This is a genomic window from Streptomyces sp. CA-250714 (assembly GCF_050936705.1).
GTDB lineage: Bacteria > Actinomycetota > Actinomycetes > Streptomycetales > Streptomycetaceae > Streptomyces.
Genome location: NZ_JBNJMI010000001.1, coordinates 680530 through 795872, shown reverse-complemented (window position 1 = coordinate 795872; position 115343 = coordinate 680530). Strand labels below are relative to the sequence as shown.

Below are 115343 nucleotides of genomic sequence, written 5' to 3'. Positions count from 1 at the left end.
TCCCGTGCAGAAGGACGATGGTGGGCTGGGACTCCGGGGTCATCTCATGTGTCGGCACCCGGACCTCCTTCGTTCGCGAATTCATTGAGTGGGGCCCGCGGCAGGCTGGAGAGGGGACCGGACACCGGCGTCACCTGTCGGTTCGGGGTGCCGGTCGCGCAGGCAATAGGTCAGGCCGATGCTGACGACGTAGATCCCGGAGATGGCCCAGAGCGTTCCGGCGACGCCGATCGGCGCCACGAGCCCGGCTATCACCGGCCCCATCAGCTGGCTCACTCCCGCTCCCAGGTTCAGGATGGCGAGGGCGCTGCCCACGCGGTGCGGGGCCAGCGAGGGCAGGATGGCGGACAGTGGAACAAAACCGGCGAGCGCGGCTCCGTAGACGACACCGACGCCGAGGATCGCCCAGAAGTTCGGGCCGAGCAGTTCCGGGACGTAGTAGAAGGCGGGGGTGCTCACGGCACAGAGGGCCCCACCGAACCACGCCACGGTCGGGACACGGCCGATGCGGTCGCCGACGTACCCGAACAGAATGTTGCCCAGGATGTTCGCCAGCAGCATCGTGCCCCAGACCGTCTGCCATTCGGAGGTGGACAGCCCGACGTGACGGACCATGAAGGTGGTCAGGAACACCACGAAGGCGTAGAAGCCCAACGTGTTGATCACCCGCACGACCCCGCCGATGCCCACCTGCGGACGCTCGACGACGATCTTCAAGGCGCCGATCAGCCCGCGCAGACTCGTGGCGAGTCCGGCTGGTTGCTGCCTGTCCGCCTTGACCATGAGGAACATCATGATTCCGCCCAGCGCGATGAAGGCGAGTGACGAGGCGAGGGTCGCGAACTCCCCGATGAGCGGAATGACCAAGCCCGCGTAGTAGGAGCTGAGCACGCCGAGGCCGAGCACGAAGAAGAACCAGTACCAGCCGACGGCCTTGCCCATCACGCTTTCGGGGGTGTCCCTCGCAACCCAGACGAGGAAGCTGTAGGCGAACAGCGGATACCCCAGGCCACGGATGCCGAAGGTGATCAGCATGAGGGGGAAATTATCCTGTGCCAGTGCGGCAAGGAACACTATTTCAGGGATGACCCAGAGGAAGAACCCCGCGAACATCACCCGCCGAATGGGGAAGGCGTCGGCCAGCGCACCCGAGAGCCAGGAGCCCAGGGCGACGACGAATCCGTAGACACTCCACAACAGTGAGACCTGGCCGGAGCCGAAGCCGTGCTCGTCGAGAAACGGGGACAAAAACCCGGCTTCGATCCCGTCGCCGACCATGAACAGGGTGAGCGCCACAAATCCCCAGCGGAGTTTTGGGACAATACCCTGACGTACCCAGAAGCTCGTGTTTTCGGAGGGGGCGGAGGCCGACGGTGATGAGATCATGAAGTTCTCCCGATCCGGCCGATTTGTTTCCACGCGGTTACGGCACGACACCAGTCGGTAATCTCCTGGTGCGGCGTCCGATTCCCGGCCCGCTCCCGCAGAACCGGTCCGTCTTCCCGACACGTCAACGCCATCGGAACCTCCTCACTGTTACGTTGGCCGCTCCGCTAGGCTCCGCCTCGGCGACCGGACAAGGGGGCAAGCTCCCTGCAACGCAGGGATAATGCAGCGGTAACTCAGCCGGGCGAAAGATTTCATTGCCATCCAGTGGCAGGGCTCGCTAAGTTGGAAGACAGACCGGTCCGGAAGCAGGCAAAACACAGCCGGACGAAGGTGAGTACGTGGCCGGACGAACGAATTCCCCAGGTCAATCCGTATCCCGGCGATTGCTCGCCGTCCTGGATTGCTTCGATGTAGCCCACCCCGCGCTGTCGCTCACCGAGGTGGCCAAGCAAAGCGGGCTGCCCCTCTCGACCGCACGCAGGCTCATCACCGAACTGTGCGACTGGGGTGGGCTGGAACGTCTCGACGACGGCCGCTATCGCATCGGCATACGGCTGTGGACGATCGGTTCTCTTGCTCCGCAGCAGCGCGACCTGAGGGCTGCGGCACTGCCCCACATGCACGATCTGTTCCAGGCCACACAGGAGAACATCCAGCTGACGGTCCTGGAGGGCCATAAGGCTCTTTGCATCGAGAAGATCTCCAGTGACCGGGCGGTGCCCACCCAGACCCACATCGGGGGTCGGCTCCCCCTGCACTGCACCGGGGTCGGAAAGGCCCTCCTGGCCTTCTCGGGAAGGGAGTTGTTCGCTTCGGTCACCGAGGCGGGCCTGACCCGGATGACTCCGCACACCATCATCCAGCCCGGCCGGCTCGCGGCCGCTCTGGCAGAGGTGCGCAGGGCTGGTGTGGCGTACGCCTTCGAAGAGATGAGCTTGGGAGCCGTGTCGGTCGCTGCCCCGGTCCTCGGCCTGGACGGCAGAGCCCGTGCCGCTCTCGGCATCGTGGCGCACTCCCACGCGGCCGCCGATCGGACGGCCGTGGACCGGCTCGCCCCCGCCGTGCGGACCGCGGCGCTCGGTATCGCCCGTTCGAGCAACTGAACCGGACGGCTCGGCCCTCGCCGACGGCCGATACCCGTCCCGGAGGGGGTTGCCCGACACGATCGGCTTCCTCGTCACCTGACGTTGAGGGCGGTGCCGCCGCTCTGACGCTGCGGGCTCGTTCCCGGCGCCCCCGGGTGTCCGGCCCGCCCTCGGAGGCGACCGGCTCAGGACGGCAAGTGATGACGGCGCTCCGGCAGACGGTATCCGCGCTCCGGCCGTCGGAACCCGGCTCCGCCCGCTACGAGCACCCGGAGCCGCTGGTTCTGCTTCCGGTCAAGTTCCCGTCTTCCCTGGCATCGGGGCGGCTGGTTTGCGCAGCCCTTCGGCTGCGTCGGACACTCTCTGCAGCAATTCGAGGAAGATGACCTGCTCCTCGGGGGCCAGTGGCGCCAGGAAGATCTGATTCATACGGAGGGTCCGGTCGGCGAGCTTGCGGTGCAGGCGCTCTCCCTCCTCGGTGATGCGTAGCACCGACCGGCGGCCGTCCTTGGTATCGCGGACCTTGTCGACAAGATTGCGCGAGACCAGGCGGCGAATCACCTCAGCGATGGTGGACCGGTCGAGACCGACGCATTCGCCCACCGTGCGCTGGTCGATTCCGTCCTCCCCGGCCAGGGCGTTGAGTACGGCGAACTGCGGGGAGGTGACCTCCTCGGAGACCGCGGTGGTCCACAGCAGTGTGTGGGCCTGCTGCAGCCGCCGGGCGAGATGGCCGGGGTGCGTGCTGAGGTCGAGCGCGGGCATGCTGCGTTCCTCTCGTAAATACTCCCTGTACTGATGGTCTTGACCCATCCACCTCATCATGTCACCCTTCCAAATCTCACCGAATTAATCAGTGCACTGAGTATTAGAGGAGAGCAGGATGGACAAGGTGCTGGCCACGGCTGACGAGGCCGTGGCCGATGTCCACGACGGCGCATCGCTGGCAGTCGGCGGCTTCGGCCTCAGCGGTGTGCCGAACGCGCTGATTTCGGCGGTGCTCAAGACGGAAGCCGGCGGCCTCGGGGTCGTGTCGAACAACTGCGGAGCGATGGACCGCGGTCTGGCCGTCCTGCTGGCCGCCGGCCGGATCGCCCGCGTCACCGGCTCGTACATCGGCGCCAACAAGGAGTTCGCCCGCCAGTATCTGGCGGGGGAGCTGGAGGTCGAGCTGATCCCGCAGGGCACGCTCGCCGAACGGCTGCGCGCCGGGGGCGCGGGAATCCCCGCGTTCTACACTCCGGCAGGCGTCGGCACACAGGTGGCCGAGGGAGGGCTCCCCTGGCGGTACGACGGTAGAGGCGGGGTCGCTGTGGCCTCGCCGCCCAAGGAAGTGCGGGAGTTCGGGGGACGCGCATACGTACTTGAGCACGCGATACGCACCGACTTCGCGCTCGTACGTGCCGCGAAGGGCGACCGGCACGGCAATCTCGTCTTCGCCAAGTCGTCCAGGAACTTCAACCCGCTCGCGGCGATGGCCGGCAGGGTCACCATCGCCGAGGTGGAGGAGCTGGTCGAGCCCGGAGAGATCGACCCGGACCACGTACACCTGCCCGGTGTCTTCGTCCAGCGAGTGGTGCCACTCACGCCCGAACAGGCGGCCGACAAGCAGATCGAGCGGCGCACCGTCTCCCCGTCCAGCGCACGAGAGGCGGTGCGGCACTGATGCCCTGGACCCGTGAACAGATGGCGGCCCGCGCTGCCAGGGAGCTGAAGGACGGCCAGTACGTCAACCTCGGCATCGGACTGCCAACTCTGATCCCCAATCACCTGCCCGCAGAGGTGGAGGTGATCCTGGAGTCCGAGAACGGGATTCTGGGCACCGGCCCCTTCCCCACCGAGGACGAGGTCGATCCGGACCTGATCAACGCGGGTAAGGAGACCATCACCGTCCTGCCCGGCGCGTCCTTCTTCAGCTCGGCTCTGTCCTTCGGCATGATCCGCGGCGGGCACATCGATGTGGCAGTTCTCGGTGCCATGCAGGTCTCCCACCGCGGCGACCTCGCCAACTGGGCCGTCCCAGGCAAGATGATCACCGGGATCGGCGGTGCCATGGATCTCGTCCACGGCGCCCGCACCATCATCGTCCTCATGACGCACACCACCAAAGACGGTTCGCCCAAGCTGGTCGCGGACTGCGCTCTGCCGCTGACCGGAAAGGGCTGTGTGGACCGGATCATCACCGACCTCGGTGTCCTCGACATCACCGACGACGGCTTCAGTCTCGTGGAGCGGGCTGCCGACGTCACGGTCGAGGAGATCACCGAGAGAACCGCGGCAAAGATCCATATCCCGGGGGAGCGCAGATGAAGGACGTCTACATCGTCGACGCAGTCCGCACCCCGATCGGCAAATACAACGGCTCACTCGCATCCGTCCGCCCGGACGACCTCGCCGCCCTCACCATCCGCGAGCTCCTGGCCCGTTCACCGGCTCTGGACCCGGCCTTGATCGGCGACGTGTTCTTCGGCAACGCCAACGGCGCGGGCGAGGAGAACCGGAACGTCGGCCGGATGGCCGCCCTCCTCGCGGGGCTCCCCACCTCGGTGCCGGGCGTGACCGTCAACCGGCTGTGCGGCTCCGGCCTCGAGGCCGTCATCCAAGCCGCGCGGGCCATCGCGCTCGGCGACGTCTCCATCGCCCTGGCCGGCGGCGTCGAGTCGATGACCCGCGCACCCTACGTCCTGCCCAAGAGCGACAGGCCGTTCCCGGCCGGGCACACCGAGCTCCACTCCACCACCCTGGGCTGGCGCATGGTCAATCCGGCGATGGAGCCGCAGTGGACGGTCCCCCTCGGCGAAAGCGCCGAACTCATCGCGGAAAAGCACACGATCACGCGTGAGCAGCAGGACTCGTTCGCGCTCGCCTCGCACGAGAAGGCAGCCGCCGCTCAGCGGAACGGACTGTTCAACGCGGAGATCTTCCCGGTGACCATTCCCCGGCGCAAGGGCGAGTCCCTCGTCGTCGAACGCGACGAGTGTGTCCGGGCGAACTCGTCGCTGGGCGCAATGGCCGGACTCAAGCCGTCATTCCGCGCCGAGAACGGTACCGTCACCGCGGGCAACGCGTCACCGCTCAATGACGGCGCCGCCGCCCTCTTGCTGGTGGACCGGGAAGGGGTGAAGGCCACTGGACGCGAGCCTCTCGCCCGGGTGTCCGCCTCCGCAGTCGCGGCGATCGAGCCCCATTACTTCGGCCTGGCCCCGGTGGAAGCGGTGCGCCGCGCGCTGGCCAGGGCCGGCCGAGCCTTCACCGACCTGGCCACCCTGGAACTCAACGAGGCGTTCGCCGCCCAGGTGCTGGGCTGCCTGGCCGAGTGGCCGGAGCTCGACCCGGCGATCCTCAATCCGCGCGGCGGCGCCATCGCCCTTGGCCACCCGCTCGGCGCCTCCGGAGCCCGCCTCGCCGGGACCGTCGCCCACCAGCTCGCCGCCGCCGGCGGCGGGACCGGCGTGGCCACCCTCTGCGTCGGGGTCGGACAGGGCCTCGCCCTCGTACTTGAGCGCTAAGGAGTCTGAAGGACCCATGGCAACCACTCAGGCCGATATCGACCGCGAGATCGCGCGGGAGCGGGAGGTGTACGAGAAGTCCGTCGCCAAGGGAGCCCCACGCACCCACCACCCGGACCGGGACTATGCCGCGTACCGGTCGAGCAGGCTGCGTCACCCAAAGCAGCCGCTGGTCTCCGTCGCCATTCGCCAGGACCCGGAGGCCGTCGAGCTGGCCTCGCCCGCGTTCGGCGAGACGGACGTCACCGCGCTCGACAACGACCTCACCCGCCAGCACCAAGGCGAGCCGCTCGGTGAGCGCATCACCGTGAGCGGCCGGGTTCTCGACCGCAGCGGCCGACCCGTGCGGGGCCAGCTGATCGAGGTCTGGCAGGCCAACGCCTCCGGGCGGTACGCCCACCAGCGCGATCAGCATCCGGCACCGCTCGACCCCAACTTCACCGGGGTGGGGCGCACGTTGACCCGCGACGACGGCGGCTACAGCTTCACCTCGATCAAGCCCGGCGCGTATCCGTGGCGGAACCACACCAACGCCTGGCGCCCGGCCCATATCCACTTCTCACTCTTCGGGTCCGCCTTCACCCAGCGGTTGGTCACACAGATGTATTTCCCCAACGACCCGCTCTTCGCGTACGACCCCATCCTGCAGTCCGTCACAGATGAGGCCGCTCGGCAGCGGCTGGTCGCCCGTTATCACCACGAGCTGTCCCAGCCGGAGTGGTCGCTCGGCTACCACTGGGACATTGTGCTCGACGGCCCCGCCGCCACCTGGATCGAGGAAGGCCGCTGAGATGACGACGCCGCTCGCTCTTCCCACCCCCTCCCACACGGTCGGCCCGTTCTACGGCTACGCCCTGCCGTTCCCCGGCGGCGGGCGTGTGGCACCAGACGGGCACCCCGACACGATCACCGTCCACGGCCATGTCCGGGACGGCGACGGCGCTCCCGTGCCGGACGCGCTGGTGGAGCTGTGGGGTCCCGGCCCTGACGGTGAACTGCCCCGTGCCACGGGCTCCTTGCGCCGCGACCCGGTGACGGGCGGCTTCCTCGGCCGCGACGGCGTTCGCTTCACCGGTTTCGGCCGGGTCCCGACCGACGCGGACGGCCACTGGGCGGTCCGTACGCTCCGGCCGGGCGCCCGCGGTCAAAGCGCACCGTACCTCGCTGCCTGCGTCTTCGCCCGCGGCCTCACCCACCACCTGTTCACCAGGGTGTACCTGCCGGAGCCGGCCGAACGGCTGGCCGCCGATCCGCTTCTCGCCTCGCTCCCGCCCGAGCGACGCGCGACGCTGGTGGCCGCTCCCGAACCACGGGGGGTCTATCAGTTCGACATCCGGCTGCAGGGCGAGGCGGAGACCGTGTTCCTGGAGTTCACATGAGGCGCGAGGGGCAGGAGGGGGACGACGGGGGCCGGATCACCCGAGAAGGCGACACCACCCCGGAGTTGCTCGCCCCGGGGCGGGCGGGCTCACCGGCCGAGGCCGCCACCAGCGACACCGCATTCCTGCAGGCGATGCTGGATGCCGAGGCGGCGCTCACGCGCGCCCAGGCGTCCCTGGGGCTGGCCCCTGCCGAGGCCGCCCAGGCCGTGACGCGGGCCGCCCGCGCGGAGTGCTTCGATGCTCGCGAACTGGCGCTGCGCGCCCGCGTCGGCGGGAACCCGGTCATTCCGCTGGTCGACGAGCTGACCGCGGCGGTGCCCGAGGCACAGGCGCCGTACGTACACCGGGGGGCCACCAGCCAGGACATCCTCGACACGGCGGCGATGCTGGTCGCCTCCCGGGCGCTGCGTCCGGTCCTGGCCGACCTGGACCAGACGGTGAACTTCCTCGCCCGGCTCGCCGCCGACCACCGGGACACCCCCATGCCCGGCCGCACCCTCACCCAGCACGCCGTGCCGACGACCTTCGGGCTGAAGGCCGCGGGCTGGCGGAGCCTGGTACTGGACGCCCGCGATCGCCTCATCGCCGTGCGCCGGTCGCTTCCGGCCCAACTGGGCGGCGCGGCAGGCACCCTGGCGGCGTTCCAGGCGTACGCGGAAGCCGACGCCGCGGCCCTGCCCGAACCCGGTGTGCGCCTCGTCGGTGCCTACGCCCGCGAACTCGGGCTCGCCGAGCCGGCGCTGCCCTGGCACGCCCTCCGCACGCCCCTGGCCGACCTGGCCGGGGCGCTCACCTTCACCACGGGGGCGGTCGGGAAGATCGCCGCCGATTCGCTGGTGCTCTCCCGTACCGAGATCGGCGAGCTGAGCGAGGGAAACGGCGGCGGCTCGTCCGCCATGCCCCACAAGTCCAATCCGGTGCGGTCCACGCTCATCGCCGCGGCGGCGCGGCGCGCCCCCGCGCTGGCCGCCGTGGTGTACGGGTGCGTCGCGGCCGAGGACGAGCGGCCCGCCGGGGCCTGGCACGCGGAGTGGGAGCCGCTGCGCGATCTGCTCCGGGTGACCGGAGGTGCCACCCGGGACGCGGCGGAACTCGTGACGAACCTGCGGGTGCACCCCGCGCGGATGCGCCAGCACCTGGACCTGACCGGGGGACTGATCGTCTCGGAGCGGCTGACCGCCGTCACCACCGCCCGGCTGGGCCCCACCCGCGCCAGGGAGTTGCTGACGGAGGCGGCACGGGCCGCCCGCAGCGAGGGCCGGGGCATGGCCGAGATCCTGGCCATGGAACCCGCACTGGAAGACCTCGACCTGGACTCCCTCACCGACCCCACTCGCTACACCGGCGCCGCGCGGACACTCACCGACCGGGCCCTCACCCGGCTCTGAGTCACGCCGGGCCTCCCACAACGGAAGCACACCATGGCCAAGACACTGCACCATCATTCCGATGGTCCGACCACCGGGCCCGCGCTGCTCCTCGCCCCGTCGCTGGGCACCTCGGCAGCCCTGTGGGGGGCGGTCGCACCCGAGTTGAGCTCCGCCTTCCGCACCGTCAGCTGGGACCTGCCAGGGCACGGCGGCTCACCCGCCGATCTCATCGGCCCCGGCGCGACCGTCGCCGACCTGGGCAGGCTGGTCCTCGCACTGGCCGACTCACTTGACCTGAACCGCTTCCACTACGCCGGGGTGTCGCTCGGCGGCGCGGTCGGGCTGTGGCTGGCGGCGCACCACCCCGACCGCATCGGCCGGCTCGCCGTCATCTGCTCGTCGGCGCACTTCGGCCCGTCCGGCCCCTGGCAGCAGCGAGCGGCGCTGGTACGCGGCTCGGGCACGGGCCCGGTCGCCGAGACGGCACCCGCACGCTGGTTCACCCCCGGCTTCGCCGCGCCCGGACTCGTCGACGATCTGCGCAGGACCAGCCCGGAGGCGTACGCCGCCTGCTGTGATGCCCTGGCCGTGCTCGACCTGCGCGGGGAGCTCCCGCTGATCAGCGCTCCGACCCTGGTCGTCGCCGGCCGGGAGGACCCCGCCACGCCGCCCACGCATGCCCGGGAGATCGCGGACTGCGTGGGCGGCGCGGCACTCGTCGAACTGGCCGAAGCCTCACACCTCGCGGTCGCCGAGTGTCCAAGGGCCGTGCTCAGCGCGCTGCGCGAGCACTTCTCGGCACCCGGTCCCGGCACTGGTGCAGCGGTACGAAGGCAGGTGCTGGGAGACGCCCACGTCGACCGCGCCCAGGCACGTACCACGGAACTCACCGCACGCTTCCAGGATTTCATCACTCGCTACGCATGGGGAGAGATCTGGACCGACCCCACGCTCAGCCGACGTGAGCGCAGCCTCGTCACGCTCACGGCACTGGTGGCCAATGGGCACCTGGAAGAGCTCGCCCTGCACGTACGGGCGGCGCGACGCAACGGGCTCAGCCTCGAGGAGATCGGCGCGGTGCTCCTTCAGACGGGGGTCTACTGCGGTGTTCCCGCCGCGAACGCGGCGTTCGCGGCGGCGCAGCGGGCCCTGGCCGATTGTCCCGATGGGGATCAAGCTCGGTGCTGATATCGAGCACCGCGCTGACCGGACTTCGCCGTACCGGGCCCGGGTTCGGTGGACCGACCCGGTCACCAAGAAACGCTCTTCGGCCTCCGAGGCGTTCGAGAAGGAGGACGCCGCGCAGGAGTGGATCGACCGGCTGCGGCAGATCGCTGCGCGGGGCGTCACGCCGACCGTCGCAACCATGGCGTTGGCCGAGTACGGCGAGGAGGAATGGGACCTCGCCATGCGCGGCCTGGAGGTCAAGACCATGGACCCGGTACAGCGCAGGCTGGCGGTTGCGTGTGTTGCCGACCATCGGGCACGTCCCCGACCGGGACATCACCACGGGCATCGCGGACCGCGCGGTGTATGGGCGAAGTCGTCCAGTTCGCAGCCTGCACCGCTGCCCGTATCGGTGAGGTGTCGGGGGTCCGCGTCAAGGACATCGACCGCCGAACGTGGACGTGGGACCTGTGTCGGCAGACCACACCGGGCCCGGCGGTCTGGTTGACAAGGGGGCCAGGGGCACGAACTGCGGTACACAGGTCTGGCGTGGATGGCCGATGCCGGGATGCCCCCTCACGTGCTCGGCAAAATCGCTGGACACGGATCGCTCACGACGACGCAGCGGTATTCGCACCCGGACCAACAAGCCGTCGAGTTGGCCGGCTCCGCTCTGTCGGCTCACCTGGCCACGAGCCAGAAGGTACCTGGTCCCCAAATGGTCCCCAGCGACGAAACGTCGCGCCATCTGCGAATCGTGCGCTGAAGCCGCAAAGAAGCCCGCTGACCTGGAGAATCTTCTCAAAGTCAGCGGGCCTTCTTCGCAGTCGGGACGGCGGGATTTGAACCCACGACCCCTTGACCCCCAGTCAAGTGCGCTACCAAACTGCGCCACGTCCCGGTGCTCGTTCGGCTCGGGGCTTCCCCTCGCCGCTCGCGCACAAAGAACAATACAGCACTTCAGGGGGTGCTCGCTCACCCCTCCCCCTCGGAAACGGCCGGGGCGGCGAAGATCGTCCGCGGGCAGATGACCAGGCGGCGGGCGGTCCGCCGGGTTTGGTGGGCGGGTGGGTGGGAACTCCGGCGGTCCTGCACCAGACGGCCGGGCCGCGGGCGGTTCCGGCCTCGCTCGTGGGAGGAGGTCCCGGTGGTGAGCCGGTCCCGCATAGTGATCGTCGGAGCTGGATTCGCCGGATACCAGGCGGCGCGTACTCTCTCGCGCACGCTCCGTGGTGCGGCGGAGATCGTGCTGGTCAACCCCAACGACTACTTTCTCTACCTGCCCCTGCTGCCCGAGGTCGCCTCCGGCATCCTGGAGCCGCGGCGGGTGTCCGTCTCGCTGGCCGGCACGCTGCCCCGCGTACGGCTCGTTCTCGGCGAGGTCGACCACATCGACTTCGACCAGCGCCGGCTCCAGTACGTGGATCCCGAGGGGCGCTCCGGCGAGCTGGACTACGACCGGCTGCTACTGACCGTCGGCAGCGTCAACAAACTGCTGCCCATCCCCGGAGTCGCCGAGCACGCACACGGTTTCCGGGGCATGCCGGAAGCGCTCTATCTGCGTGATCACATCAACCGGCAGATCGCCCTCGCCGCGGCGTCGGAGGACCCGGAGGAGGCTGCGGCCCGCCGGACCTTCGTGGTCGTCGGGGCGGGCTACACGGGCACGGAGGTCGCGGCGCACGGCCAGATGTTCGCCGAATCCCTCGCCCGGCAGCACAGCCGCCGACCCGACCGGCAGGACGAGCAGGGCAAGCGGACTGCGAGCGCTCGGCACGGGGAAGGGCAGCGGACCCGTTGGATGCTTCTCGACATCGCCCCCCGCGTACTGCCTGAGCTGGACGAACGCTTGGCCGACACCGCGCACAAGGTCCTGACCCAGCGGGGCGTCGACGTGCGGACCGGCACCTCGGTCAAGGAGGCGACCAGCGAGGGTGTGCTGCTGGACAGCGGGGAGTGCATTCCGACCCGCTCGTTGATCTGGTGCGTGGGCGTCCGACCCGACCCCCTCGTCAAGGACCTCGGACTTGAGACACAGCAGGGCCGCATCGTTGTCGACGAGTACCTGCGCGTGCCCGGCAGGCCGGAGGTCATGGCCTGCGGTGACGCCGCCGCGGTGCCCGACCTGACCCGTCCCGGGGAGATCACGCCGATGACGGCGCAGCACGCCGTACGGCAGGGAAAGGTCGCCGGCCGTAATCTCGCGGCCTCGTTCGGCTACGGAGCCTCGCGCCCCTACAAGCACCGCGACCTCGGCTTCATGGTCGACCTCGGCGGGGTCAAGGCCGCGGCGAATCCGCTGCGCGTACCGCTCTCCGGGCCGCTCGCCAATCTGGTGACGCGCGGCTACCACCTCGCTGCCATGCCGGGAAACCGCGTCCGTGTCCTGGCGGACTGGGCGCTGGACGCTGTGCTGCCGCGGCAGGCGGCGCAGCTGGGGCTGGTCAGGTCCTGGTCCGTGCCGCTGGAGTCGTCGTCGCCCGAGGTGGCACGGGTGCCGGCGCCCTGATCCCCGGCTCCTTACGTTGCGCTCGCCGGCCCGCATGCCCGCTCTGCTGCTTCCCGTCACCCGCCCGGGTGACGGGGTTATGCACAACCGGCCGGTTATCCACGGAAAGTAAGCCGCCCACCACGGAGCGAGCAGCCGGAGCTAGCTTTCTCGTAACGGGCCCGAACGGCCGAACTGGCGCCGACCGGGTCGCACTGTGCAGCGCGGGACCACGCCCGCGCGGCACACCGTGCCGCGTCGTGCCACGTCGCACGCCGCGCACACACACCGCACGAGAGAGGAAGCAACGCATGCACGGGGGACTGCCACTCATCGGTCTGAGCATGCTCGTCTACGGAGCCGTCGGCGCCGCCGCCCTGACCAAGGGAGCGCTCGACCGGTTCCGCGGCCGGACGAGGCGGACCAGCAGGAACGCGGAACAGGGGAGGGGCACCGCATGCGCGTCCCTGTGACGGTGATCGTCCCCGCCCACAACGAAGAGGCGGGACTCCCCGCGACACTCGAGTCCGTACTGGCCCAGACCATGCCGCCCGAGCAGGTGATCGTCGTGGACGACGCCTCCGACGACCGCACCGGCGACGTAGCCCGCGCCTACGGAGTGGAGGTGCTGCGCCCAGCAGCCAACCTCGGCAGCAAGGCGAAGGCGCAGAACCACGCCCTGCCGCACTGCCGCGGCGACCTGGTCCTGGCCGTGGACGCCGACACCGTCCTGGCACCGGACTACATCGAACGCATCCTGCCGGCGTTCGACGACCCCTCCGTCATGATCGCGGCGGGCAACGTACAGACCCGGTTCGCCCGGACCGTGTGGGAGCGGGGCCGCTCGGTGGAGTACCTGCACGGCTTCCACTGGCACCGCCCCATCCAGCAACGGGCCAACAGCCCGATGGTCTGCTCCGGTTGCTGCTCCGTATTCCGCCGCCGAGAGCTGATGGCGGCAGGTGGCTTCCCGGAACGCACCATCGTCGAGGACATGGACTACACATGGAGCCAGCAGATCGCCGGTCACCGGGCCCGCTACGTCAGCTCCGCAGTCGCCTGGGCCGCCGACCCCGAATCCCTGCTCTACCTGCGCAAACAGGTCTGGCGCTGGATGGCGGGCTTCTGCCAGAACGTGCGCGTACACGCCGGAGAGCTGATCTGGCGCAAACCGATACTGGCCGTATGGGTACTGCTGGCGCTGGTCGAGATCCTCATGGCGCCCCTGTGGTGGTGCGCGCCAGTGGTGCTGACCGTCGCCTTCGACAACCCGGTGCCGGAGACACTCGCCTGGTGGGTCGGCACAGAACTCCTGTGCACCCTCCCACCATTGGTCTACGCGGCACGCAAGCGCGGACTGAGGCTGCGGAAGGTGATCGCCGATCTGCCCTGTGTGTACCCGACCAAGGCCGTCAACCTCTGGTACGCGTGGAAGGCGGTACTGGTCGAACTGGTTCTGGTCCCTCTGCGCCTCTCCCGCGGACTGACCGTCTACGAGAAAGGCCGCGGCCCCACCCCACTGTCAGGAGGTGTACCGGCCACCGCGCTGCCCTGAGAGCCGGACAGGCGGCAGGAACTCGCGCACCAAGGTCCGATGCCACCACGCGCCCGTCTCCCGCCGCTCCTCCCGCGTCGTGAAGCGGTAGCGATACAGCAGCGCCCGCACATGCGCAGGAGGCTGCTCGGGGAACGGGTTGCTGTGCAGCAGCCGCAGAGTGGCCCGGTCGTTCTCGAGGAGACGGGAGACGAACGGTTCGAACCAGCCGCGGGTGTAGGCGGGCGAGAGCGCGGCAAACCACATCTGCCAATCGAGACGCAGGTGATACGGCGCGAACTGGCGCGGCAGCCGGCGCACATTCCCCGGCTTGCCCTCGAACTCATACTCGCGCCACACCGTCTCCGGCGTGATCTGCTCCTCGTCCGTGCCCTCGAGAACGATCTCCTGCCGGACGCGGGTCACACTGCCGAACGCGCCATAGGTGTTCACCAGATGGAGGGGATTGAAGGACCGGTTCATCTGCTGGGTCCGACTGAGCAGATTCCGTGCGGGCCAGTAGCTGAGCACGACGACCAGCGCCGTCGCCACGCACACCACAACCGCGAACCACAGCGGAGAGGCATCGAAGGAAGGAGTGCCCGTCAGCGGAGAGGTGTCGACGGCGGAGAAGGCCAGAACGATCGTCAGCCAGTTGAGCCAGGAGAAGTTGCCCGACAGAACGAGCCACAGCTGAGTGACGATGATCAGCCCCGCCGCGACCGTGGCAACAGGCTGCGGAAAGAACAGCCCGAAGGGCACGATCAGCTGGGCCACATGGTTGGCGGCCACCTCCACCCGGTGCAGCCGCTTGGGGAGGTGGTGGAAGAACCAGCTCAGCGGGCCGGGCATCGGCTGGGTCTCGTGGTGGTAGTACAGGCAGGTCAGCTTGCGCCAGCACTCGTCACCCCGCCACTTGATCAGCCCGGCGCCGAACTCCAGTCGGAAGACCAGCCAGCGCATCAGCCACAGAGTCAGCACAGGCGGCGCCGTCTCCGCGTTGCCCAGAAAAATCGCGAGGAAGCCCGCCTCCAGCAGCAGCGACTCCCAGCCGAAGCTGTAGAAGATCTGCCCGACGTTCACGAACGAGAGATAGAGGACCCACAGCAGTGCCCACATCACCATCGACGCCCACAGGGGCACAGCATCCCCGGCCCCCGCCACCATGGCGGCGGCCAGCACGACCCCCAGCCACGCGCAGGTTCCGGTGACGCGGTCGTCGCACCGCCAGTGGAACAGGCTCGGAGAGGCACGGAACGGCACCCGCCGCACGAACGCGGCCGCGGGCAGCAGCCCGCGCTCGCCGAGCAGCGCCCGGAACTGCATCGCCGCCGAGAAGAAGGCGACGAGGTAGACAGCGGCCAAGGCGCGCTGCAGGACCAGCCGGCTCAGCTCGTACCCGGGCGCCGAGAACCACGGTGTGAACCACTCCATGGCGGCCATGAGTACCACTCGCACACGTCCCTCACGCCCTGGCGGGGCCGCTGACACGACGCACCGGACGGGTAGCCGATCATGGACGGATGAGCGACGACGGTTACGTACGAGTGCGGGGCGCCCGCGAGCACAACCTGCGGAGCGTGGACGTGGACATTCCGCGGGACGCGCTGGTCGTCTTCACCGGCGTCTCCGGTTCGGGAAAGTCCTCGCTCGCCTTCGGCACTCTCTACGCGGAGGCACAGCGGCGCTACTTCGAGTCGGTCGCTCCCTACGCGAGGCGACTGATCCACCAGGTCGGAGCGCCACGGGTCGAGGAGATCACCGGTCTGCCGCCGGCGGTGGCGCTGGAGCAGCGGCGTTCGACCCCGACGGGGCGCTCGTCCGTCGGCACGGTGACCACGCTGTCGAACTCGCTGCGGATGCTCTTCTCGCGGGCGGGACGCTACCCGGTGGGTGCGGAGCGGCTGGACTCGGACGCCTTCTCGCCCAACACGGCGGCGGGTGCCTGCCCGGAGTGCCATGGGCTGGGCATCGTGCACCGGGTCACCGAGGATTCGCTGGTGCCTGACCCGTCGCTGAGCATTCGTGAGGGCGCCATCGCCGCCTGGCCGGGGGCGTGGCTGGGCAAGAATCTGCGGGACGTCACCGCGGCGCTCGGTTACGACATCGACCGCCCATGGCGGGAGCTGCCTCCCGAGCAGCGGGAGTGGCTGCTGTTCACGGACGAACAACCGGTCGTCACTGTTCACCCGGTGCGCGAGGCGGGCCGTATCCAGCGGCCCTACCAGGGCACCTACCAGAGCGCGAAGCGGTATGTGCTGCACACCTTCGCGGAGACGAAGAGTGCCACTCTGCGGCAGCGGGTCCGGCGCTTCCTGGTCAGTGCGGACTGTCCCGTGTGCGGAGGGCGGCGGCTGCGACCGGAGGCGCTCGCCGTGACGTTCGCCGGCCGGGACATCGCCGAGCTGGCGGCGCTGCCGCTGGAACGGCTCGCGGGGGTGCTGCGTGGGGGTGTGGGGGAGGGGGAAGGGGGTGGGGCCCCCGAGGAAGGCATCCAGGAGAGTGTCGCCGCAGCCCTCTGCCAGGACCTCGTCTCGCGCATCGACGTACTCGTCGAGCTGGGTCTCGGCTACCTGAGCACCGACAGACCCACCCCCACGCTTTCGGCGGGGGAGTTGCAGCGGCTGCGCCTGGCCACGCAGTTGCGGTCGGGCTTGTTCGGAGTGGTCTATGTGCTGGACGAGCCGTCGGCCGGGCTGCACCCCGCGGACACGGAGGCGCTGTTGACGGTCCTGGACCGGCTCAAGGAAGCGGGGAATTCGCTGTTCGTGGTCGAGCACGAGATGGCGGTGGTCAGGCGGGCGGACTGGATCGTGGACGTTGGCCCCAGAGCGGGCGAGCACGGAGGCGAGGTGCTCTACAGCGGCCCTGTCCCCGGGCTGGCGGGGACGGAGCGCTCGGCCACACGCGTGTACCTCTTCCCGGAGGCAACCAGCGTGCCCGAGGCGTCCAACGTGCGCGAAGCAAGCAGCGCGCCCGAGGCGCTCACCCCACCCGCCACACCCCAAGCCCCTCCCACGCCCGAAGCACCCACCGCAACCAGCGCCCCCGCCGCATCCGGCGCATCCCACGTGCCCATCGCGCCCGAGACCCCCGCGGGCCCCCTCGACCGCTCCGTATCGAGCGCGGTCGTGCCGTCCGGCCGTGATGCCGGGCGGCAGCAAGGGCCGGCCGAGCGGCGGCGTCCGGAGCGTTGGTTGTCGCTGTCCGGGGTGACGCGGCACAACCTACGGGGGCTGGATGCGGAGTTTCCGCTCGGCGTCTTCACGGCTGTCACGGGTGTGTCGGGTTCGGGGAAGTCCACGCTGGTCAGCCAGGTCCTCGCCGACATCGTCGCCGACCACACCGGCACTGGGGGAGCCGCCGTGGGAACCGGGGCCGGTGCGGGCCAAGGGGCGGAGAACGAAGAGCAGGAGTCCGAGCAGGCGATCGCACAGGATCGCAGGGCCGGTGTCGCGGCGGCCGAAGGACTGGCGGCGGTGGACCGGCTGGTGCGGGTCGACCAGAAGCCCATCGGACGCACCCCGCGCTCCAACCTGGCGACGTACACAGGGCTCTTCGACGCCGTACGGAAGGTCTTCGCAGCCACGGAGGAGGCCAAGGCACGGGGTTACGGTGCGGGGCGGTTCTCCTTCAACGTCGCCGAAGGCCGCTGTCCGACCTGCCAGGGCGAGGGGTATATCGCCGTGGAGCTCCTGTTCCTGCCGGGCACGTATGCGCCGTGTACGGACTGCCATGGGGCGCGCTACAACCCCGAGACCCTGGAGATCACCTATCGGGGTGCGACCATCGCCGATGTCCTCGGCATGACGGTCGACGGCGCCGCCGCCTTTCTTTCGGACGTCCCGGCGGCCCGGCGCGGGCTGGACGCCCTGCAGCGAGTGGGCCTCGGGTATCTGCGGCTGGGGCAGCCGGCGACGGAGCTCTCCGGCGGCGAGGCGCAGCGGATCAAGCTTGCCAGCGAGCTACAGCGCACCCGCCGCGGTCACACCCTCTACCTCCTGGACGAGCCCACCACCGGGCTGCACCCTGCTGACACGGAGGTACTGCTGCGGCAGTTGCACGGGCTGGTACAGGCCGGTCACACCGTCATCGTCGTCGAACACGATCTGGCCGTGGTCCGCAGTGCCGACTGGGTCATCGACCTCGGTCCCGGCGGCGGCGACCGGGGCGGGCGGATCGTCGCTGCCGGAACGCCGGAGGAGGTGGCAGGCTCGCGCACCAGCGTCACCGCTGCCTACCTTGCGGCCGCACTGAACGGGTGACCGCAGTGCCACCGTTGCCCGGTCCTGGGCCTGACCCTTGCATCGCCCTGCACCGTCGGCCCGCGCCACCCGCCGCCACACCCCCACCGGCGGTGGCCGCACATCCGGGGGCTCTCCTGGGCAACCACCTGCCCCCACAGGCGGTCCGTACGGAGAGCAACACTGAACGGATCGCGTACCAACCAGGAGGCACCATGAGGCACGCGCTCGTCATCGGAGGCGGTATCGCGGGGGCCATGACGGCGATTTCGCTGCGGAAGGCCGGGATCAGTTCCACCGTCTACGAGGCCTACCCGGCCGGTGCCGACGACGCGGGTGCTTTCCTTGTGCTCTTCCGCAACGGCCTCGAGGCGCTGCGTACGGTCGACGCTCACCAGGTCGTCCTCGACGTGTCGTTCCCGGCCGAACGTGTCGAGATGCTCGCGCACACCGGCGACAGCTTGGGCGTGCGGCCGGTCGCCGGTGGTGGCAACGACCGTTCTGGCGACGGCCGCGGCTTTCTGGGCCCACGAACGCTCCGGCGTGCGACTCTCTACCGTGCGCTGCACGAGGAGGCGGCGCGCCGGGGCATCACCATCGAGCACGGCAAGCGCCTCGTGACTGCCGACACCGCGCCCGACGGCGGGGTGACCGCCCACTTCGCCGACGGCACCCATGCGGAAGGGGATCTGCTCATCGGCGCGGACGGCCTGCACTCCGTCACTCGTACGCTCATCGACCCCGACGCGCCCACGCCTCGCCATACCGGCCAGATCACCGTCTGCGGTTACGCCCCCAGCGTTCCGCCGGAAGCCGCACCGGCGCCCGGCACCTACCGGATGATCCAGGGGAGGCGGGCCCTCCTCGGCTGCACCATGGCACCCGACGGGGAGGTGTGGTGGTTCGCCAACACGCCTGGCCGGCAACTCAGTCGGGAACAACTGGCCACCGGGACGCCGGAGGGGATGGCCCGGTGGCGGGAGCACGTCTTCTCCGTGTTCTCCGACGATGCCTCACCCGCCGCCGACATCGTCCGGGCGAGCGGTGGAATCGTCGCCACCAACGCCTACGACATCTCCCGCACGCCGGTCTGGTACCGCGGGTCCATGGTGCTGCTCGGCGACGCGGCGCACGCGGCTGCGCCCAATGCCGCGCAGGGCGCTTCCATGGCGATCGAGGACAGCGTCGTACTCGCCAAGTGCTTGCGCGATTTCCCTGACCTCGGGGAGGCGTTCGCCCGCTTCGAGGCGCTGCGCCGGGACCGGGTGGAGGCTGTTGTCGAACGCAGCGCCCAGCTGAACGACCGGGTCGTCCCCCGCCCCACCGAGGCCCGCAGCCTCCCGCGGCAGGACGACGAATCCGGCAGCGACGGGCTCCTGGGATACCGCATCGACTGGGACGTCCCCGTAGGGGACGACGCGAGCTCCAACGCCTGAGCCGCCCCACCCGTCGTCCCGCCTCGGGGCGGGAGGAATGCGGGTGGAGGGCGGGGCGAGGTGCCCGCAGTCGGCTGGCTACCGTATGCGCATGACCATCCGCGTGCTCCTTGTCGACGACGACGCCCTCGTGCGGGCCGGGCTCCGGCTGATGCTGGAAGGCAGCCCGGACATCGAGATCGTGGGTGAGGCTGCGGACGGCAGCCAGGTGTTGCCGCTCGTCGGGGAGCACCGTCCGCACGTCGTTCTGATGGACATCCGGATGCCGACCGTGGACGGGCTCACCGCGACCGAGACGCTGCGGGCCCATGACGAGCCGCCCGAGGTCGTCGTCCTCACCACCTTCCATGCGGACGCCCATGTACTGCGGGCGTTGCGTGCCGGCGCCGCCGGGTTCCTGCTCAAGGACACCCCTCCCGCCGAGATTCTGGCCGCCATCCGCAAGGTGGCCTCCGGGGAGCCGGTGCTGTCCCCGGCTGTCACCCGCCAGCTCATCCAGCACGTCACCCCCGCAGGGCACGACAGCCGCCGGGCACGCGCCAGGGAAGCCCTCGCGGAACTCGGCGAACGGGAGAGCGAGGTCGCGCTCGGAGTGGGCCGCGGACTGGCGAATGCGGAAATTGCGCGTTCGCTCTATATGAGCGTTCCAACGGTCAAAACGCACGTCTCCCGCATTCTGACCAAGCTCGATCTCAACAACCGCGTCCAGATCGCCCTCCTGGTGCACGACGCCGGACTGCTGGAAGAAGCCGCAGCCGACGAGGAGTAACAGCAGCGACGTGGAGCGCCTGTGCGCCGGGGAGGGGAATCCATGGCGCTCCCAGGTGTTGCAACAGATGTGACTTCATCGCGACGGTTTCCGGTACCTCTCTCCATACTCGACCGCTCCCTCACCCGGGAGGGCGAGCACCCTGGGCAGGCGCTGCGTGAGACGGTGCGGTTCGCGCAGCAGGCGGAGGAGTTGGGCTTCCGGCGTTTCTGGGTCTCCGAGCACCATGCCGTCCCCGGGATCGCCGGTTCCGCGCCGACCGTGCTCGCCGCAGCGGTGGCCTCCGCCACTTCCCGGATCCGTGTGGGTACCGGTGGAGTGATGCTGCCGAACCACCAGCCGCTGGTGGTCGCCGAACAGTTCGGGGTGCTGGAGTCGCTCTTTCCCGGCCGTATCGACATGGGGCTGGGTCGCTCTGTCGGCTTCACCGACGGCATCCGCAAGGCGCTACGGGTGGGCAAGGACGCCGCGGACGGCTTCAGCGCGCAGATATCCGAGCTGCTCGGCTACTTCGACGGCACAGGCCCGGTCCGTGCCCGGCCCGCCGAGGGACTGCGTGTGCCGCCGTTCGTACTGGCGGTGGGCTCGGGCGCGGCAGTGGCTGCCGAGCACGGGCTGCCCCTGGTGATCGGTGCTTCCCATGACGAGCGCCGGACCCGGGAGGCAGTGGAGACCTACCGGGCGGCCTTCAGGCCCCGCGCGGACGGCACCGCCCCGTACGACACTGCTGCGTACGGCGCTGCCTCACATAGCGCCGGATATTCCGCGCCCTATGTGATCGTCGCGGTGAACGCAGCCGCTGGCGACAGCCGCGAGGAGGCGGAGCTCCTTCAGCTTCCGGAGGCGTGGTCCACGGCGCTCTCCCGCACCCACGGCACTTTCGGCCCGCTCGTCGCGCCCGAGGAGGTGCAGGGCCGCACCATGAGCGCGAAGGAGCGCACCGCCTTTGACGAGGCACGCCGGTCGCAGCTGCGTGGGACCGCGACGGAGGTGGCCGACGCGCTGGCCGGACTGGTGGAGCGTACGGGCGCCGACGAGGTCCTGTTGACGCTCAATACGTACGACCCCGACGACCGCCTCCGCTCATACCGCCGCCTGGCGGACGCCGCCGGACTGGTGGGCTTGCCGAAGCCCTCGGCCGTGGGCTGAGCTGACCGCCCACGTCGGGCTGGCGGCGTCACCCTTGCTGACCGGGCAGCTCCCGCTTCAGCACCTTGCCCATGTCGTTGCGCGGCAGCGCGTCCAGGAAGCGCACCTCGCGGGGGCGCTTGTGCGGCGCGAGCTGGTCGGCGACCAGATCGGCCAGCTCGTCCGGGAGGGGCTGCTGCTGCGGCGAGGCCGGGACGATCCAGGCGACGATGCGCTCGCCCAGGTCGTCGTCGGGCTCACCGGTGACCGCTGCCTCGGCGACGGCCGGGTGGCTGAGGAGCACATTCTCGATCTCGCCCGCGCCGACCTTGTATCCGCCGGTCTTGATCAGGTCGGTGGCCTTGCGGCCGACGAGACGTACGGATCCGTCCGCGTCGCGGGTCGCCATGTCGCCGGTGCGGAACCAGCCGCCGTCGAAGGCTTCGGCTGTCGCGTCGGGACGGTTGAGGTATTCGGTGAACAGGTTCGGCCCGCGCACCTGGAGTTCGCCCACCGTCTCGGTGTCCCCGTCGGGGAGTCGCTTGCCAGCGTCGTCGACCAGCCGGATGTCCACATCGCGCAGCGGCACACCGACAGTGCCCGGACGGGAGGTCCCGCCGGGGCGCACGCTGGTGTTCATCAGCGTCTCGGTCATCCCGTAGCGTTCGATCACCCGCTGTCCGGTCGCTGCCGTGAGCCGGTCGTGGTCGTGCAGCGGCAGCGCGGCCGAGCCGGACACCAGCAGCCGCGCCCCGGCCAGCGCCCGCACCAGGTCCGGATCGCTGGAACAGGCGTCGGCGAGGCGGTGGTACATCGTCGGTACGCCGAACAGCATCGTCCCGCCGCCGGCCATCTCCTGTGCCACTCCCTGGGTGCTGAAGCGGCCCAGATGGCGCAGGGCGGCTCCGCGGCGTAGCGGGCCGAGAACGCCGATGATCAGCCCGTGCACATGGAACAGCGGCAGACCGTGCGCCAGTACGTCGTCCGCCGTCCACTGCCACGCCTCCCCCAGCGCGTCCAGGTTGCTGGCCACGGCGCGCCGGGAGAGCACCACACCCTTGGGCGGTCCGGTCGTCCCCGAGGTGTAGACGATGAATGCCGCAGCCTCCGCGTTCGGCTCGGGAGGCAGCACCCAGTTCTGCTCCTCCGCCGCCTCCGCGGAGATCTCGATGTCCGTGCGGGGCACCGAGCCGAGCGGCTCCGGGAGCTGGGCGCCGGGCTCGGCCAGCACTGATCCGGGTGCGCTGTCGGTGACGATATGTGCCAGTTCGCTCTCGCCGCTCTTCGGGTTCACCGGCACCACAGGAACCCCGGCCAACAGCCCGGCGACGACGCCCACCGCCGTCTCCAGGCTGGGTGTCGCCCAGACCGCGACGGGCGCCGACGCCTGGAGCCGGGCGGCCAGACCGCTCGCCACGGCAGCCAGCTGACGGTAGCTGAGGGCTCGGTCTCCGAAGCGCAGCGCCGTATGCGGGGACGCCGTGTGCAGCGCGGGGAAGAGCAGGGACACCCGGACTCCTTTGTGATCTCTCGCCTCTGGGTACCGCCAGCATCTCACCCGCCTCCGCACCGGAGGAGACGGCGGGGGAGACGACGAGGCCCGGGTGTCCAGCGCCGTTCATCGGGCGCATCCGGCCCATCCGCGCTCAGCCCGCTCAGCCCGAGGAGCCGGTGGCCTGCGGGAACAGCGTCGCGAACGTTTCCGTCGGCTCATCGAGACCACGGGCGAACGGTGCGTCGAAGTGCCAGACGAGGAACAGCAGGAACGCGATCAAGGCGCTGAAGATGCCTGCGAGAATCAGCTCCCTGCCCGAGCGCTGGATCTGGAGCGCGAAGAGCATGCCCACGGCGACTACGGCACCCGCGTACAGCCCGATCCACACCACTCCCGGCATCGTCGGCCCGGCGCTCGATCCGCGTTCGGTACGCGCGGTGTCGGCCTCGGCGACCTGGTCGACCACTGCCTGATACGACTGCGCCTCCTGGTTGTTCGTCGGCTCGTAGGAGGCCACGTCCTCGCGAAGCCGGTCGAGCATTCGGGCACCCCGGTCGGTGAGTTCGCCGTGTTCGACCATGTGCGACCACTCGGTCGTGACGGCGTACCGCACATAGGAGTTGATGTCCTTCCGCACGCGGTCGCGTTCGTCGGCGGGATAGACGCCCACCCGTTCGCTCACCTCGTGCAGCGCCTGCGCCTCCTGCGTCACGGCCTCCTCCGCTGCGTTGCGTGCCTCCCAGACCCCGGCGATCGCCAGGCCCAGGACGATGGCGTAGACCACGCCGATCATCATCGTCATGTACTCGATGACGTCCGGGGTCTCGGACGGATCCTCCGTGGCGGCGCGTCGGCGTCTGAGGACGACGACCGCGACAACCACCAGGCAGGCGGCGACCAGGCTGAGGGTCAGCATGAGCCATTCGGACAACAGGGCCTCCACAGAGCGCGAACCGGCTGGACGGTAGGGCGGGTTGGTGAGGGTGCAGCAGTGGCACCGGGGATTGCCGCACGGAGCGGGGAGGGCGGGGAAAGTCTTCAGCCGCTGCTCGCTCCGGAGGCGTTACCGGCCGCCGCTTGCCTCGTGCTGTTGGTGCGTGGGCGCAGTGCGGCGGCCGCAAGCACGGCCGGAGCGACGATCAGCAGCGTGCGGGTGACCATGGACATGCTGCCGTCGGGCCGCTGGCGGTCAGGTACCGGCTGTCGCGGGGCCGCGAGCACGCTGCGCGAGGGGGCTGGTTCCGGGGTGGACGGGGAGGGCGACTTCCGTGCGGGCTTGGGCGAGGGCTTCGGTCGAGCGGCGTCGGTTTGGTGCCGGACGGGCGCCGCTTCCGCGGGCTCGGGCGGCTTCGGAGCCGGGGTCTTCGACGGTGTGTGGGAGGGGGAAGGCGAGGCCGGAGTGGGCGGGGGAGGGCTCGGCTTCGGCGGCGGCGTCGGTGAGGGTACGGGTGGTGGCGTGGGGCGCGGCGGGCGCGGGGCGCACGGCCGGTGCCCTGCCCAGAGGTGCAGGTTGACGCCGTCCGCGGTCTGCACCGTCATGGAAGCCCCCGGGCAGCCGTCTGGCCGTCCGGCTGTCGCGTTCACGTGAGTGCCGTCCGCGTCGACGGAGAGGCGGGCGCCTTCATCGGGATCAGGAACGGGGCCCTGTACGGCACTCGTCGGCAGTGGCGCCGCCGCCGTCGGCAGGGGTCCTGTCGCCGTCGGCAGGGAAGCCGCTGTCGGCAGGGGAGGTGGAGCCGCTGTTGTCGGCAGGGGAGCCGCCGCTGTCGGCAGTGATGGTGCCGCCGCAGGTGCGACTGGCGCGTGCCGGTCCGCCGGCTGTGCGGCAGACGAGTCGGTGGCTACGACCACCGTTCCCGCCGCCGTACCGAGCGCCGCGCACGCGAGTGCGGCCGCAGTCAGCGTCTGCCGTCTGCTGCGGCTCTCGTCCCGCCTGGTGTTCTGCCTGCTGTCCCGTCGTCGCACATGCTGAGGATGGAGGGGAGTGCGTAGCGCGCAGAAGACTTACGGGCAGCAGTCACACGATGGGTTGAAGTGCTTGCGTGCCCGGGCGGCCACGCGGCCGAACTGGCGTATGAGGACAGCCTGTTGGCTCGCCGCGTCGTTCGCACGCCGAGGCGTGCGCTGCTACCACCGGGTGGGCAGCGCGAACGGTCCAGAACCGCCTTGGGAGTCGCGCGGGCCCGGTCGGCCGGGCTTCCGGGCCCGCGAGCGGTCACCTGTTGGCCTTGTGCCATGAGTGTCATCTGTCGGATGCCACGAGCGTGAACCGTCGGACCGTGCCGCGTTCGTCGTAACTCGCGCTCCTCTACTGTGCCTTGATGAGCTCCATGTAGTGCGCCCAGTCCCAGTGCGGGCCGGGGTCGGTGTGGGTGGCGCCGGGGACCTCGTTGTGGCCGATGATGTGCTGGCGGTCGACCGGGATGTTGTGGCGCCGGCAGACATCCGCTGCCAGCGCGGCCGACGCCTTGTACATCGTCTCCGTGAACCACTTGTCCGGCTCGTCGATCCAGCCCTCGTGCTCGATGCCGACGCTGCGGGTGTTGTAGTTCCAGTTGCCCGCGTGCCAGGCCACGTTCTTCTCGCGCACCATCTGGGCGACATGGCCGTCGGCGGAACGCACCACGTAGTGCGAGGAGACGGCCTTGTCGGGGTTCTGGAAGATGGCCAGCGTGTCGTCGTAGTACTCCTGAGTGACGTGGATGACCAAGAACTCGATCGGGTACTGCGTCGGCCGGTTCGCGTTTGTGTAGTTGGACGTGGACGCCGGGATCCACTCGGCCTTGGGGTAGTCGACGGCTCGCGGGCCTCTGGAGCGGGCCACCGCGGCTCCGCCCGAGACGAGTGAGGCGCCGGCCAGCCCGGCGGCGAGGGTGAAGCCTGCCCCGCCGCGCAGTAGTGCGCGGCGTGAGGGGAGGTGCGGGCGTGCCTGTGCGGATGCGTGGTACTGGCGTGCTGAGTCCATCGTGTCTCCCAGTGGGGGGAATGGAGGAGTAATGGGGGCACGTGCAGCGCGAGTTGACGCGCGTTGATGATGGCAGCCGTGTGGGAGGCTGCCAAGGGCCGTCGGAGTGTGCCATTGGACCGACCTGTGGTCGCTCCACGGACAGTCACTCCACTGCCCAGATAGTTATCCCCCGTTTGCGGCCCGGTACGACAACGGGTCGTTCAGTACCTCACGCACGGCCGTATGGGCAGCCCCCAGCAGCGGTCCGTCCGCGCCCAGTCCCGAGACGAGCAACTCAGGTGGCGCTCCGGGTGCCGCCGTACGCTCCACCAGTTCCCTCTCCAGTGACGGTCGCAGCCACGGTGCGAACCGTGCCAGGACGCCACCCAGCACCAGGGCACGGGGGTCCAGCAGGTTGACTGTCCCGGCCAGCACGAGCCCCAGCGCTGCCCCGGCCTCCTCGAGCGCGCGCAGCGCCCGTTCGTCCCCTGAGGCCGCGCGGTCCCGGAGGGTATCGAGCGCGTCGTCCCTGGGGCCGTCGGTGGCGATCCCCGCAGCGTGCAGCAGTGCCAACTCGCCCGCGTACTGCTCCAGGCAGCCCGTGCCCCCGCAGGCGCAGCGTGGCCCGTCCGGCCGAACGGGCATATGGCCGATCTCGCCCGCGAACCCCCGATTACCGCACAGCAGTTCGCCGTCGAGCACCACTGCGGCACCGATGCCGACCTCCGCCGATACGTGCACGAAGTCGCGGGGGACTCTGCCGCTGTCCAGCCACAGTTCGGCCAGTGCCCCGAGATTGGCCTCGTTGTCGACGATGAGCGGCAGCGATCCACCCGCCGCTGGCGCCGCTCCTGGCCCCGTCTCTTCCCCCACCGTCCCCACCTGAGCGAGCGCGGGAGCGATGTCCGTGTCGTGCCAGCCCAGGTTCGGGGCGTGGACGACTGTCGACGTTCCCCGGGCGACCAGGCCGGGCACCGCGACCGCGAGAGCGGCCGGGCTCAGTTCGAGCTCGCGGGCCTGTACGGCCACCTCGTCCACCAGCTCCCGCAGCCGGGCCAGCACCGCCGCCGGGCGGCTGTTCCTGCCCTCCGATCCGGTCTCCCTGCGGGCGCGCACCTGGCCGCGTACATCTACCGCGCAGACGGCGAGATGATCGACCCCGATCTCCGCACCCAGCCCGCACGGTCCGCTGTCGGTGAGCGCGAGCGCGGTGCCGGGGCGGCCGGGTCCGCCGTCGGGCGGCGTCGGCCCCTGCTCGGTGAGCAGACCGCTGCGCAGCAGTTCGTCGACGAGTGTGGAGACTGCCGTACGGGTCAGCCCCAGCCGTGCGGCAACAGCCGCACGGGAGGAGGGCCCCTGCTCGGCCACCGCGTACAGCACGCGCGACAGATTGCGCCTGCGTATCTCCCGCTGGGAGCTGGGCGGCTGAGCTGCCATGAAGGGATCCTTCCGAGGTGAACCGACGGCTCGCCGCTGGCTGCGGTCGGGCGACCGCAATAGGGGCGACTGTTGCAGGGAGGCTGCTGACCACTGGTGCGCCGGCCGCACCGGTTACACGTTCACGGCCGTCTCCCGAGCAGCGCTCCGGCGTCCTCCAAGGTCTCCGCGAGCCGGGACAGCGTGTCCTCGTCACGTTCGACCGGTTCGTACGAGGCGCCCTCGGTGGTGCGCCAGCGGCGGGCGACGGCGGCCGGGTCCTCGCCCAGCAGCAGCCCCGCGGCCTGCGCCGCGGCTCCCAGCGCGACCAACTCCTGCGCACTCGGCACCTGAACGGCCCGCCCCGACAGCCGCCGTACCGTCTCCCGCCAGGCCGTGCCTTTGGCGCCCCCGCCGATCAGCAACAGTGGCGCCTCCTGCGCCGTACCGGTGTCGCCACCCTCGGCCAGGACGAGGTCGAGTGCGCGCAGCAGTGCGAAGACAGCGCCGTCGTAGGCGGCCTGGAGCACCTGGCCGCCCGTGGTGGCGTGCTGGAGGCCGGTCAGCAGTCCGCTGGCGTACGGGAGGTCAGGGGTGCGCTCACCGTCGAGGAAGGGCAGGGCGGTGACCTGCCCGCCTGTCTCCACGTCCTCGCGGTCCCGGGAGAGAAGCGCGGCCATCCGGTCCACTGCCAGGGTGCAGTTGAGGGTGCAGGCCAGCGGGAGCCAGCCGGTGTGGGCGTCCGCGAAGCCCGCTACGGTCCCCGTGGGGTCGGCGGGTCGGCGGCTGGAGACGGCGTACACCGTGCCGGAGGTGCCCAGGCTGAGAACCGGTTGCCCGGGCACCAGACCCAGGCCGAGTGCCGCGGCCATGTTGTCCCCGGTGCCGGTGGCCACCAGGGTGCCCGGCGTGAGGAACCCGTCCTCCGTCTCCCGAACCGTGCCCGCCGCCTCACCGCTGCCGCGCACGGGGGGCAGGAGCGCGGGGTCCAGTTCGGCGAGCCGCAGAATTTCCTCGTCGTAGGACTCGGTCGCCGAGGCCCACCACCCGGTGCCCGAGGCGTCACCTCTGTCGGTGCTCGCCTCCCCGGTCAGTCGCTCGGTCAGGAAGTCGTGCGGCAGCCGCACGGCTGCGGTCGAGCGGGCCGCTGCTGGTTCGTTCTCCTTCAGCCAGGCCCACTTGGTGACCGTGAAGGCCGGCGGGGGCACGCTGCCGACGCGCTCGGCCCACGCCTTCGGGCCACCGAGACCGGCCACCAGGCGGTCCCGCTGGGGAGCCGACCGAACGTCGTTCCACAGCAGCGCGGGGCGTACCGGGCGGCCTGCGGCGTCCAGTGTCACCAGACCGTGCTGCTGGCCCGCGACAGAGACGGCCGCCGCCTCACTCGCGGCTCGTCCGCACTGTCCCACCGCGGTACGGAACGCCTGCCACCACTCCTCGGGGTCCGTCTCGCGCCGGTCGCCCGGGGAGACGGTGTGCGGGGCCTGGCCCCGGGCGACCACCTGGCCGGTCGCGGCGTCCACCACGAGGGCCTTGGTGGACTGGGTCGAGCTGTCGACCCCGATGACGAACGGGCCTTCCGGTGCGCTCATGGCCTGCCGCTCCCTTCCCTGGCTGCCGATGCTGTGCGCATACTAATTTGTAAACGGCCATGACGAATAGCCTCGCGTCGCAGTGCCTGGGTGTTCTCACAGGGGTGACGGCGCGGGAGGTGCAGGGGAGAGGAACGGCAGGATGAGCTACGAGCCCGTACCGGCGGATAAGTTCAGCTTCGGCCTGTGGACGGTGGGCTGGCAGGGCCGGGACCCGTTCGGAGACGCCACCAGGGCGCCGCTCGACCCGGTCGAGTCGGTGCACCGCCTCGCCGAACTGGGCGCCTGCGGAGTGACGTTCCACGACGACGACCTCATCCCGTTCGGCGCCCCCGAGGGCGAACGGGACGCGCACGTCAAACGGTTCCGCCAGGCACTCGACGCGACAGGCATGACGGTGCCCATGGCGACGACGAACCTGTTCACCCACCCCGTCTTCAAGGACGGCGCGTTCACGGCCAACGACCGCGACGTACGGCGCTTCGCCCTGCGTAAGACGATGCGCAACATCGATCTGGCAGCCGAACTGGGCGCTCACACCTACGTCGCCTGGGGCGGCAGGGAAGGCTCCGAATCCGGTGCCGCCAAGGACATCCGGGCAGCACTCGACCGAATGAAGGAAGCCTTCGACCTACTGGCCGAGTACGTCACCGAGCAGGGCTACGGCCTCCGCTTCGCGCTTGAGCCGAAGCCCAACGAGCCGCGCGGCGACATCCTGCTGCCGACCGTCGGCCACGCGCTCGCCTTCATCGAACGCCTCGAGCGGCCCGAGCTCTTCGGCGTCAACCCGGAAGTCGGGCACGAGCAGATGGCCGGGCTCAACTACCCGCACGCCATCGCCCAGGCCATGTGGGCGGGCAAGCTCTTCCACCTGGACCTCAACGGCCAGTCCGGCATCAAGTACGACCAGGACCTGCGGTTCGGCGCGGGGGACCTGCGGGCCGCGTTCTGGCTGGTCGACCTGTTGGAGAGCGGAGGCTACGACGGGCCGCGCCACTTCGACTTCAAGCCGCCGCGTACCGAGGACACCGCAGGAGTGTGGGCCTCGGCGGCGGGCTGTATGCGCAACTACCTCATCCTGCGCGAGCGCGCCGCCGCCTTCCGCGCCGACCCCGCCGTCCAGGAGGCACTGCGGGCCTCCCGGCTGGACGAACTCACCCGGCCGACGCTCGACCGGGACGAGACGCCCAGCGCCCTGCTGGCCGACCGCACAGCCTACGAGGACTTCGACATCGAGGCGGCTGCCCAGCGGGGCATGGCCTTCGAACACCTCGACCAGCTGGCCATGGACCACCTGCTGGGTGTCTGATCCCCGCTCTTCCCAGGTCGTGCGGTCGCCCGGTGCCGAGCGCGGTGGCTCGGCACCAGGCGTCGGCTCAGCGCCGTGCTGCGGCCTCCGCCGCGCTGAGCTGGGCCGGCAGGCCGAACGTCGCGAACAGGTCGTCCCCGAAGAAGGCACCCACGTGGGCGACCTGTCCGTCCCTCAGCGTGAGCACCTGGAGGTGGAACGGCCGGTATATGCCGTCCTCCCGCAGGTTGTAGAGCCCGAAGGCGGGCTGGCCGTTGGCCGAGGTCGGCAGCATGAGGCCCTCGTCGCGACCGATGGGGCACTGGGCCCCGATGAGCCGCACGATGTTCTCCCGGCCGCGGAACCACTGCGGGAAGGGAGGCATCTCCCAGACGGCGTCCTCCTTGAACAGATCCACGATGGCCGTCACGTCGGAGCGCTCGAACGCTGCCGCATACCGGTCCAGCAGCTCGCGCGCCGCCGGGTCGGTGGGCTCGGCCAGCTCCTCCTCCACCGGTGCCACCTGTTCGAGCTGCGCACGGGCCCGTTGCAGGGCGCTGTTCACGCTCGCCGTCGACGTACCGAGCAGTTCGGCGACCTCGGCCGCCCGCCACTTGAGCACATCCCGCAGCAGCAAGACGACACGCTGCCGGGTCGGCAGGTGCTGGAGGGCGGCCACCAGCGCCAGCCTCATCGAGGAGCGGTTCACCACCACGGAGGCGGGGTCCGTGGGCCCGGACCCCGAGAACATCGCGTCCGGGATCGGCTCCAGCCAGGGCACCTCCGGCGACTCGGTCACCGGGCGCTCGGGGTCGTCGCTGGGCGCGCCGAGGCCGGAGGGCATCGGGCGCCGGCCACGCTGCTCGATCGCGGTCAGACACGCGTTGGTGGCGATTCTGTACAGCCAGGTGCGCAACGAGGATCTGCCCTCGAAGCGATCGCCGGCCCGCCACGCCCGCAGATAGGTGTCCTGCACCAGATCCTCGGCGTCGTGCACCGACCCCAGCATCCGATAGCAGTGCGCCAGCAGTTCGTTGCGGTACGGCTTCGCCTGCTCCAGCAGCTCCTCGGCACTGCCGAGGGGCTGGTCCACGGGAGCGTCCGCCGTACGGGGGCTGTCTGCCATCGTCCCTGCCTTTCGTCTGCTCCGGTCACCCAACGGCACCGGCGAAACACTCGTCGTCGATGAGAGTGAATGTAGAGCACGGGTCTGACAGCCTGCTCCCTCCAGCATGGCGGACGGAGCCATTCCCCCGCGGGCGGCCGCTACCGGGGCTGCTGTTTCCGCACCTCCTCGCGGTCCTCGTCCGGCTCCGGCGGTCCCGGCGAGCCGCCCTCCAGCACGTCCGCGGCCGCCGGATCGAGCACCCGGGCGAGGAACGCGCGGGTGCGCGCGTGCTGCGGATCGCCCACGACCCGGTCCGGGGGGCCCTCCTCGACGACGAGCCCGTCGTCCATGAAGATCACCCGGTCGGCGACCTCCCGGGCAAAGCTCATCTCATGGGTGACGACCAGCATGGTCATCCCGTCGTCGGCCAGTCCGCGCATCACTGCCAGCACATCGCCGACCAGCTCCGGGTCCAGCGCCGAGGTCGGCTCGTCGAACAGCATCAGATCGGGACCCATGGACAGCGCGCGGGCGATCGCCACCCGCTGCTGCTGGCCGCCGGAGAGCTGGGCGGGGTAGCTGGTCTCCTTCTCGGTCAGCCCCACGCGGCGCAGGTTGCGCCGGGCCACCTCCTCCGCCTCCGCCTTGCCGCGCCCCAGCACACGCTGCTGCGCGATGGTCAGATTGCCCAGCGCTGTCAGATGGGGGAAGAGATTGAACGCCTGGAAGACCATGCCGATCCGGCGCCGGACCCGGTCGATGTCCACTTCCGGATCGGTGACCTCGGTGCCGGCGACACGCACCGTGCCGGACGTCGGCTCCTCCAGCAGGTTCACACAGCGCAGCAGCGTCGACTTTCCAGACCCCGACGGGCCGATGACACAGACCACCTCACCGCGCCGCACGGTGATGTCGATACCGCGGAGGACTTCCAGCTCACCGAAGAACTTGCGCAGTCCCTCGACCTCGATGGCCGCCGCGCCGTCCCCGTTCGTTCCTTTCGTTCCCTTCGTTCCGCCCGTTGCGTTCGTTCCGGTCACCTCGCTCACCCCGGTCACCTCGCCTTCGCCGTACGGGCCTCCAGGCGGCGCACCAGATGTCCCAGTGGCAGCGTGATGGCCAGATAGAACAGCCCCGCGATCAGGATCGGAGTGAGGCTGCGGTGCTGGTTGAGCGCGTCCCGGCCGAACTTGGCCAGCTCGTACTGGTCCATCGACAGTCCGAGAAGGTAGACGAGCGAGGAGTCCTTGGTGAGCAGAATGAGCTCGTTGGCCAGCGGCGGCAGCACGATGCGGAACGCCTGCGGAATGACGATGGAGACCATCGCCCTGGCTGAGGACATGCCCAGAGAACGTGCCGCCTCCGTCTGCCCCTTGGGGACAGCCTGGATACCCGCACGGATCGTCTCCGCCATATAAGCCGCACCCACCAGGCCCAGGGCCAGCATCACCGTCACGTACTGGTTGATGGACACCTGGAAGGCCAGCGGTACGCCGAAACCGAGCGCGATGAACACCAGCAGCGCCGGTACGCCCCGGAAGAACTCGATGTAGGCGACGGCCAGCCAGCGGTACGGCAGCACCTGCGACAGCCGCATCAGCGCCAGCAGCAGCCCCAGTCCGAGCCCGAAGGTGAAACCGAGCACCGTATAGACAACCGTGTTGACCAGTGCGGTCGTCACGACTTCCGGGAACTGCTCCTTGGCCACCTCGACGTCGAAGAACGCCCGGCGCAGCTCGCCCCAGTCAGCGGCGAACACGAAGACCAGAACGACGATCAGCAGGACGCCGTACTGCGCGGCGCGGATGGCGCGGGTGCGGTTACGGCGGCTCATTTCTTGGGCTCCGTGCCGAACCACTTCTTGTAGATCTTGTCGTAGCGCTTGTCCGCCTTGGCCTTCTTGAGCGTTTTGTTGATCTGCTTGCGCAGCGCGTCGTTCCCGGTCCGTACACCGATGCCGTACTGCTCGCCGGTGTCGAACTCCGTGGTGACCTTGGTGTCCGGGTTCTTCCTGGCGTAGTCGTAGAGCACACCGTTGTCATTGATACCGGCGTCGACCTGGCCGGTTTTGACGGCGGTCAGCAGCAGTCCGAGGTCCTCGTACTGGCGCGTAGTGACGCCCTTGGCGTGCTTCTTGGCGTACTCCTCGCCCGTGGTGGACTGCTGGACGCCCAGCTCTTTGCCCTTGAGGTCATCGAGGGAGTCGTACTTCTTGTCCTTCTTGACGAGGAGGGCCTGGGTCGCCTCGAAGTAGGGGGCGGAGAAGTCGAGGTTCTTCTCGCGGACAGGGGTGATGGTCATGCCCGCCGCGGCCAGATCGCACTTGCTCGCGTTCAGGTCCTCGCCGGTCTGGATGCCCTCGAAGGGGGTGTCCACGATCTTCTGCTCGACCTTGAGGTCCTTGGCGACCAGATCGACCAGGTCGACGTCGAACCCGACGATCTTCTTGCCCTGCTTGAACTGGAAGGGTTCGTACGGAAGGTGGGTGCAGGTGGTGAGCTTGCCCGCGGCCACCAGCTGCACCTCGTCACCGCCCTTGCCGGAGGTCTTGGTGCTGGAGCAGGCGGTGACGGCCGTCAGGAGTGCGGCCGTCAGTACTGCCGTCAGGGATATCCGGTGCTGTCGCTTACGCGCGGATCGTGCGGACACAGCGCCTCCACAAGGGGGACAGGTCGGCAATGGAGCCCGATCATGGCTGGTAAATGCCGTGCATCCTGCCATCGGCGCGAGGCGATGTCAGCTGTGTGTTCGGTGTCAGCTCTGCGTCTGTTGTCAGTCGTGTGTCCTGTGGCATTCCAGCTCGGCCCACACGGCGTGCCCCGTCACTCCCTCGGAGCCGCCCATGCGGGCCTTGCGTATGCCCCAGTCGTCGGCGAGTACGCTCACCAGCAGCAGGCCCCTCCCGTTCTCCCGCTCGTCGTCGCCGGTCCGGCCGCGGTCCGCGTCCTCGACCCGCATGAGCGAGGTGCCGCCGCCCTCGTCCGCCACTTCCAGGCGCAGTCGCACCCCGATGACCCACAGCTCGCAGCTGACCTTCTCGCTGTCGGTGTGCCGCACAGCGTTGGTGAACAGCTCCGACATCAGCAGCTGGGCGTCGGCATTGGACTCGTCGTCGACGTACCACTCGCGCAGTCTCTCCAGCACACGCGCGCGTGCCAGGGCCACAGAGGTGTCGCGGGCCGGCAGGTGGAAGGCGTCGCGCAGCGGACGGGTCGTCGGTGCGCCGTCAAGCCGGTGTTCTAAAGGCAGGGCGTCATGGGGGGCAGCCACAGGTCCACTATGCGGTTCGTCACTCGCGTATGGCAAGGATCAATCTGTAAATTGCAGAAGTGCGTTTGACAGGGTGTGCTTGAGAGCTGGCACATGCCAAACTTCCTCTTACCGAAGTCAGTTGAGGGGAGCGGCTGTGGCGGACTCACGGACGGGCGGTGCGGCGCCCACCGTGCTGCGTGTGGTGCTGGGGAAGAGACTCCAGCACCTGCGTGAGAGCGCGGGAGTGACCTTCGAGCAGGCGGCCAGGGCTCTCGATGTCACTCACGCCACCATCCGCCGGATGGAGAAGGCCGAGGTCGGGCTCAAGGTCCCCTATGTCGAGAAACTGCTGCGCACCTACGGTGTGACCGATCCGGGCGAGATCGACGGTTTTGTCTCGCTCGCCCGTGAGGCGAATCAGCCCGGCTGGTGGCACCGGTACCGCGATGTGCTGCCCGAGTGGTTCAGCGTCTTCGTGAGCCTGGAGAGCGAGTCCGAGGTCATCCGCGCGTACGAGCCGCACTATGTGCCGGGTCTGCTCCAGACCGAGAGCTACGCAAGGGCGGTGCTGCGCGCGGGCATGCCGCACGCCCCCGAGGCGGAGATCAAACGGGGAGTGGCACTGCGTATGGAGCGCCAGACAGTGCTCACCCGGGAGAACAACCCTCCGCTGCTGTGGGCCGTCATCGACGAGACGGTGCTACGGCGCCCACTGGGCTCTCCGGAAGTGATGCGCGAGCAGATCGACCACCTCATCCAGGTCACCCAGCGGCCGAACGTGGCGTTGCAGATAATGCCGTTCAGCGCGGGTCCGCATCCGGCCATGTACGGCCCCTTCCACCTTTTCCGGTTCCCTCTCGACGAACTGCCGGACATGGTCTGCGCCGAGAGCCTTGTAGGTGCGGTCTATTTCGACCAGCGCGACGACGTCAGCGTGTTCCTCGAGGCACTGGACCGGATGAGCGCCCAGGCCGTGCCGCTGGTGCGGACCAGGGCGGTCCTGAGTGCACTGCGCAAGGAGTTCTGAACCATGGGTCGTATCTACAACGGGATGCCTGCCGCACACCTGGGCAGCGAGGGCTGGCGCAAGCCGTGGAGCGGGGGCAACGGCGGCAGCTGCGTGGAGGCGCTCAAGCTCGCCGACGGCCGCGTCGCGCTGCGCCAGTCCACCGATCCCGACGGCCCGGCGCTCATCTGCAGCCGGAGTGACATCTCAGGTTTCATCCAGGCGGCCAAGGCGGGGGAAGCCGACTTCTTGGTCGCCTGAGCACAGCACCGGACCGCGCAGGCCCCGGTCCGGACAGACCGATGAGATGGAGAAGCACGTGTCGGAGGCTGGTTTCAGCCCGGAGCAGATAGACACCACCAGGCCGCACCCGGCCCGGATGTACGACTACTACCTCGGTGGAAAGGACAACTACGAGGCCGACAGGGACGCGGCCCAGAGAGTTCTCGACGCGCTACCGGAGCTTGCCGTCACGGCCCGTAGCAACCGCGATTTCATGCACCGGGCGGTGCGGACGGCTGTCGGCAGCGGGATCCGCCAGATCATCGACATCGGCACCGGCATCCCCACCTCGCCCAACACCCATGAGGTGGCCCGGCAGGTGAACCCGGACGTGCGGGTGGCCTATGTGGACAACGACCCGATCGTGTCGACCTACGCGGGAGCGAAGCTGACCAACTCCGGCAACGCCGGGTTCGTGCTCGCCGACCTCAAGGACCCGGCCGGGATCCTCGATCACCCCGTCACCAAGGAGCTCATCGATTTCGGCGAACCGGTCGCACTGATGCTGCTCGCGGTGATGCACTTCATCACCGATGACGAGGGCGCGGCGGACATTGTGCGCACTATGACCGAACGGCTCCCTGCCGGAAGCTATCTGATCCTCAGTCACGCCACAGCGGACTTCAAGGAGAGTGACGGCTTCGGCAAGGTCGAGAAGGTCTACAACGAGGAATCAACCGCCAGCGCCCAGTGGCGGACGAAGGGCGAGATCTGCGCCTTCTTCGAGGGCTTCGACTTGCTGGAGCCCGGCGTGGTCCAGCTGCCGCTGTGGCGGCCGGACGGGCCGGTGCCGACGGGTGCCGACCTTGCCAAGCACATCGGGTACGGCGGCGTCGGGGTCAAGTGAGTGTGGGGGACAGGCCGGGCGGGGCGGTGGAACCGCCCCGCCCGGCTTCCCCGTCACCTCCCGGAAGTGATCTCCTGTCACCTCCGGGACGCCGTCTCCAGGAAGGTGAACCCGAACTCCGCCGGCTCCGCGGTGAGCTGGTGTTGCGGCAGCACGCCCGGTCCGCACGACTGTGAGCCGATGCCGTGCATCCCGTGGTCGAGGTTGACCCACACCGTCTCCCCGGGGACGAGATCCGTGGTGTGCTCGGCGGCGTCCAGCTGCTCGGTCGTCCAGCGGCGCGCCGTGAACCAGCATGTCGCCCCGTCGGCCTCGACTCTCAGTCCCGACCCCTCCGGGCCGCGTGTCAGCTCGACCCAGCGAACGTCCGGTCGCGCGCCGTTCTCCTGGGGGCGCACATAGGGCGTCTGGAGCGCGTCCACAGTGCTGCGCCACAGTCCGGTACGCGCCGCAGCTGCGGTGTCCGGGTAACCCTCGCCAGGGCCGCCGCCGAACCACGCCGCGTGGTCGTAGCCGGACGGCAGCCCCAGCCGCACGCCCAGCCTGGGCAGCGGGAAGTCCCAGTCGCCCTCCGGCTCGACCGTGACCGTGAGCCGCACCCTGTCGACGGTTCCCGACCACCGGTACACAGTACGGAGGCCCAGCGGGGAGGCCGCAGGGGCCACCCGGGTGCGGACGACGAGCGCACCAGGCGTCAGTTCCACACTGTCGGTCCTGTGCCGCATCCGGTGCAGCCCGTGACGGCGCCACAGTGGGCCGTTTCGCACGTCCGGCTGCCATGGGGCGCCGTCGTCGTTGTCGGTGGTCGCCCGCCACACATCGAGCCTCGGGCTCTGGAGAGGGATGCCACCGAGTCGCAGCAGAGCGCCGCTGTCCGCCGCGAAGACGGCCGGACCCAGCCGGATCTGCCCGCCGCCGCCCTCGCGTTTCTCGGCGCCGTCCGGCGCCTCGTGGCGGCGTGGTGCGGCCGGTACCGAGGGGAGGGTGGCGGCCGGTGGGTACTCCGGCTCGGCCGCGCGCAGCTGTCCCCAGGCGACCGGGTGCCCCCGGTCGGCCCAGGCAGTCCCGTGAGCGAGGACCGCGCGCACGGTCCACCATGCCTCGCCGGACCGCACTGTCTCCGGCGGGGAGGGCAACGGCAGTTCCACGGAGCGCCCTGGCGGCACCGGCCCCTCCGGCAGCGGCAGCATGCCACCGCTCACCTGCTCACCCTCGATCTCGTACGACCACTCCAGGGCCAGGTGGGACAGGTCGATGAAGTCGTGCCGGTTGGTGACCAGCACGCTGCCGGGCGCCGTCCCGGGACCGATCCGAACGGGTTCGATCACCTTCTTGTACTCGACAAGTCCGGGCGAGGGGACGCGGTCCGGGAAGACGAGCCCGTCGCACACGAAGTTGCCGTCGTGCACCTCCTCGCCGAAGTCGCCTCCGTAGGCGAACCAGGTCCGCCCGTCCTCGGTGCGCCGCGCAAGACCGTGGTCGATCCACTCCCATACGAAACCGCCCTGGCAGCGCTCGTACGTCTCGAAGAGCCGCTGGTACTCGCTCAGTCCGCCCGGGCCGTTGCCCATGGCGTGTGCGTACTCGCACAGGATGAACGGCAGCGTGCGGCGGCGTGCGTCCTGTGCGGCATCCTCCAGGGCGGGTTCCTTGCGCTGCCCCACCAGATCGACTCCGTCGTGCGGCAGATACATACGGGAGTAGAAATCGCTGTCCGGGCAGGTGTGGTCGCCCTCGTAGTGGAGGGGCCGGGACGGGTCCAGCTGCCGGATCCGGCGGGCCATCGCCGTCAGACCTGCACCTGCGCCGCACTCGTTGCCGAGCGACCAGATGACGACGGAGGGGTGGTTCTTGTCCCGCTCGACCATGCGGGCCGCCCGGTCGAGCAGGGCGGGCGTCCACCGTTCGTCGGCCACGGGGTTGCGCGTGTCGCCGAGTTCGACGAAACCGTGCGTCTCCAGGTCGCATTCGTCCACCACCCACAGGCCCAGCTCGTCGCACAGGTCGAGGAAGGCGGGGTGCGGTGGGTAGTGGCTGGTGCGGACGGCGTTGATGTTGTGCTGCTTCATCAGCACCAGATCGCGCCACATGGTCTCGCTGTCTACAACGCGCCCGGTCTCCGGGTGGAACTCGTGCCGGTTGACGCCGCGTAGCAGCACCCTGCTGCCGTTGACCTTGAACAGCCCGTCCTCCATCACCACGGTGCGGAAGCCGATGCGCAGCGCGATCCGCTCATCGCCGACTTCCAGTTCGGCGTCGTAGAGCCGGGGCGACTCCGCGCTCCAGGGTTCGACCTGCCCACTGGCCGTCTCGCCGGTGCGCAGCTCCCACCCCAGCTCCGGTACGGTGATCCGCCCCGGTGGGGCGCTTTCGACGCGCAGTGTGCCGCGGCCGGTGGTGTGGTCGTAGTCGGCGTGCACAGTGTGGTCGCGCACTGCACCGGGCGGGCGGTGCAAAAGGGTGACGTCCCGGAAGATGCCCGGCAGCCACCACATGTCCTGGTCCTCCAGGTAGCTTCCGGCGGACCACTGGTGCATCCGGACAGCCAGCACATTGCCGTGTGGTCGCAGCAGTGCTCCGACGGCGAACTCGTGTGGCAGCCGGGAGCCCTGGAACGTTCCGAGCTCCTGTCCGTTCAGCCAGATACGCGCGCACGACTCCACTCCTTCGAAGCGCAGCAGTGTCTCGCCGGGGTCGTTCACCGAGGGATCGCGCGGCGCGGCGTCCGCCTCGTCCGTGGGCAGCGGCCAGTCGTCCGGCAGATCGAAGACATACCGGTGGTCGCCTGTCGGGTTCTCTTCGGGAACGCGGGGCGGATCGACGGGGAAGGGGTAGCGGACATTCGTGTAGGCAGGCGCACCGTGCCCGTGCAGCACCCAGTGGGAGGGAACGGGCAGTTCAGCCCACTGGGTGTCGTCGTAATGCGGGTCGGCGAACGCGTCGCTGTACCGGTCGGCGGTAGGGGAGAGGCGGAACTTCCATACGGTGCCGGTCAGCGTGAGGGATCGCGCGTCCGATCCTGGTGTCCATGCGCGCGGTGGCAGACAGCCGGTTTCCGGGGAGACGTCCTCGTAGTACGGCACAGGCGGCCGAGTCGAGGATCGGGGCGGACCGGCCGACGGGGCAGTGCTCATTCATCTCCTCGGTTTCTGTTGGTTCTTGTTGTTTCTCTCCCACCAACAGGCCCTTTCGCATGCCTACTTGTTAACCAAAATGCGTAGGGTGAGCGCAACATGACACAGTGATGGCCATGACGATGCCACCGCCGCCGAACCACCCGCCTGCCGGCACCCCGCCGCCTCCCGCGCAGCCGCCGGGCGGCTTCGGGCCTCCGGGGTCCGGCGGTCTGGGCTCGCCGACGCCTGGCGGCTGGCCGCCTCCGCCACCGGGACGCAACAGAGGGAAGACGGTGGCGGCGGTCGTCGCTGCGGCAGTCGTCGCGCTCGCGCTCATCACCGCGTCCGTCGTCTATCTGACCGGAAACGGGTCGGGCACCGGTGACTCCGCCGACAGCAAGCCATCGGCGGAACAGTCGCCCTCACCCTCCGACGAGTCCGGCGAGCCGACCGAGGAGCCCTCCGAAGAGCCCTCGGAGGATGACGGCGAGGCGACCGACTTCCCGACGCCGGGCGAGGACGACGCACTGCCATCCAAGGACCCCGACGCGAACGCCAGTGACGTGCCGCTGCCTGCCTTCCTGCTCCACGAGGGTGACTGCTACAACCGCTCCAAGGATCGCGAGGGCGCCGTGGTGACCCGCGACTGCGACCAGTCGCACGACGCGGAAGTGGTCAGCCGCAAAAAGCTCACCGGCAGTTACAGCACCGACGACGCCGTACGGCGCGAGGCCGATTCGCTCTGCCGCACCGTACTGCGGAACAAGGCGGCCAAACAGCCGCGCGGCACGGTGGGCGGAACGCTCATCTCGTATCCGAAAGCGAAGAACGCCGGCAAGGGTCTCAGCTACGTGGTCTGTAGTTTGACGGCGGGTAAGGGGAAGAAGCTGTCCAAGCCGCTGGCGTGACGCACCGCTGGCGTGACCCACCGCTGCCGTGGACGCATCGCTGGCGTGACGCATCCGGGTGTGCGCTCTTCCTCGCCCCAACGCGAGGGTCTCCGCGCGTAGTTGGGCCTCTCCGATTGGCATGGACGCATCGATGGCGGGGTAAATCCGCGGCGATCGATGTGACAGCTGTTCCTTCCGTGCCTATCCCTGAGAGGCCCCATGAAGCAGCGCAGATGGGCGACGACGGCCACCGCCGTCTTCGTCTTCCTCGGACTTTCCTCCCTCTCCGGCGCCGCCACCGCATCCGCCGAAGAAACCGCCGCCACCGGCTATGTAGCGCTCGGCGACTCCTACTCCTCCGGAGTGGGCGCCGGTGACTACGAGGGAGGCGACTGCAAGCGGAGCGCCAACGCCTATCCGAAGCTTTGGAGCGCCGCCAACTCCCCCTCATCGTTCGACTTCACGGCCTGCTCCGGCGCGCGTACCGACGATGTGCTCGCCGGCCAGCTCGGCCCCCTCAACTCCTCCACCGGTCTGGTGAGCATCAGCATCGGCGGGAACGACGCCGGGTTCGCCGACGCCATGACCACCTGCGTGACCCAGGGCGAGAGCGCGTGCCTCGCCCGCGTCCAGGAAGCCCGCAACTACATCAACAGCACGCTGCCCGGCAAGCTCGACAGCGTCTACAACGCCATCACCCAGAAGGCGCCCTCGGCGAAGGTCGTCGTGCTGGGCTACCCCCACATCTACAAGCTCGGCGGCGACTGCGCCGTAGGGATCAGCGAGAAGTCCCGCGAAGCCATCAACGCCGCCTCCGACGACCTGAACGATGTCACCGCCAAGCGCGCGGCGGACCACGGTTTCAGCTTCGGCGACGTACGCCCGACCTTCTCCGGACACGAGATCTGCTCGGGTGACGAGTGGCTGCACAGCGTAACGTTCCCGGTGGACGAGTCCTACCACCCCACCGCCGCCGGGCAGTCCGGCGGCTACCTCCCGGTCCTGGAAGGCCTCGCCTGACGGGACCCCCCCCACTCTGTGCCGCCGCCCTTGTTCGCAAGGGCGGCGGCACAGGTGTGCTCAGGCCGCCCCGGTGCCCTGCTCCTCGTCATCGGCCAGCGCGACCGCCAGGGCGGCCGCCGGGTCCCGTTCCGGGCCGCCTGCCGGCCACCAGGCGCGCCCCTGCTTGCGGTAGGGCCACCACCGGCCGTCCGGCCCGTACCGCAGCTGGGCCTCCGTTCCCACCGCGGTCCAATGCGTGCCCGAGGCCCGCAGCGTCGGGCGAGCCTCCTCCTCGCCCCAGGCGGCGTCGAGCTGTTCACCTGCCTGCTGGAGTGTCTCGGCAGAAGGGGACCAGCCGTCCTCAAGGACAGTCAGCGCCTCCACTCCGCCGAACTCCCAGGCCCGTACGGCGACCTCGAGTTCGGTCTCCGTACGGCCGCAGCCCTCCGCGAGGCGGGTGACCACCGAACGCTCGGGACGGGCGGCCGCAAGCCGAACCGCGTCCTCCCAGATCGTCAGCGGCCTCGTCAGCGGCCGGGCGCCGTGCCCCGGGGAGACCGCCGCCGTGAGCATCCGGCGAGCTGTCGCGGCGGCGTTCGAGGCGAGGAACGTCAGTGCGTCGACGTCCAGCCCCGGCGCGCCCGCAGCACCCCCCTCCAGAGCCGCTATCTGTCCCGTTTCCCGTACAGGTGACGGCGGTTCGGGCAGTGGGGGCAACAGCGTCCCCAGAGCGAACGCCTCCGCCGCGTCCACCCCCTCCGGCTCTTCCTCCCGGTCCGCTGTCGCTGCGGCGAAGCCCACAGCGTGTCCAGCGGCCCGTGCGGTACTGCGCTCCTGCAGTGTGTCCAACAGTTCGCGTTCGCCGCGGCCGCGCATGAGCAGCAGTGCGAACGGGTCCTCGTCCAGCAGTCGGGCAGTCTGGTAGCTGAGTGCAGCAGTGTGCGGACAGTGGTCCCAGGCCCCGCAGGCACACTCAGGGTCCAGATCACCGATGCCCGGCAGCAGCTCCAGACCGATGTCCGCCGCGTCCTCTACCAGACGGGGCGGCATATCGCGGTCCAGCAGTGCGGCGATATGGCCGGACTGCTCGACGATGACCTCCAGCAGCCGGTCCCATTCGGCCTCGTCCAGCTCACGCAGCAGCACATCGGCCCGGCACGGCGTCCGGTCCGCCCCGAGCACCACGGCGGTGATCCGGCCAGGGCGTACGGAGACGGCCCCCACTGCTCCCTGCCGGGCGAACCGGCGCCCCAGCCGGAGCTGTTGGCCGTCCAGCGCGGTGTCCTCGAGCGCTTTCAGCCACGTCTGGCCCCACCATGTGCGGGCGAAGCCCTGGCCGTGTGCGGGCGGCAGTGGAGCGAAGACCCGCTCGCGCTCACCGGCCCCACTCCCGTCCGCGGTGCCACTGCCGCCCGCCGCGCCGCCCTCGGCCATCTCGGCGTCCTCCTCGTACGTCGTCCCGTACTCGCTCAACGCTCCACCTTCCGCAGCTCGACGAGCTCGGCCAGCTCGGCGTCCGTCAGCTCCGTCAGCGCGGTCTCCCCGGAGCCGAGTACGGCATCCGCGAGCGCCTGCTTGCGCCGCAGCATGTCGGCGATACGGTCCTCGATCGTGCCCTCCGTGATGAGCCGGTGGACCTGCACCGGCTGCGTCTGGCCGATGCGGTAGGCGCGGTCGGTCGCCTGTGCTTCGACAGCCGGGTTCCACCAGCGGTCGTAGTGGATGACATGGCTCGCCCGGGTGAGATTGAGGCCTGTCCCGGCCGCCTTGAGGGAGAGCAGGAACACCGGGGCTGCGCCCTCCTGGAAGCGGCGCACCATCTCCTCGCGCTGTGCCACAGGAGTACCGCCGTGCAGGCACTGGGTCGGCACACGACGTGCTGCGAGATGACGTTCCAGCAGACGCGCCATCTGCACGTACTGCGTGAAGACGAGCACGCTCGCCTTCTCCGCGAGCAGAGTGTCGAGCAGTTCGTCCAGCAGCTCCAGCTTTCCGGAACGTCCCGGCAGCCGTCCGTCGCCCTCCTTGAGGTACTGCGCGGGGTGGTTACAGATCTGCTTGAGCGAAGTGAGCAGCTTGACCACAAGGCCCCGTCGTTCGAAACCGTCGGTCCCGCGCAGAGCCGCCAGACTCTCCCGCACCACCGCCTCGTACAGTCCCGCCTGCTCTGTGGTCAGGGCGACTGCGCGGTCGGTCTCCGTCTTCGGGGGCAGCTCGGGTGCGATACCGGGGTCCGTCTTGTGCCGCCGCAGCAGGAACGGCCGCACCAGCCGGGCCAGCCGCTCGGCTGCCACCGGATCGCCTCCCTCGGCAGCGTCGGCGTAGCGCCTGCGGAACGTGCCCAGTCGGCCCAGGAGCCCAGGTGTGGTCCAGTCGAGGACCGCCCACAGCTCCGAGAGGTTGTTCTCGACCGGCGTTCCGGTCAGCGCCACCCGCGCCCGCGCCGGGAGCGTGCGCAGCGCCTTGGCTGTGGCGGCGAACGGGTTCTTGACGTGCTGTGCCTCGTCCGCGACGACCATGCCCCACGCCTCGCCCTCGCCGGGAACCAGCCGTTCGGTGTCCAGTCGCATCGTGCCGTAGGTGGTCAGCACGAATTCGCCCTCGCGGAGCCCTTCCAGGGAGCGGCCCGGGCCGTGGAAGCGGCGTACAGGGGTGCCGGGCGCGAAGCGTTCGATCTCCCGCTGCCAGTTGCCCATCAAGGAGGCGGGGCACACCACCAGGGTCGGACCCGCGGTGGTCTCGGACTGTCGGCGCAGATGAAGAGCGATCAAAGTGATCGTCTTGCCCAGGCCCATGTCATCGGCGAGGCAGCCCCCGAGCCCGAGGGAGGTCATCCGGTGCAGCCAGTCAAGACCGCGCAACTGGTAGTCGCGCAGCGTCGCCCTCAGCTCGGCGGGCGGAGGCAGCGGAGGTTCCTCGCGGCGCTCAGGGTCGGACAGCCGCTCCCGGAGCGCTTCCAGCCACCCGGTGGCCTCGACCTCGACCCGTTCACCGTCCTGCTCGGCGGTGCCGGTGAGCACGGCGTCCAGTGCCTCGAGAGTCCCGACCTTGTGATCCTGGCGCTGCCGTGCGGCGCGTATCTCCTCCGGATCGACGAGCACCCACTGGTCGCGCAGTCGCACCAGTGGACGTCCGGCTTCGGCCAGCTGGTCGAGCTCGGCGCGGGTCACCTCCTGGTCGCCGATGGCGAAGCGCCAGTCGAAGCGCAGCAGTGCGTCCGGAGAAAGCTGGGAGGGCAGCCCCGTACTGTGCCGCTCCTGCCCGCTCCCGTCCGGCCGCTCCGCCTCGTCACCCGGGCCGATCACGGCACGGGAGGTGAACGAACGAGCGAACTGGCGCGGCCAGTGCACCTGCACACCAGCTGCCGCCAGGGCGCGCGGAACGGAGGCGCCCAGCAGTTCGGCGATTTCCTCGTCGGCGAGCTCGACCGCGTCCGGAACCGCCGCCGTGAGTAGCGGAGTAAGCGCGTCCCATGCAGCAGCCGCCCGGCGCAGCGCGAGCAGCGCGTCCGTACGCGCTCTTGGGCCGAACCGTTCGGCGAGGGGCGAAGTGCCCGCCCACACCTCGGCGGCATCGGCGACAAGTGTGCTGTCGGTGGGCGCGTGCAGTTGCAGAATGCCCCGGAACCGGGGGCCCTGCCCTGCGCTCTGCTCGGTCAGCCGGTGCTCGGCGTCGTCCCCGGACGGGGGCAGACCGTCGATATCGATCCGCAGCGACAGTCGGATCCCCGCGTCGATGCCTGCTGCGACGTCGGCGGCCCACTCCCGCAGCTCCGGTACGGCGAGCGGCTCGTCACCGGCGAAGGCGGGTGCCCCCGCTGCCAGCGGGGCGGCCGGCGTGCGGGGGAGGCCGTCGGCGACGGCGTCCAGGAAGGCTCTCACCACAGGGCCGGGATCCGGCACCCGGATCGGGTCGATTCCTGGCAGCGGCAGGGCGTGAGCGTCCGGGGGCATCGCGGCGGCAAGTTCGGCCACCATGGTGGTGTCCTCGCCCGTGAGTGGGCCCAGCCGCCAGGCGTCGAAGCCGTCCGGACTGAGCCCCGGCAGCAGCCGCCCCTGTGCGGCCAACCGCAGGGCGAACAGCGTGGCGGCTCCCCAGAAGGCCGCAGTCGGCTCTGTGCCGTCCTCCTCACGTGCGGCGTACGCACGGGTGAGCACAGGGAGGGCGTCGGCGACCGGAAGCGTGACCGCGGAAACGGTGCGTGTCTCCGCGCCCTCGTCGGTCGGGATGACGACTGGCAGCTCGATCAGTTCGGCGGTTTCGGCGGACGGGAGGCTCTGGTCATCAGTGGTGCCGGGGCGTGCGGTGAGTGTGCCGGGGAAGGAGCTTTCGGCGTGCGGGACGGCTCCCTCTGGGTGCCGGAAGGCGATCCGGGAGCGGCGTGGCGGGTCTGCGGGCAGGAAGAGGGCCACGCAGTGGGTGAGCTGGGAGGTCCAGGAAGTGCTTGCCAGGGTCTCTGCCACAGTGCTGATGCATTCCTCAAATTTGACTAGCGTACGGGAGCGGTCGAGGGTACCTCATGCCGGGCCCAGGTGCGTCGCTCTCGCTCGCGGTGCCACAGGCTCAGGGAAGCCGAGGTGCGATGGGCTCAGGAGGGCCAGGTGCGTCAGGTGGTCCGTACCCGGGTCCAGGGGTAAGCCGTCGGTTGAGGTGCTGGCGGCGCGGAGGGAACCTGCCGCGCCCGGATGGCGTTCAATGGAGTGAGAGGCGGAGTCACCGGACTGGACAGCAGCGGGTGCGCCGCCGGTGCGGAGGAGGTACCGAGATGACCAACCGAGCAAAGATCGCTGTCGGTGGGGTGGCGGTCGGTCTGCTGCTGTGGTGGCTGACGTCGTTCTGGATCGCGCTGCTGGTGATGGTGGGTGTTCCGGCGGTCGCGTATCTGGCGCTGGACCCCTCGCAGCGGCGGAGGCTGCGCAGAGTCAGCCGTAAGGAGCTCAACCGCTAGGTGCCACGCCGCCCGGCCTGGCCGCCGGCCCCGGCCGCGGAACCGAACGGGCCGGGGTCGGCTGGCGGGTGCTGCTTGAGTGCTGCCGGCCTGAGGCGGGCGCGCGCTGGGCGTGTCGGCGACGTTGGGCTTACGGGCTGTCGCCGCTACGCCGCCGTGCATCGCTTTATACGCTGCCGGTCCGCACCCCGTCATGCCGCCGGGCGCAGTGCGATGCCGTCGAGAGCCGCCAGCAGCTTGGGCAGTTCACGGCCGCGGCCCACCGGGCGCACCTCGCCGGGAGCTTCGTCCAGCAGGACGAACGCGATGTCGTCGGTGCGGGCCACGACACTCCAGCCCGGGCCGTCCGCGCGGAGCGTGCGGGCATCGCCCGAGGCGAAAGCAGAGCGTATCCGCCCGGGCGGCGGTGGAGTCTCCAGATAACCCCGCACCTCCTCCAGGACGCGCCGCACCTGGCTGTCGGACTCTTCACCCGACTCCACGAACTCCACGTCCTCCTCGGCCTGCGCCCGCCACTGCGCCCACTGCAGCGCTATCTCGTCCGCACCGAGCCGCCGCTGTGCCGGGCCCCAGTCGGAGGTGTCCGGAGGTGAGAGAACCGGGCCGCTGCCTTCCAGCTCCCCCTCCAACACGGGGTCGTGCGGCTCGGGCAGTCCTGGCGCGGAGACGGCGAGTGCCAGCGGCCAGCCCGGCAGCACCGTGACGACATCCCGCTCGTCCGGAGACAGGTCGGACTCCACGCCGCAGTCCCAGGCGGCGATGGCACAGGCCACCTGCGTCACGTCCTCGGTCACCACGGTCCAGCGCGCGCCTGCTCCGTCCTGCCCCAGTACGAGCCCGTACCCCTCGACGTAGGGCTCCAGCTCCAGCACGGCGCAGGCCGCGGGGTAGTCGTCCCCCAACACACTCGGGAACTGCGCGGGCGTCAGCAGCACGGCAGTCAGCACATAGAGCGAATCGTCCTCTTCCGCAGCCACCGATGGCCTCCCCTTCCTGGCGGATCTCGGTGACGATAGCTCCCGGAGCGCGTCCGCAACAGACGGAATGTGTCCGCAGCAGACGGCCGAAATGGCTCCGTGACAGATGCCAGGACCAGAGAGGGGCCCTACGTGCGGCGGTACGACCGGCTCAGGCACATCCTCCAGCTCGACCCGGAACGGGACTCGCATGAGATCTACCGCTTGATCACCGCCTATGAGTTCCCCTGGGACTTCACCCGTGCCCTCGAACTCGCCCTGTACCGCACCTACGCCGTACCCAGCATCGGCAGACTGCTGGCCCGGACGGCCGAGCTGACCGACCGCACACAGAAGCGCTACGACGACACCGCGCTCCTTCTGGACGCCGTTGTCGAGCACGGCTTCGACAGCGCGCAGGGACGCACGGCCATTCGTCGGATCAACCAGATGCACCGCGCGTACGACATCAGCAACGACGACATGCGCTACGTCCTGTGCACCTTTGTCGTCATGCCCAAGCGCTGGCTCGACACCTTCGGCTGGCGGAGTCTCACCCACCACGAGCTACGTGCCGTCAGCCACTACTACGGCACGCTCGGGCGCCACATGGGCATCAAAGAAATTCCTGGAAGCTACGAGGAGTTCGAGAGCTGCCTCGATTCCTATGAGGATGCCCACTTCGGCTGGGACGAGGGGGCGCGGACGGTCTCCGACGCCACCCTCGACCTGATGGCCTCCTGGTACCCGCGCCCGCTCGCCCCACTGGTGCGCGGTACCAGCCTGGCGCTGCTGGACGACTCGCTGTTGCGGGCCTTCCGCTACGCCGAGCCCAGCCCAGTCGCCCGTCAGCTGACGCGGGGTGCGCTGCGGCTCCGCGCTCGGGGCGTTCGGCTGCTGCCGCCACGCCGCAGCCCGCACTATGCGCGGCAGAACCCGGAGATCAAGGGCTACCCCGGCTATCCGGAGGGCTACCGCATCGAGGATCTCGGCACCTTCCCGGCCGGGGGCGGCGCCGGCACGTCGGCCTGCCCTGTTCTGCATGTACCGAAGGAGGAGCAGGGGCACCGATGAGAACCGGTTGCCTGGGTCACTCCGGCGACCGCACCGCCAGTGCCAGATACCGGTCGTCCTGATCCACGTACGACTCCAGCCGCCACCCTGTCGCGGTCAGCAGCGCCCGCAACCGTGGTTCGGCTCGGATGTCGTCGGAGGTGATCTGCCTGCCCTGCCGGGCTGCCAGCGCGGCGCGGCCCACCGGGTGGAAGAGCGCGAGCCGGCCCTGAGGGCGAACGACACGGGCAAGTTCGCGCAGCCCGCTCTCCGGGCCGGGGAGATGGGAGATGAGTCCGGCTCCGAAAACGGCGTCCAGACAGGCGTCGCGCAATGGCAGTCGGGAGACGTCCGCGAGCAACAGCGCGGCTGCCTTGTCCCGGCCCGCCCGGACGACCTCGTCCAGCATCGCCGGGGTGAGGTCGGCGCCCAGCACCGTTCCGTCCGGGCCCACGGCGGCACGCAGCGCCGGCAGGGCCCGTCCGGTCCCGCACCCGGCATCGAGCACCGCGTCGCCGGACCGCAGGCCGATCTCGTTCACGGCCGCGGAATAGGCGGGCCCGTCGTTGGGGAAACGGGCGTCCCAGCGGGCGGCCCGCTCGCCGAAGAATGCCCGGACCGCGGCCCGATCGTCTGCCAAGTCGTGTGTCATGCTCCCTATGTTCGCTCCTCCGGCAGCCTCATTGCGGAAGGTCGCGCTGTCGCTCGGCGATGAGGCTGTGACAGGTGCGACAGGGGAGTAACTGTGCGCAACAGAACTGGACCTCGTGGTTGCTGACCGTGCTCTCGTGGGTAAGGGTGGCACGGCAGAAGCTGAGGAAAAGGGGGCGCGTGGTGGCACTGAACACGGGACTCGACTGGTTGCTGGACGACCTCACAAAGCGGATCTCGTCTGTCCGGCACGCGCTGGTCCTCTCCAACGACGGGTTGGTGACGGGGAGCAGTCACGATCTCGAGCGCGAGGACGCGGAGCATCTGGCTGCGGTCTCGTCCGGACTGCACAGTCTGGCCAAGGGGTCAGGTCAGCACTTCAAGGCCGGGCGGGTGCGGCAGACCATGATCGAGTTCGATGACGGCGTGCTCTTCGTGATGGCTGCCGGGGACGGTAGTTGCCTATGTGTCCTCACCGAGGCCGAAGCGGACATCGGGCAAGTCGCTTACGAGATGACACTGTTGGTCAACCGCGTCGGTGAGCACCTCGGTCTTGCCGCACGAAACAGCAACTGACCTGCGGTTTCGCAAAGTTATCCACAGGCTCGGCGAGAATTGCGGCAGCGGGCTATCGTCGTTGTCACGCAAGGTAGTCGAGTATCGACGGGGGATGACGACGTGCGAGACAAGTCCATGAACCGCCGCGTGCCGGTGCCGTTCCGCAATGCGACCGATGTGGCGCTGCGCACGGCCGCGAAGGAACTGGGGCTGCGGCCCAGGGAGTTCGAACTCGCAGTGCAGACCGAGGAGGTGTGCACCGTGCCGGGCGCGCCGGGAGGCCCTCGCAGGGTGACACGCCAAGAGCTGGAGCGGATCAAGGGGGCAGCTGACTTCCCCGGAGGACTGCGGGAGCGGCTGCGCGTCATGGGGGCGAGCGAGGCTTCCGAGCTGCTGGACATCAGCCCTTCCCGTTTCGCGCGGCTCGCCAGGGCGGGCTGCTTCGGCCCGGTCAGCTTCTATGTGAACCGGTACCGCACGGTGGTCTGGCTGTATCTGGCGGAGGAGCTGCGGGATTTCGCGGAGAACAACGCGAAGCTGCTCACGGGACGCCTGCCCGCGGGTATGCGGACCGGACTGGTGGCCGGCACCGACCAGCGTGCCCGCCGCTGGCGGGGAAGGCGGGTGGGACAGCTGACGCGGCACGCCGCCGGCTTGTGGGAGCGGGCCGCGGTCCGAGCGAGTGTCCTGGACGACGCAACCCTCGCCGAATCCGTGCCTGACCCAGGTGAACGGGCCCGTCTCCAGGCGCTGCGGCCGTGCTTCCTCGAAGTGCGCAGCGTTTCGGAGGCGACCCGGGACATCTTGCAGGAACTGTGTCTGGCCGAGGGGGAGGAGGAGATCCGCTGGTACCGGTTCCTGCTGGCCGCCGACCTGGAAGCCGCCAGGGCCGCGGAGGCGGTCGCCACACCTGCTCGCCGCACCATGGCCAGGACTGGGGCGGTGTCCCTCCCGGGGGAGAGGCCCACGCTTCAGCCGGTCCCTGGTGTCAGCGAGCGGCCCGACCCCGGCACCCCACGGCCGGTCGCAGGGCCGCCCGCGACTCCGGTGCCCCGACGGCGCTGGTCCCTCCTGCGCCGCCGCAGGCCGAAGCCCGCGGCTCATCCCGCCCAGTGAAGAATCGGCCGGCCCTGTGCTCCGGCACCGCTCTCTGCCGCGTCCCACCGCCAGGCGCAGACCCGTGAACGCCCGGAGGTGTGGCCTAGGAGGTCAGGACGCGGAGGTCTGCCCTTGGGTCTGCTGGGAGCCGGTTCCCTGGGCCTGCTGAGCTGGGGACGCGTTCCGTTCGGGGCTGTGCGAGCGGAACAGTCCCTCCTGCATCACCGAGACGATCAACCTGCCCTCGCGGTCGAAGATCTGGCCCCGGGCGAGACCGCGCGCACCCGTGGCGATGGGTGACTCCTGCTGGTAGAGGAACCACTCGTCGGCGCGGAACGGCCGGTGGAACCACATGGCGTGGTCCAGCGAGGCGGTGTCGAAATTCCGTGGTCCCCACAGCGGCTCGACGGGAAGGCGCACCGCATCGAGCAGCGTCATGTCACTGGCGTAGGTCAGCGCACAGGTGTGCACGAGAGGGTCGTCGCCGAGCGACCCGATCGCACGCATCCACACCGCGCTGCGTGGCTCGACTCCCTCCAGTTCGGAGGGGCTCCACCGCAGCCGGTCCACATAGCGCAGGTCGAACGCCTGACGGCGGGCCATGCGCTCCAGCGGCTCCGGCAGCGAGCCCAGGCGCTCGCGGATCTCGTCCGCGAGCTGCGGCAGGCTCTCCGGCTCCGGCACCCGGGGCATCGGCAGCTGGTGCTCGAAACCGGGCTCTTGTACATGAAAGGAGGCGGTCAGATTGAAGATCGTGCGGCCCTGCTGGACGGCGACCACGCGGCGCGTGGTGAAGGACCGCCCGTCCCGGACCCGCTCCACCTGGTACACGATCGGCACACCGGGAATGCCGGGACGCAGAAAGTACGCGTGCAGCGAGTGCACCGGGCGCTGCTCGGCCACGGTGCGCCCGGCCGCCACCAGCGCCTGCCCGGCAACCTGCCCGCCGAAGACCCGCTGGAGGGACTCCTGGGGGCTTCGGCCGCGGAAGATGTTGAGGTCGATCTCTTCGAGGTTCAGCAGGTCGACAAGGCGTTCGGCAGGGCTGGGCCCGGTCATCTCGTGCGTTCCTCTCTCACGTCCAGGGCGGCCGTCACGCTGGGAGCCGCGTTCACATCGGGCCGACGCCGGTCACCTTGACCACGGCACGGCCCTCCTCGTCCGAGGCGACGAGGTCGACCTCGGCCGAGATGCCCCAGTCATGATCGCCACGCGGGTCGGCGAAAGTCTGCCGGACGCGCCACAGCCGGTCCTCCGGGACCTCCTCGATCCGCAGCAGCCGGGGGCCGCGGGCGTCCGGCCCGGTGCCCAGCTCGTCGTACTCGTCCCAGTAGGCGTCCATGGCCTCCGCCCACGCGTCCTCGTCCCAGCCGGCCTCCCCGTCCAGCTCGCCCAGCTCGGCGACCTTGTCCCAGGCGGCCAGCTCCACCCTGCGGAACATCGCGTTGCGCACCAGGACGCGGAAGGCCCGCGGGTTGGCAGTGACCGGTTTGACCTGGTCGGCGCGTTCCTGAGCCTCCTCGGCCGTCTCGTCCTCCGGATTGGCGAGCTGCTCCCACTCGTCCAGCAGGCTGGAGTCGACCTGCCGGACCATCTCACCGAGCCACTCGACGATGTCCTGGAAGTCCTCCGACTTGAGGTCGTCGGGGACCGTGTGTTCGAGAGCCTTGTAGGCACTCGCCAGGTAGCGCAGCACGATGCCTTCCGTGCGGGCGAGCTCGTAGAAGGAGACGAACTCGCTGAAGGTCATCGCCCGTTCGTACATGTCGCGGATGACCGACTTGGGGGAGAGCGGATGGTCCCCGACCCACGGATGGGACTTGCGGTAGAGGCCGTAGGCGTGGAAGAGGAGGTCTTCAAGGGGCTGGGGGTAGCTGATGTCCATCAGCCGCTCCATGCGCTCCTCGTATTCGATTCCGTCGGCCTTCATCTGGGCGACGGCCTCGCCCTTGGCCTTGTTCGTCTGCGCGGCGAGGATCTGCCGCGGGTCGTCCAGCGTCGACTCGACCACCGACACCATGTCCAGCGCGTAGGAGGGCGACTCGGGATCCAGCAGCTCGAACGCGGCGAGCGCGAAAGTGGACAGTGGCTGGTTGAGGGCGAAATCCTGCTGGAGGTCGACCGTGAGCCGGATGGTGCGGCCCTCGGAGTCGGGCTCGTCCAGCCGCTCGACGATGCCGCCGTCCAGCAGCGAACGGTAGATGGCGATGGCCCGCCGGATGTGCCGCAGCTGCGAGCGGCGGTCCTCGTGGTTGTCCTCCAGCAGCCGCCGCATCTGTGCGAATGCGTCACCGGGGCGGGCGATCACGGAGAGCAGCATGGCGTGGGTCACCCGGAAGCGGGAGGTCAGCGGCTCCGGCTCGGAGGCGATCAGCTTCTCGAAGGTCTGCTGGCCCCAGCTGACGAAACCCTCGGGGGCCTTCTTGCGGACCACTTTGCGGCGCTTCTTCGGGTCGTCCCCGGCCTTCGCCAGCGCCTTCTCGTTCTCGATCACATGCTCCGGCGCCTGTGCGACGACGAAGCCCGAGGTGTCGAAGCCCGCGCGCCCGGCCCGGCCCGCGATCTGGTGGAACTCGCGGGCGCGCAGAGTGCGGACCCGGCTGCCGTCGTACTTGGTGAGAGCGGTGAACAGGACGGTCCGGATGGGCACATTGACGCCGACGCCGAGGGTGTCCGTGCCGCAGATGACCTTCAGCAGCCCTGCCTGGGCAAGCCGCTCGACCAGCCGCCGGTACTTGGGCAGCATCCCCGCGTGGTGCACCCCGATGCCGTGCCGTACGTAGCGGGAGAGGTTGCGGCCGAACTTGGTGGTGAAGCGGAAATTGCCGATGACCTTGGCGATCTCGTCCTTCTCCGCGCGGGTCGACATATTGATACTCATCAGTGCCTGCGCCCGCTCCACGGCCTGCGCCTGCGTGAAGTGCACGATGTAGACCGGCGCCTGATGGGTCTCCAGCAGCTCGGTCAGCGTCTCGGTGAGCGTGGTCGTGCGGTACTCGTACGACAGCGGCACAGGGCGGGTCGCGGAGCGCACGACGGCGGTGGGGCGGCCGGTGCGGCGGGTCAGGTCCTCTTCGAAGCGCGAGACATCACCCAGCGTCGCCGACATCAGGATGAACTGCGCTTGCGGCAGCTCCAGCAGCGGGATCTGCCACGCCCAGCCCCGGTCGGACTCGGCGTAGAAGTGGAACTCGTCCATCACCACCTGGCCGATGTCGGCGTTCGCCCCGTCACGCAGCGCGATGGAGGCGAGCACCTCGGCGGTGCAGCAGATGACGGGAGCGTCCGCGTTGACCGAGGCGTCACCCGTGAGCATGCCGACGTTCTCGGTGCCGAAGAGCTTGCACAGGTCGAAGAACTTCTCCGAGACCAGCGCCTTGATCGGGGCGGTGTAGAAGGTGACCTTGTCCTCGGCGAGCGCGGCGAAGTGAGCCCCTGCCGCGACCAGACTCTTGCCGGATCCTGTCGGGGTCGACAGGATCACGTTCGCCCCGGAGACCACCTCGATCAGTGCCTCTTCCTGGGCGGGATAGAGCGAGATGCCCCGCTCTTCCGCCCACCCGGAGAAGGTCTCGAAGAGGGCATCGGGATCGGCGTCGCTCGGCATCTGGTCGATAAGGGTGGCTGTCACGTCCCCCATACTGCCTGCTGCCCGGGCCGATCAGGGAACCGGTGGGCTCCCGTTGATCACCGGGCGCTACGCTGTGTCGCCGAACGGGCATCAGACCCGGACAGCAGCGCGGGGGCGCGGGGCGCGGGCCCGGCGGCGGGGCCGCGAGATACGCGAAACGAAGGACAGGGCGGGGATACGCATGATGGGACCGGCGCATTCGCTGTCGGGAGCCGCTGCCTGGCTCGGCGTAGGTGCCGTGGCGGCTGTGCTGGACCATCCGATGCCCTGGCCGGTGGTGGTCGTCGGCGCGCTGCTGTGCGCCGGGGCCGCGCTGGCGCCGGATCTCGACCAGAAGTCCGCCACCATCTCACGGGCCTTCGGTCCCCTCTCCCACGCTCTGTGCGGGGTGGTCGACAAGCTGTCAACCGCCGTCTACAACGGCACCCGCGCACGTGGGGAGCGGCACCGCTCCGGAGGGCACCGTACGCTCACCCACACCTGGCCCTGGGCGCTCTTCATAGGGGCGGGCTTCTCCGCGGCCGCTGTGATCTGGGGCCGCTGGGCCGTGCTGGTCATCCTCTTCATCCACGTGGTGCTCGCCGTGGAGGGCCTGCTGTGGCGGATGGCGCGGGTCTCCAGCGACGTGCTCGTGTGGCTCCTGGGAGCCGCCTGTGCCTGGATTCTGGCCGGAGTGCTGGAGCAGCCGGGCAACGGGGCGGACTGGCTGTTCACCGGGGACGGTCAGGAGTACCTGTGGATGGGGCTGCCGATCGTGCTCGGCGCGATGGTGCACAACATCGGCGACGCCCTGACGATTTCCGGCTGCCCGATCCTGTGGCCGATCCCGATAGCGGGCAAGCGGTGGTATCCGCTGGGCACCCCGCAGTTCATGCGGTTCCGCGCCGGTGCCTGGGTCGAGAACGCCATACTGATGCCCGCCTTCATGGTGTTGGGCGGGGCAGGCAGCCTGGTCGCTCTCGGGTTCGTAGGCAGCTGACACCCGCCCCCACTCGGCTCCTCGGCTCAGCCGTGCCAGGAGCGCCACAGCGCCGCGTACGGGCCGTCCGCCGCCACCAGTGCTTCATGGCTGCCCAGTTCGCTGATGCGGCCGTCCTCCACCACCGCGATGACATCCGCGTCGTGCGCGGTGTGCAGGCGGTGCGCGATCGCGACCACTGTGCGCCCCTCCAGGACCTGGGCCAGCGATCGCTCCAGGTGGCGGGCCGCCCGGGGGTCCAGCAGGGACGTCGCCTCGTCGAGGACGAGAGTGTGCGGATCGGCCAGCACCAGCCGGGCCAGTGCGATCTGCTGGGCCTGCGCCGGGGTGACGGTGAGCCCGCCGGAGCCGACCTCGCTGTCCAGCCCATCCGCGAGCGCCCTCGCCCAGCCGTCGGCGTCCACCGCGCCGAGCGCGGCCCACAGTTCGGCGTCGTCGGCATCCTGCCGGGCCAGCAGAAGATTGTCGCGCAGGGTACCGACGAAGACGTGATGCTCCTGGTTGACCAGCGCCACATGGCGGCGGACTTCCTCGGCGGGCAGCTCGCTCAACTCGGCGCCGCCCAGGGTCACCTCGCCCCGCCGCGGTCCGTAGATCCCGGCCAGCAGCCGTCCCAGCGTCGACTTCCCCGCCCCCGAAGGGCCGACCAGCGCGACCCGGGTGCCGGGGGCGACCTCCAGCGTGACTCCGTGCAGTACGTCGACATCGGCGTGGTAGCCGAACCGCACGTCACTGGCGCGCACGTCCTTGCCTCCGGGGGCGGTACCGCTGCCGCCTTCCGGCTCGATCTCCCGTACCCCGACCAGCCGGGCGAGCGAGACCTGGGCGACCTGCAGCTCGTCGTACCAGCGCAGGATGAGGCCCACGGGATCGACGAGCATTTGGGCGAGCAGTGCGCCGGTCGTCAGCTGACCGACACTGATCCACCCCTGGAGTACGAAGACACCGCCGAGCAGCAGCACACCGCCCATGATCAGCATGTTGCTGAGGTTGATGGCGGGGAAGAGCACGGTGCGCAGCCACATCGTCCGGCGTTCCCAGGCCGTCCATTCGGCGACGCGGCGATCGGAGAGCGCCACGCGGCGGGCGCCCAGTCGGTGCGCCTCCACGGTCCTGCCCGCGTCGACCGTCTCGGCGAGGGCCGCCGCCACCGCGGCGTAGCCCGCGGCTTCCGCCCGGTAGGCGTGCGGTGCCCGGCGGAAGTACCACCGGCAGCCCCCCAGCAGTACGGGCAGCGTGATCACCACGGCCAGTGCCAACGGCGGTGCGGTGACGCACAGCGCTCCCACCAGCAGCGCCGCCCACACCAGGCCAATGGCCAACTGGGGGACGGCCTTCCGCATGGCGTCGGCCAGCCGGTCGATGTCGGTGGTGATCCGGGAGAGCAGGTCGCCCGTCCCGGCCCGTTCAAGCACACTGGGCGGCAGGCCCACGGAACGGACGAGGAAGTCCTCCCGCAGATCGGCCAGCATCTCCTCGCCCAGCACCGCACCGCGCAGCCGCACTTGCTGGGTGAAGACCGTCTGCACCAGCAGGGCGAGCGAGAACAGGACGGTGATACGGCCGAGTTGCAGCTCGCGCTCCCCGGCTGCCAGATCGTCGACGAGCCCGCCCAGCAGCCATGGCCCCACCATGGACGCGATGACGGCGATGCTGTTCGCGGCGATGATGAGCGCGAACGTACGCCGGTGCCGCCGCAACAGCTCACGCACATAGGACCGGACGGTCGCGGGAGAGCCGACCGGGAGGATCGTCACGTCCTCGGGAGCCGAGGGGTCGTAGTCGGGCTCGGGCACGCCGAAGCGCCCGGAGTGCCCTGCGCGGGGATTCCGACGACCGTTCTGATGCGCCGGCGTGCTCTTGGGACTCACGCGGACTCGACCCCCTCGGTCTGTGCGCTGTCGGCTCGTAGGCCAGCCTGCTGCGGCGCGGCCACCTGCGGCTCGCGGGTGACGACGGCCCGGTACGCCGCGTCGGAGTGGAGGAGCTCCCGGTGGGTGCCGGCGGCTGTGGCCGTCGGTCCATGGACGAAGACAACCCGGTCGGCGCGGTCGAGGAGCAGTGGGCTGGAGGTGAAGACGACAGTCGTCCGGCCGGATCTGAGCCTGGCCAGCTCACGTGCGATACGGGCCTCGGTGTGCGAGTCGACGGCCGAGGTGGGCTCGTCCAGGACCAGCACCGGTGGGTCGGTAATCAGTGACCGTGCCAGGGCGAGACGCTGGCGCTGCCCACCGGAGAGGGACCGCCCCCGCTCGGTGATCCGGGCCCGCATCGGATCGCCCTCGGCGTCCGGGCTGCCCTGTACCAGCGCCGTGAGGACATCGCCGCACTGCGCTGCCTCCAGCGCCTGGGTGGTGGTCACCTTTCCGGAGGAGGGCACGTCCAACAGCTCGGCGAGCGTGCCGGAAAGCAGCACCGGGTCCTTGTCCTGCACGAGGACGGCGGCACGAGCCTGTTCCAGCGGCATGCTGTCGAGCGGTGCCCCGTCCAGCAGCGCGGAGGCGGGAGCCTCCTGCTCCTCGTCCTCGCTCCCGTCCGGGTCGTCGGCCGCGATAGCGGGGTGCCCGCCCAGCCGCTCCGCGAGCCGCCCCGCCGCGTCGGGATCACCGCAGACCACGGCGGTGAGCAGCCCGCCAGGAGCGTGCAGTCCGGTGTCGGGGTCGTACAGCCCGTCACGCGCCTCGGCGCTGGAAGGCGGAACCTTCACGTGCGCGTCACCCTCGGATATCTCCGGCATATCGGGCGTATCGGCCCCGGTTGCATCAGAGTCCTCGCCGGGGCGCCGCAGGCCCAGCACGCGTGCGGCGCGGGCGGCGGACGGCCGGGAGAAGGAGTACGACATGGCGAATTCACCGAAGAGCTGGAGCGGAAGGAGGAGAAAGCTGACCGCGCCGTAGACCATGACCAGTTCACCGACCGCTATCTGCCCGTCCAGCGCCAGCCGGGTGCCGAACCAGACGACGGCGACCAGCAGCAGTCCCGGCAGCGCCACCTGAAGGGCCTCGATGAACGACCACATACGGGCTGTGCGTACGGCGGCGTGCCGCACCCGCTGGGACGCGAGCCGGTAGCGGGCGAGGAAGAGATCCTCACCGCCGATGCCACGCAGCACCCGCAGGCCGGCGACAGTGTCGGCGGCCAGTTCTGTTGCGCGCCCCGCCCGCTCGCGTTGTGCGTCGGCACGTCGGGTCGCTTTGGGCAGCAGGGGCAGTACGGTCAGCGCCAGGGCGAGCATGCCCGCGCAGGCGAGCAGCCCCAGTTGCGGCTGGTAGGCCACGAGTGCCGCGCAGACGCCGAGCGTTGTCAGCAGTGCGGCGCTGAAGCGTGAGACCGCCTCGACGCACCACCCGATGCGCTCGATGTCACCTGTGGAGACGGCGACGACCTCTCCGGCGGCGACCCTGCGGGTGAGCGTGGCGCCCAGCGCCGCGGTACGGCGGGCCAGCAGTTGCTGGATGCGGGCGGCGGCGGTGATCCAGTTGGTGACGGCGACCCTGTGCAGCATGGTGTCGCCGACCGTCACGGTGAGCGTGACAACCGCCATCGCCGCCCCGGCCAGCGCCAGGTCGCTGCCCGAGCGGTGCACCACAGCGGTGACGGCCAGCCCGGCGACGGCGGGGAAGGAGGCGATCGAGGCGAGTTGCAACACGCCCCAGCCCAGCGCCTTGAGCTGGCCGCCCAGCTGCATGCGCCCCAGCCACAGGAGCAGCAGGAATCCCGACCGGACGTCGGGAACGCCGGGGTCGCTGTAGGGGAGGTCGCGAATCTGCATGACGTTCCAGAAGTCTCGAAACCGCACGGGCACGGGCACTACGACAGGCGCAGGAATTGCGCGAGGTACGACAGAAGGGCGGGCGGGCATACGGAAGATGGGCATGCGGGCAGGCGGCAGAGGTCCTGCGGGTATGCGCCGATCCCACCCGGTCACCCGCCGAATGGCAACGGATTTTCCCGGTCGTCAGCACACTTCCGGCCAATGCGAGGATGGAGGGCATGGGCATGCGTGGGGCAGGACGTACAGGCACCGGGACCACCTGGCACGGGGCAGCCGCAGACAGCCCCCGGGACGTGTCGGAGACCAGAGCCGGGGGCCGGGTCACGGCGAAGGCGGCGCTGGTGGCGGCAGCGGGCGGCACGGTGCTGGCGCTACTGCTGTCCGGCTGTGGCGGGGGCAGCGGCGACCAGAGCTCCGACAGCACGGATAAGGCGAAGGCCTCCAAGCCTTCCCCGCAGGCCGAGCTGGCCAAGGACCCGACCCGCATACCCCGCGTGGGCGACCGCCTCCAGGCGAAGATCCCCGACAACGCCCAACAGGTGGTGGCCGTCGAGGGCAAGGGCAAGGACTCGGCCGACGCCACGGTGCGGCTCTACAGCCGGCACGGCAAGAAGTGGCGCGAGGATCACAGCTGGGCGGCGCACAACGGCAAGAAGGGCTGGACGCACGACCACCGCCAGGGCGACAAGCGCAGCCCGGTCGGCGTCTTCACGCTCACCGACGCGGGCGGCGTGCTGCCGGAGCGGGACGCCAAGCTGCCCTATACCCAGACGTCGGCGTTCACCCCTCCCTCGTACTGGCCGAAGAAGACCCGGCACGATTTCGACCATGTGATCGCCATCGACTACAACCGCGTCAAGGGCACTTCCCCCCTCGATCCGACCCGGCCGCAGGGTCAGGTCAAGGGGGGCAGTATCTGGCTGCACATGGACCACGGCAGCGGTACGTCGGGCTGTGTGAGCCTGTCCAAGTCCGGAATGCGGACTCTGTTGCGCACGCTGGACCCGGACAAGCACCCCGTGGTGGTGATGGGGGACAAGGCGTCGCTCAAGCGCTGAGCCGGGCGCCGGCGTCGGCGGGAGCGCCCGGCCGACGCCACGCGCCTCCAGCCGTCGTAGCTGTCATCCCTCCGGTTTCTCCGAGTCGACACCGGGCCGCTTCTTCCGCCACAGCCCGCGGGTGAAGTCGGGGATCTCCTGCGGCATTCCCTGTGCCTTGATCGACGCGTGGCTGAGCGGTACGGGGGAGGTCCACGTCGCGGCGTCGTAGACGTCGAAGTCGGGCACCAGGCCGAGGCGCATGCACTGCATCAGCCGGAACAGCATGATGTAGTCCATGCCGCCGTGCCCACCGGGTGGATTGGCGTGTTCCTTCCACAGCCAGTGGTCGTGGTCCTTGTATTTTCCGAAGTCGCCCCACTCGTCACCGGACATGTCCGGCTCCAGATAGATGCGGGGCGGGTAGTCCTCGAAGACGCCCTTGGTGCCGCCGAGGATGTTGATACGGGAGTAGGGATGCGGGTTGGAGACGTCGTGCTCCAGACGGATGACCCTGCCCTTGGCCGTCTGGACGAGGCTGATCGACATATCGCTTTTGACGTATGTCTCCTTCCAGCTCTCGTGTCCCGGCGGCATGTGCTCCTTGCGGTAGGCGGCAAGACCGAGTGAGGGTGAGCCGAAGGTGGCGATGCGGACCGCGCGGTCGCCGCGGTTGACGTCCATGTAGTTGGCGGCGGGGCCGAACCCATGGTTCGGGTAGAGGTCGCCTTTCAGCCGGGTGTGCCACTTACGGCGCCAGGGCCCCTCGTAGTAGTCGGGGTCGAACATCAGCCCCCGCAGGTCGTGGAGATAGGCACCCGCACTGTGCAACAGGTCGCCGAAAAGCCCCTCGTGGGCCATCCGCAGTACGCGCATCTCGTTCTGCCCGTACACACAGTTCTCCAGCTGCATGCAGTGCTTACGGGTCTGTTCCGAGAGGTCGACCAGTTCCCACAGTTGCCCCAGTTCCATTGCGAGGGGGCATTCGACGCCGACGTGTTTGCCGCCCTGCATCGCGGCCTTGGCCATCTCGAAGTGCCAGTCCCAGGGGGTGGCTACGTAAACGAAGTCGAGGTCGCCGCGTCTGCACAGCTTCTCGAAGTCGTGGTCGCCCTTGGTATAGAGGGCGGGGGCGGGCCGGCCGGCGTCGGTGACCTTCTTCGCGGCGCGTTCGGCTTTCTCCCGTACCGGGTCGCACAGCGCGACCACGCGCACGCCCTCCAGCGCCAGGAACAGATCGATCATGCTTCCGCCACGCTGTCCGAGCCCGATGATGCCGACCCGGACGGTGCCGCGTTCCTCGAACGGTACGCCGATCATCGTCTTGCCCCGACGGGGCGGCGTGGCGGCGGCGTCCCCGCTCTGCTGGGCTGAGGCGGCCCCGGCCGGTGCCGCCTCAGCAGGGGTGCCCAGTGCGCCGATGCCCAGCCCGGCGCCGGCTACGCCGGCGGTCCGCAGGATGGAACGGCGACTGAATCCTTGGTCGTCACTCATGGGTCTCCCGCAGCTCTCTGCAATTCGGATGCGCGAACTCGGCTCAGGACCCTGCTGGTTGAGACCAGTGGTGCGCAAGAGCCCGCGCTTGGACTCTCGTTGCTCATGGATGGACTTCCGTTTCCGCAAAACCTTGCTGCAATACGCTGGAAACTCTTGCGACATCTCTTGACGTCGCTGTCCCGCAGCGGCAGGCTCCCGGCCGTACCACCCGTGAACCGTCCGTCCTCGGCGGCGCGTTCACGACCCCCCACGGTGGCCCAGGCGCCTGGCTGCCTTCCCGGGCCTCCCCATGCCCGCACACCGAAGGAGCCGCACGATGAGAAAACGACTGCTCAGCGTCAGTACGGTGGGAGTACTGGCGGCAAGCGGCCTGATGACGGCAACGCCCTGGCACGCCCAGGCAGCCCGCTCGGATTCAACCGCCTCCCCGCAAACCTCCGCGGCAGCACAACCCGCCTCAGGGCAGCACTCGTCAGGAAAGGCCGCCCCGCCCGGCGGAAAGACCGTCACCGCGACGCTGTTCGAGCGCCCGTTCACCTCCGTCGCGCAGGAGTGCACGGACACCCTCGGCCCGGCCGGTTACGGCTACGTCGAGGTCTCGCCCGCGACCGAGCACATCCAGGGCGACCAGTGGTGGACGTCGTACCAGCCCGTCAGCTACAAGATCGCCGGTCGGCTCGGCGACCGCGACGACTTCGCGAAAATGGTGGACACCTGTGAAGCAGCGGGCGTCAAGGTCATCGCCGACGCCGTCATCAACCACATGACGTCCGGATCGGGCACCGGAACCGGCGGCACTCAGTACACCAAGTACGGCTACCCGGGCACCTACGAGGACGCCGACTTCCACGCCTGCCGCAAGGACATCACGGACTACACCAACCGTGACAACGTGCAGAACTGTGAACTGGTCGGCCTGGCCGATCTGGACACCGGCAACGACAAGGTGCGCACCGCCATCGCCGGCTACCTCGACGACCTGCGCTCCCTCGGCGTGGCGGGCTTCCGCATCGACGCCGCCAAGCACATTGCCGCCGCCGATGTAGCCGCGATCAAGGCGAAGATGATCCAGGACCCGGGCTTCTGGGTCAGCGAGGTCATCCACGGTGACGGCGAGGCCGTGCAGCCCGACGAATACACCGGCATCGGCGACGTGGACGAGTTCCGTTACGGCCGAAAGCTCAAGAGCGCCTTCCAGGGCGGCGACCTCGGCTCACTGCGGACCGTCGGCGACGGCATGCTGGAGAGCGGGGCCGCCCGTACGTTCGTCGACAACTGGGACACCGAACGCAACGGTTCCACCCTCACCTACAAGGACGACGCGGCCTACACCCTCGCCAATGTCTTCCAGCTGGCTCACCCCTACGGCTCACCGAACGTCTTCTCGGGCTACACGTTCAGCGATCACGACGCCGGGCCGCCCACCGGTGACGAAGGGTGGACCGACACACACGCGAAGCCCGCGATCAGTGGCATGGTCGGCTTCCGCAACGCGGTCGGTGCGGCCGAGCTGACCGACTGGTGGTCCGAGGGGCAGGCTCTCGCCTTCGGGCGCGGCGACAAGGGTTTCGTCGCCCTCAACAACGGTGACGGAGAGCTGAGCCGGACCTTCCGGACCTCCTTGCCCGCCGGTACCTATTGCAACGTGGCCGCCTCGGAGGGTGGTTGCACGCAGAAGGTCACGGTCGCTGACGACGGCAGCGCCCAGGTGAACGTCCCGGCACATGGAGCGGTGGCCCTCCATGTGAACGCGACCGAGTGACACACGGGCGGGCCGCTCATCGGCGGCCCGCCTGCCTCGGCTGGCTCACCTCGCCCGCCTCGGCCCCGCCGCCCCGCCGCCTTGGTCGTCCTGCCCCGCCCGCGTCGGCCTGCCCGCCCCGTCCGCCTCACCCGCCGCCTGGGCCGCGCCCTGCCCCGTCCCTCCTCGGCTGGCCCTCTAGCCGGAGCCGGGCCGTTCGCAGGCCACCCGCTCGCCGACGGCCCGCCGACATGTCACCGTCGATCACCGTGGCCGCGTGGCCAACTCGAGTTCCTGGAGGGCGGAGTGGTACCCGCGGTTGCCCGTCGCGTGGTCGAGGCCGATCTCGCACGTCCGGTTGGCCGACAGATACGTGTCGTAGGAACGCGACGTCACCTCGGCGGCCTCGCGGGCCGTGGCGGAGGCGGTCAGCTCCCGGTGCAGCAGACCGCGGTCGCCCGCGAAGGCGCAGCAGCCGGCGTCCAGCGGCACCACCACCTCCTCCGCGCACGCCTCGGCGACCGCGCGCAGCTCCGCCTCGTCGCCCAGGTGCCGCATGGAGCAGGTGGGATGGAGAACGGCGGAGGTGACGCGCCGTTCGACGGTGAGATGGGTCAGCAGCTCCCGTGCGGCCCAGACGAGCGAGTCGAGGATTGTCAGCCGTTCGTGGAGTTTGCGGTTGGCCGGTGTCAGGTAGGGCACGACCTCTTCCGCGACGCCCAGGGTGCAGGAGGAGGCGTCGACGACGAGGGGGAGTTCACCGCCGTCCGTCCACCGCCAGGCGGCTTCCACCATCCGGTTGGCCATCAGTGTGTTGCCCGCCTCGTACCCCTTGGAGTGCCAGATCGTCGCGCAGCAGGTGCCGATGACGTCGTCCGGTATCCACACCGGGCGGCCGGCCCGGGCCGAGACGGTGACCACTGCCTCCGGCAGTGACAGCCCCGCGTAGCCGTCCGGGTCGCCGAAGATGCGGTTCACACATGCCGGGTAGTACACCGCAGCCGCGAGCTCCCTGCTCGTCGCGGGTAGCCGCTTGGCGGCCGGGGCCGGGATCTCCGGCAGCCACTCGGGCACCAGATCGGGGCGGACCGCCTTACGGGCCGCGCCGGTGACCGCGCCGAGCAGCCGGTCGCCCAGGTCCCCCTCGCGTCCACGCAGCCGTCTGCGGAGCTGGTCCGCGGCGGCCACTGCCAGGCGCGCCGAGCGCTCCACGCTTGCGAAGTGCCGTGCCGTCCGCTCCGCGTTGCGCTCCTCGCGGGGCGAGTGCCGGGCGTGCCGGAACGTCTTCATCAGCGCGCCCGTGTCGATTCCGACGGGGCAGTCCAGCTTGCACGTCGAGTCGCCCGCGCAGGTGTCGACCGCGTCGTATCCGTAACTGGCCAGCAGATTCTCGCCGACGAGGGAGCCGGAGGGCTGGCGCATCATCTCGCGGCGCAGCACGATGCGCTGGCGTGGCGTGGTGGTCAGATCCTCGCTCGGGCAGGTGGGTTCGCAGAAGCCGCACTCGATGCACGGGTCGGCGAGAGCCTCCACGCCGGGGATCGACTTCAGGCCGCGCAGATGCGCCCGCGGGTCGCGGTCCAGCAGTACGCCGGGCGCCAGGACGCCCGTCGGATCCAGCAGACGCTTGATGCGCCACATCAGCTCGGTCGCCTTGCTGCCCCACTCGAGCTCCAGGAACGGGGCGATGTTGCGGCCGGTGGCATGCTCGGCCTTCAGCGAGCCGTCGAAGCGCTCCACCGTCATCCGGCAGAACTCGTCCATGAAGGCGGCGTATCGCCGTACGTCGTCCGGGTCGGCGGCGTCGAAGGCCAGCAGGAAGTGCAGATTGCCGTGTGCCGCATGGCCCGCGACAGCGGCGTCGAAACCATGCCGCTGCTGGAGCTCCAGCAGGGCTTCGCACGCCTCGGCCAGTCTGGAGGGCGGTACGGCGAAATCCTCGGTGATCAGCGTCGTCCCCGAGGGGCGGGAGCCGCCGACCGCGGTGACGAACGCCTTGCGTGCCTTCCAGTAGAAGGCGATCGTGGCCGGGTCGCGGGTCAGCTCGTTGGTGACGGAGGCGACCGGTGCGACCAGCTCGAGTCCGGCCAGCACCTCGCGTGCCGCCTGTTCCCGCTCCTCGCGTACGGCGTCGTCGGGGGAGCGGAACTCCACCAGCAGCGCCGTGGTCTCCTTGGGCAGCTCGGCCCAGTCCTGCGGCACACCGGAGACGCGGACGGAGGCGCGAAGCGTGTTGCCGTCCATCAGCTCGACGGACATCGCCCCGGCCTCGTTGAAGCGCGGCACGGCAGCGGCCGCCGCCGACAGCGACGGGAAGAAGAACAGGCCGGTGGAGGTGCGCCGGTGCAGCGGGAGGGTGTCGAAGACGAACTCGGCGAGGAACCCGAGGGTGCCCTGGGAGCCGACCATCAGTCCGCGCAGGATCTCCACCGGGGTGCTGCCGTCCAGAAAGGCGTCGAGCCGGTATCCGTTGGTGTTCTTCAGCTCGTACTTGGCGCGGATACGGGACACCAGCTCCGCGTCGGCCTCGATCTGTGCCTTCAGCGCCAACAGACCCTCGCACAACGCGGGTTCGGCGCGGGCCAGCTTCTCGTCCGCAGCCGGATCCGCCGTGTCCACGACTGTGCCGCTGGGCAGTACGCAGGTGAGGGAGGCGACCGTGCGATAGGAGTTGCGGGTGGTTCCGGCCGTCATCCCGGAGGCGTTGTTGGCGACCACTCCGCCCACCGTGCAGGCGATGGCGCTGGCCGGGTCGGGGCCGAGCAGCCGCCCGTGGGCCGCCAGCGCGGCGTTGGCCCGGAAGACGGTGGTCCCCGGCCGGATCCGGGCCTGCCGGCCCTCTGCCAGCACCTCCACGCCTGCCCAGTGGCGCCGTACGTCGACCAGGATGTCCTCGCCCTGGGCCTGCCCGTTCAGCGACGTCCCAGCTGCGCGGAAGACGACGTCGCGGCCGTTCTCCCGTGCGTACGCCAGGACCGCGGAGATGTCGGACAGGTTCTCGGCGAGCACGACGACCTGTGGGATGAAGCGGTACGGACTCGCGTCCGAGGCGTAGCGCACCAGGTCGGAGACTTTTGAGAGCACCTTGTCGGCGCCCAGCAGCCGCTCCAGATCGCCGCGCAGCGGCTGCGACGTCCCCTGCGCCTGAGCCTCGGGGACCCGGTCAGCGGCGGGGGAGTGGCCCGCGCCGGTCCGCGGGCGCAGCGCGCCGGCCTTGGGTTCGAGCAGCGGCATGGGGCATCTCCAGGGCGCACAGGGGGTGGAGCGGGAGTGCGGGTTTATGTGTGCCACATGCTAGTTCGCCCCACTGACACCGGCCGCGAGGGCCGTCCCGGCCGGGTAACGCTCGTTGGGGCCGGGTGGCGCCCGTGCGCGCCGGATATCGCTCATCGGCGCCGGGTAGCGCTCGTCGCGCCGGGGGACGCCCGTCCGCGCCGGGTGACACCCGGCCGGCTCCGGCGCCGTCGCCCCCGTCAGCCGTGGGAACCCTCGTCGTCAGTCGTGGGGCCCATCGTCATCGAGCAGCGTCAGCAGTCGGCTCAGCTCTTCGCGCTGCCGCGGCGTCAGCGGTGCGAGCAGCTCTTCCGCAGCGCTTCTCCGTGCGCGCCGCAGTTCGGTGAGCGCCTGGGAGCCGCCGTCGGTCAGCTCGATACGGATCACCCGGCGGTTCGCGGTGTCGGGAGCGCGGCGCACCAGGCCGCGCTCCTCCAGGGCGTCGACCAGGCTGGTGACCTGCCGGGGCACCACGCCCAGTCGTGCCGCGAGGTCCGCCATCCGGGGTGGCTGCGGGCTGTGCGCGACCGTACGCAGCATTCGGCCCTGTGCGGGTGTGACGCCGAGCGGGGCGAAGTTCTGCCGGTGTGCGTGGTTGATCCGCTTGGTCAGGCGCAGCAGCTGGTCGGCCAGGTCGGAGGCGGGTTCGTCGGAGGGATGGTGGGCCATACGGGCAGGCTATCAGGGGGTAATTCATTGTGAGCATAGGTAACGATGAACTATGCTCCATAGGCTGCCCCCACCCGCACATGCCGCAGCCCTCCAGACCTCCCGAGGAGCCCCTTGCACCGAGAAGTACCCGGCTGGACGCCGTCACCGCAGGACACGCCGACAAGCCCCGAGCCGCCCGCGCAGGTGCGCCGCATCCTGCGCCTCTTCCGGCCCTACCGCGGCCGTCTGACACTCGTCGGCCTCCTGGTGGCGGCCTCCTCGCTGGTCTCCGTCGCCTCGCCGTTCCTGCTGCGCGAGATCCTTGACGTCGCCATCCCGCAGCAGCGCACCGGTCTGCTGTCGCTGCTCGCCCTCGGCATGATCGTCACCGCCGTCGTGACCAGTGTCTTCGGCGTGCTCCAGACGCTCATCAGCACCACGGTCGGCCAGCGCGTGATGCACGACCTGCGCACCGGGGTCTACGCCAAGCTCCAGCGGATGCCGCTGGCCTTCTTCACCCGGACCCGGACGGGTGAGGTCCAGTCCCGCATCGCCAACGACATCGGCGGCATGCAGGCGACCGTCACCTCCACGGCCACCTCGCTCGTCTCCAACCTCACCAGCGTGGTGGCCACCATCGTCGCCATGCTCGCGCTGGACTGGAGGCTGACGCTCGCCTCCCTGATGCTGCTGCCCTTCTTCGTGTGGGTGAGCCGCCGGGTGGGACGGGAGCGAAAAAACATCACCACACAGCGGCAGAAGCAGATGGCCGCGATGTCCGCCATCGTCACCGAGTCCCTGTCGGTCAGCGGCATCCTGCTCGGCCGGACCATGGGCCGGGCCGACTCGCTCACCAAGAACTTCGCCGACGAGTCCGAGAGACTGGTCGACCTGGAGATCCGCTCCAGCATGGCCGGGCGCTGGCGGATGTCCACCATCGGCATCGTCATGGCCGCCATCCCCGCACTGCTCTACTGGACGGCGGGCATGCTCACCCAGTTCGGCGGCCCCGCCTTCTCCATCGGCACCCTCGTCGCCTTCGTCACCCTGCAGCAGGGGCTGCTGCGGCCCACCGTCTCGCTGCTCACCACCGGCGTGGAGATGCAGACCTCACTGGCGCTCTTCCAGCGCATCTTCGAATACCTCGACCTGCCCGTCTCCATCACCGAGCCTTCCCGTCCGGTCGCGCTCCCGCACGTGCGCGGTGAAGTCCGCTTCGACAACGTCGACTTCACCTACGACACCCACCCGCCCGGCAGCCCCGCACACGACACCGGGTACACCCTGCGCGGCATCGACCTGACCGTCCCGGCAGGCAGCAGCCTCGCCGTGGTGGGAGCCACAGGCTCCGGCAAGAGCACACTCAGCTACCTGGTGCCCCGCCTCTACGACGTGACGGGCGGCCGCGTCACCCTCGACGGCGTCGACGTACGGGACCTCGATTTCGCGACCCTCTCGGCCGCGGTGGGTGTGGTTTCCCAGGAGACCTATCTCTTCCATGCCACCGTTGCCGACAACCTGCGCTTCGCCAGGCCGGACGCGACGGACGAGCAACTGCGCGAGGCGGCGCGGGCTGCGCAGATCCACGAGCAGATCGCCGCACTGCCGGACGGCTACGACACCCTCGTCGGCGAGCGCGGCTACCGCTTCTCCGGCGGTGAGAAACAGCGCCTCGCCCTCGCACGCACCATCCTGCGCGACCCGCCGGTGCTGATCCTGGACGAGGCCACCAGTGCGCTCGACACCCGTACCGAACGCGCCGTCCAAGAGGCCATCGACGCACTGTCGGAAGGCCGCACCACACTCACCATCGCGCACCGGCTCTCCACCATCCGGGACGCCGACCAGATCGTCGTCCTGGACGGCGGCCGGATCGCCGAACGGGGCACCCACGCCGAACTCCTCGCGGCGGACGGAAAGTACGCCGCACTGGTGCGGCGCGACAGCGAGACCGTGGACGTGACGGTGAGCGGGTGACCGCAGGGGCAGCCCGGCCGCTTCAGCGGTACAGCAGGTACTGCCGTCGTGTCTGCTCGAAGTCACGCACCTCGGAGCGCCACGCGCCGGTGATCTCCTCCAGGCTGCGGCCCGCGTCGAGCATCTCCCGCAGCCGGGAGGAGCCCGACAGTTTGTCGATCCAGAACGGCCGCTTGGGGTCGGCATCCTCACGCCAGGCGAAACCGTCGTACCGCATGGCCTCGCGCAGCATGGCCACCGCTGTCGGTACGGCCCGGTAGCGGACGGGATCGGTCACCAGCAGCTGCACTCCCGCGCAGGTCTTCCCCTGGTGCTTGCTGAAGGTGGGCACGAAGTAGCCCTCCCGGAAGCGCACTCCCGGCAGCCGCAGGGCGTTGAGCCGGTCGCTGTAGTGGTGGTCGAGGAACGGTGCGCCGATGAACTGGAACGGCAGCGTGGTGCCGCGTCCCTCGGACAGGTTCGTCCCCTCGAAGTACCCGGTGCCCGCATAGGCGGTCGCCGTGTCGGGTGTCGGGACGTTCGGCGAGGGCGGCACCCACGGCAGGCCCATCTGCTGCGCCGTCGTACGAGGTGACCAGCCGCGCACCCGGACGACCTCCAGCTGCACACGTCCGCCGTCGCCCTCACGGGGCAGCAGCTCGCCGTTGAAGTAGCGGGCCAGCTCGCCGACGGTCATGCCGTGCTGCTGCACGATTGGCTTGAGTCCCACGCCGGAGGCGAACTCGGGTTTCAGCAGTGGGCCGTCCGTCCTGCGGCCGATCGGGTTCGGCCGGTCCAGGACGACGAAGGACGCTCCGATGTCCCGGGCGGCGACCATCGCGTGGTACATCGTCCAGATGTACGTGTAGAAGCGCACGCCGACGTCCTGGATGTCGAAGACGACGGTGTCCGTTCCCGCCTTGCGGAAGAGCGCCGCCATCTTCGCGCCGTCGGCGCCGTACGCGTCGTAGACGGTCAGTCCGGTACGTGGGTCCTTGAACTCGGGCTCGGACTCGCCGGCCTGCGCGCTCCCCCGAAAGCCGTGCTCGGGGCCGAAGACACCCACGATGCGCAGCTCTTCGTGGGCCGCCATCGAGTCGACGACATGGCCGGCGTCCCGCAGCACGCCGGTCGGGTTGCTGACGACACCCACCTTCCGGCTCCGCAGCATGCGCCAGCCCTCGGCCGCCGCGACATCGGCGCCCGGGAGCACGGGCCGCGCACCGTGTCCGTCGGACGACCGGGGGCCGACGGTCTGTCCCGACGGTGCGGCAGCAGCGGACCGGGCGAGCAGCGGAGTGGCGACGGTGGCTGCCGTGCCACCGGCCAGCAGTGAACGGCGCGAGGGTGCAGCGGTCATGGGGACCGTCCTTCCGGCGTCCAGGAGTGCAGCAGGCGGTGGGGCAAGCTAATACGAACGTGCGACCGGCGACCAGAGGGCGCGCAGCGGACAGTGCCGGAGAAAGCCGTCCGAAGGGTGCAGCAGGTAACCGATGTGCGCGGTGGCGTGCACCGCGTCAGGATGGGCCCATGCCGACGAACATCACCCTGGTGCAGGGCGACATCACCGAACAGGATGTCGACGCCGTGGTCAACGCCGCCAACTCCTCGCTGCTGGGCGGGGGCGGCGTGGACGGCGCCATCCACCGCAAGGGCGGCCCGGACATCGTCGCCGAGTGCCGCAAGCTGCGCGCTTCCCACTACGGCAGCGGCCTCCCCACCGGACAGGCCGTCGCCACCACAGCGGGACGGCTGCCGGCCCGCTGGGTCATCCATACGGTGGGCCCGGTGTGGAGCCGGGAGGAGGACCGCTCGGAACTGCTGGCCTCCTGCCACCGGGAGTCGCTGCGCGTGGCACGCGAACTCGGTGCCCGCACTGTCGCGTTCCCCGCCATCTCCACGGGCGTCTACCGCTGGCCGCTCGACGACGCCGCGCGCATCGCGGTGCGCACGCTCCGGGAGGAGGGCGAGGGCTTCGCCGAACTGCGTCTCGTCCTGTTCGACCAGCGCTCCTACGACGCCTTCAGCGCGGCCCTGTGAGCGCGCCGGTCGTCCGCATCTGACACCCCATGGAGGGCCGTTCAGGTCCCCGGCTCGATCAGCTCCGTCGCACGCAGCACCGCCGCCACAGCGAGCGGGTCTCCGCCCTGAGTGCCGGCCGCCACGTCCAGCGCGGTGTCCGCGAACTTGATGGCGTGCTCGTCACCGTGGGCCGCCGCACGGGCGAAGGCCTCCTCCGGGGCGACCGAGCCCGCTGAGGGTACCGGCACACCCTCCGTGGGCGCGTACACGGCCGTGACGGCCGCGCTCGCGGTCCAGGCGGCATCCGCACTAACGGCCCACAGCGTGCGGGGAAGTGCGGGCAGGACGCGCAGTACGGCGTTGGGGGCGGTCGCCGCGTGCACCAGCATGACGGGTGAGCCGTGTGCATGGGTGGCGTACCGGCGGGTGGCCGCGCGCACGATCTCTTCGAGGTCGGCGCGGGCGCGGTCGGGATCCGTACCGCCGGCCCCGGCGGCATCCTCCTCGGCTCGTCCGGCAGGGCGCGGCCGCCGCGGCAGGGACGTGATGCGGGCGAGCCGCTCGCGGATTCCGCCGCTCTGCTCGGCGATCAGCGGCACGGCGTCGTAACCCGCGTCCGCGGACGCCGCCGCGGGCAGGAGCTCGACCCCGGGCAGCGTGCTGTGCCGGGCCGCCCAGTACCCGAGTGCGTGCGCCAGCTCGGTGCGGCGCGGCGCGGTCTGCCCGCCGTCCGCGAGCAGGGCACGCACCGCGTGCCCCGTACGGATCACCGGATGGGTGGCGCCCGCGGAGATACCCGGCAGCAGCCGCGGCCACCAGAGGGCGAGCACGTCCTGCCAGGGGCGCTCCTCGACCTGGTGGGTGAAGTAGCTGATCCAGTCCGTGAGGCGCCGCGGGTCCCCCAGCGCCGCACGCCAGTTGGTCTCCGTGACGGGGGAGTCCCGTCCGGGCATGTCCTCCAGCTTGTCCCGGTAGGCGTCGATCCAGCGGTGCACAGCCGGGGCCTGCCCGTGCCGCACCAGTGCCTCGACAGCCATGGGCGCGTGGTTGCTCAGCCAGCCCTCGCGTTCGGGCCCACTGGTGTGCAGCCGCTCCAGCGCCTCGTCCAGCGTTCCGGTTTTCCCGCTCCTGCCCGTGTTCCGCGTCCCTGAGTCCATGCCGGGGACGCTACGACCGACCACGGCCACCGGTAACGGACGCGAGACCGACCCGCCCTACCGCGGAAGCCCTAGGGCGGGCCCGCCCGCTGTCCCAGGGTCCCGAGGGGAACAGAGGCCCGGCGGAGCCGACTACGCCCTACGACCCGAGCGGGCCAGCCAGCGGCCGTCCTGGCGGGTGACCTCGATGGGACGGCCGAAGCACTGCGTCATCCGCTCCCCGGTGAGCACCTCGGAGACGGGACCGCACGCCCCGATCCTGCCCTCGCGCAACAGCAGCGCATGGCTGGTGGTGGGAGGCAGCTCCTCCAGGTGATGGGTGACCGTCACGGTCGCCAGGGACGGGCGGTCCGCCGCCAGCCGGCGCAGCGCGTCGATCAGGTCCTCGCGGGAGGGCAGGTCGAGCGCGTTGAAGGGCTCGTCCAGCAGCAGCAGCGACGGCGCGGGCATCAGGGCGCGGGCGATGAGGATACGGGCCCGCTGCCCGCCCGAGCAGACCCCGAAGGGCCGGTCGGCCAGCTCCTTGCACTCCAGTTCCGACAGCAGTTCGCCGGCCAGCCGGCGGGTCTCGTCGTCGTATTTGCTCCACAGCGGCTGCACGGTGCCGGTGGCGCCCGTCAGTACGACCGTGTGCGCGGTCGCGTCCTGCGGTACGCGCTGCGTGGTGGACACATGGCCGATGTGGGCGCGCAACTCGCGTACGTCCACCCTGCCGAGCCTGTTGCCCAGCACCTCCACGCTGCCGGTGGTGGGGTGCATCACGGCGCCGAGCAGCTTCAACAGGGTGGTCTTTCCGGCACCGTTGGCTCCCAGAAGAGCCCAGTGCTCACCGGCTCGCACCGACCAGTCGATCCCGTCGAGGATGAGCTGGTCCGAGGTCATGCGACGGACACCGACCCCCTCGATCGAGGCGACCTGGCGGGGCGAGGACTGATGCATCGGGGGCCTCCCTGACCTGCGGTGGACGCACACGGAACACTGGTTCCGCGCGCCGTGGGGCGACCAGGCTAGCTGTATGTTGCAGCGGCCCGCGCGAGTGTCTCACCGCCGCCGGTGGCCAGCGGCGCACCGTGCCCGAAGCAGACGATTTGCACCCCTTCCCGCTCGCCCAGGGCGCACAGCCGCTGGAACGCCGCCACTGTGCGTGCTCTGTCCAGGTTGAACACACCCGGCGCGGGATCGTCCCCGACGCGGGCAGCCGTATCGCCGGTGAACAGTGAGCGGTGTTCGGGCAGCAGCAGTGCGAGACTGCCCTCCGTGTGCCCCGGAACGGACAGCACGGTGGCCCCGCCGCCGAACTCCAGCACATCGCCCTCATCCACCTCGCGGTCCACCCGGCAGGGCGGTGCGACCTCCAGCACCGGAGCGTCCGCAGTGCTGCCCGAGGGAGCGTGCACCTGGTCGAAGAGAGCACGCTCCCACTCCGGCGCATCGGCCATGTCCGGCGGTGGGGAAGGCGCTTCCCCACGGACGATCGGCGCGTCCGCACGGTGTGCCACCACCTCCGCCCCGTGCCGGTCGGCCAGTTCGGCGGCGGAGCCCGCGTGGTCGGGGTGGAAGTGGGTCAGCACAATGCGCCGCAGCGCCGCGGGATCGGCCCCGCAGCGCCGGATGGCGTCCTCCACCGCGTCGGCGCTGCCGGGCGGACCGGAGTCGACGAGCGTGAGCGCGTCACCGTCCCGCCACAGATACGCCTGGCCGACAGGGAACGGGATCACATGCAGAAACGGACGCACTGTCTGAGGTTCCATGTCGCGACCGTAAGCGGGCCCCCGGCATCGCACCGTGGCGTTACGCCGGGGGCGTAGCAGCTGCGCGCTCAGCGAACTTCCGCCCGCAGCAAGTGCATCCCCGCCCACGCAGGGACATCAGCACAGGCTCACGGGCGTATCCGGGAGTCAGCGTCCCTGAAGCGCCTTCTTGTAGCGGCCCACCGGCGGCAGCCAGCACAGCACCAGCGCGACCAGTCCCAGCAGGATGGCGCCGAGGCTCGCCGCGTACAGCCCGGTCGGGGCGGCGTCCCGAAGCACGAGGGCGTGCGGGAAGGCGGCCGACAGCACGATGACGATCGTCAGCAGCACCCGTGCCCATACGGCGCCCTTGCGAGCACCCAGCGCCAGCAGCAGTACGGCGACGGCGAAGACCATGGCGATCGTGGCGCGCGCCGACATGGTGCCCTGCCACTCGGTGACGACGCTGTCCCACATGGTGCCGCTCAGCTGCTTGATGTCGGCCGCGTCCGTGCCCGCGGTGAGTCCGACCGCCGTCGGGTCGCTGTCGACCGCATTGCGGACGTTCTCGTCGGCCAGATCCTTGCCGCCGACGTACACGATCAGGGCGCTGAGGGCTCCCGAGAGGGCGGACAGTACGGTGACGGCCAGCATGGCTACCACGAGGCCTGGTCTCTTCACCGGGCCGGCTGCCCGGTGGCCGGCGCCCGGATAGCCGACCGGCATGCCGCCGTGTGAGGGCATGCCGATGTGGGGGGTGGTCTGGGGGTGGCTCACGAGCGGAAACTCCTCGCAAAAGTTGCAGGGGGGAAGAATGAACAGATCGACCCTTGCACGCGAACACCCGGTCGAACCACCGGTTCCGAAAAGGAATGTGAAGAACATTGCACATGAACTTGCGGACATCCCGGGGAAGTTAGGCTGCTTGGCCCCGCTGGTACCGAATCGAGGAGAGTGAGCAGCACATATGCCCCTGCCAAGCACGTCCGACTACCCACCTGGGTTGCTCGACACGACGATGGACCAACTGCGCACCCTGCTCGCCGTCTACGAGGAGGGCACCGCACTGGGAGCGGCCCGCCGACTCGGCCGGGAGCAGTCCAGCATCCAGAAGCAGCTCGACACGATGAATCGCAAACTGGGCGAACATTGCGGAGAGCCCCTGTTGCGCAAGCGCGGACGCGGTGAGCGTGTGCAGTTCACCCGCACCGGCGAGGAACTCGCCCGGCTGGCGCGCGGCACACTGGACGGCTGGCGCGAAGGGCTGGACACGGCCCGCAGACGCCGCGGCCGCAGCCTGCGCGTCGGCTCGACCCGCTACACACTCGGCTACCTACTGAACGCGGTCGAGCAGGTCAACGACCGGTTCACGCGGGAGGGGGTGGAGCTGACCATGGCACACGTCCGCAGCGGAACACTGCTGGAGAAGCTCCGCTCCCATGAACTGGACCTGGTGTGCGGCAGCATCCTCGTCTCGGCGTCCGCGGGGGCCGCCGAGATGACCGCTGCCGCAGAGCACGACGTCCGGCTCGCCGGCTACGAGGTCATGGAGTGGCGGCGCGGCGGCTTCTGCCTGGTCACCAACCAGCCCGACAGCGACCTGGCGCCGGTCGGCAGGCAGCGCGGCAGCGCCGTGGGTGTGCGGACGCTGCCCAGGCTGCCGCTTGTGGTGTCCGGCGACGGGCTGATCCCCAATGTGCTGCGGGGCTGGTTCGGCCCCGAGTACCGCCGGCGGATGCGGATAGCCGCCGAGATCGACTCGGCGCACTACGGGTTCGAACTCCTCAGCTCCCGGGTGCTGTACGGCAGCATGCTCGTCACCCAGGGCATCGGGGAGGCGATAGCCGAGGGCAGGCTCCCCGAGGCGCAGGGGCTGCGCACACTGCCGCTGGTGGAGGACATGGGAACGAGTCAGCGGGTGCTCGTCGGTGCCTTTCGCCGGAGCGACCCGGAGAACCTCGACCCCGACCACCCGGTCAGCCTCCTGTGGGAGGAACTGGCCCGCCAGCACGCCCGGATCCGCGACGAGGAACGGGAGTCGGCGAGACGCGAGGCCGAACCGCTCGCCGCACCCGCCTGCTGAGAAACGGAAGGCCCCCCTGCTGGGGGACGGAAGACCCGGCCCGCCCGCCGACGCGACGTCAACCGACGGAGCCCGGCGGGCGGGCTTCACCATCTGAGCCCTGCTGGCGTTCACCATCGGAGCCCGGCGGCGGTCGTGCGGGGGTCAGTCTCCGGCCGCCCCGGCCCTCCCGGCTGCCGTGTCCACCGCGGCCGCGCCTTCCTCGGCGGAGCCGTCCGTGGCGACCAGCACCACATCGAGCGTGCGTGGTCCGTGCACGCCCTCCACGCGGTCGAGTTCGATGTCGCTGGTGGCCGAGGGGCCCGAGATCCACGTCTGCGGCCGCGCCGGATCGAGTCGTTCGAGAGCCTGCGGCACGGAGTCGACGACCTGCTCCGGCACCCGCACCACACAGATGTGGTGATCCGGAACGAGGCTGATGCGGCGGCGTCCCTGACCCTCGGACGCGTCCAGCACCAGGGTCCCCGTCTCGGCCACGGCGACCGCGCATCCGGTCACCACGCTCCCCACCGCGTCCAGGTCGAGCGGCGTGAGTGTCGCGGAATCCCGCACCAGCTCGACCCCCTCGGGCAGCCACTCGTCGGGCAACCCGGCAGGCGCCACCACGCTGTTCGAGCCCCGTCGCGCCAGCAGCTCCGCGATCGTCTCCGGCAGGCTCCGCGGGGTGCAGTGGTGCACATGCGCCCGGTAGTCCGTCAGATGGGCGGCGAGCAGCCGCGCCGTCTCCCGCGCGGAGCGCTCTCCGTGCACCCGCAGATAGTCGCGTACGACCGGGGTCCGCTCGGGCCGCTCCTCGCGCGGTACGTCGGCCAGGGCGCGGCGGACCCGGCCGAGCACGGTCTCGCGGCTGCTCATCGAGTGCCCTCCCGCTGCCCGGAGCTGCCCGAACCGGTCGCGCTGTCGCGCGCCGGAGCGCTGTCCGGGGAGCCGCGGGTGCGCCGCCACCAGTCGCGGAAGGACTCCGGCGGCACCTGCGGCACATCCCGGGTGTCCGTCCAGGCGCGACCCGGCCCCGGCAGCCTGCGCGGCACCAGCCGCCGTGCCCGGGCAGCCATCCGCTCCCCGGTGCGCAGGGCGCGCGGATGGTCGAACGCCCAGGAGGCCGCCCGCATGGCGGCACGCTCGGCCGCGTGCCCCCTGGCGGGCTTCACGGTCGTACGCTGCCCGCGCACGGTGGCCGTACCGCCCTGAACGACCCGCTCCCTCAGGTGCACCAGCACCTCGGGAATGTCGATGGCCACAGGGCACACCTCGTAGCAGGCGCCGCACAACGACGACGCGTACGGCAGTGAGGCGTCGAGCCCGGTCTCCATGCTGTCGAGCTGTGGCGTGAGGATCGCGCCGATCGGTCCCGGATAGGGCGAGCCGTAGGCATGCCCGCCCGCGCGCTCGTAGACCGGACACACATTGAGGCAGGCCGAGCAGCGGATGCAGCGCAGTGTCTGCCTGCCCACCTGATCGGCCAGGGTGTCGGTTCGCCCGTTGTCCAGCAGCACCAGATGGAAGTCGCGAGGGCCGTCGCCGTCCGTTGTCCCCGTCCAGGTGGAGGTGTACGGGTTCATCCGCTCCGCGGTGGAGGAGCGTGGCAGCAGTTGAAGAAAAACCTCCAGGTCCTGCCAGGTGGGGACGACCTTCTCGATGCCGACCACCGAGATCAGTGTCTCGGGCAGCGTCAGACACATCCGGCCGTTGCCCTCGGACTCGACGACCACCAGGGTGCCGCTCTCGGCGACCATGAAGTTCGCGCCGGAGATCCCCACCTTGGCGTTGAGGAACTTCTCCCGCAGGTGCAACCGCGCTGCCTCCGCCAGCGCGGCGGGACGGTCCGACAGCCCCTCCGGCGCCGGCCGCCCCCAACGGCCCATCTGTTCGCGGAAAATCTCCCGGATCTCCCTGCGGTTGCGGTGAATGGCGGGCACGAGGATGTGCGAGGGGTGATCGTCCCCCAGCTGCACGATCAGCTCCGCCAGATCGGTCTCGTACGCCGAGATCCCGGCGCGCCGCAGTGCCTCGTTGAGACCGATCTCCTGAGTGGCCATCGACTTGACCTTGACGACCTCCCGTTCCCCCGTCTCCCGCACGAGCCGCGTGACGATCTGGTTGGCCTCCCGCGCGTCGGCCGCCCAGTGCACGGTGCCGCCCGCGGCGCTTACCGATGCCTCCAACTGCTCCAGGTAGTGGTCGAGATGGCGCAGCGTGCGGTCCTTGATCTGCGCTCCAGCAGTACGAAGCGCCGCCCAGTCCGCCAACTCGGCCACCGCGCCGGCGCGCTTGTCGCGAATGGTGCGGGTGGCGTGCCGCAGATTGCCGCGCAGTCGCTCGTCCCTGGTGGAAGCCGCGGCGGCCTGCGGAAACGGCGGCATACCCAGATAGGTGACGCTCACAGCGGTGACTCCTCCGTACTCGCCAGGATCTCCGCCAGGTGTACGGGACGAACGCGCGAGCCGGCGCGGGAGAGGGTGCCGCCGATGTGCATCAGACACGAGTTGTCCACCGTGCACACCGACTCAGCACCGCTCTCCTCGATGTGACGGACCTTGTCGGCACCCATGGCGGCGGAGACCGCGGCGTTCTTGACGGCAAACGTGCCCCCGAAACCGCAGCACTCCTCCGCGCCCTCCAGCTCGCGCAGTTCGAGCCCCTTCACCTGCTCCAGCAGCATGCGCGGCCGTTCGCCCAGGCCGAGCATGCGCAGCCCGTGGCAGGTCGGGTGGTAGGTCACGGTGTGCGGATAGTAGGCGCCGACGTCGGTGACCCCCAGGACGTCCACGAGGAACTCCGTCAGCTCGTAGGTGCGCGACACCGTCCGTTCGGCCACCGCCGACAGCACTCCGCCCCGCCCTTCGGCTGCTGCCTTGGCGCCGATGCGTGGATAGTTCTCCCGCACCATCGCCGCGCAGGATCCGGAGGGTACGACGATGTGGTCGTAGCCCTCGAACGCAGCGGCGTAACGGTGCAGCAGAGGCTCGGTTGCGTGCCGGTAGCCGGTGTTGAACTGCGGCTGGCCGCAGCACGACTGCGCATCGGGGAAGTCCACCTGCACGCCGAGCCGCTCCAGCAGTGCCACCACGGCCTGCCCGGTGCGCGGATAGAGCGCGTCGTTGATACAGGTGACGAAGAGCGCTACGCGCACGACGCCTCCCTTCCGTCCTCGCGCTGCCCGCCGTCCCGGGGCGCGTCCGGCTCCCGGGACGCGTCCGTACGGATCCGCGCTGCGGCCTGCTCCCACGACGAGTGATCGCCCGTCGGGGCATACTGTCGCAGCCGCACACTGCTGCGCACCAGAGCTCGCAACACGGACAGCGGACCGGTCACCGCTCCGGCCGTACGCGCCTGCACCAGCACGTTCCCGTACGCCGCAGCCTCCACAGGCCCGGCGACGACAGGCAGCCCGCAGGCATCGGCGGTCAGTCGGCACAGCAGTGCGTTGCGTGCCCCGCCGCCGACGATGTGCACCGTGTCCACCTCCTGCCCGGACAGCCGCCTGGCGTCGAAGACCGCCTCCCGGTGGGCGAGGGCGAGCGAGTCCAGGACACAGCGTGTGGTCTCGGCGGGGTCGCGTGGCACCGGCTGGCCGGTGCGGCGGCACGCCTCGGCGATCCGCTGGGGCATCCGTCCGGGCTCCAGGAACTCCGCACTGCCCGCGTCCACCACCGAGCGCAACCCGGGCACGCGCGCCGCCGATTCCAGCAGCGTGTCCAGCTCCTGCGGGGTGCCTTCCGCCTCCCAGGCGCGCAGACACTCCTGGAGCAGCCACAGCCCCATGATGTTGCGCAGATAGCGCACGGTGCCGTCCACACCGAGCTCGTTGGTGAAGTTCGCCGCCCGGCTCTCGTCGGTGAGCACCGGTGACATCAGCTCGACCCCGGCCAGCGACCATGTACCGGTGGCGAGGTACGCGAAGTTGCCGCCCTGTGCGGGCACTCCCGCGACGGCGGACGCCGTGTCGTGCGCACCCACTGCTGTGACGGGCACCGGCCCCGCCAGCCCCGTCTGTTCGAGTACGTCAGGCAGCAGCTGCCCGGCCGGGTCCCCGGGGGAGCGCAGCGGGGGGAAGAGGCCCGGGTCCAGGCCGAGCGCGTCCGCCACAGGGGACGACCAGTCGCGGGTGCGGGGGTCGATGAGCTGGGTGGTGGAGGCGATGGTCAGCTCGGTGCCGGGCTGCCCGGTCAGCCAGTACGCGATCAGGTCGGGTACGAGCAGCAACTGCTGGGCCGCTTGGAGCTGGCGGCTGCCGCGCGCTGCGGCCAGCTGGTACAGCGTGTTGATGGGCATTCGCTGGATACCGGTGTGCGCGTACAGCACATCGGCGGGCAGCACTTTCTCGACCTCGGCAGGCATGCCCTGGGTGCGGGCGTCGCGGTAATGCACGGGGTTGCCGAGCAGGGCGCCGTCCGCGTCCAGCAGGCCGTAGTCGACGCCCCAGGAGTCGATGCCGACGGAGGCCAGCTCCCCCGGGCCGGTGCCCGCCGAAGCGCCTGCCGCACGCAGCCCGTCCAGCACGCCACGGTAGAGCCCGAGCACGTCCCAGTGCAGAGTGCCGAGCACCCGCACCGGCCGGTTGGCGAACCGGTGCACCTCCTCCAGCGTGAGTCCGCCGTCCTGCGCCCGGCCGAGCATGACCCGGCCGCTGGACGCACCCAGATCGACCGCGGCGAACGCACCCTGGGCAGCCGCTGCGCGGCTCACGCCCCCCAGCCCGCCTGTCGGCCGCCCACCCGGTCGCGCTCGATCGCCTCCGCCCAGCCTGATGCCGCGTAGGCCGCCAGCGGGTCGCGGTCGGCGCCCAGCTCTTCCCGCACGTCGGCCAGCAGCGGCCGGACATCGGTGTTGAAGGCGTCCATCAGGACGGCGTTCGCGCCCAGCACGTCCCCGGACTGCTGGGCCTCGCGCAGTGCCTCCCGGTCCACCAGGAGCGCCTTGGCGGTGGCCTCCTGGACGTTCATCACCGAGCGGATGATGGCGGGAATCTTGGGCTCGATGTTGTGGCACTGGTCGAGCATGAAGGCGATCCCCGGGTCGCTCTCCGCGCTCTCCGGCGTCCCCGGCAGGCCACCACCGGCGCGCACCTCGTACATGATGCGGAACAGCTGGAAGGGATCGGCGGCGCCCGCCATCAGATCGTCGTCCGCGTAGAAGCGCGAGTTGAAGTCGAAGGCGCCGAGCTTCCCCTCGGCCAGCAGGAACGCGACGATGAACTCGATATTGGTACCTGGGGCGTGGTGACCGGTGTCCACACACACCCGCGCCTTGGGGCCGAGCTTGAGGCAGTGCGCGTAGGCGGTGCCCCAGTCCGGCACGTCCGTCGCGTAGAAAGCGGGCTCGAACAGCTTGTACTCCAGCACCAGCCGCTGATCCGGCCCCAGCCGCTCGTAGACGGCCCACAGCGCCTCGGCCAGCCGCCCCTGGCGGGCCCGCAGCTCGTCCTGGCCCGGGTAGTTGAGACCGTCGGCGAACCACAGCTTCAGATCGCGCGAGCCGGTCGCGTCCATGATGTCGACGCACTCCATCAGATGGTCCAGCGCCTTGCGCCGTACAGCCGGGTCCGGGTTGGTGACGGAGCCGAGCTTGTAGTCGTCCTCCTGGAAGACGTTGGCGTTGATCGCCCCCAGCCGCAGCCCGCGCTCGCCGGCGTGTTCGGCGAGCGCCGTGTAGTCGTCGGTGCGGTCCCAGGGGATGTGCAGGGCCACCTGGGGTGCGACACCGGTGTGCTGGTGCACCCTTGCCGCGTCGTCGAGCTTCTCGTGCACCGTGCGCGGGACCCCGGCCTGTGCGAACACCTTGAAGCGCGTACCGGAGTTCCCGTACGCCCAGGACGGCGTCTCGATCCGCTGTTCGCTCAGCGCGGATTTCACGAGCGCGAGGTTCTGCTCAGGCATACGGCTCCTTGAGTGGACGCGGCGCTGGATATGTGCCGAAGAGGCGGGTGATGTCACGGAAGAGCGATCTCCGGCGGAGCCGCTCGGAGCGGAAAGGGTGCAGTGAAACGATTCAGGCAGTGGCCGGACCGAAACTAGACCGCCCCGCCGAGGACGTCAAGGCATCGCGCGGGCAGGGGAGTTGTGGTCTCTGCCCGCGCTCGTGACCCCCTGGAAACGGCGCAGCTGTGGCGTTCGACGGCAGCTATGCGCGACAGACGAAGCGGTACTTTCCCGAGCCGGCGAGGAAGACGGCACAGCCGTCCTCGAAGCGCTGGAACCGCGCGCCCTCCTGTGCGACCTGCTCCCGCCGCCGCGCCGGCACCCACACCTCCGCGGTGGCGTTCACCGGCACCGTCACATCGAGGGTGAACCTGCCGTCCTCCGCACGCGTCCAGTGAGTGGCGACAGCGCCGTACGGGGAGGCGAACCGTGCCGAGGCGCTCCGCAGCCCGCCGCCCGGCCGGGGTCGCACCGTGATCGTGCGGAAACCGGGCTCCTTGGGGGAGATCCCGGCGATGTTCTCGTACATCCACTGGCCGACGGAACCGTAGGCGTAGTGGTTGAAGGAGTTCATCCCCACGTCCTGGAAACTGCCGTCCGGTTTGATCGAGTCCCACCGCTCCCACATCGTCGTGGCGCCCCGGTCGATCTGATAGCCCCAGGAGGGGAACGTCCGCTGCTCCAGCAGTCGGTACGCCACCTCGGTGTGCCCGGCGCCGGTGAGCGCGGGCAGCAGCCGAGGAGTGCCCAGGAAACCGGTCGACAGATGGCCGTCCCTGGCCTCGATCAGCTCCACCAGCCGGTCGGCTGCCGCACGCCGCAGCGCGGCAGTCGGCAGCAGATCCATGGACAGTGCCAGGACGTACGCGGTTTGTGTATCGCCTTTGATGCGCCCGTTGCCGTCCACATAGGCGGCGTTGAAGGCACTGCGGACACGTTGCGACAGATCCTCGTACGGTGCCGCGTCCTTGCCCAGCAGCTGTGCCGTACGGGCCACCAGATCGGTGACATCGGCGAAGCAGGCCGTTCCGATGACGTCCTTGGGTGTCTCGTCCTCGACGTTGAGCCAGTCGCCGTAGCCCTCCGCAGGGCGCAACAGTCCCTTACTGTGCGCCTCCAGATAGTCGATCCAGGCGCGCATCGCCTGCCAGTTCTCCTCCAGCACCCTGATGTCCCCGTATGCGCGGTACAGATTCCAGGGCACCGTCACCCCGGCATCGCCCCACCCGGCGACGCCCTTGCCGACAGTGCCCAGATACGGCGCCACATCGGGGAACGCACCCTTCTCGTCACCCTCCTCGGTCTGACCGTCGCGCAGGTCCCGCAACCACTTGGTGAGGAACCGCGCGGCTTCCATCACATAAGCGGCAGTGGGCGCGAAGACGTTGATGTCGCCGGTCCAGCCGAGCCGCTCGTCCCGCGCGGGGGTGTCGGTGGGGATGGACAGGAAGTTGCCGCGCTGGCCCCAGGTGATGTTGCGGTGCAACTGGTTGAGCATGTCCGAGTCGGTGGAGAACTCCATGGTGAACGGCGCGGAGGTGTGCATGACGCGCCCTGTGACGGCGTCCTTGCCGGGGGTGCCCGGGTAGCCGGAGACCTCGACGTAGCGGAAGCCGTGGAAGGTGAACCGTGGCTCGTACGTCTCCGTGCTGCCGGTGCCCTTGAGGGTGTACGTGTCGACCGGGCGCGCGGTACGCAGGTTGTCCGTGTAGAGCGCGCCGTCCCGGTTCAGCACCTCCCCGTGGCGCAGGGTGACCTGCTCCCCGGCCTTTCCGGCCACCTTCAGCCGTACCGAGCCCACCATGTTCCGGCCCAGATCGAAGAGGTGCACACCGGGCAGCACCTCCTTGACGCTGACGGGTTCGAGTTCCTTCATCACCCGGGTCGGCGCGTCGGTCGTGGCGACCAGCTCGGGAGCCTTCCCGGTATGTGTTTTGGCGGGCTGCCAGTCCGTGTCGTCGAACCCGGGCCGGTCCCAGCCCTCCGCCTCCTTGCGCGCGTCGTACTCCTCGCCCAGCAGCAGGTCGGCCGTCAGCAGCGGCCCTGTGGCGGAGCGCCACGAGCCGTCGCTGACCACCCGCTCGGTGCGGCCGTCCCGGTAGGTGACGTCCAACTGGGCGAGCAGCGCGGGGCGTTCGCCGTACTGCTGCTGCCCGAACCAGGCGAGGTGCCCGGCGTACCAGCCGGGCGCCAGGGTGACGGCCAGCGCGTTCCCACCGCCGCGCACGATGTCGGTCACGTCGTACGTCTGGTAGGCGACGCGCTTGCGGTAGTCCGTCCAGCCCGGGGTGAGCTGGTCGCGGCCGACGCGCTCCCCGTTGAGCCGCGCCTCGTACAGGCCGAGGGCGCTCGCGTACAGCCGTGCGCGTGCCACAGGGCCACGGGGCAGCCGGAAAGAGCGGCGCAGCAGGGCGGGACTCTGCTGGGGCAGCACCTTGCCCCAGGGGTCCGCGCCCCAGTCCGCGACCTTCCGTACCCGCCGCCAGCCGCTGTCGTCGTACTCCGGGTCGCGCCAGTCGTCGCCTTCCGGTTCGTCCGCTGTCGCGCGCCATCCCGTGACACCGGTGGTGAAGCGCGAGGTGCCCACATCAGTGGTCACCTCCAGGACGGCGAGCAGACCCGCCGCGCCCGCTTCGGCGTTGCGTGCGGAGACGGCCAGCACGTTGCGCCCGGCGCGCAGCAGTTCGGTGACGTCGGCCCGTGCCGGATGGCTCCAGGACTTCTGCACGCACACGGCCTCGCGGGCTGTCGCACGTTCCCCGTTGACCCACACGGTGAAACCGTCGTCGGCGGCGATGACGAGCTCGGCCTTGCCGACCTTCCCGGAGACCGCGAACGTGCCACGGAACCAGCGGGTGGCAGCAGGTGCCCGGCCGGTACCGCCCTCTTCCGGGAACCACACCCAGGCGGCGTCCTCGACGGACGGCGGTGTCACCAGCGCGGCGGGTGCTGTGATCCAGTCGGCGTGCCGGCCGGCTTCCTGCCCGAGCCCGGTCTCCCACCAGGTCGGTTCGCTCCACGGGGAGGGACGGCCGTCCTTGTCCCAGGCGCGGACCGACCAGTGGTAACGCGTCCGGGGCCGGAGCGCGGGGCCGTCGTAGGGCACCAGCACGGAGCGGTCCGACTTCCGCTTGCCGCTGTCCCATACGTCGGGGGAGCGCAGCCCGGCGGCGGAGGTGGCGACGCGGATCTGGTAGGCGGTCTGCCGCTGGCCGCGCGCACCGGAGTGCAGGATCCAGCTCAGCCGGGGGCGCGGAGTGTCGAGGCCGAGGGGCCGGTCGGCGTACTCGGTCGTGGTGCTCCCGACGCGCAGTCCCTCGCCGTCGTGCCGGTCGGTGCCGGCGAGCGCGGGCGGGGTCAGCTCGGGCAGCGCTTGCACGGTGCCCGAAACGGCGGCTGTCACGGTGGCTGTGGCGAGGATCCGGCGTCTGCTGATCACGTGCGCCTCCTGGTAGCCGGTGCGGACTAAGAGCGCGAACTAAAAACGATTCAGTGCAGCCTTGGCGGAACGTAGAGGCGTTCGCCTGTGGCGGTCAATACCCCCTTCACCGCTGGGGTTTCCTTGCCTCGCACCCTCTTGACCGCGTTGTGGGTTGGGGCTAGCTTCCCGTCCATTGCTCTCAGACCTTGAATCATTTCATTTGCAACAAACTGCCCCTGATGCAGCGTCAGTTCTCTTGCTGAGCACCGAAGGAGAAGCATGAGCGAGACCGCACCGGCCGGCGCCGACCAGGCGCCGGTTCTCGCGCTGAAGGGGGTGAGCAAGTCCTTCGGCAGCGTGCGCGCGCTGCGCGGTGTGCACCTGGAGCTGTACGCCGGGGAGGCACACGCCCTCGCGGGAGAGAACGGCGCGGGCAAGTCCACGCTGATCAAGATCCTCGCCGGTGTGCACACTCCCGACAGCGGCACCGTGCTGCTCGACGGTGCCCCGGCCGCCTTCCACACCCCCGCCGACGCGCGGGACGCCGGCATCGCGGTCATCTACCAGGAACCGACGCTCTTCGCTGACCTGTCCATCGCCGAGAACATCTTCATGGGCCGCCAGCCCCGCCGCTCCCTGGGCCGGATCGACCAGGCCGCCGTCCGCGAGGCCACCGCGGCGCTGATGGAGCGGCTCGGGGTCGACCTGCACCCCGACCGGGTCGCACGCGGGCTGTCCATTGCCGACCAGCAGATTGTCGAGATCGCCAAGGCGCTCTCCTTCGACGCGCGCGTACTGATCATGGACGAGCCCACCGCGGCGCTCACCGGGAGCGAGACAGCGCGGCTCTTCTCCGTCGTCGAGGCCCTGCGCGCCGAGGGCGCGGCCGTGCTGTTCATCTCCCACCGGCTCGGCGAGATCTTCGAACTGTGCCGGCGCGTCACCACCCTGCGCGACGGCCAACTCGTCGCCTCCGAACCGCTGTCCGGCCTGACCGAGGACGCCCTCGTCCGCCGGATGGTCGGCCGCGACCTGGGCGAGCTCTATCCCAAGCAGGAGACCAGCACCGGAGAGGTCGCGCTCACCGTGCACCGGCTCACCCGCGAAGGTGTCTTCCGGGACATCTCCTTCGAGGTGCACAAGGGCGAGATCGTCGCGCTGGCGGGACTGGTCGGCGCGGGCCGCAGCGAGGTCGCCCAGGCCGTCTTCGGCGTCGACCGCCCCGACGCCGGCGAGGTGCGCGTGGTCGGGCAGGTGCTGCGCCCGGGCTCGCCCACCTCCGCCATGAGCGCCGGAGTCGCCCTCGTACCCGAGGACCGCAGACAGCGCGGCCTGGTCATGGAAGCCTCCATCGAGCGCAACATCGGGCTCACCGGTCTCGGCAGCCTCGGCCGGGGCGGACTCGTGCGCCGTACCGCGGAGCGCGCCCGCGCCGGGGACTGGGGGCTGAAGCTGCGCCTGAAGTACGACCGGCTCTCCGACTCCGTGAGCGTGCTCTCCGGCGGCAACCAGCAGAAGGTCGTACTGGCCAAATGGCTGGCCACCGAGCCGACAGTGCTCATCGTCGACGAGCCCACCCGCGGTATCGACGTCGGCACCAAGGCCGAGGTGCACCGCCTGCTGACCGAACTGGCAGCCGACGGACTCGCCATCCTGATGATCTCCTCCGACCTGCCCGAGGTCCTCGGCATGGCCGACCGTGTTCTCGTCATGCACGAGGGCCGCCTCGTCACCGAGATACCCCGTGACCGCGCCGACGAGGAGACGGTGATGGCGGCAGCTACCGGACGCGCCGCACCGGAAGGCTCACAAGGGGCCGAGGAACCACCCCGTCCGGAACGCACGCAGGGCCCGGAAGGAGGCGCCGCGTGAGCACCACCCTGCCGCCCCCCACCGCCACCCGCACGGAACCCGGGCGCACCGGCCGCTCGACGGCCGAAACCGTGCTGCGGGTACGCGAGTACAGCATCGGCGGCGCCCTCGTCCTGCTGATCCTCATCACCTGGCTGGTCAACCCCTCGTTCCTCGACGACCAGGGCATCAAGGACCTGCTGCTCAACTCCTCCATCCTGGTGCTGCTCGCCACCGGACAGTCCGTCGTCGTCCTCACCCGCAACATCGACCTGTCCGTCGGCTCCGTCGTCGGGCTCACCGCGTTCGCCTGCGGCTCGTTCGTCTCCGGCACCGACCGCGGGCCGCTGACCCTCGTCCTGCTGGGCATCGCCCTCGGTGCCGCCTGCGGGCTCGTCAGCGGTGCCCTCGTCAGCTTCGGCAGGGTGCCCGCGCTGGTCGTCACCCTCGGCATGCTGTACGTCATCCAAGGCGTCGACCACGCCTGGGCGCACGGGGAGCAGATCAACGCCGCCACCGTGCCCGACGACATCCTCACCCTGGGCAGCGGCAGCGTCCTCGGTATTCCCTACCTGCCGATCATCTCCGCGCTGGTGCTCGCAGCGACGGGCTACTTCCTGCGCACCTACCGCAGCGGCCGGGAGCTGTACGCCATCGGCTCCAACCCGGAGGCCGCCCGCCTGGCGGGCATCCCCATCCGCCGCCGGGTGCTGACCGCGTACGCCTTCTCCGGTGCGGTCGCCGGCTTCGCCGGGGCGCTGTGGCTGGCCCGCTTCGGCACCGTCGTCGCCGACGCCGCCAACGGCTGGGAGCTGACCGTCGTCAGTGCCGTCGTCGTCGGCGGTGTCGCCATCACCGGGGGAGTGGGCACCGTGTGGGGCGCCGCGCTGGGCGCGCTGCTGCTGACCACCATCGGCAGCGCCCTGGTGGTGCTGAAAGTCAGCTCCTTCTGGGAGCAGGCCATCACCGGCGCGCTGCTGCTGGCCGCCATCAGCACCGACCGTGTCGTGCACAGTCGCAGCACCCGTGCGCTCAGGAAGAGGAGAAGGCAGTGAACGCACCACCAGCCGCGCCGGCGGACCGGCCCACGCCCGCTGCCGTGGACCGACGGGAGACCGGCCGAGGTGCTGCCCGCTTCCTACGCTGGGACGCGGCTGTCGGCGCCCTGCTGATCGCCGCCTTCCTGGTGGGCACCGGCACCACCGAGGGCTTCTCCCATACGGCGAACCTGTCGGCCGCCCTCAACGACACCGCGGAGATCGCGCTGTTGGCGCTGCCGATGACCCTGCTGGTGGTCGCGGGCCAGGTCGACCTGTCCGTCGCCTCCATGCTCGGCCTCTCCAGCGCTCTGGCGGGCGCGCTGTGGGACGCGGGATGGACCTTCGAGACGATCGTGCCGGTGTGCCTGGTGGTCGGACTGCTCGGCGGGCTGCTCAACGGCTGGCTCGTCACCCGCGTCGGCCTGCCCTCGCTCGCCGTCACCATCGGTACCCTCACCCTCTACCGGGGGCTGGCTTCCGTGGTGTTGGGCAACAAGGCAGTCGCCGACTTCCCCGAGACCTACGCCCGGTGGGCGAGCAACACCGAGACGGTGCCGGGCACCTTCGTGCCGTACCCGCTGGCGCTCTTCGCCGTGCTCGCCGTCGCCGCCGCCGTGCTGCTGCACTGCACCGGTTTCGGCCGTGCGCTGTTCGCCGTCGGCGCGCAGGAGGACGCCGCCTACTTCGCCGGGGTCCGGGTCAAACGCCTCAAGCTGATCCTCTTCGCCGCCAGCGGCTTCCTGGCGTCCTTTGCCGGGATCGTCTACACCCTGCGCTACGGAAGCGCACGCGCCGACAACGGACTGGGCCTGGAACTGACCGTCGTCGCCGCCGTACTGCTGGGCGGCATCGACTTCGACGGCGGCAAGGGCACGCTCGGCGGCGCGGTTGCGGGGGTCCTGCTCATCGGCGTCCTCAACAACCTCCTGACCCTCAACGACGTCTCCCACGAGATCCAAGTGATCGTCACCGGCGTGCTGTTGATCGTCTCCGTACTCACACCCCGAGTCATCTCGGTACTCACCGCCCGCAGACACCGCCGGATGGCGGTCGGCGACACCCCCTGACGCGGCGGTGGGCGCCTCAGGGCGGCACGTCCGTACCCACCGCCTTAGCAGTCCCTCGCAGGTCCCCCGCATCCTCCCACCCTCCCGAAAGGCCACGTCCATGCGACCGCATCACCGCTCCCGCGTCCTCGCCGTCACCGCAGCGGCCTGCGCCCTGACCGTCACCCTCGCGGGCTGCTCCGGTACGACGAAGAGCGACGCCAAGGACGACGCGAAGGAGAAGGCGCAGAACGCCAAGGCCGACCCGGACGCGCCGCTCAAGAAGGGCCTCAAGCTCGCCTTCCTGCCCAAGCAGATCAACAACCCCTATATGACCGTCGTCGACAAGGGAGGCATCAAAGCCGCGAAGGAGTTCGGCGGCAAGGGCAAGGAAGTGGGCCCCTCCGACGCCAAGGCGTCCTCACAGGTCAGCTACATCAACACACTGACCCAGCAGCGCCAGGACGCCATCCTGCTCGCCGCCAACGACCCGAACGCCGTGTGCGGGCCGCTCAAGGCCGCCATGAAGCAGGACGTCAAGATCGTCACGTACGACTCGGACGCGGGCAAGGACTGCCGTCATGTGTTCATCAACCAGGCGGGGTCCGAGGCCATCGGCCGCGGTCTGGTCAAGGACATGGCCGAACAGCTCGACTACAAGGGCGACATCGCGATCCTCTCGGCGACCCAGAACGCCACCAACCAGAACACCTGGATCAAGATCATGAAGGATGAGCTGAAGAAGCCCAAGTACAAGGACATGAAGCTCGTCAAGACCGCGTACGGCGACGACGTCGACCAGAAGTCCTTCCAGGAGACCCAGGGACTTCTCAAGGCTTACCCGGATCTGAAGGGCATCATCTCGCCCACCACGGTGGGACTGGCCGCCGCTGCCCGCTACGTCAGCGGCTCCAAATACAAGGGCAAGGTCACCCTCGGCGGACTGGGCACGCCCAACCAGATGCGCAAGTACATCAAGGACGGCACCATCGAGCAGTTCTCCCTGTGGGACGCCTCCAAGCTCGGCTACCTGGGCGCCTACGCCGCCGCTGCCCTCTCCTCCGGACAGATCACCGGCAAGGAGGGCGAGAAGTTCAAGGCGGGGAAGCTCGGGGAGTACACGGTCGGCAAGGACGGCGAAATCGTGCTCGGCCCTCCCACGGTGTTCACCAGCAAGAACATCGACGACTTCGACTTCTGAGGAACACCGCGGAGAAATTCGGGCCGGTGAGAAACTCGGGCCGCTGAGAAGCTCGCACCTCGGAGAAGCTCGGGCCGCTGAGAAACTCAGGCACCTGAGAGACTCACGCCTCTGAGAAACTTGGTCCTGAGCAACCTGGGCCTGTGCGATGTCACCGGAACCAGGACGTCGATTTCCGAGGTGCCGGGCCGGCCGGCAGGGAGGGGCTGAGCACGGTGCGGGGGAAGCGGCGCGGCCGAGCGCGAGCCACCGGGGCGGCCAGGTGAGCCGGGCGGTCGGAATCAAGGAGGTCGCCCGCGCGGCCGGGGTCTCCGTCGGCACGGTCTCCAACGTCATCAACCGGCCCGCCATGGTGGCCGAGGAGACCCGCGTGCGGGTGCAGTCCGCCATCGAACGGCTCGGCTATGTGCGCAGCGAATCCGCCCGCCATCTGCGGGCGGGACGCAGCCGCATCATCGCCCTGCTGGTGCTCGACATGGCCAACCCGTTCTTCGTCGACGTCGCCACGGGTGCCGAGCGGGCCGCGCGCGCCGCTGGTCTGGGTGTCATGCTCTGCAACAGCGCGCAGAGCCCCAGCGAGGAGGCCGACTACCTCTCCCTCTTCGCCGAGCAGCGGGTCCGCGGCGTACTGATCACCCCCACGGAGACGACGGGGGAGAACCTCACCGCCTTCCAGCGGCACAGCATCCCGTTCGTCTCCGTCGACCGCGTGGTGCCCAGCGCCGAGGGGTGCTCAGTCTCGGTCGACGACATCGAGGGCGCCGGGCTCGCCGTGCGCCACCTGCTCGAGAGCGGCCACCGCGACATCGCCTACGTCAGCGGACCGATGCAGCTGAGCCAGTGCCGGGACCGGTACACCGGCGCGACCCAGGTCCTGCGCACCTCCGGCACCGGTGCCCAGCTGCGGCACATCGAGGGCGCCCGGATGGATGTCGCGGCCGGTCGCGACGCGGGCGCCCGGCTGCTGGGCATGTCACCGCGCCCCACAGCCGTCTTCTGCGCCAACGACCTGATGGCTCTCGGCGTGCTGCAGGCGCTGTACGGGGCCGGGGTCGCCGTGCCCGAGGAAGTGGCCCTGGTGGGATACGACGACATCGAGTTCGCCGCCGCCGCGGCTGTCCCGCTGACCTCCGTACGACAGCCCGCCCACCGCATGGGCCAGGCAGCCGCGGACCTGCTCATCGAGGAGACCGGCGAGGACGCGGCCCACCACGAGCACCAGCGCATCGTGCTCCAGCCCGAGCTGGTCGTCAGGGCGTCCTCGTTGCCGTCGCGCGGCTGACGTTCGTTGTTCGTCAGGGGGGTGACACTCGTTGCCGTCGCGCGGCTGACGCTCGGAGCGCAGCGCCCCGGCCGGGTCACCCGGCGGGGACGGGCATCGCTGCCGCCCGCTCCTCCGCAGCCGACAGCAGTGCCCGCACATCCCGTACGGCCGACCGCCCCGCGCGGTTGGCGCCGATCGTGCTGGCTGAGGGCCCGTAGCCGACCAGGTGGACGCGTGGGTCGCGAACCGACCGGGTGCCCTCCAGCCGGATGCCGCCGCCCGGCTCACGCAGCCGCAGCGGCGACAGATGGTCGATGACGGGGCGGAAGCCGGTCGCCCACAGGACCGTGTCCGCCGGGGCCCGGCTGCCGTCGGCCCACTCGACACCGGTTTCGGTGAGGCGCGCGAACATCGGGTGCCGCTCCAGCACCCCGCTCTCCCGGGCGCGGCGTACCGCCTCGGTCATCGGCAGCCCGGTCACCGACACCACGCTGCGGGGCGGCAGCCCCTCCCGTACCCGCTCCTCGACCAGCGCCACGGCGGCCCGGCCCTCCTCCTCACCGAACGGGCCGGTACGGAACACCGGCGGGCGCCGCGTCACCCACAGCGTCTCCCGCGCCACCTCGGCGATCTCCATCAGATGCTGCACCGCCGACGTCCCGCCCCCGACGACGACCACCCGCTTGCCCACGAAGGCGTCCGACACCGGGCCGGAGTACTGCGCGGTGTGCAGCTGCCGCCCCGCGAAGACCTCCTGTCCCGGCACCCGGGGCCAGAACGGCCGGTCCCAGGTGCCGGTCGCGTTGATCACGGCCTGCGCCGCCCAGTCACCCTCCGAGGTCCGCACCAGCAGCCGCCCGCCCCAGCCCGCGTCCCGCACCTCGTGCACATCGACGGGCCGCCGCACCCGCAGTTCGAAAGCTTGCTCGTAGGCGGCGAAGTACTCCGCGATCACCTCCGACGACGGCCGCTCGGGGTCCGCGCCGGTCAGCTCCATACCGGGCAGTGCGTGCATGCCGTGCACCCGGCCGTAGGTCAGCGTCGGCCACCGGAACTGCCACGCGCCGCCCGGCTCGGGCGAATGATCCAGAACCACGAAGTCAGCGCCGGGCTCGAACCCCGCGCGTCGCAGGTGATACGCGCTGGAGAGCCCGGCCTGCCCCGCACCGATGACCACGACCGCTACGTTGTTCATGCTTCTACGAACTACTCGGACCCCGCAGAACTTCCCGAGCCGCCAAGGCCGGGGCCGCTGCGCCCAACTCCCCGTGATTCCTGGGCCGTTGCGCTGTGGCCAGCCGGTACGGCCTCGTACGCCGAGGGCGGCTCGGCAGCCCACTCGCGGTCGCGCCGGGGAACGGGCCACGCCTCGCCCAGCCCGCATCATGGTCCTTCTTTGAGAAGATCAACCCATGGCTGAGCGCTTCACGACGCGAGAGATCGACATCAGGACCGGCTCCCAGGAGACCGTCCACGACCTGACCCGGGAGTGCGCGTCCTACCTGCGGGACGTGGCCGAGGGCCGGGACGGGTTGCTGAACGTCTTCACGCCGCACGCCACCATGGGAGTGGCTCTCCTGGAGACCGGCGCCGGCAGCGACGACGACCTGCTCGCCGCCCTCCGCGACCTGCTCCCACCGGACGACCGCTGGCGGCACAAGCACGGCAGCCCCGGCCACGGCCGCGACCACGTACTCCCCGCCCTCGTGCCCCCGCACGCCACCCTGCCCGTCATCGGCGGAGCACTGGCCCTCGGCACCTGGCAGTCCGTCTGCCTGGTGGACACCAATGGGGATAATCCGGAGCGTCGGGTCCGCTTGAGCTTCCTGGGGTGACGCTGCTCCGTGTCTTGGTTGTCCGCTCGGTGAGTGCAAACGGGAAGTGCCCCGATGCCAACGGAGTCGTACGACTCCGTTGGAGAACGCCTTCCAGGTGGAGGGGAAGCGCCATTCCTGCGCGGCGCACGTCGAGAGGCTGGTGGGTCAGGTCGAGCTGACCCGGATCACCGCAGGTCACCGGAGTTCGGCGATCCGGATTGTTTCTCGCGGAGCCGTGTTCCCGCGGGCGGGGACAGCTCAGCTTCAGCCAGTCGGGTGGCCGGTGGGCGTGGTACCGGTTCTCCGCCTGTACGGCGACGAATCCTGGTCCAGCAAGCCCTTGAGCCCGCGGCGCGGTGCGAGGCCGACCGCAACGGGGCGGGCAGTCCGGCACCTGGCGGCTCCGCCGGGGCCGTGGGGCCTTCGGTGCCCGGTCGGGACACGGATCAGGGGCGCAGGGTCCACGCTGCGAGCGACGGGAACGGGAGATGACGTGGGGGACAACAACCTGCATCCGGTGCTGCGGGTCGTATGGGCCATCGCCGGCGGGGCGCTGGTCGCGGTGGGCATCGCCTTGCTTGTCCTCCCCGGCCCCGGCTTGCTGCTGGTGTTCGCCGGCATGGTGTTGCTCGCCCGTGCTGTCCCCGCCTTGCACCGCCACTTGGAACCGGTGCGGTTCCGCGCCATGCAGGCCGCCGAGGAGAGCGTGTCGTCCAAGTGGCGGATCGCTGGATCGACGCTGGTCGGCCTCGGGTTGATCGGTGCCGGCGTCGCCTGGGTGCTGGTGCCGCAGTTGCCGTTCAGTGGCTGGAGCACCGGCGGAAGTCTGATCCTCTCCGGCGTCGTACTCTTCGTGCTCCTCGGCTGGAGCCACCGCCGACTGCGACGTCTGCGGGCGGCCCGCCAGTAAGGGTCTGTCCAGCAAGCGATCTCGTCGTGGTGCGCGTCGCCGCTATGTTCCCTCACTCGATCGCTGTCAGCGCGCGCCCGGCTGCAACTGTGGGTGGGCCCGCCTGAGCCCGCTTCGACTGGTCGTCACGCTCGTCCGACGCTCTCGGTCCAGCCAGACGGCCGAGCCATGTGCGGCTGAGCTTCCTGGGCTGACCGAGATCGTCCTGGGTGCGGCGGCCAACCGAGGGGAAGCCCTCGCACGGCTTCCGGCACCCCCTCGACCCCGCACACGCAGCCGCTCGGGGTACGGGCGCGGGGCGAATCTGCCGACTGGCGGGCAACGGTTCGGTGAACTCTCGCTCCTCGTCTGCGGGTTGTGCGGCCCGGATGGCATTGTCCGGACGCCTTCGGGTTGCCGGTGCGGTAACCCGGAGAACTCCCGTCCTCGCAGGTCACAAGGTGCCTCTGTGCCCTCAAGTGCCCGGAGACGGTCGCCGGTCGGTGGATGCATCTTCAAATGTTCAGCACAAAGTGCACACATGGCCCTCTTCAGACGGGCCCCGATGGTCTACATTGACGGTGCTTCACATGTTTGGACACGAGGCGACAAATGGTGATCTATAGGTCCGGAGTTGCGGACAGCCGGTAGTCGTGTCCTCGGAGCCAGACGTAGGGGTGCTCGATTCTTGGGGCCTGAGCGGGGGCGTTGGGTGTGGGGAGCACCCGGGGTTTCGACGGTTTCCCGAGCACCGAGAGAGTCCGGCAGGACAGACGAGTCCGCTGCCGCCTGGTGGGGTGTTCAAGTACTGCTGCAACAGCCGGTAAGTCGTTCGCGGGGGGCGGGGGCCTCCCTGGGGGAGGAACAGCGCGGCGCCGGGGGGCGGTTGCCTCCCGGAGGGAACAGTGCGAGGCGAACACGTCGAAACACTGGCGACTTGGGGGGTCCTGTGCGGCAGGGGGAATTAGTCGACCCGTTTCCGTCGGCGCGCGAGCGTCCGGCGAACGGGGCACTCAGCCGGCCCGCGATCGACTGGGAGCAGCGGTACCGCCGTACCGTGATCACCAGCGATACCGTGGCCACCGCCATTGTGGTGGCGGCGATCGGTATCTTCTTCGGGGCTCGGGACGCGGCCAACTGGCACGAGAAGTGGGGAATTCTCGCATTCGGCACCGAACTGCTGGTGCTGGGAGCGCTCGCGGTGAGCCGGGCGTGGGCGCCGGCCGTGCTCGGCCAGGGCGCCGAGGAATTCCGTCGGCTCGGACGCTCACTGTTCACGGCGGCCGTCGTACTCGCGCTCGGCGGGATCGCCCTCGCCTCGCGCAACATCAAGCTCTGGATCTTCGTCGCGATCCCCGCAATCGCGCTCATCACCATGATCGCGCGGTATCTGCTCCGCCTCTGGCTGCATGACCAGCGGAAAGAAGGCAGGTGCCTGCGACCGGTGCTCGCTGCCGGGAGCCCGGCCACCGTGCGCGACCTGATCACCCGAGTCCGTAAGTTCCCGCACCTCGGCTGGCGGGTGGAGGCGGTGTGCACACCGGACGGTCTCGGGCTCGACGGTGACCACCTGGACGGGGTGCCGGTCGTCGGCCGGCTGGCCGACCTCGCGGGCCACGTCCGCCGCGACGGCTACCGTGTCGTCGCGGTCACACCGGACCCGCACTGGTCACCGGACCAGTTGCAGCGGCTGGCCTGGAACCTTGAAGGCAGCGATGCCGAGATGGTCGTGGCTCCCGTACTGATGGAGGTGGCAGGGCCGCGGCTGCACGTCGACGCGGTGCTCGGGATTCCGCTGCTGCGGGTCAGTATGCCGACCTTCACCGGGGCCCGCCGGGCGGTCAAGGAGATCGTCGACCGGATGGCCGCGGCGGTCCTGCTGATGCTGTTCGCGCCGCTGATGGTGCTCGTCGGGCTGCTCGTGCTGGCAGACAGCCGGGGTGGGGCGGTCTACCGCCAGCGCAGGGTCGGCAAGGACGGCCGCGAGTTCACCATCTTCAAGTTCCGCACCATGGTCGCCGGGGCCGACGCGGCACGTGCCGAGCTGGCCGATCGCAACGAGGGCGCCGGGCTGCTGTTCAAGCTCCGCCGGGATCCGCGGGTGACCCGGGTGGGAGCGGTGCTGCGCCGGTACTCGATCGACGAACTCCCGCAGCTTCTCAACGTACTCACCGGATCGATGTCGCTCGTCGGTCCGCGGCCTCCACTGCCGGAGGAGTCCGCCGCGTACGGCCCGGACATCCGGCGGCGGCTGCTGGTCAAGCCCGGGCTCACCGGCCTGTGGCAGATCAGCGGACGCAGCGATCTGCCGTGGGAGGAAGCAGTGCGGCTGGACCTGCGGTACGTGGAGGACTGGTCGCTCGCCCTGGACACAGTGATCTTGTGGAAGACCCTGCGCGCGGTCCTCCAAGGGCAGGGGGCCTACTGATGCGCGGATCCAGCCGTCCGGCCGGCGCGCGGACCGCAGGCCGGAGGGGCCTGCCTGGGGGGAGGAACGGGTCATGAGGGTCAGCGTCTTAGGGCTCGGCTACGTGGGCTGCGTGTCGGCCGCGTGCCTGGCCGGTCTGGGTCACGAGGTCATCGGGGTGGACGTGAACCAGGCGAAGGTCGACCTGGTCAACGACGGCAAGGCCCCGGTGGTCGAGGAGCGGATCGGCGAGCTCATCGCCGAGGTCGTGCGGGCCGGAGCGCTGCGCGCCACCGGTGACGTCCACGAGGCGATCACGGGCAGCGAGGTGTCGCTGGTCTGTGTGGGCACCCCGTCGGAGCCCAACGGCAGCCTGTGTACCGCGTATCTGGAGCGGGTCACCGAGCAGATCGGTGCCGCGCTGGCCGAGGGGGCCGAGCAAGGGGGCCGGCACACCGTCGTGTTCCGCAGCACCATGCTCCCGGGCACCTGCCTCAACCTGCTGATACCGATCCTGGAGAAGAACGTCGGCGGCACGGCCGGGGTGGACTTCGGGGTCGCGGTCAACCCGGAGTTCCTGCGCGAGGGCACAAGCGTGCGGGACTTCTCCGACCCGCCCAAGACCGTCATCGGCGAACTCGACCCGGCGAGCGGCGACGCGGTGGCAGCGCTGTACGACGGCTTGCCCGGCGAGGTGTTCCGGGTGCCGGTCCCGACAGCCGAGGCCATCAAGTACGCGGACAACGCGTTCCACGGCCTCAAGATCGGCTTCGCGAACGAGCTGGGCGCGGTATGCCAGGCACTCGGGGTGGACTCGCACCAGGTGATGGACGTGTTCCTGGCCGACCGCAAGCTGAACATCAGCCCCGCCTATCTGCGGCCCGGCTTCGCCTTCGGCGGCTCCTGCCTGCCCAAGGACTTACGCAGCCTGGTCCACGCGGCGCAGCGGGCCGACGTCTCGGTGCCCATCCTCGCCCACGTACTGCCCTCCAACTCCGACCATCTGCAACGCGCGGTGGAGCTGGTCGAGCGCACCGGCAAGCGCCGTGCAGGGCTGTTCGGCCTGTCCTTCAAACCCGGCACCGACGACCTCCGCGAGAGCCCGCTCGTCGAGCTGGCGGAGCGGCTCTTCGGCAAGGGGTACGACCTCAAGATCTACGACGCCAACGTGAGCCTCTCCCGGCTGCTCGGCGCGAACCGCGAGTACATCGAGACCCGGCTGCCACACCTCGCGCAGCTGCTCGCGGACTCCGTCGGCGAGGTGCTGGAGCACGCCGAGGTGTGCCTGGTCGGCACCAGCGACCCGGCCGTGCTGTCGGCGCTGCCCCATGGCGAAGGACCGGTGCTCATCGACCTCATCCGCCTCCCCGACGCCGAGGCGCGCCGGGCCGAACAGGGGTACATGGGCATTGCTTGGTGACGCATCTTTTGGTGACAGAGCCGGCGGCGACCGGCCGGTCCGGCGCGCGCTGATCCTGGTGGAGAACCTGTCGGTGCCCTTCGACCGGCGGGTGTGGCAGGAGTGCACGACGCTGCGCGACGCGGGCTGGAAGGTGCACGTCATCTGCCCCCGCGGGAGCAAGCGGGACACGGAGCCGGAGGCGGAGATCGACAGGGTGCGGATCCACCGCTACCCGTTGCGCGCCGCCACCGGAGGACCGGCCGGCTATCTGCGGGAGTACGGATCGGCGCTGTGGCACACGCTCCGGCTGGCCCGCAGGGTCGGCCCGGTCGATGTGGTCCACGCCTGCAACCCGCCCGACCTGCTGTTCCTGCCGGCGCTGTGGCTGAAGCGGCGCGGCGCGCGGTTCGTCTTCGACCAGCACGACCTGGTACCCGAGTTGTACCTCTCCCGGTTCGACCGCGGCCAAGACCTGCTCTACCGCGCCGTGTGCGCGCTGGAACGCCGGACCTACCGGGCCGCGGACATCGTGCTCGCCACGAACGAGAGCTACCGCGATGTCGCGCTGCGCCGTGGCGGCCGCCGCCCTGCGGACGTATTCGTCGTACGCAGCGCGCCCGACACCGACCGGTTCCGCCCCGTACCGCCGGAACCGGAGCTGAAGCGCGGCAAGCCTCATCTGCTGTGCTACCTCGGGGTCATGGGCCCGCAGGACGGCGTCGACTACGCCTTACGCGCCCTCGCGAAGCTGCGCGACGAGCTCGGGCGTACCGACTGGCACGCGGTGTTCGTCGGCGCCGGCGACACCTTCGACGCGATGGTCGAGCTGTCCCGGCGGCTCGGGCTCACGGAGCAGGTGCAGTTCACCGGGCGCGTTCCGGACGCCGACCTGGTGCGCTACCTGTCCACCGCGGACGTGTGCCTCTCCCCGGACCCGCGCAATCCGCTCAATGACGTGTCGACCATGAACAAGGTCCTGGAGTACATGGTGATGGGCCGGCCGATCGTCTCGTTCGACCTGAAGGAGGCGCGAGTCTCCGCCGGGGACGCCGCCGTCTACGCGCCCGCCAACGACGAGGCCGAATTCGCCGGGCTCATCGCGCTGCTGCTGGACGATCCGGAACAGCGGGCCCGGATGGGCAAGATCGGCCAGGAGCGGATCGGCGGACAGCTCTCCTGGCGGAACTCCCAGCAATCGCTGCTCGACGCCTACGCCGCTGCCTGCCGCGACACTCCGATGTCGGCGGGCGCCCCGGTCCGCACAGGGAAGAGGCGGCGCCGTTGAGCGATGACACTATTCGCCTGGTCACGATCGGACGGATTCTCTGTCGGCGTTGGCGGCTGCTCGCCGTCCTCGCCGTGGTGGGCGCCCTCGTCGGTTACGGCGCCTCGGTGCTGTTCCCGCCGCGCTACACGACGTCGGCCTCAGTGCTGCTGCCGGGGCAGTGGGAGGAGCGCGAGCTGCTGACCCAGGCGGACATCGCGTCCAGTTCGGCGGTGGTCGACCGTGCGGCTGCCACGCTCCGCTGGACGGGCGTCAGCGGCGCCGAACTGCGGGACCGGGTGAGCGCCAAGGCCGCCGACGGGAACATCATCAAGGTCTCGGGTACGGCCGAGACCCCGGAGCGCGCGCAGCAGCTCTCCGACCGGGTGGCCCAGCAATTCGTCACTTTCGCCACGCGGATCGCAGGCGACAGCACCGACCCCGACGCGGCGGCGGGGCCCGAGGGGCTGCGGCAGAAGGTGGTGCAGACCAACCGCCGTATCACCGACCTGGCCAATGCGGCCGATCCGGGGCAGACCGTGGAGGGCGTGCAGGCCCGCACCGAGCTCGAGAAGCTGCGCACCGCGCTGCAGGAGGCCATGAAGAAGCTGGACGAGGCGGCACCGGCGACCAACAAGGCCGGCATGGTCGTCATGGGCCCTGCGGCCCGGCCGACCGGCGAGGCACCACCGACGAGGACGCAACTCATCGTTGCCGGGGCGCTGCTGTTCTTCGTGCTCGCGGTCGTCGGCCATCTCGCCGCCGCACGGATGAGCCGCCGACTGCGCACCGAACCGGAGATCGCCGCGGCGCTGGGCTCGGCGCTGCTGGGCACCGTCGAGGTGCCTGGTGAGCGGCCCGCGCACCGGCCCGACGGCCGTGGCCCACTGGCCTGGATCCGCCGGCTGCTGGGCGTCGACACCCGGTGGGACATACCGACCCCGCGGATGTCCGGCGACGAGGCCAGTATGCGGATCCGCTACCGGCGGGTGTGTGCTCGCCTCCGGGAGAAACTGCCCGCCCCCCGGCGGCTGCTGGTCGTCGTACCGGACGGTGACGAGATCGCCCGCCGGGCCGCCGGACAGCTCGCCGCCGAGGCCGGGAGCGATCCTTCCCCGAGCTCATCGAGCAGCGGAGACTCCTTGCTGCGGGTGGTGGAAGTGCCGGTGTCCCGGCCGCTGGTGCCGGACCGCGGCGCCGAGTCCGGTGCCCTGGTCGTGCTCAGCGCGGGCAGTTGGACCGCATGGGAGCTCGCCGGTGTCGCCGAGGCGTGTGCGGACGCGGGGCACGAGGTCGTCGGGTTCGTCGTCGCCGGACCGGTCCGGGCCCGTCCGACGCGGACTGCCGACGATCCTCCACAGCACGCCACGCCGAAGATCGCGGTCGGCGACGACGCGAGGGGAGGGTCAGCGTGACGACGAGCAAGACGTCGGAGTCGTCGGCCGTTCCGCTGCTGGATCTGCAAGCGCTGGTGGCCGCTGTGCGCAGGCGCCGCCGCATCTGGTGCGCCATGGGGCTGCTGGGGCTGCTGGTCGGCGCGGCGGTGGCGGTCCTGCTGCCACCACCGCCGACCGCGGTGACCAAGGTGCTGGTCGCGCACCAGGAGGACCAGCCGAACGACACCGGAACGCTGATCCGCACCGACGTCGAACTGCTGGGGACCACACGGATCGCCGAGAAGGCCCTGAAGTCCCTCAAGTCCCCGGAAAACCCCGAGGACTTCATCCAGGACTACCGCGGCACCGGCGTGACCAACAACCTGCTCCGGATCGATATGTCGGGTGACAGCGACGCGGAAGCGGTGGCCCGGGCCAAGGCGCTGGCCGAAGCGTTCGTCGCGGACCATGTGCGGCGGATGCGGGAGACCGCCAAAGCCGAGGCCAAGGCCCTGCTCGACCAGCGTGACCGGATGCGGGAGGAACTCGCCGAGGTCAACAAGGCGATCGGAGGCCGATCGCCTGAGAGCGCCCCGAAAGCGTCGGCGAGCATCGAGTCGCTCTTCGCCCGCCGGGCCGAACTCGACTCGCGGATTGCCGATTTCGACCAGCGCGCCGCGGAGGCGCGCACCGGCACCCCCCGGATCATCGCCGGTACGCGGATCGTGGACGCACCCCGCGCGGTGCAGCACTCCCTGCCCAGGGCCGCTGGCACCAACGCCGTGATCGGGCTCCTCCTCGGGCTCGTCCTCGGGCTCGCGGTGGCCGCGGTCGGCGCGGTGGTGGCGGACCGTCCCATGCTGCGTCGAGAGATCGCGGTGAACCTGGGCGCCTCCGTCATCGCGGAGCTGCCCCGCCGGTCGGGCGGGCTGTGGCAGCGCCGACGGACCCGGGCGGCACGGATGAGGCTGACCACGACCCTGGCCCGCACCGTGCGCGGCTCCGCGGAACCGCTGTCGCTGCTGGAACTGGGCTGTGCGCGCAACACGAGCGTGCTCGCCCTGAACCTCGCCGGGGCACTGGCGGCGGACGGGCCGGTGACGGTCGTCGACGGCCTGCCGGGGCCGCAGCTCGCGAACCACCGCCAGGAGCCGGGCGGCCCGACCGTGGTCAGCGGCGAGCGTGCCGCGGACGTGTCACCTCAGGAGCGCCGGATCGGCGTCGGCTCGGTCGCGCCCGGCACGGCGTGGACCGACCTCCAGCACCTCGGCACCCGGACCGTGCTCGTCGTGCGTGCCGGGCACGGCAGCGCCGCATGGCTGCACACCGTGGCGCGGCACCTCGCCGACCAGCGCATTCCGGTGCTCGGTGTGGTGCTGATCGACCCCGATCCGCGTGACCGGACCGACGGCACGCTGTGGGACGGCCCGCACACCGCGCCGCGCGGCCGGAACGAGCGGCAGGCTCGGCAGAACGGTGGAGGTACTCCCCCAGCTACCGCTGGGGGCACCCCCACCCACGCCGTTGAGGCAGTGGGGGAGGGCCCGCGGCAGTCGGAGCGGCTGCCGATGCGGGCCGCACGGGTCCCGGACGACGACCAGGCACGAGTTCCGGACGACGGCCAGGCACGGGTCCCGGACGACGGCCAGGCACGGGTCCCGGGCGACGACCAGGAGGCGCGGTAGGACATGTGTGGCATCGCAGGCACCTACCGATGGCCGGACGGGAAGATCGTGACCGACCGGCTCACCGAGACCCTCGCCCATCGCGGTCCGGACGGCGCCGGCCGCTACAGCCACCCGGCCGGTGACGGCGAAGTGCACCTCGGACACCGCCGACTGGCCATCATCGACCTGTCCGGGACCGGTGCCCAGCCGATGGTCTCGGGCGGCCTCGCCCTGACGTACAACGGCGAGCTCTACAACGCGCCCGAGCTGCGTGCCGAACTGACAGCCGCAGGGGTGCGCTTCCGCGGTACCTCCGACACCGAGGTGCTGCTGGAGGCCTGGCGGCGCTGGGGCACGGACTGTCTGCCCCGGCTGCGCGGCATGTTCGCGTTCGGGATCTTCGACGAGCGGACCGGTGAACTGGTCCTCGCCCGCGACCAGTTGGGCATCAAGCCGCTGTTCCTGCTCCGGCGCGCCGGGGGACTGGTGTTCGCCTCCGAGCTGAAGGCGCTCGCCGCCGTGACCGGCGGGTCGCTGGAGGTGGACCATGCGGCGCTGGTGGCCTCGCTGCTCTATTACTGGGTGCCGGACTCACGCTGCGCGTTCCGCGAGGCGGAGAAGCTGCCGCCGGGAAGCTGGCTCAGGCTCCGGCCCGACGGCAGGGAGGAGCGCGGCCGGTACTGGCACCTGAAGGACGTCGCCGCCGAGGGCCGGGAACGGGCCCGTAGCGGCGAGACGCCCGACCTGGCAGCGCTCGTCGAGGAGTCGACCCGGCAGCACCTGCTCTCCGACGTCCCCGTGGCGACGTTCCTCTCCGGCGGCCTCGACTCCAGCTATCTGACCGGGCTGGCCGCCCGCCACCAGCCCGGGATCTCCGCGTACACGATCGGGTTCCGCGCCGAGGACGCCAAGTTCGAGGCGATGCCGGACGACCTGCGCTACGCCCGGCAGGTGGCCGAGCGGTTCGGCGTCGACCTGCACGAGATCGAGATCGCCCCGAACGTGCTCGACCTGCTGCCGCGGATGACGTACCACCTGGACGAGCCGATCGGCGACCCCGCCGCGATCAACACCTTCCTGATCTGCTCGGCAGCGCGGGAGGCCGGGGTCAAGGTGATGCTCTCGGGGATGGGCGCCGACGAGCTGTTCGCCGGTTACCGCAAGCATCTGGCCAACCTGCTCGCGCTGCGCTACCAGCGCGTCCCGCGGCCCCTGCGGCGCGGCCTGTCAGCGGCCGTGGACCGGCTGCCGGTCGCCACGGCCCGCCGGGGGTACCGGTCGGTGCGCTTCGCGAAGCGTTTCCTCTCCTTCGCCGACCTGCCGGAGGAGACCGCGTTTCGGCGCAGCTACACCATGTACGACCAGGACGAGCTGCTCGCCCTGCTCGATCCGGACCTGGCCGGGACGGTCGACGACGTGCTGACCGAGCATGCGGACACCTACCAGGACAACGACCTCGACGATTTCGTCAACCGCATGTGCCTGGGCGACGCCCGGATGTTCCTGCCGGGCCTCAACCTCACATATACGGACCGGTCGAGCATGGCCGCGTCGACCGAGGTGCGGGTGCCGTATGTGGACGTCGAGGTGGTCAAGGCGGCGTTCGCCGTGCCCGGCGATCGCAAGATCGTCGGACGGCAGGGCAAGGCCGTCCTCAAGGAGGCGGCCACCTCGGTCCTGCCCCGGGAGATCGTGTACCGGCCCAAGGGCCTGTTCAGTGCCCCGCTGCGGGCCTGGATGAGCCGGGATCTGACGCCGCTGGTGCGCGAGGTGGTGCACGACGGTGTGCTCGTCCGTTCCGGGTTCCTGCGCCGGGACGCGCTGGCGCGGATGGTCGCCGAGGACGCCGCCGGGCAGCGGGACTACTCCAAGCATCTGTGGCATGTGCTGACCCTCGAGTACTGGTATCGCGGCGCGACTTCTGGGGAGTTCGAGTGAAACAGGTTGTACAGAACTACAAGAGCGGCGAGCTGTCGCTGCTCGATGTGCCGGTGCCGGGGTGCAAGCCGGGCGGTGTGCTGGTCCGGAGCGCCTACTCGCTGATCTCCACGGGGACCGAGCTGATGAAGGTGTCCGAGGCCGGTATGTCGATGGTGGGCAAGGCCCGCTCCCGTCCCGACCAGGTGGCCAAGGTCATGCAGAGCGTGGCCACCAACGGGGTGCCCGCCACCTACCGCAAGGTGATGGGAAAGCTGGACTCCTACACGCCGCTGGGCTACTCGCTGTGCGGGGTGGTCGAGCAGGTCGGCACCGGCATCGACGATGTGGCCGTCGGCGACCTCGTGGCCTGCGCGGGCAACGAGCACGCGCTGCACGCCGAGTTGAACTGGGTGCCGAAGAACCTCTACGCCCGGGTGCCGGACGGTCTCGCGCCGCGGCACGCGGCCTTCGGCACCGTCGGGTCGATCGCGTTGCAGGGCGTCCGCCGCGGCGAGCCGCAACTCGGCGAGGTGGCGCTGGTCATCGGCCTCGGGCTGATCGGGCAGCTGGTGGTGCAGCTGCTGGCCGCCTCGGGAGTCCGCGTCGTCGGGGTCGACCCCGACCCGGTGCGCTGCGAGCTGGCCGAGCGCCTGGGCGCCGCGGCCTGCGGCGATCCGGCGTCGGCGGCCGTGGAAGCTGCCGTCGCCGAACTCACCGGCGGCCTGGGCGTGGACCAGGTGTTCCTGTCCGCCGGTGGCGGCAGCAACCAGCCCGTCGAGCTGGCAGCCCGGCTGAGCCGGGACCGCGGCCGGGTCGTCGACATCGGCAAGTGCCGCCTCGACCTCCCCTGGAACGCGTACTACGAGAAGGAGCTCGACGTCCGGTTCTCCCGCTCGTACGGCCCCGGGCGCTACGACCCCGAGTACGAGCTGGAGGGGCGCGACTACCCGATCGGCTACGTGCGCTGGACCGAGCGCCGCAACCTCGCGTGCTTCCTCGACCTCGTCGCCCGTGGCCGCGTCGATGTGGAGCCCCTGGTCTCCCACGTCGCCGACTTCGACGACGCCGTCGAGACGTACCAGCGCCTCAAGGACGGTGAACTGAAGGCCGTGGCCGTGCTGTTCCGGTACCCCGAGCACACGGCCGAAGCGGTGGCCACGGCGGTGACCGTGCCTGCGGTGAACGTAAAACGGAGTCCGACCCGGGCCGCCAAGACGCCCGTACGGTTGGCGTTCGTCGGCGCCGGAAACTACGCGACATCGATGCTGCTGCCGCATCTGGCACAGCGCGACAGCGTCGAGTTGTCGACCGTCGTCACCACGACGGCGCTGTCCGCGGCCAACGCGCAACGGAAGTTCGGCTTCGCCGAGGCGACCACCGACCTCGACGCCGTGCTGGACGACAAGTCCATCGATGCCGTCTTCGTCGTCACCCGGCACAGTTCGCACGCCGAACTCACCCGCAGGGCACTGCTGGCCGGCAAGACGGTGTTCGTGGAGAAGCCGTTGGCGCTCACCGAGGACGAGTTGGACAGCGTGCTCGCGGCGGTGGAGGAGTCCGGCAACGACCGGCTGCAGGTGGGCTTCAACCGCCGGTTCGCGCCGCTGCTGCGGGAGGCCGGAAAGCGGTTCGGCACCCGGACCGGCCCGGCGAACCTCCGCTACCTGGTCAACGCGGGACGGTTGCAGCAAGGCAGCTGGTACCTCCAACAAGGCACCGAGGGCTCGCGGTTCGCGGGCGAGGGCGGACACTTCATCGACACCGCGAGCTGGCTGCTCGGGGCCGACCCGGTCTCGGTGTACGCGGTCGCCACCTCCGGCAACGAGGACCTCCAAGTCGTACTGCGCTACCCGGACGGGTCCACCGCCACCATCAGCTACGTCACCACCGGCGCACCCGGCTTCCCCAAGGAGACGCTGGACCTCATCGCGGACGGCAGGGTGCTGCGGCTCGACGACTTCGTCCGTGCCTCGGTGTTTTCGGACGGCACAGTCGGCAGTAAACGGTGGGTGAGTTCACGGCTGCCCAAGGCCCGGGACAAGGGCCAGAACGCCGAACTGGCCGCGTTCATCAAGGCGGTGCGGACCGGCGGGCCGATGCCGATACCGCTGGAGTCGCTGGTCGCCACCACGGCGGCCACCCTCGCGGTGCGGGCCGGACTGGCCAGTGGCGCGCCCGTGACATTGGCGAGGGCGCGATGACCATGAGCGCGGGCTGGTACCTGCGGCGGCTGTCCCGGATGGGGCCGCGGGAGGTCGCGGGTCGGGTGGGTGACGCGGTGCGCAGGCGGCAGTGGCGGTCGGCACGGCCGAACTGCCCGCGCGTGACGGGGGCCCGGTTCACCGCCGTACTGCCCGCCGGGACGATCGCCGCGGTGCCGCCGGACGCCGCGAAACGTCTCATCGCCGAGGCGGACCGGCTGATGGACGGGCACGCCGAGTACTTCGGGGTGGACCGCGACGACCTGGCCGACCCGGATTGGCGGTACGACCCGAAGACCGGGCGCCGGGCTCCGGGGGGCTACGCCTTCGACGTGCCGTACCGGAACGAGGACGCGGTCGGGGACATCAAGCAGATCTGGGAGCTGTCCCGGCATCAGTACCTCACCCAGCTCGCCGCCGCTTACGCGATCACCGGGAACGAGCGGTACGCCGAGCGCGTGGCCGGGCACCTCCGGTCCTGGTGGGCGGCCAACCCGCCGCTGCGCGGCGTGCACTGGATCAGCGGCATCGAGCTGGGCATCCGGCTGCTGTCCTGGGTGTGGATCCGCCGGCTGCTGGAGGGCTGGCCGGGCGCGGCCGGGCTGTTCGAGGACAACCCGGTGGCGCTGCGCCAGATCTGGCACCACCAGCGCTGGCTGGCTGCCTTCCCCAGCCGGGGCTCGTCGGCGAACAACCACGTCATCGCCGAGGCCACCGGGCAGTTCGCCGCAGCCTGCGCTTTCGGCTGGTTCCCCTCCTCGGCGCGCTGGCGGGCCGACGCGCTGCGGTCGCTGGAGCGGCATCTGCGCAGCAACACCTTCCCCTCCGGCCTCAACCGCGAGCTGGCCACCGAGTACCACGGACTCGTGCTGGAGCTCGGCCTGGCCGCGCTGGCCGAGGCGGACGCCGCCGGAGTGCCGGTCCCCGCGTCGATCCGGCTGGTGCTGCTGCGGATGACCGACGCGCTCGCGGCCATCGTCGACAGCCGCCTGCGGCCGCCGCGCCAGGGGGACGCCGACGACGGTCACGGTCTGGTCGTGGACGGTGCGGGCACCGACCGCTGGGCCTCGCTGCTGGCCACCGGGGACGCCGTGTTCGGCCGGCTCGACTGGTGGCCGACGGTGACCGGCACCGATGTACGCACCCCGCTGCTGGCCGCGCTCATCAAGCCGAACGAGAACAAGGGCGCACCTCGCCCGGAAGACCGACCGGCCCACTTCGCCGACGCGGGGCTCACCATCCTTCGCGGACCGGGGGAGATCTGGTGCCGCTGCGACGGCGGCCCGCACGGGTTCCTGGCCATCGCCGCGCATGCCCACGCGGACGCGCTGTCCGTGGAGGTCCGGCACGACGGGGTCGATGTGCTCGCCGACCCGGGGACGTACTGCTACCACGGGCAGCCCGAGTGGCGGCAGTACTTCCGGTCGACCCTCGGCCACAACACCCTGCAACTGGACGGCGGTGACCAGTCCGTCTCCGGCGGCCCGTTCCTGTGGACCCGCCATGCCCGCACCCGCGTCCTGGTCGCGGACACATCCGGCACCTCCCACGGGGGGACGGCCCGCTGGTGCGCCGAGCACTACGGATACCAGCCCTCTGTGCACCGCCGCCGGGTGGAACTGACCGCCGCAAGCCAGGAGTTACGGGTGGTCGACGAGGCACGCGGCCCACGCCGGGCCGTGCGCCTGGCGTTCCACCTCGGCCCGGCGATCACCGCGGACCTGGTGGGGAACCGGGCACAGCTCACCTGGACCCGGAACGGCGAGGGCCGCTCCGCGGTACTCGACCTGCCCGGAGAGCTGTCCTGGCGGGCGCATCGCGGCGAGACCGGCCCTTCCCCAAGCTCTTCGAGGAGGGGACACCCCATGCTGGGCTGGTATTCCGCCGGCTTCGGGCGCAAGGAACCCACCACAACGCTGATCGGCACCGCCCGCCTCGGACAGCACAGCGCCGACGGCGCGGAGGGGTTCGTCACCGTACTCAGGTTCCGCGGCTAGGGAGGATGCGTGGGGATCACGTGGCGGAACCGGGCGTTACCGGCGGCGGCGCCGGTGCTGGCCCTGCTGGCGGCAACCGGCTGTGTGAGCACACCGGACACCCCGGCGGAGCCGACCGCCGCGCCCTCCACGTCCGCCGCCCGGTCCGTGGCCCGGGTGTGCGCCAAGCCCGCGGCCGGGCCGGCGAAGGCACCGGCGGACGCGGTGACGGTCGACCCCGCGAAGGTCGGTGACCTGGCCGCGAAGACCCGGAACAGCCCCCCGAACACCACGTTCTGGCTCCGACCCGGCAAGCACAGGCTCCAACCGGACCGCCACGCCCAGGTCATCCCCAAGAAGGGCAACAGCTACCTCGGCGCGCCGGGCGCGGTGCTCGACGGCCGGAAGAAGAACCAGTACGCGTTCGGCGGCAGCGCCCGCGACGTCACCGTCCGCCACCTGACCGTGCAGCGTTTCGTCGCGCCGCACGACGAGGGCGTGGTCAACCATGACTCGGCCGACGGATGGGTGATCGAGCACGCGAAGATCCAGCACAACTCCGGGGCCGGGCTGATGGCCGGTGCCCGGCAGCGGGTCCGCGCCAACTGCCTGCGCCGCAACGGGCAGTACGGCATGAACGCGTACAAGGGGTCAGGCCGTATCCGCGACCTGGTGGTCGAGGGCAACGAGATCGTGGGCAACAACACCGGCGACTGGGAGCGGCGACGGAAGGGCTGCGGCTGCACCGGAGGCGTCAAGTTCTGGGCTGTCAACGGCGCCGCCATACGCGGCAACTGGGTGCACGACAACCGCGGAGCCGGGTTATGGGCGGACACCAACAACAACGACTTCCGCATCGAGGACAACGTGCTGGAGGCCAACGACGGCGCCGCACTCATCTACGAGACCAGCTACAACGCGGTCATCCGGAAAAACACCATCCGCCGGAACAACTGGGTCGAGGGCCGCAGACGCGCCGACCGCGGCGACAGCTTCCCGTTCGCGACCGTCTACCTGTCCGAGGCCGGCGGCGAACCCCGGATCCGGGCCCGTACGGACAAGATCGAGATCTACCGGAACGTGCTGGAGAACAACTGGAACGGAATCACCCTGTGGGAGAACGCCGACCGGTTCTGCAACAGCCCGGCCAACACCTCGTCCGGTGACTGCACATTGCTGGTGCGGGACTCCGACCGCTGCGCGCGGCCGGCGATCGCCACCGCACCGCTCTACGCCGACTGCCGATGGAAGACCCAGCGCGTGGACATCCACCACAACCGCTTCGTGCTGGACACGTCCGTCGTCGAGTGCACGGTGAAGTGCGACCGGATGGCGATGCTGGCCAATTACGGCACCTATCCGGACTGGTCGCCGTACCAGGGCGAACGGGTGGCTGAGGCGATCACCCACAAGCAGCGCAACCGCTGGCACGACAACGTCTACCTCGGACCATGGAAGTTCGTCGCCCACGACCCGAGCCGGGTGCTCGACTCCGGGCAGTGGCAGGGCACGCCGTACGAGCAGGACGCGGGCAGCACCTTCCAGCCACGGGACGGTGGTTGAGATGGACGGACACATCGGGCGCACGCCGAAGACCGTCGGGATCGTCTGGGGGCTGCTGGTCCTCAACACGCTCGGCTCCGCCGGGGCGCAGACCATCATCCCGCTGCCCCGCTCCCTCATCCAGCTGGTCACCATGGGCGCGCTCGTCGCCGCGTTCGCGCTAGCGCTCGCGCTCAACCTCCGGCTGCGCATCCGACCCAGCGCTTTTCTGCTCCTGCTCACCCTGCTGCTGGTGCCGAGCGTGCTCTCCAGCGCGAACCTGGAGTCCGGGTTCGGCGCACTGTTCCGCTGCGCCCGGCTGGCGCTCTTCATCGGCACGCTGTGGTTGCTCAGCCGCTGGTGGGACGGCAGCACGACGTTCGTCAGACACCACATCCGGATGTACTTCGCGGTGCTCGGCTCTGTGGTCGCGGGCCTTGCCATCTCGCCGGGCGCGGCCATGCCCGAGCTCTACGGCGGGCGGCTGGTCGGCGCGTTGTGGCCGCTCACCCCGCCGCAGATCGGACAGTACGCCGCAGTGATCACCGGGCTCACCGTGCTGCTCGTACTGGGCCGCCGCACCGACAAGGCGAGCGCGGCGGTGGTCATCGTGCCGTCACTCGTCCTGCTCGCGCTGACCCACACCCGGACGGCCACACTTGGACTGTTCATCGGGTTGGCGTTGGCGATCGGCTCGCTCGTCCTGACCAGCGCCGCAGCGCGCCGGTTCTTCGGCTGGACCGTGCTGTGCGCCGCGGTGGCCGTGGTGGGCTTCGGCTCCGCGTTGCAGACGTGGTTCCTGCGTGGCCAGAGCCAGGAGCACCTCTCCAGTCTCACCGGCCGGGCCAAGGTCTGGGACGCCCTGCTGGCAGCGCCCCGGACGGCCGGGGAGAAGTTGTTCGGCATGGGCCTGGGCGACAAGTCGTTCGACGGGCTGCCGATCGACAACAGTTGGCTGGCCGTCTACCACGAGCAGGGCCTGACCGGCGTCGCCCTGGTGGCGGCGATCATCATTGTGCTGGGCGGCGTCGCGTTGCTGCGGGCGCCGTCGCTGTCGAGGGCCTGCGCGATCTTCCTGATCAGCTACTGCGCCATCGCGTCGTACACCGAGGCCGGGCTGGGCGACGCCTCACCGTATCTGCTGCATCTGGCCGTCGCCGCTTCGCTGCTTGCGTCGGCGCCCGCCACGGCAGCTGATACGGCATCCGATTTGGCCCCCGAAACGGACATGCCCCTCCCGACGCCCGCGGCCCGGCCGCGCCGCGTCCCGCGATGGGCCAGGGAGGACGGGAGATGACCATGCACGTCCTCGTCGTGCACAACCGCTACGCCTCGGCACAGCCGAGCGGCGAGAACAACGTCGTCGACCAGGAGGTGGCGCTGCTGCGCGCGGCCGGCCACCGGGTCGAGATGTTCGAGCGGCGCAGCGACGACATCGCCACCCGGTCCCTGCTGGGCAAGGCCGCGGTGCCGCTGCTGGTGCCGTGGAACCCGGCGGTCCGCACGGAGCTCGCCGCCCGGCTGCGCACCTCGCGCCCTGACGTGGTGCATGTCCACAACGTCTTCCCGCTCCTGTCGCCCGCGGTGCTGGCCGCCTGCGCCGACGTCGGCGTGCCCGTCGTCGCCACGCTGCACAACTACACCCAGGTCTGCCCGCCCGGCACACTCCAGCGGGACGGCCGTCCGTGCACCGAGTGCGTCGGGTCGGCCGTGCCGCTGCCCGCCGTCCGGCACGGCTGCTACCGCAGCTCCCGAATGGCGACCGTGCCGCTCGCGGTCAGCCTGTCGGTCAACCGGCGGCGGTGGTGGTCAGGGGTGGAGCGGTTCTTCTGCATCTCCGCGGCGCAGCGCGACGTCCTGGTGCGGGCCGGCATGCCGGCCGAACGGCTGGCGGTGAAGCACAACTTCGTGCCGGAGCCGGACGACCGCCGAGTGGGCGACGGAGAGCAGCTGCTCTATCTCGGCCGGCTCGCGGAGGCCAAGGGCGTGCGGCTGCTCATGGCCGCGTGGGACGAGATCGCCGCGAGCGGCGATGTGGGCGTGCCGCTCGTGGTCGCCGGCGCGGGGCCACTCGAGGGCGAGGTGACCGCCTGGGCGGCGGGCCGGGACGACGTGCGGTTCGTCGGCCTGTACGACCCGGCGGAGTGCAGGGAGGCCATCGCGCGGTCGGTCGCCGTGGTGGCTCCCTCGACCTGGCTGGAGGCGTTCGGCCTGGTGGTCGTGGAGGCGATGGCGGCCGGGGTCCCGGCAGTCGCCGCCGGCCACGGCGCCTTCGTCGAACTCGTCGAGGACGGGGTGACCGGGCTGCTGCACCAGCCGGGCGACCCCGCCTCGCTCGTGTCCTGCATACGCCGGATCGCGGCCGACCCGGCCCGCAACCGGGAGATGGGCCAGGCGGCCCGGCGCCGCTACGAGCAGGGTTTCAGCCCGGCCGTCGGGCTGGAGCGCCTGGTGGACGGTTACCGCACCGCGATCGCGGGTCGGACGGAATCATTGGGGGGCAGTAGATGACGGGATGCCGACTTTGCGGCTCGGCGGCGCTGGTGAGCGTCGTGGATCTGGGGGCGACCCCGCCGTGCGAGAGCTTTCTCGCCGCGGACCAACTGGACCAGCCGGAGCCTGCGTACCCGCTGCATCTGCGGGTCTGCACCGACTGCTGGCTGGCGCAGATCCCGCCGCTGATCACGCCGGAAGAGACGTTCAAGGAGTACGCGTACTTCTCCTCGTACTCGACGTCCTGGGTGGAGCACGCGCGTACGTTCGTCGCCGACGCCGTACAGCGGATGGACCTCGGCCCGGATGCCTTCGTGGTCGAGGTGGCGAGCAACGACGGCTATCTGCTGAGGCACGTGGGGGACCGGGGGATCCGCTGCCTCGGCATCGAGCCGTCGGTCAACGTCGGCGCCGCGGCCCGTAAGGCGGGTGTGCCGACGGTCACGGAGTTCCTGACCCCGGACAGCGGCGCGGACGTCCGCGCCGAACACGGCCCGGCGGACCTGGTCGTGGCCAACAACGTATACGCGCACATCCCCGACGTGGTCGGGTTCACCCGGGGGCTGCGCGCCCTGGTCGCCGACGACGGCTGGGTCTCCATCGAGGTGCAGCACCTGCTGACCCTCATCGAGCAGAACCAGTACGACACGATCTACCACGAGCACTTCCAGTACTACACGGTCGCCTCCGCGACCCGGGCCCTCGCCAGCGGCGGACTCGCGCTCGTGGACGTCGAGTTGCTGCCCACACACGGCGGCTCCATCCGACTGTGGGCCCGGCCTGCGGAGGCGGCGGGGGAGCCCACCCGCCGAGTGGCCGACGTGCTGGCCCGGGAGAAGGCCGCCGGGCTCCAGGAGCTGTCCGGGTACACCGAGTTCTCAGCGCGGGTGGCCAAGGTGCGCCGGGACCTGCTGCGGTTCCTCATCGAGGCGGCCGAGCGCGGCGAGAGGGTCGTCGGCTACGGCGCCCCGGGCAAGGGCAACACCCTGCTCAACCACTGCGGCATCCGCCCCGACCTGCTCGCGTACACGGTCGACCGCAACCCCTACAAACACGGCAGGTTCACCCCGGGCACCCGCATCCCGATCCTGCCGCCCGAGCGGATAGCCGCCGACAGACCGGACTACGTCCTCGTCCTCCCCTGGAACCTGCGCGCCGAACTGGTCGAGCAGCTGTCCTTCGTGCACGCCTGGGGCGGCCGGCTGGTCTTTCCCATCCCGGAACTGAGCATTGTCGAGGTCGCGTCTTGAAAGGGCACAGCATGAAGGTCGTCTTGTTCTGCGGCGGTTACGGGCTGCGGATGCGCAACGGAGCGTCCGACGACATACCCAAGCCGATGGCGATGGTCGGCCCGCGGCCGCTGATCTGGCACGTCATGCGCTACTACGCGCACTTCGGGCACACCGAGTTCATCCTGTGTCTCGGATACGGGGCCCACCACATCAAGAACTTCTTCCTCAACTACGAGGAGACGACGTCCAACGACTTCGTGCTGCGCGACGGGCGGACCGAGCTGCTGTCCACCGACATCGCCTCCTGGACGATCACGTTCGTGCAGACCGGCATCGAGTCACCGATCGGGGAGCGGCTGCGCCGGGTGCGGCACCACCTGGACGGCGACGAGATGTTTCTCGCCAACTACGCCGACGTACTCACCGACGCCCCGCTGCCTCAGATGATCGACCAGTTCGCCCGGCGCGACGCCGGTGCGTCGATGATGGTGGTGCCGCCGCAGTCCTCGTTCCACTGCGTGGACCTGGGCGAGGACGGCCTGGTCGGCGGCATCACCGCGGTGAGCGAACTGCCGCTGTGGGAGAACGGCGGCTACTTCGTACTCCGACAGGAGGTCTTCGACCACATCCCGGAGAACGGGGACCTGGTCGCCGACGGGTGCGCCCAACTGGCCAAGCACGGCCGACTGGTGGCCCACCAGCACCGCGGCTTCTGGAAGCCGACCGACACCGTGAAGGAGCGGGCCGCGCTCGATGACGCCTACGCCCGGGGCGACCGCCCGTGGGCCGTATGGGAACGGGACGGTGCGGGGACTGGTCTTCAGGGCGCGACCGGCAGCGGCTCCGGAGTGAGAGCGTGATCCGGCTCGGCGCCG

The 115343-nt window shown here is 70.2% G+C and carries 92 protein-coding genes and 1 tRNA gene (2 of these 93 only partly in view); 53 read left to right on the top strand and 40 right to left on the bottom strand.

Annotation, left to right across the window (positions count from 1 at the left end):
• Window positions 1-58: the 5' portion of an alpha/beta fold hydrolase gene (locus tag ACQEU8_RS03705; RefSeq protein WP_433096733.1), read on the bottom strand. Its footprint begins 698 nt before the window's first position; the window shows 58 of its 756 coding nt (coding positions 1-58); its start codon is at window positions 56-58; the stop codon falls past the left edge of the window.
• 23 nt (window positions 59-81) lie between these two features.
• The gene (locus ACQEU8_RS03700) at window positions 82-1437 is read right to left on the bottom strand and encodes an MFS transporter (protein WP_433096731.1); all 1356 of its coding nucleotides are present in this window, start codon (window positions 1435-1437) and stop codon (window positions 82-84) included.
• A 290-nt stretch (window positions 1438-1727) separates the two neighbouring features.
• Between ACQEU8_RS03700 and ACQEU8_RS03695 the strand changes: the two genes are divergently transcribed.
• Window positions 1728-2492: an IclR family transcriptional regulator gene (locus ACQEU8_RS03695; protein WP_433096729.1), complete on the top strand. Its 765-nt coding sequence runs from the start codon at window positions 1728-1730 to the stop codon at window positions 2490-2492.
• 276 nt (window positions 2493-2768) lie between these two features.
• On the opposite strand, the gene ACQEU8_RS03690 is transcribed toward ACQEU8_RS03695, so the two are convergent.
• Window positions 2769-3239, bottom strand: a complete 471-nt coding sequence (locus ACQEU8_RS03690) for a MarR family winged helix-turn-helix transcriptional regulator (RefSeq protein ID WP_433096727.1) — start codon at window positions 3237-3239, stop codon at window positions 2769-2771.
• A 118-nt stretch (window positions 3240-3357) separates the two neighbouring features.
• Between ACQEU8_RS03690 and ACQEU8_RS03685 the strand changes: the two genes are divergently transcribed.
• From ACQEU8_RS03685 to ACQEU8_RS03650, 8 genes are all read left to right on the top strand, one after another.
• Window positions 3358-4140 (top strand): CoA transferase subunit A, encoded by a 783-nt coding sequence (locus tag ACQEU8_RS03685; protein WP_433096725.1) that lies wholly within the window; start codon window positions 3358-3360, stop codon window positions 4138-4140.
• The gene (locus ACQEU8_RS03680; RefSeq protein WP_433096723.1) at window positions 4140-4784 is read left to right on the top strand and encodes a CoA transferase subunit B; all 645 of its coding nucleotides are present in this window, start codon (window positions 4140-4142) and stop codon (window positions 4782-4784) included. Before ACQEU8_RS03685 ends, ACQEU8_RS03680 begins: the two co-directional genes overlap by 1 nt.
• Window positions 4781-5983: an acetyl-CoA C-acyltransferase gene (locus ACQEU8_RS03675; RefSeq protein ID WP_433096721.1), complete on the top strand. Its 1203-nt coding sequence runs from the start codon at window positions 4781-4783 to the stop codon at window positions 5981-5983. The genes ACQEU8_RS03680 and ACQEU8_RS03675 overlap by 4 nt, the downstream gene beginning before the upstream one ends.
• Window positions 5984-5999: 16 nt before the next feature.
• Window positions 6000-6773: a protocatechuate 3,4-dioxygenase subunit beta gene (gene pcaH, locus ACQEU8_RS03670; RefSeq protein ID WP_433096719.1), complete on the top strand. Its 774-nt coding sequence runs from the start codon at window positions 6000-6002 to the stop codon at window positions 6771-6773.
• A gap of 1 nt (window position 6774) precedes the next feature.
• Complete coding sequence (pcaG, locus tag ACQEU8_RS03665; RefSeq protein ID WP_433096717.1) at window positions 6775-7362, top strand: protocatechuate 3,4-dioxygenase subunit alpha; 588 nt, start codon at window positions 6775-6777, stop codon at window positions 7360-7362.
• Entirely contained in the window at window positions 7359-8753 is a 1395-nt protein-coding gene (gene pcaB / locus ACQEU8_RS03660; RefSeq protein WP_433096715.1) for a 3-carboxy-cis,cis-muconate cycloisomerase, read from the top strand. Before pcaG ends, pcaB begins: the two co-directional genes overlap by 4 nt.
• 33 nt (window positions 8754-8786) lie before the next feature.
• Window positions 8787-9923: an alpha/beta fold hydrolase gene (locus ACQEU8_RS03655; protein WP_433096713.1), complete on the top strand. Its 1137-nt coding sequence runs from the start codon at window positions 8787-8789 to the stop codon at window positions 9921-9923.
• Window positions 9924-10455: 532 nt separating this feature from the next.
• On the top strand, window positions 10456-10668 hold the full coding sequence (locus ACQEU8_RS03650) for a hypothetical protein (RefSeq protein WP_433096711.1): 213 nt from the start codon (window positions 10456-10458) through the stop codon (window positions 10666-10668).
• A 61-nt stretch (window positions 10669-10729) separates the two neighbouring features.
• Here ACQEU8_RS03650 and ACQEU8_RS03645 read toward each other — a convergent pair.
• Window positions 10730-10803, bottom strand: a tRNA-Pro gene (locus ACQEU8_RS03645).
• 249 nt (window positions 10804-11052) lie between these two features.
• Here ACQEU8_RS03645 and ACQEU8_RS03640 point away from each other — a divergent pair.
• The 3 genes from ACQEU8_RS03640 (at window position 11053) to ACQEU8_RS03630 (ending at window position 13945) form a co-directional block, all read left to right on the top strand.
• Window positions 11053-12411: an NAD(P)/FAD-dependent oxidoreductase gene (locus tag ACQEU8_RS03640; protein ID WP_433102125.1), complete on the top strand. Its 1359-nt coding sequence runs from the start codon at window positions 11053-11055 to the stop codon at window positions 12409-12411.
• A gap of 290 nt (window positions 12412-12701) precedes the next feature.
• Window positions 12702-12863: a hypothetical protein gene (locus tag ACQEU8_RS03635; protein ID WP_433096709.1), complete on the top strand. Its 162-nt coding sequence runs from the start codon at window positions 12702-12704 to the stop codon at window positions 12861-12863.
• A complete protein-coding gene (locus ACQEU8_RS03630) occupies window positions 12848-13945 on the top strand; it encodes a glycosyltransferase family 2 protein (protein ID WP_433096707.1) in 1098 nt (365 codons plus the stop codon). Before ACQEU8_RS03635 ends, ACQEU8_RS03630 begins: the two co-directional genes overlap by 16 nt.
• On the opposite strand, the gene ACQEU8_RS03625 is transcribed toward ACQEU8_RS03630, so the two are convergent.
• Window positions 13913-15367 carry a lipase maturation factor family protein gene (locus tag ACQEU8_RS03625; protein ID WP_433102123.1) on the bottom strand — a complete coding sequence of 485 codons (1455 nt, stop codon included), beginning with the start codon at window positions 15365-15367 and terminating at the stop codon, window positions 13913-13915. The two genes, ACQEU8_RS03630 and ACQEU8_RS03625, sit on opposite strands and share 33 nt — an antisense overlap.
• Window positions 15368-15447: 80 nt before the next feature.
• On the opposite strand from ACQEU8_RS03625, the gene ACQEU8_RS03620 reads away from it, so the two are divergent.
• The 4 genes from ACQEU8_RS03620 to ACQEU8_RS03605 all read left to right on the top strand — a co-directional run bounded on the left by ACQEU8_RS03620 (window position 15448) and on the right by ACQEU8_RS03605 (window position 21522).
• Entirely contained in the window at window positions 15448-18189 is a 2742-nt protein-coding gene (locus ACQEU8_RS03620; RefSeq protein ID WP_433096705.1) for an ABC transporter, read from the top strand.
• Between the two features lie 194 nt (window positions 18190-18383).
• Complete coding sequence (locus tag ACQEU8_RS03615) at window positions 18384-19604, top strand: FAD-dependent monooxygenase (RefSeq protein ID WP_433096703.1); 1221 nt, start codon at window positions 18384-18386, stop codon at window positions 19602-19604.
• 91 nt (window positions 19605-19695) lie between these two features.
• The gene (locus ACQEU8_RS03610) at window positions 19696-20373 is read left to right on the top strand and encodes a response regulator transcription factor (protein WP_433096701.1); all 678 of its coding nucleotides are present in this window, start codon (window positions 19696-19698) and stop codon (window positions 20371-20373) included.
• A 69-nt stretch (window positions 20374-20442) separates the two neighbouring features.
• A complete protein-coding gene (locus tag ACQEU8_RS03605) occupies window positions 20443-21522 on the top strand; it encodes an LLM class flavin-dependent oxidoreductase (protein WP_433096699.1) in 1080 nt (359 codons plus the stop codon).
• Between the two features lie 28 nt (window positions 21523-21550).
• Here ACQEU8_RS03605 and ACQEU8_RS03600 read toward each other — a convergent pair whose 3' ends face one another.
• From ACQEU8_RS03600 to xylB, 6 genes are all read right to left on the bottom strand, one after another.
• Complete coding sequence (locus ACQEU8_RS03600; protein ID WP_433096698.1) at window positions 21551-23011, bottom strand: acyl-CoA synthetase; 1461 nt, start codon at window positions 23009-23011, stop codon at window positions 21551-21553.
• Window positions 23012-23156: 145 nt separating this feature from the next.
• The gene (locus ACQEU8_RS03595) at window positions 23157-23927 is read right to left on the bottom strand and encodes a DUF4239 domain-containing protein (protein WP_433096696.1); all 771 of its coding nucleotides are present in this window, start codon (window positions 23925-23927) and stop codon (window positions 23157-23159) included.
• A gap of 107 nt (window positions 23928-24034) precedes the next feature.
• Window positions 24035-24157: a hypothetical protein gene (locus ACQEU8_RS03590; protein ID WP_433096694.1), complete on the bottom strand. Its 123-nt coding sequence runs from the start codon at window positions 24155-24157 to the stop codon at window positions 24035-24037.
• Between the two features lie 1147 nt (window positions 24158-25304).
• Window positions 25305-25961, bottom strand: a complete 657-nt coding sequence (locus ACQEU8_RS03585) for an N-acetylmuramoyl-L-alanine amidase (protein WP_433096692.1) — start codon at window positions 25959-25961, stop codon at window positions 25305-25307.
• A 165-nt stretch (window positions 25962-26126) separates the two neighbouring features.
• A complete protein-coding gene (locus tag ACQEU8_RS03580) occupies window positions 26127-27380 on the bottom strand; it encodes an ROK family protein (RefSeq protein WP_433096690.1) in 1254 nt (417 codons plus the stop codon).
• 122 nt (window positions 27381-27502) lie between these two features.
• The gene (xylB, locus tag ACQEU8_RS03575; RefSeq protein ID WP_433096688.1) at window positions 27503-28951 is read right to left on the bottom strand and encodes a xylulokinase; all 1449 of its coding nucleotides are present in this window, start codon (window positions 28949-28951) and stop codon (window positions 27503-27505) included.
• A 142-nt stretch (window positions 28952-29093) separates the two neighbouring features.
• Between xylB and xylA the strand changes: the two genes are divergently transcribed.
• Entirely contained in the window at window positions 29094-30260 is a 1167-nt protein-coding gene (gene xylA, locus ACQEU8_RS03570) for a xylose isomerase (RefSeq protein WP_433096686.1), read from the top strand.
• A 67-nt stretch (window positions 30261-30327) separates the two neighbouring features.
• Here xylA and ACQEU8_RS03565 read toward each other — a convergent pair whose 3' ends face one another.
• The 5 genes from ACQEU8_RS03565 to ACQEU8_RS03545 form a co-directional block, all read right to left on the bottom strand.
• A complete protein-coding gene (locus ACQEU8_RS03565; RefSeq protein WP_433096684.1) occupies window positions 30328-31365 on the bottom strand; it encodes a sigma-70 family RNA polymerase sigma factor in 1038 nt (345 codons plus the stop codon).
• A 140-nt stretch (window positions 31366-31505) separates the two neighbouring features.
• Window positions 31506-32318, bottom strand: coding sequence for an amino acid ABC transporter ATP-binding protein (locus ACQEU8_RS03560; RefSeq protein ID WP_433102121.1), 813 nt, complete (start codon window positions 32316-32318; stop codon window positions 31506-31508).
• An 83-nt stretch (window positions 32319-32401) separates the two neighbouring features.
• Window positions 32402-33181, bottom strand: a complete 780-nt coding sequence (locus tag ACQEU8_RS03555; protein WP_433096682.1) for an amino acid ABC transporter permease — start codon at window positions 33179-33181, stop codon at window positions 32402-32404.
• Window positions 33178-33996, bottom strand: coding sequence for a basic amino acid ABC transporter substrate-binding protein (locus ACQEU8_RS03550; protein ID WP_433096680.1), 819 nt, complete (start codon window positions 33994-33996; stop codon window positions 33178-33180). The genes ACQEU8_RS03555 and ACQEU8_RS03550 overlap by 4 nt, the downstream gene beginning before the upstream one ends.
• A 123-nt stretch (window positions 33997-34119) precedes the next feature.
• Window positions 34120-34617, bottom strand: coding sequence for an ATP-binding protein (locus ACQEU8_RS03545; protein ID WP_433096678.1), 498 nt, complete (start codon window positions 34615-34617; stop codon window positions 34120-34122).
• Window positions 34618-34753: 136 nt separating this feature from the next.
• On the opposite strand from ACQEU8_RS03545, the gene ACQEU8_RS03540 reads away from it, so the two are divergent.
• From ACQEU8_RS03540 to ACQEU8_RS03530, 3 genes are read left to right on the top strand one after another with little or no spacing between them, the layout of a single operon-like run.
• Window positions 34754-35626, top strand: a complete 873-nt coding sequence (locus ACQEU8_RS03540) for a helix-turn-helix domain-containing protein (RefSeq protein WP_433096676.1) — start codon at window positions 34754-34756, stop codon at window positions 35624-35626.
• Between the two features lie 3 nt (window positions 35627-35629).
• Window positions 35630-35866: a DUF397 domain-containing protein gene (locus ACQEU8_RS03535; protein WP_209238909.1), complete on the top strand. Its 237-nt coding sequence runs from the start codon at window positions 35630-35632 to the stop codon at window positions 35864-35866.
• A gap of 46 nt (window positions 35867-35912) precedes the next feature.
• Window positions 35913-36734 carry an SAM-dependent methyltransferase gene (locus ACQEU8_RS03530; RefSeq protein WP_433096674.1) on the top strand — a complete coding sequence of 274 codons (822 nt, stop codon included), beginning with the start codon at window positions 35913-35915 and terminating at the stop codon, window positions 36732-36734.
• 77 nt (window positions 36735-36811) lie between these two features.
• On the opposite strand, the gene ACQEU8_RS03525 is transcribed toward ACQEU8_RS03530, so the two are convergent.
• The gene (locus tag ACQEU8_RS03525) at window positions 36812-39868 is read right to left on the bottom strand and encodes a glycoside hydrolase family 2 TIM barrel-domain containing protein (RefSeq protein ID WP_433096672.1); all 3057 of its coding nucleotides are present in this window, start codon (window positions 39866-39868) and stop codon (window positions 36812-36814) included.
• A gap of 116 nt (window positions 39869-39984) precedes the next feature.
• On the opposite strand from ACQEU8_RS03525, the gene ACQEU8_RS03520 reads away from it, so the two are divergent.
• Together ACQEU8_RS03520 and ACQEU8_RS03515 are read left to right on the top strand one after the other, a co-directional pair.
• Window positions 39985-40758, top strand: a complete 774-nt coding sequence (locus ACQEU8_RS03520) for a hypothetical protein (protein WP_433096670.1) — start codon at window positions 39985-39987, stop codon at window positions 40756-40758.
• A gap of 201 nt (window positions 40759-40959) precedes the next feature.
• Window positions 40960-41760 carry an SGNH/GDSL hydrolase family protein gene (locus tag ACQEU8_RS03515; protein WP_433096668.1) on the top strand — a complete coding sequence of 267 codons (801 nt, stop codon included), beginning with the start codon at window positions 40960-40962 and terminating at the stop codon, window positions 41758-41760.
• A gap of 60 nt (window positions 41761-41820) precedes the next feature.
• Here the strand turns inward: ACQEU8_RS03515 and ACQEU8_RS03510 are convergent, their stop codons facing one another.
• Both ACQEU8_RS03510 and ACQEU8_RS03505 read right to left on the bottom strand, forming a co-directional pair.
• Window positions 41821-43176: an SWF or SNF family helicase gene (locus ACQEU8_RS03510; RefSeq protein WP_433102119.1), complete on the bottom strand. Its 1356-nt coding sequence runs from the start codon at window positions 43174-43176 to the stop codon at window positions 41821-41823.
• A 35-nt stretch (window positions 43177-43211) separates the two neighbouring features.
• Entirely contained in the window at window positions 43212-46205 is a 2994-nt protein-coding gene (locus tag ACQEU8_RS03505; protein WP_433096666.1) for a DEAD/DEAH box helicase, read from the bottom strand.
• Between the two features lie 302 nt (window positions 46206-46507).
• On the opposite strand from ACQEU8_RS03505, the gene ACQEU8_RS03500 reads away from it, so the two are divergent.
• Entirely contained in the window at window positions 46508-46690 is a 183-nt protein-coding gene (locus ACQEU8_RS03500) for a hypothetical protein (protein WP_433096664.1), read from the top strand.
• 191 nt (window positions 46691-46881) lie between these two features.
• Here the strand turns inward: ACQEU8_RS03500 and ACQEU8_RS03495 are convergent, their stop codons facing one another.
• Window positions 46882-47667: a hypothetical protein gene (locus tag ACQEU8_RS03495; protein ID WP_433096662.1), complete on the bottom strand. Its 786-nt coding sequence runs from the start codon at window positions 47665-47667 to the stop codon at window positions 46882-46884.
• A 132-nt stretch (window positions 47668-47799) separates the two neighbouring features.
• On the opposite strand from ACQEU8_RS03495, the gene ACQEU8_RS03490 reads away from it, so the two are divergent.
• Window positions 47800-48720, top strand: a complete 921-nt coding sequence (locus ACQEU8_RS03490) for an oxygenase MpaB family protein (protein ID WP_433096660.1) — start codon at window positions 47800-47802, stop codon at window positions 48718-48720.
• A 16-nt stretch (window positions 48721-48736) separates the two neighbouring features.
• Here ACQEU8_RS03490 and ACQEU8_RS03485 read toward each other — a convergent pair whose 3' ends face one another.
• Window positions 48737-49351: a class I SAM-dependent methyltransferase gene (locus ACQEU8_RS03485; protein WP_433096658.1), complete on the bottom strand. Its 615-nt coding sequence runs from the start codon at window positions 49349-49351 to the stop codon at window positions 48737-48739.
• Window positions 49352-49533: 182 nt separating this feature from the next.
• Here ACQEU8_RS03485 and ACQEU8_RS03480 point away from each other — a divergent pair, with 182 nt between their 5' ends.
• Together ACQEU8_RS03480 and ACQEU8_RS03475 are read left to right on the top strand one after the other, a co-directional pair.
• Window positions 49534-49926, top strand: coding sequence for a roadblock/LC7 domain-containing protein (locus tag ACQEU8_RS03480; protein WP_433102117.1), 393 nt, complete (start codon window positions 49534-49536; stop codon window positions 49924-49926).
• A gap of 102 nt (window positions 49927-50028) precedes the next feature.
• Entirely contained in the window at window positions 50029-51024 is a 996-nt protein-coding gene (locus ACQEU8_RS03475; protein WP_433096656.1) for a DUF6397 family protein, read from the top strand.
• A gap of 93 nt (window positions 51025-51117) precedes the next feature.
• On the opposite strand, the gene tesB is transcribed toward ACQEU8_RS03475, so the two are convergent.
• Window positions 51118-52065 (bottom strand): acyl-CoA thioesterase II, encoded by a 948-nt coding sequence (tesB, locus tag ACQEU8_RS03470; protein WP_433096654.1) that lies wholly within the window; start codon window positions 52063-52065, stop codon window positions 51118-51120.
• A gap of 52 nt (window positions 52066-52117) precedes the next feature.
• The gene (locus tag ACQEU8_RS03465) at window positions 52118-54646 is read right to left on the bottom strand and encodes a DEAD/DEAH box helicase (protein ID WP_433096652.1); all 2529 of its coding nucleotides are present in this window, start codon (window positions 54644-54646) and stop codon (window positions 52118-52120) included.
• Window positions 54647-54818: 172 nt separating this feature from the next.
• On the opposite strand from ACQEU8_RS03465, the gene ACQEU8_RS03460 reads away from it, so the two are divergent.
• Window positions 54819-55616 (top strand): metal-dependent hydrolase, encoded by a 798-nt coding sequence (locus tag ACQEU8_RS03460; protein ID WP_433096650.1) that lies wholly within the window; start codon window positions 54819-54821, stop codon window positions 55614-55616.
• A 26-nt stretch (window positions 55617-55642) separates the two neighbouring features.
• Here the strand turns inward: ACQEU8_RS03460 and ACQEU8_RS03455 are convergent, their stop codons facing one another.
• Window positions 55643-57412: an ABC transporter ATP-binding protein gene (locus tag ACQEU8_RS03455; protein ID WP_433096648.1), complete on the bottom strand. Its 1770-nt coding sequence runs from the start codon at window positions 57410-57412 to the stop codon at window positions 55643-55645.
• Window positions 57413-57483: 71 nt separating this feature from the next.
• Window positions 57484-59388 (bottom strand): ABC transporter transmembrane domain-containing protein, encoded by a 1905-nt coding sequence (locus ACQEU8_RS03450; protein ID WP_433096646.1) that lies wholly within the window; start codon window positions 59386-59388, stop codon window positions 57484-57486.
• A 221-nt stretch (window positions 59389-59609) separates the two neighbouring features.
• On the opposite strand from ACQEU8_RS03450, the gene ACQEU8_RS03445 reads away from it, so the two are divergent.
• The gene (locus ACQEU8_RS03445; protein WP_433096644.1) at window positions 59610-60449 is read left to right on the top strand and encodes a L,D-transpeptidase family protein; all 840 of its coding nucleotides are present in this window, start codon (window positions 59610-59612) and stop codon (window positions 60447-60449) included.
• 63 nt (window positions 60450-60512) lie between these two features.
• Here ACQEU8_RS03445 and ACQEU8_RS03440 read toward each other — a convergent pair whose 3' ends face one another.
• Window positions 60513-61922, bottom strand: a complete 1410-nt coding sequence (locus ACQEU8_RS03440) for a Gfo/Idh/MocA family protein (protein WP_433096642.1) — start codon at window positions 61920-61922, stop codon at window positions 60513-60515.
• 319 nt (window positions 61923-62241) lie between these two features.
• Here ACQEU8_RS03440 and ACQEU8_RS03435 point away from each other — a divergent pair, with 319 nt between their 5' ends.
• Window positions 62242-63687 (top strand): alpha-amylase, encoded by a 1446-nt coding sequence (locus ACQEU8_RS03435; protein WP_433096640.1) that lies wholly within the window; start codon window positions 62242-62244, stop codon window positions 63685-63687.
• A 243-nt stretch (window positions 63688-63930) separates the two neighbouring features.
• Here the strand turns inward: ACQEU8_RS03435 and ACQEU8_RS03430 are convergent, their stop codons facing one another.
• On the bottom strand, window positions 63931-66900 hold the full coding sequence (locus ACQEU8_RS03430) for an FAD-binding and (Fe-S)-binding domain-containing protein (protein WP_433096638.1): 2970 nt from the start codon (window positions 66898-66900) through the stop codon (window positions 63931-63933).
• A 261-nt stretch (window positions 66901-67161) separates the two neighbouring features.
• Window positions 67162-67608 carry a MarR family winged helix-turn-helix transcriptional regulator gene (locus ACQEU8_RS03425; RefSeq protein WP_433096636.1) on the bottom strand — a complete coding sequence of 149 codons (447 nt, stop codon included), beginning with the start codon at window positions 67606-67608 and terminating at the stop codon, window positions 67162-67164.
• Window positions 67609-67722: 114 nt separating this feature from the next.
• Here ACQEU8_RS03425 and ACQEU8_RS03420 point away from each other — a divergent pair, with 114 nt between their 5' ends.
• The gene (locus ACQEU8_RS03420; RefSeq protein ID WP_433096634.1) at window positions 67723-69567 is read left to right on the top strand and encodes an ABC transporter ATP-binding protein; all 1845 of its coding nucleotides are present in this window, start codon (window positions 67723-67725) and stop codon (window positions 69565-69567) included.
• Between the two features lie 22 nt (window positions 69568-69589).
• Here ACQEU8_RS03420 and ACQEU8_RS03415 read toward each other — a convergent pair whose 3' ends face one another.
• The gene (locus ACQEU8_RS03415) at window positions 69590-70906 is read right to left on the bottom strand and encodes an exo-beta-N-acetylmuramidase NamZ family protein (RefSeq protein WP_433096632.1); all 1317 of its coding nucleotides are present in this window, start codon (window positions 70904-70906) and stop codon (window positions 69590-69592) included.
• Window positions 70907-71076: 170 nt separating this feature from the next.
• On the opposite strand from ACQEU8_RS03415, the gene ACQEU8_RS03410 reads away from it, so the two are divergent.
• On the top strand, window positions 71077-71586 hold the full coding sequence (locus tag ACQEU8_RS03410; protein WP_433096630.1) for an O-acetyl-ADP-ribose deacetylase: 510 nt from the start codon (window positions 71077-71079) through the stop codon (window positions 71584-71586).
• 41 nt (window positions 71587-71627) lie between these two features.
• Here ACQEU8_RS03410 and ACQEU8_RS03405 read toward each other — a convergent pair whose 3' ends face one another.
• The 4 genes from ACQEU8_RS03405 to ACQEU8_RS03390 form a co-directional block, all read right to left on the bottom strand.
• Complete coding sequence (locus tag ACQEU8_RS03405; protein ID WP_433096628.1) at window positions 71628-72725, bottom strand: questin oxidase family protein; 1098 nt, start codon at window positions 72723-72725, stop codon at window positions 71628-71630.
• A gap of 132 nt (window positions 72726-72857) precedes the next feature.
• Window positions 72858-73664 carry an ABC transporter ATP-binding protein gene (locus ACQEU8_RS03400; protein WP_433096626.1) on the bottom strand — a complete coding sequence of 269 codons (807 nt, stop codon included), beginning with the start codon at window positions 73662-73664 and terminating at the stop codon, window positions 72858-72860.
• Between the two features lie 68 nt (window positions 73665-73732).
• A complete protein-coding gene (locus ACQEU8_RS03395; RefSeq protein WP_433096624.1) occupies window positions 73733-74476 on the bottom strand; it encodes an MBL fold metallo-hydrolase in 744 nt (247 codons plus the stop codon).
• A gap of 147 nt (window positions 74477-74623) precedes the next feature.
• Window positions 74624-75232 carry a hypothetical protein gene (locus ACQEU8_RS03390; RefSeq protein ID WP_433096622.1) on the bottom strand — a complete coding sequence of 203 codons (609 nt, stop codon included), beginning with the start codon at window positions 75230-75232 and terminating at the stop codon, window positions 74624-74626.
• Window positions 75233-75458: 226 nt separating this feature from the next.
• Here ACQEU8_RS03390 and ACQEU8_RS03385 point away from each other — a divergent pair, with 226 nt between their 5' ends.
• A complete protein-coding gene (locus ACQEU8_RS03385; protein ID WP_433096620.1) occupies window positions 75459-76538 on the top strand; it encodes a LysR family transcriptional regulator in 1080 nt (359 codons plus the stop codon).
• A 144-nt stretch (window positions 76539-76682) separates the two neighbouring features.
• Here the strand turns inward: ACQEU8_RS03385 and ACQEU8_RS03380 are convergent, their stop codons facing one another.
• From ACQEU8_RS03380 to ACQEU8_RS03355, 6 genes are all read right to left on the bottom strand, one after another.
• The gene (locus tag ACQEU8_RS03380; RefSeq protein ID WP_433096618.1) at window positions 76683-77393 is read right to left on the bottom strand and encodes a LutC/YkgG family protein; all 711 of its coding nucleotides are present in this window, start codon (window positions 77391-77393) and stop codon (window positions 76683-76685) included.
• A complete protein-coding gene (locus tag ACQEU8_RS03375) occupies window positions 77390-78922 on the bottom strand; it encodes a lactate utilization protein B (RefSeq protein WP_433096616.1) in 1533 nt (510 codons plus the stop codon). The genes ACQEU8_RS03380 and ACQEU8_RS03375 overlap by 4 nt, the downstream gene beginning before the upstream one ends.
• Complete coding sequence (locus tag ACQEU8_RS03370; RefSeq protein ID WP_433096614.1) at window positions 78919-79671, bottom strand: (Fe-S)-binding protein; 753 nt, start codon at window positions 79669-79671, stop codon at window positions 78919-78921. The genes ACQEU8_RS03375 and ACQEU8_RS03370 overlap by 4 nt, the downstream gene beginning before the upstream one ends.
• Window positions 79662-81227 carry a rhamnulokinase gene (locus ACQEU8_RS03365; protein WP_433096612.1) on the bottom strand — a complete coding sequence of 522 codons (1566 nt, stop codon included), beginning with the start codon at window positions 81225-81227 and terminating at the stop codon, window positions 79662-79664. The genes ACQEU8_RS03370 and ACQEU8_RS03365 overlap by 10 nt, the downstream gene beginning before the upstream one ends.
• Window positions 81224-82417, bottom strand: coding sequence for an L-rhamnose isomerase (gene rhaI, locus ACQEU8_RS03360; protein WP_433096610.1), 1194 nt, complete (start codon window positions 82415-82417; stop codon window positions 81224-81226). The genes ACQEU8_RS03365 and rhaI overlap by 4 nt, the downstream gene beginning before the upstream one ends.
• Before the next feature lie 244 nt (window positions 82418-82661).
• Window positions 82662-85898, bottom strand: a complete 3237-nt coding sequence (locus tag ACQEU8_RS03355) for a family 78 glycoside hydrolase catalytic domain (protein WP_433096608.1) — start codon at window positions 85896-85898, stop codon at window positions 82662-82664.
• A gap of 261 nt (window positions 85899-86159) precedes the next feature.
• On the opposite strand from ACQEU8_RS03355, the gene ACQEU8_RS03350 reads away from it, so the two are divergent.
• From ACQEU8_RS03350 to ACQEU8_RS03330, 5 genes are all read left to right on the top strand, one after another.
• Entirely contained in the window at window positions 86160-87752 is a 1593-nt protein-coding gene (locus tag ACQEU8_RS03350; RefSeq protein ID WP_433096606.1) for a sugar ABC transporter ATP-binding protein, read from the top strand.
• Window positions 87749-88786 carry an ABC transporter permease gene (locus ACQEU8_RS03345; RefSeq protein ID WP_433096604.1) on the top strand — a complete coding sequence of 346 codons (1038 nt, stop codon included), beginning with the start codon at window positions 87749-87751 and terminating at the stop codon, window positions 88784-88786. Before ACQEU8_RS03350 ends, ACQEU8_RS03345 begins: the two co-directional genes overlap by 4 nt.
• A 44-nt stretch (window positions 88787-88830) precedes the next feature.
• A complete protein-coding gene (locus tag ACQEU8_RS03340) occupies window positions 88831-89838 on the top strand; it encodes an ABC transporter permease (protein WP_433102115.1) in 1008 nt (335 codons plus the stop codon).
• 100 nt (window positions 89839-89938) lie between these two features.
• Window positions 89939-91018, top strand: a complete 1080-nt coding sequence (gene rhaS, locus ACQEU8_RS03335; protein WP_433096602.1) for a rhamnose ABC transporter substrate-binding protein — start codon at window positions 89939-89941, stop codon at window positions 91016-91018.
• Between the two features lie 262 nt (window positions 91019-91280).
• On the top strand, window positions 91281-92300 hold the full coding sequence (locus tag ACQEU8_RS03330) for a LacI family DNA-binding transcriptional regulator (RefSeq protein WP_433096600.1): 1020 nt from the start codon (window positions 91281-91283) through the stop codon (window positions 92298-92300).
• 76 nt (window positions 92301-92376) lie between these two features.
• Here ACQEU8_RS03330 and ACQEU8_RS03325 read toward each other — a convergent pair whose 3' ends face one another.
• Window positions 92377-93477: an NAD(P)-binding domain-containing protein gene (locus ACQEU8_RS03325; protein WP_433096598.1), complete on the bottom strand. Its 1101-nt coding sequence runs from the start codon at window positions 93475-93477 to the stop codon at window positions 92377-92379.
• A 217-nt stretch (window positions 93478-93694) separates the two neighbouring features.
• On the opposite strand from ACQEU8_RS03325, the gene ACQEU8_RS03320 reads away from it, so the two are divergent.
• The 16 genes from ACQEU8_RS03320 to ACQEU8_RS03245 form a co-directional block, all read left to right on the top strand.
• Entirely contained in the window at window positions 93695-94117 is a 423-nt protein-coding gene (locus ACQEU8_RS03320; RefSeq protein ID WP_433096596.1) for a YjbQ family protein, read from the top strand.
• Window positions 94118-94607: 490 nt separating this feature from the next.
• On the top strand, window positions 94608-95009 hold the full coding sequence (locus ACQEU8_RS03315) for a PGPGW domain-containing protein (protein ID WP_433102113.1): 402 nt from the start codon (window positions 94608-94610) through the stop codon (window positions 95007-95009).
• A 928-nt stretch (window positions 95010-95937) separates the two neighbouring features.
• Window positions 95938-97416 (top strand): sugar transferase, encoded by a 1479-nt coding sequence (locus ACQEU8_RS03310; protein ID WP_433096594.1) that lies wholly within the window; start codon window positions 95938-95940, stop codon window positions 97414-97416.
• Between the two features lie 73 nt (window positions 97417-97489).
• Window positions 97490-98815, top strand: coding sequence for a nucleotide sugar dehydrogenase (locus ACQEU8_RS03305; protein ID WP_433096592.1), 1326 nt, complete (start codon window positions 97490-97492; stop codon window positions 98813-98815).
• Window positions 98805-100082, top strand: a complete 1278-nt coding sequence (locus ACQEU8_RS03300) for a glycosyltransferase family 4 protein (protein ID WP_433096590.1) — start codon at window positions 98805-98807, stop codon at window positions 100080-100082. Before ACQEU8_RS03305 ends, ACQEU8_RS03300 begins: the two co-directional genes overlap by 11 nt.
• Window positions 100079-101476: a Wzz/FepE/Etk N-terminal domain-containing protein gene (locus ACQEU8_RS03295; RefSeq protein ID WP_433096588.1), complete on the top strand. Its 1398-nt coding sequence runs from the start codon at window positions 100079-100081 to the stop codon at window positions 101474-101476. The genes ACQEU8_RS03300 and ACQEU8_RS03295 overlap by 4 nt, the downstream gene beginning before the upstream one ends.
• Window positions 101473-103122 carry a Wzz/FepE/Etk N-terminal domain-containing protein gene (locus ACQEU8_RS03290; RefSeq protein WP_433096586.1) on the top strand — a complete coding sequence of 550 codons (1650 nt, stop codon included), beginning with the start codon at window positions 101473-101475 and terminating at the stop codon, window positions 103120-103122. Before ACQEU8_RS03295 ends, ACQEU8_RS03290 begins: the two co-directional genes overlap by 4 nt.
• 3 nt (window positions 103123-103125) lie before the next feature.
• A complete protein-coding gene (gene asnB / locus ACQEU8_RS03285) occupies window positions 103126-105042 on the top strand; it encodes an asparagine synthase (glutamine-hydrolyzing) (protein WP_433096584.1) in 1917 nt (638 codons plus the stop codon).
• Complete coding sequence (locus ACQEU8_RS03280) at window positions 105039-107225, top strand: bi-domain-containing oxidoreductase (RefSeq protein WP_433096581.1); 2187 nt, start codon at window positions 105039-105041, stop codon at window positions 107223-107225. Before asnB ends, ACQEU8_RS03280 begins: the two co-directional genes overlap by 4 nt.
• Window positions 107222-109222 carry an alginate lyase family protein gene (locus ACQEU8_RS03275; RefSeq protein WP_433096579.1) on the top strand — a complete coding sequence of 667 codons (2001 nt, stop codon included), beginning with the start codon at window positions 107222-107224 and terminating at the stop codon, window positions 109220-109222. Before ACQEU8_RS03280 ends, ACQEU8_RS03275 begins: the two co-directional genes overlap by 4 nt.
• A gap of 9 nt (window positions 109223-109231) precedes the next feature.
• The gene (locus tag ACQEU8_RS03270; RefSeq protein WP_433096577.1) at window positions 109232-110764 is read left to right on the top strand and encodes a right-handed parallel beta-helix repeat-containing protein; all 1533 of its coding nucleotides are present in this window, start codon (window positions 109232-109234) and stop codon (window positions 110762-110764) included.
• A 1-nt stretch (window position 110765) separates the two neighbouring features.
• A complete protein-coding gene (locus ACQEU8_RS03265; protein WP_433096575.1) occupies window positions 110766-112040 on the top strand; it encodes an O-antigen ligase family protein in 1275 nt (424 codons plus the stop codon).
• A gap of 2 nt (window positions 112041-112042) precedes the next feature.
• Window positions 112043-113254 (top strand): glycosyltransferase, encoded by a 1212-nt coding sequence (locus ACQEU8_RS03260; RefSeq protein ID WP_433102111.1) that lies wholly within the window; start codon window positions 112043-112045, stop codon window positions 113252-113254.
• Window positions 113251-114486: a class I SAM-dependent methyltransferase gene (locus ACQEU8_RS03255; protein ID WP_433096573.1), complete on the top strand. Its 1236-nt coding sequence runs from the start codon at window positions 113251-113253 to the stop codon at window positions 114484-114486. Before ACQEU8_RS03260 ends, ACQEU8_RS03255 begins: the two co-directional genes overlap by 4 nt.
• 11 nt (window positions 114487-114497) lie before the next feature.
• Entirely contained in the window at window positions 114498-115328 is an 831-nt protein-coding gene (locus ACQEU8_RS03250; protein ID WP_433096571.1) for a glucose-1-phosphate cytidylyltransferase, read from the top strand.
• Window positions 115325-115343: the 5' end (the start) of a PIG-L deacetylase family protein gene (locus ACQEU8_RS03245; RefSeq protein ID WP_433096569.1), read on the top strand. The gene runs 629 nt beyond the window's last position; 19 of the gene's 648 nt are visible here — the first part of the coding sequence; it begins with the start codon at window positions 115325-115327; its stop codon lies off the right edge, out of view. Before ACQEU8_RS03250 ends, ACQEU8_RS03245 begins: the two co-directional genes overlap by 4 nt.

Coding starts and splice junctions, on each gene's coding strand:
- ACQEU8_RS03690 (WP_433096727.1), bottom strand. CDS start 3,239: ATGCCCGCGCTCGACCTCAGCACGCACCCCGGCCATCTCGCCCGGCGG.
- ACQEU8_RS03685 (WP_433096725.1), top strand. CDS start 3,358: ATGGACAAGGTGCTGGCCACGGCTGACGAGGCCGTGGCCGATGTCCAC.
- ACQEU8_RS03680 (WP_433096723.1), top strand. CDS start 4,140: ATGCCCTGGACCCGTGAACAGATGGCGGCCCGCGCTGCCAGGGAGCTG.
- ACQEU8_RS03675 (WP_433096721.1), top strand. CDS start 4,781: ATGAAGGACGTCTACATCGTCGACGCAGTCCGCACCCCGATCGGCAAA.
- pcaH (WP_433096719.1), top strand. CDS start 6,000: ATGGCAACCACTCAGGCCGATATCGACCGCGAGATCGCGCGGGAGCGG.
- pcaG (WP_433096717.1), top strand. CDS start 6,775: ATGACGACGCCGCTCGCTCTTCCCACCCCCTCCCACACGGTCGGCCCG.
- pcaB (WP_433096715.1), top strand. CDS start 7,359: ATGAGGCGCGAGGGGCAGGAGGGGGACGACGGGGGCCGGATCACCCGA.
- ACQEU8_RS03655 (WP_433096713.1), top strand. CDS start 8,787: ATGGCCAAGACACTGCACCATCATTCCGATGGTCCGACCACCGGGCCC.
- ACQEU8_RS03650 (WP_433096711.1), top strand. CDS start 10,456: ATGGCCGATGCCGGGATGCCCCCTCACGTGCTCGGCAAAATCGCTGGA.
- ACQEU8_RS03635 (WP_433096709.1), top strand. CDS start 12,702: ATGCACGGGGGACTGCCACTCATCGGTCTGAGCATGCTCGTCTACGGA.
- ACQEU8_RS03630 (WP_433096707.1), top strand. CDS start 12,848: ATGCGCGTCCCTGTGACGGTGATCGTCCCCGCCCACAACGAAGAGGCG.
- ACQEU8_RS03625 (WP_433102123.1), bottom strand. CDS start 15,367: ATGGCCGCCATGGAGTGGTTCACACCGTGGTTCTCGGCGCCCGGGTAC.
- ACQEU8_RS03620 (WP_433096705.1), top strand. CDS start 15,448: ATGAGCGACGACGGTTACGTACGAGTGCGGGGCGCCCGCGAGCACAAC.
- ACQEU8_RS03615 (WP_433096703.1), top strand. CDS start 18,384: ATGAGGCACGCGCTCGTCATCGGAGGCGGTATCGCGGGGGCCATGACG.
- ACQEU8_RS03610 (WP_433096701.1), top strand. CDS start 19,696: ATGACCATCCGCGTGCTCCTTGTCGACGACGACGCCCTCGTGCGGGCC.
- ACQEU8_RS03590 (WP_433096694.1), bottom strand. CDS start 24,157: ATGGTCACCCGCACGCTGCTGATCGTCGCTCCGGCCGTGCTTGCGGCC.
- ACQEU8_RS03585 (WP_433096692.1), bottom strand. CDS start 25,961: ATGGACTCAGCACGCCAGTACCACGCATCCGCACAGGCACGCCCGCAC.
- ACQEU8_RS03580 (WP_433096690.1), bottom strand. CDS start 27,380: ATGGCAGCTCAGCCGCCCAGCTCCCAGCGGGAGATACGCAGGCGCAAT.
- xylB (WP_433096688.1), bottom strand. CDS start 28,951: ATGAGCGCACCGGAAGGCCCGTTCGTCATCGGGGTCGACAGCTCGACC.
- xylA (WP_433096686.1), top strand. CDS start 29,094: ATGAGCTACGAGCCCGTACCGGCGGATAAGTTCAGCTTCGGCCTGTGG.
- ACQEU8_RS03565 (WP_433096684.1), bottom strand. CDS start 31,365: ATGGCAGACAGCCCCCGTACGGCGGACGCTCCCGTGGACCAGCCCCTC.
- ACQEU8_RS03555 (WP_433096682.1), bottom strand. CDS start 33,181: ATGAGCCGCCGTAACCGCACCCGCGCCATCCGCGCCGCGCAGTACGGC.
- ACQEU8_RS03535 (WP_209238909.1), top strand. CDS start 35,630: ATGGGTCGTATCTACAACGGGATGCCTGCCGCACACCTGGGCAGCGAG.
- ACQEU8_RS03530 (WP_433096674.1), top strand. CDS start 35,913: ATGGAGAAGCACGTGTCGGAGGCTGGTTTCAGCCCGGAGCAGATAGAC.
- ACQEU8_RS03525 (WP_433096672.1), bottom strand. CDS start 39,868: ATGAGCACTGCCCCGTCGGCCGGTCCGCCCCGATCCTCGACTCGGCCG.
- ACQEU8_RS03520 (WP_433096670.1), top strand. CDS start 39,985: ATGACGATGCCACCGCCGCCGAACCACCCGCCTGCCGGCACCCCGCCG.
- ACQEU8_RS03515 (WP_433096668.1), top strand. CDS start 40,960: ATGAAGCAGCGCAGATGGGCGACGACGGCCACCGCCGTCTTCGTCTTC.
- ACQEU8_RS03510 (WP_433102119.1), bottom strand. CDS start 43,176: ATGGCCGAGGGCGGCGCGGCGGGCGGCAGTGGCACCGCGGACGGGAGT.
- ACQEU8_RS03500 (WP_433096664.1), top strand. CDS start 46,508: ATGACCAACCGAGCAAAGATCGCTGTCGGTGGGGTGGCGGTCGGTCTG.
- ACQEU8_RS03485 (WP_433096658.1), bottom strand. CDS start 49,351: ATGACACACGACTTGGCAGACGATCGGGCCGCGGTCCGGGCATTCTTC.
- tesB (WP_433096654.1), bottom strand. CDS start 52,065: ATGACCGGGCCCAGCCCTGCCGAACGCCTTGTCGACCTGCTGAACCTC.
- ACQEU8_RS03465 (WP_433096652.1), bottom strand. CDS start 54,646: ATGGGGGACGTGACAGCCACCCTTATCGACCAGATGCCGAGCGACGCC.
- ACQEU8_RS03460 (WP_433096650.1), top strand. CDS start 54,819: ATGATGGGACCGGCGCATTCGCTGTCGGGAGCCGCTGCCTGGCTCGGC.
- ACQEU8_RS03450 (WP_433096646.1), bottom strand. CDS start 59,388: ATGCAGATTCGCGACCTCCCCTACAGCGACCCCGGCGTTCCCGACGTC.
- ACQEU8_RS03445 (WP_433096644.1), top strand. CDS start 59,610: ATGGGCATGCGTGGGGCAGGACGTACAGGCACCGGGACCACCTGGCAC.
- ACQEU8_RS03440 (WP_433096642.1), bottom strand. CDS start 61,922: ATGAGTGACGACCAAGGATTCAGTCGCCGTTCCATCCTGCGGACCGCC.
- ACQEU8_RS03435 (WP_433096640.1), top strand. CDS start 62,242: ATGAGAAAACGACTGCTCAGCGTCAGTACGGTGGGAGTACTGGCGGCA.
- ACQEU8_RS03430 (WP_433096638.1), bottom strand. CDS start 66,900: ATGCCGCTGCTCGAACCCAAGGCCGGCGCGCTGCGCCCGCGGACCGGC.
- ACQEU8_RS03425 (WP_433096636.1), bottom strand. CDS start 67,608: ATGGCCCACCATCCCTCCGACGAACCCGCCTCCGACCTGGCCGACCAG.
- ACQEU8_RS03415 (WP_433096632.1), bottom strand. CDS start 70,906: ATGACCGCTGCACCCTCGCGCCGTTCACTGCTGGCCGGTGGCACGGCA.
- ACQEU8_RS03410 (WP_433096630.1), top strand. CDS start 71,077: ATGCCGACGAACATCACCCTGGTGCAGGGCGACATCACCGAACAGGAT.
- ACQEU8_RS03405 (WP_433096628.1), bottom strand. CDS start 72,725: ATGGACTCAGGGACGCGGAACACGGGCAGGAGCGGGAAAACCGGAACG.
- ACQEU8_RS03400 (WP_433096626.1), bottom strand. CDS start 73,664: ATGCATCAGTCCTCGCCCCGCCAGGTCGCCTCGATCGAGGGGGTCGGT.
- ACQEU8_RS03395 (WP_433096624.1), bottom strand. CDS start 74,476: ATGGAACCTCAGACAGTGCGTCCGTTTCTGCATGTGATCCCGTTCCCT.
- ACQEU8_RS03380 (WP_433096618.1), bottom strand. CDS start 77,393: ATGAGCAGCCGCGAGACCGTGCTCGGCCGGGTCCGCCGCGCCCTGGCC.
- rhaI (WP_433096610.1), bottom strand. CDS start 82,417: ATGCCTGAGCAGAACCTCGCGCTCGTGAAATCCGCGCTGAGCGAACAG.
- ACQEU8_RS03350 (WP_433096606.1), top strand. CDS start 86,160: ATGAGCGAGACCGCACCGGCCGGCGCCGACCAGGCGCCGGTTCTCGCG.
- rhaS (WP_433096602.1), top strand. CDS start 89,939: ATGCGACCGCATCACCGCTCCCGCGTCCTCGCCGTCACCGCAGCGGCC.
- ACQEU8_RS03325 (WP_433096598.1), bottom strand. CDS start 93,477: ATGAACAACGTAGCGGTCGTGGTCATCGGTGCGGGGCAGGCCGGGCTC.
- ACQEU8_RS03320 (WP_433096596.1), top strand. CDS start 93,695: ATGGCTGAGCGCTTCACGACGCGAGAGATCGACATCAGGACCGGCTCC.
- ACQEU8_RS03305 (WP_433096592.1), top strand. CDS start 97,490: ATGAGGGTCAGCGTCTTAGGGCTCGGCTACGTGGGCTGCGTGTCGGCC.
- asnB (WP_433096584.1), top strand. CDS start 103,126: ATGTGTGGCATCGCAGGCACCTACCGATGGCCGGACGGGAAGATCGTG.
- ACQEU8_RS03275 (WP_433096579.1), top strand. CDS start 107,222: ATGACCATGAGCGCGGGCTGGTACCTGCGGCGGCTGTCCCGGATGGGG.
- ACQEU8_RS03265 (WP_433096575.1), top strand. CDS start 110,766: ATGGACGGACACATCGGGCGCACGCCGAAGACCGTCGGGATCGTCTGG.
- ACQEU8_RS03260 (WP_433102111.1), top strand. CDS start 112,043: ATGCACGTCCTCGTCGTGCACAACCGCTACGCCTCGGCACAGCCGAGC.
- ACQEU8_RS03255 (WP_433096573.1), top strand. CDS start 113,251: ATGACGGGATGCCGACTTTGCGGCTCGGCGGCGCTGGTGAGCGTCGTG.
- ACQEU8_RS03250 (WP_433096571.1), top strand. CDS start 114,498: ATGAAGGTCGTCTTGTTCTGCGGCGGTTACGGGCTGCGGATGCGCAAC.